The organism is Actinoallomurus vinaceus (assembly GCF_039542055.1).
GTDB classification, from domain to species: domain Bacteria; phylum Actinomycetota; class Actinomycetes; order Streptosporangiales; family Streptosporangiaceae; genus Actinoallomurus; species Actinoallomurus vinaceus.
This window is the reverse complement of sequence record NZ_BAABHK010000004.1, coordinates 284,847-397,216: the sequence shown is the minus strand read 5'-3', so window position 1 is coordinate 397,216 and position 112,370 is coordinate 284,847. Positions and strand designations below refer to the sequence as shown.

Genomic DNA, 112,370 nt, shown 5'->3' with positions numbered 1-112,370 from the left:
CCGGCCAGTAGCGGAAGGCCCGGCCGTGCTTCTCCCGGGCCAGCCAGCCCTTGCGGTAGAGGATCTCCGTCACGGTGAGCACGGTGTTGTAGGCCGGCGCCGGCTCGCGGCCGAGGCGGTCACGGACGTCCCGGACCGTGATGGCCTTGTCCGCCGACCACACCACCTCCATGATCGCCGCTTCGAGCTCCCCGAACTGCGGCATCCGCCCTCCTCGCTCGATCACCTAAGCCGGATAGTACATGTGGCGGCTACTCGCCGTCCGGGAAGGCGTAGCGGGAGGGCACCTGGACGCCGGCGTTCGCCGGTCCGTACACCAGCGCGATCTCCCGGTGGGCCGTCAGTTCGACGGCCGCCGGGTCGCCGGTCTGCTTCTTGCCGTCGACGTAGGCCGTCAGCGTGCGGGAGCCGTCGGCCTTGAGGCCCCCGAGCCCGGTGGCGCTCAGCCGGACGTTCCACTCGGTGAACAACTGTCCCAGTGTGTAGTGCTTGTCGGTGGTGGGCGCCTCGATGTGCAGCACTCCGGTGGTGTCGTGGGTGTGCAGCTCGGACATCGCGTCGCCGGACGCGGCGATGCCCAGGTTCGCCGGGACGGTGACGGCCTTGCCGTCGACGAGAATGTCCAGGTGGGTGTGGAAGTGCCGCGCGGTCCCCTCCATGGGGGCCACGGCGAGCCCTTCGGCGCGGGCGCGGTCGGCCGTGTCGTCCGGACGCTGCCACGGCGGGAGGCCTGTGGCGGCGGCCGCGGCGTCGCGGGCCCCGGTCGCACCGGACGCCGTCGTCTTGGCCTTGCTGGACCCGCCATCGGACGTCGCGGCCCATACGCCTCCGGCGACCAGCGCGGCGGCGACGACCCCGGACGCCGTCCAGGTCAGGACCCGGCGGCGTCTCCGCCCGCGCTCCGCAGCCGCCCGCTCGGCCGCGAGCCGCTCCCGTGCGCTCCGTCGCGCCGCTGCTCCGCCGCGCCCATCCTTCTTCGCCGTCGCCACCGTGCACCTCCGCCATAAAAACTAAGCTACTTAGGAGAAGCGTAGCGTGCCGAGGCAAGTCGATGATCGGTTCGCGTCGCCAGCGCGTCGGCGGACCGCGCTGACCGCTCACATCTTCGCGATCACTTCCTCGGCGAAGCGCTCCAGGGTGGCGATCTTGAGGCTCAGGCCGGAGCAGCGCTGCTTCTCCTCGGCCGTGGCCAGCCACCAGGGGGCAGCCAGGGTGCCGTCGACGCCGCGCTCCCGCCACTTGCGGTACAGCGAGGGGCTGGGCATGGCGCCGATCGGCGCGATCACCCGTAGGTCGTCGAGCTTGCGGCCGTGGTCGGCGAGGTGCCGGGACAGGCGTTCCAGGAGCTCGGACAGCTGGTCCTCCGAGTAGATCCGGTTGCCGATCCAGCCGTCCGCGAAGCGCGCCGTACGGCGCAGCGCCGCGTCGCTGTCCCCGCCGACGTACACCGGGATCGGTGCGGACGGGACGGGGGAGATGCTGAGCGGGCCGAAGTCGTACCACCGCCCGTGGTGCTCGACCGGCCCGCCCCGCCAGAGCGTCCGCAGGGCCGGCAGCATCTCGTCGAGTCGCCGGCCGCGCGTGTGGAAGTCCTGTCCGGTCTGCCGGAACTCGTCCGCGCACCAGCCCACGCCGACGCCGAACCGTACGCGGTCGCCCGACAGCACGGCCGCCGTCGAGACGGCCTTCGCGACGGTGAACAGGTCGCGGGCCGGGGCGACGTAGACGTTGGTGGCGAAGTTCAGCCGCGAGGTGACCGCCGCCATCGCGCCGATCGTCACCCACACGTCCGGCCAGTGGGTGTTCGCGTCGTACGGCGGGGCGCCCGTCTCGGAGTACGGGTACCGGGACTCGTAGTCGGCGTGGAAGAGGTGGTCGGAGACGGTCAGGGTGTCGTAGCCCAGGCGCTCCGCCGCCTGCGCCAGCCCGATGTACTCGCCGGTCTCGCAGAACCCGGCCAGCCAGAACTCCACCGCGTCAGTCCGCGAACTCGGGGATGACCTTGGTGGCGAACAGCTCGAGGTTCCGTTTGACGGTGTCGAGCGGCAGCACACCCTGCTGGCCCTGCATGTACAGGCCGAACCATTCGAGGTCGGGCATCCGGTCGAGCATCCGCTGGATGCCGCGCTTGACGTCGTCCGGGCCGCCGAGCAGCGCCATCTCGACGTCGTTCATGCGCTTGAAATCGCCCTTCTCCGGGCTGATCGGGACGTGCTTGTCGTCCTCCTTCTTGCGCATGACCTCCAGGTAGCCGAACGGCCCGAAGAAGGCGGCGAAGTCCTTGGGCATGTTCCTGCCGTACGTCTCGATGGCGTCCTCACGGGTGTCCGCCATGCCGACGATCTTGAGGATGCCGGTGTGCTCGCCGAGCTTGTAGTTCCGGCCGCACTTGGCCGACTCCTCCTGGTAGAGGCGGGCCTTGGCGGCGTGGTCGTCGGGGTTCGGCGTGAACAGCCAGGGCAGAATGTGCTCCTGGGCCGCGCGGATGACGGACCGGTCGCTGATCGTGAACGGCTGCCACAGCTCCGGATAGGGGTTCTGGTAGGGCCGCGGGCACACGGCCACGGAGCGGATCACGTCCTCGTCGTCGATCTCGCCCGGTGCTCCGAAGGTGCGGGTCCACTCGGTGGCCGGCCAGCCGGTGATGCCGTCGTGCGGGAACGGCACCTCGTAGTCGAGGACGTCGCTCTTGTACTTCAGCGTGTCCTGCGTCCACGCCATCTTCATGATCTTGAGGATCTCGCCGAAGACGTCGAAGTTGCGGTTGTCGGACGCCGATCCGTCGGACCGTGCGGCGGCGGCGTGCCAGCGCTGGCCGAGGACGTTCATCCAGCGGTTCTGGTAGCCGCGCGCGACGCCGAGCCGCAGCCGTCCCTTGGAGAACTGGTCGAGCAGCGCGACGTCCTCGGCGGCGCGGATCGGGTCCCAGGCGGGGAGCACGAGGCCGAGGGGCGCCAGCAGGATCCGCTCGGTACGGGCGGCCAGGTCGGTGAGGAACATCAGCGGGTTGACCGAGAACTCCATGCCTTCCGAGTGGAAGTGGTGCTCGGTCATCATCAGGGCGTCGAAGCCGATCCGGTCGGCGTGGACCGCGATCTCCCGTACCTCGTGCAGGAGTTTCTGGTACGACTCGGTGTCCCGCCCGATGGGCCGCTTCGCCTTGGCGTTCTCCTCGGCGCTGTAACCCGACCCCGGAATCTGCGGGTTGAGGAAGATGGCGAACTTCACTGCGTTACCCCTTTAATCCATCGGTTCATGACGAGCAGGAATTCCCTCGGTCGTTCCTCGTGGAGGCGGTGGCCCGAGCCGGGCCAGGTCACGGTCGTCGAGGCGGGATGCTTGAACAGCGACTCCTCCCAGGCGGCCTCGGCGGGGTCGAACCGGAAGGTCAGCACCGGGCACTCCCGGCGCACGAGGTACTCGTCGGACGCCGGCCGGACGCCGATCGAGCCGTCGCCGAGGAAGAGCCCGGCGAACGCCTCGGCCAGCACGTGCGGCGGCATGGCGAGCAGCCGCCGGGCGTGCCAGGTCTTGATCATGGGTGGCGTGACGGGCGTGTAGCACCACTTGTCGATCCGCAGCGCGGCGCCGGCGTCCGCCTTCAACGCCCGTACGCGCGCGGGAGCGTCCTCCGCGACTTCCGGAGAGTGGCCGTAGCCCGGATCCACGCAGACGAGGGCCCGTACGCGATCGGGGTGCTCGACGGCGAGGATGCTGACGACCTGGCCGCCCATCGAGTGCCCCACGGCGACGACCTGCGGGATGTCGAGGTGATCCAGCAGCCGGACCAGGTCGCCTGCCATGTCGCGGGGGTGGAACCCGCTCGGCGGCACCGAGGAGTTCCCGTGCCCGCGCAGGTCCACCGTGATCACGCGGTATCGCGTCGCCAGGTCCGGCAGGTGCCAGGTCCACTCCTGGGAGTCCGAGCCCCAGCCGTGCACGAGGAGGAGCGGCAGGTCGCCGGTTCCGTCGTCGGTGTAGAACAGCCGAACGTCGCCTCCCGGCCGGCCCGGGTCCGCGAGGTCCGCGAACGGCATGGCGCCCCTCTCGTCCGTACCAACCGAACAAGCGCACGCTACAACAACTTAGAATGACCGAGCAATCGCTTGGTCGAATAACCTTCGGAGGGCCGATGAGGCTGGGTGTCACGATGTTCGCCACCGACCGGGCGATGCCCGTCCCGGAACTCGCCGTGGAGGCCGAGCAGCGCGGGTTCACCTCCCTGTACGTGCCCGAGCACACGCACATCCCGGTGAGCCGCGCGACCCCGCCGCCGACCGGCGACACGGTCCTGCCGGAGGAGTACTCCCGCACGCTCGACCCGCTCATCGCGCTGGCCGCCGCCGCGTCGGTCACGTCGCGGATCACGCTGGGCACCGGCGTCTGCCTGATCGCCGAGCGGGAGCCGATCGTCACCGCCAAGGCCGTGGCGACGCTCGACCTCCTCAGCGGCGGCCGGGTCGCCCTCGGCGTCGGCTTCGGCTGGAACCGGGAAGAGGCCGCCGACCACGGGGTGCTCTGGAAGAGCCGCCGCGACCGAGCGCGAGAACACGTCCTCGCCATGCGCGCGCTCTGGACGACGGAGGAGGCGTCGTACGAGGGGGAGCACGTCCGCTTTGCACCCTCCTGGGCATGGCCCAAACCGGCGCGCCGCGTCCCGGTCCTCCTCGGCGGCGCGGCGGGCCCCACGCTGTTCCGGCACGTCGCGGAGTACGGCGACGGCTGGCTGCCCATCGGAGGCGCGGGCATCCGCGAGGCCCTGCCCGCTCTACGAGACGCCTGCGCCCGCGCCGGCCGGGACCCGGTGCCGGTCATCCCCTTCGGCACCGAGCCCACGCCCGCCAAGCTCGACTACTACGCCTCCCTCGGCATCGAGGAGGTCGTCCTCCGCGTCCCCTCAGGCCCTCGCGACCAGGTCCTTCCCGTCCTCGACACGTACGCCGAGACGTACGTGACCGCGCGCGCCGACCGGACCCCGTGACGAGTCACGTCTCCCGCAGCCGGCCGTCGCGCAACTCCAGGCGGCGGTCGATCCCGATCTCGTCCAGGAAACGCTCGTCGTGACTGACGACGAGGAACGCGCCCTCGTAGGCGCCGAGCGCGCTCACCAGCTGCCCGGCGCTCACCAGGTCCAGGTTGTTGGTGGGCTCGTCGAGCAGCAGGAGCTGCGGTGCCGGCTCGGCGCACAGGACGCACGCCAGCGTCGCGCGCAGCCGTTCCCCGCCCGACAGCACCGCCGCCGGCAGATGCGCGCGGTCCCCGCGGAACAGGAAGCGCGCGAGCAGGTTCATCCGGTCCGCCTCCGCCATGCCGGGTGCGAACGCGGCCAGGTTCTCGGCCACCGTACGGTCGAGGTCGAGCAGGTCCAGCCGCTGCGTGAGGTGGGCGATCCGGCCGTCGGCCCGCTGGACGGTTCCGTTCTCCGGCTCGAGGTCGCCCGTGACCAGACGGAGCAGGGTGGACTTGCCGGCGCCGTTGGGGCCGGTCAGCGCGATGCGCTCGGGGCCCCGGATCACCAGGTCGGCGCCGTCCCCGGCGAACAGTTCCCGGTCGCCGAAGCGCACCCGGAGTCTCTCGCCGATGAAGAGGTTACGGCCGGCCGGGACATGGGTGCCGGGCAGCTCCAGTGTGAGCCTCTGGTCGTCACGCAGGGCCCGGCCCGCCTCGTCCAGCCGGGCGCGGGCGTCGTCGACCCGCGCGGCGTGCGTCCGGCCCGCCCGGCCCGCCGACTCCTGGGCGCTGCGCTTCAGGTTGCCGGCGACGATCTTCGGCAGGCCGGCGTTCTTGAGGTTGCGGGCGGCGTTGCCGGCCCGGCGATCGGCGCGTTCCCGGGCGAGCTGCATCTCCCGCTTCTCGCGCTTGAGCTCCTGCTCGGCGGTCCGCACGCTGCGTTCGGCGGCCTCGCGGGCGATGCGAACGGACTCCTCGTAGTCCGTGAAACCGCCGCCGTACAGGCGTACCTCTCCCCGGTCGAGCTCGGCGATGCGGTCCATGCGATCGAGCAGCGCCCGGTCATGGCTGACGAGCAGCAGGCAGCCGCGCCATTCCTCCAGGACGTCGTAGAGCCGGTGACGCGCGTCCACGTCGAGGTTGTTGGTCGGCTCGTCGAGGAGCAGGACGTCCGGGCGTCTCAGGAGCTGCCCCGCGATACCGAGGGAGACGACCTGGCCGCCGCTGAGGGTGCTCAGCCGCTGCGTGAGGGAGACGCCGCCGAGCCCGAGCCGGTCCAGCTGGGCGCGCGTGCGCTCCTCGATGTCCCAGTCGTTGCCGATGGTGGCGAAGTGCTCCTCGTCGGCGTCCCCGGACTCGATGGCGTCGATGGCCCGGATGACGGGCGCGATGCCCAGAACCTCGGCCACGGTCCGCTCGCCGGCCATGGGCAGGTCCTGGGGGAGATGGCCGAGGACGCCGCTCACCGAGACGGAACCGGCGGTGGGCCGGTACACCCCGGCGATCAGCTTGAGCAGCGTGCTCTTACCGGAGCCGTTGGGCGCGACGAGGCCGGTGCGGCCGCCCCCCACGGTGAAGGACAGGTCGGTGAAGACCGGAGTGTCGTCCGGCCAGGAGAAGGACAGGTGGGAACAGACGATGAAAGCGTCGGACATGCGCGAAGACCTTGCGTGTGCCGCGGGCGCGTCGGGGGCGACCCGGCGGAGAACGGGCGAGGGGCAGACGTAATCCGGCCACCGACGGCGGCGCCTCTTCCACGCACCGGCCAGTGGCCTTCACCGCGGGCATCAGCCCTCGATGTCTACGTCACCCGCCACGTTCAGTCTCCTCGATGAGGGATGGTCACCGGCGAGTCTACAGCCGACCCGCACGGACGCTACGCGACCGCGCACGCCGAGCGATCACCGTGACGCTCTTGGGCGTGGGCCGTCACAGTCCGGGCAGGCGACGGCCCGTCGGGCTGATGGAGTATCCGCAAGCGATCTGATAGCCTCAAACCACTGCTCCCCGCCGTCCGGGTCTTCCCGCACTGGCGGGGATTATTTTTTGGGTCGATAGTCCGTTATGTTCCGCGCTGTGCTTCAACTGCGTTGATTCCTCTGTCGATATTGCCTAATTATCGGGCGCTTCGCCCGATAGGCGAGTAAGTCCTTCCTGGGTATTCCTCGGTATGCTCATTGCCTCCGCTTGTATTGGTCTTTGGTTTGTGGAGGTAGTGATGCCTGACCGGGTGATCGTTTTTCTTGATTACCAGAACATGTACCAGGGGGCCCGCTCGGCGTTCCATGTGTTCGGCGCGCCGCACTGGCAAGGGCAGGTGGACCCTGTCCGACTGGCCTTGCACCTCGTGGCGGACAGCCCTTTCGACCGTGAGCTGGCCCAGGTGCGCATCTATCGCGGGCAGCCTGACAGCAAGCTCGACCCGAAGGGTTACGGTGCGAGCCGGCGCCAGCATGCGGCATGGCTTCGATCCCCGTATGTCCACCTTGTGACGCGGCCGCTGCGGTACCCGTCGGGATGGCCGACGAGAGGCCTTCCCGGAGAGAAGCCGACCGAAAAGGGGATAGACGTCCAGATTGCTCTTGATTATGCGCTTATGGCGGAACGCGGGCAGTATGATGTTGGAATTCTGATGTCCACGGATACGGATCTCAAGCCTGCTCTCGAAGAAGTCGCCGAGATGGCTCATGGGAAGGTACACGCACCACGACCAGAGGTGGCCGCGTGGGGTGCCGACGGTCGGCACAACAGGCGCCTATCCATCAAGAGCGCGCGTAATTTGTGGTGCCATTGGCTTGATAAGGCGACCTACCAGGCTGTGCAGGACTCAACGGACTACACCGTGCCGTGATCGCACCGCCGAGCGAGCGCCATGACGCACCGATGCGGGGCCTGGTCCTCGGATGCGGACAGCGAGATGGCGGCGATCACGCGGTCTCCGGCCCGGAGCCTTGCGGGGCGGAGCGGCGTCTAAGGCGCTGTATTCCGTCATAATGCGGGCGGGTCGTCATGGGAGGCTTCGCATGGCATTGGAGGCCGCGGCCGTCGCCGCCGGTCAGGCGCTGAGCCGTCACCTCGCCCAGGCATGGCTGGCCGGGTGGTCCGCCGAACGCGATCGGAAGCGCGACCTGGTCGACCTCATCCAGGTGCGGTTCCCCGACCGGATCGCGCGCCGCCGGTTCGAGCGGCAGATCGCCGACATCGCCGACCAGGTCGCCGAGCGGCTGCTGACCCTGTGCGGGCACGAGTACGGCGGGCTGCGCGAGAACGACAAGGCCGCCGCGCTCGCCGAGGTCGTCCAGACGCTCGCCGACGCCGACCTGTCCGATCAGGCCCTGCTCGCCACCGACCTCGACGCCACGCGCCTCGCCGCGCATGTACGGGCCGGGCTACCGCGCCGTACGATCGAGGGTCAGCTCGGGGAGGCCGGGGCGCGGCTGTACGACGTCGTGCTGGACGAGTGCTGCGACTGCTTCGTACGCATCGTCCAGCAGCTGCCGCAGTTCGGACCCAGGGCGTCCACCGAGACACTGGCGCGGCTGTCCGCCGTCGCCGACCAGGTGTCCCAGCTGCTGGCACGGCTGCCGGTCCGCACCCTGGAGGCGCCGGAGGGCACTGCCACCGACGACGCCTTTCGGCGCAGGTATCTCGAGCACGTCAGCACGACCCTGGACGTCCTGGAGCTGTTCGGCGTACGGGTCGAGCGGTACCGGCCCCGTACGACGCTGAGCGTCGCCTACATCAGCCTCAGCGTGTCCACCGACGAGGACACGGCAGAACGAGGGCGCTCGCGGCGGGCGTCGGGCAACGCACTCGGCATTGAAGCGTGGCGGAAGGACGAGGAGGCCGTAGAAGCGACGCTGCGCGTCGAGACCGCGCTCGGCCGGGCGCCGCTCACACTGATCCGTGGGGATGCGGGCTCCGGCAAGAGCACGCTCCTGCGCTGGCTGGCCATCTCCGCCGCGCGGGGCACCTTCACCGGGGACCTCGCCGACTGGAACGGCTGCGTTCCCTTCCTCATCAAGCTGCGCAGCCACACGAGCGGGCCGCTGCCGCCGCCGGAGCGTTTCCTCGAAGGCGTCGCCGACCCGATCGCCGGGCTGATGCCGGCGGGCTGGGTGCACCGTGTGCTCGGCGGCGGCCGGGCGCTGCTCATGGTCGACGGGGTCGACGAGCTGCCCGGTGCGCGGCGGCGCGCCGTACGGCAATGGTTGAGCGGGCTGCTCGCCGCGTACCCCGGTCTGCGCGCCGTCGTCACCTCCCGGCCTGCCGCCGCGAGCGCGGACTGGCTGGCGGGGGAGGGGTTCGCGACCGCCCTGCTGGAGCGGATGACCCCCGCGGACGTCAAGGAGTTGATCCGGCACTGGCACGAGGCCGTACGCGACGCGGGCGACCTGCCCTGCGCACCGGAACAGCTACCGGGCTTTGAAACCGCGCTGCTGGCGCGGATGGAGTCGGCCCCGCACCTGCGGGCGCTCGCGGGCAGTCCGCTGCTCGCCGCGATGCTCTGCGCGCTCAACCTCGACCGGGAGAAGCAGCTGCCGCGTGACCGGATGGGCCTGTACGCGGCGGCCCTGGACCTGTTGCTCGAACGCCGGGACGTCGAGCGGCAGATCGCGCTCGACGACGACATCGTTCTCGAACGCTCCCAGAAGATGCTCATCCTGCAGGATCTGGCCTGGCGGCTGTCGGTCACCGGGCGGACGGAGCTGCCCAAGGACGCGGTGGTCCGCTGGATCGGCAACAGACTCGACTCGATGCCGAGCGCCCCCGCCGACGCGGCGGCGGTGCTGGACCACCTGCTGGAGCGCAGCGGCGTGCTGCGCGAGCCGGTTCCCGGGCGCATCGACTTCGTGCACCGCACCGTGCAGGAGTACCTCACCGCCAAGCAGTTCGCCGACGACGGTGACCTGGAGCCGCTCATCGCCCAGGCGCACAAGGACCAGTGGCGCGAGACCATCATCATGGCGGCGGGCCACGCGAACGCCCCGCAGCGCGCCGAGCTGTTGACAGGCCTGCTCCGCCGGATCGAGGCCGAGCCGCGCAACGCGCGCCGCCTCAAGCTGCTCGTCGCCGGCTGCCTGGAGACCCTCCCGGCGATCCCCGTCGAGCTCCGAGGTGCCATCGACGCGTGCCTGGACGACCTCGTCCCGCCCCGCGACCTGGCGTCGGCGCGCTCCCTGTCGAACGTCGGTGAGACGGTCCTCGACCGCCTTCCCCGGAGCCTGGACGGCCTGACACCCGCCGCCGCGCGCGCCGTCGTCCGTACGGCCTGGCTCGTGAACGGCCCCCGGGCCCTCGACCTGCTCACCGGCTACGGCACCGATCCCCGCGAGCCGGTGCAGGAGGAACTCGTCAAGGGCTGGGAGTACTTCGACCCGGAGGACTACGCCCGGCGCGTCCTGGCCGATACCCCACTCGTGGACGGCCGCCTCTCCGCGCCGGCGCCCCGGCTGCTTGCTGCCGCCCGGCACGTCACCCGCCTCCGGTTCCTCACCTCGTTCGGCGGCGGTACGGTGACCGACCTGTCCTTCCTCCACGACCTCGGCCTGCCGCTCGTCGAACTGCGGGTCACGGGGATGGAGTCCGGTGATCTGTCTCCGCTGGCAGCCTGCGCCGAGAGCATCGAACGGTTGCACATCTCCGCGTCCGTCACCGTCGAGGACGTCACACCGTTGTGCCGGCTCCCAAGGCTGACGAGCCTCGTACTGCGCACCCCGGGTCTGACCGACCTGGGTTTCGTACGCGACCTCCCTGCGTTGCGCACACTGCACCTGGCGCACCTCGAGGACGTCACCGATCTGTCCCCGCTACGGGCACAGACCGCGTTGGAGACCCTCAGCCTCCACGACTGCTCCGCACTGACCGAGCTCGACTCGCTGCCCTTGCTGGACGGCCTGACGGGGCTGGAGATCCCCGGTTCGTCCGTCGACGCGGGGCTGGACGAACTCGTGCGACGGGCGCCGAAACTCCGCGCGCTTCAGCTCAACCACTCGCCCTGGGTGGATGATCTTCGCCCGCTCACCAGGTTGGATCTGACGAACCTCGGTCTGTGGGGCTGCCGCGGGATCACCGATTTCACCCCGCTGGCGGAACTCTCCGGCCTGCGATTCCTCGATCTGGAGGACACCGGAATCGATGATCTGACGCCGCTGGCCGGGCTGGTCGACCTGGAGACCTTCTGGCTCCGCCACTGCGGCGGTGTCGTCGACCTGACTCCGCTGAAGGGGTTGCGCAGGTTGCGAGAGCTCTACATCAAGGACGTCGCCCCGGGGATCGACCTCGCGCCGCTTGCGGGGCTCCGGCGGCTCACCGTCTACATCGAGCAGGGGCAGGACGTTCGGAACCGGGAGGCGCTCGGGCGCCGGGTCCATGTCGGCGGGACGTACTGAGCCGGACCTCAGTCGAAGACGATGACGGAACGGGCGACGGCGCCGCCGCGTACGTGGTCGACGGCGTCGTTGATCTTTTCCAGCGGTACGCGTTCGCTGACGAGGCCCGCCAGGTTGAGGCGGCCGCGGCGGTGCAGGTCGACCAGCATCGGGAGGTCGCGGCGGGGCACGGCGTCGCCGCCCTGGGTGCCCATGAGGCGCCGTGAGGCGAACAGCGTCTGCGGGGCGATGGACAGCGGCCTGCCCGCGGGCGGGCTGCCGACCATCACGGTCGTGCCGCCCGGTTGCGTCGCGGCGAACGTCTTGGCGAGCACGTCCACATTGCCGGTGACGTCGAAGGCGTAGTCGGTGCCGCCCCGGACGATCTCGCCGACCTGGGCGGGCAGATCCTCGGCGAGGACCGTGTGCGTCGCGCCGAACTCCTCGGCCAGTTTCAGCTTGGCGGGCACGACGTCGGCCGCGACGATCGTCGTGGCGCCCGCCAGGACCGCGCCCTGGACGACGTTGAGGCCGACGCCGCCGCAGCCGACGACCAGCACGCTCGAACCGGCCTCGACCTGGGCGGTGTTGAGCACGGCGCCGACGCCGGTGACGACGGCGCACGCGGTCAGGGCGAGCAGGTCGAGCGGCGCGTCGGCGCTCACCTTGACGCAGGCGGCCTCCCCGACCACGGCGTACTCCGCGAACGACCCGATGCCGATCATCGGGCGGGCGGGGACGTCGCCGACCGTGAGCCGGGTCGTGCCGTCGGCCATCAGGCCCATGATGGCGTTCAGCCGGGCGGGGCCGGAGCACAGGTGGACCTGGGCGCGCGAGCAGTTGCGGCAGCGCCCGCAGGGGCCGTTCATCGCGATGATCACGTGGTCGCCCGGCCGTACGCTCGTGACGCCGGGGCCCACCTCGGCGACCACGCCGGCGCTCTCGTGGCCGAGGACCAGTGGTGGCTGCCGTGCCACGGGGCTGTGGCCGTCGAGTGCCTTGATGTCGGAGCCGCACACCCCCGACGCGGCGATCTTCACCAGGACCTCACCGCTCTGGGGAGCGGAGACCCGGATGTCGGTGATCTCCATGGGGGCGCCGAACTCGCGGACCACGGCCGCGCGGGCCGTCAGATCTCCAGCCATGGACCGGACGTTAACACCAAGCATTTGCTTGGTCGAGATGCGGCCGAGACGTAATCGATCTCAGCCGTCTAGAATTCAGTTCGGTATCGAGGCGGGGAGGCCGGATGACCGGGGCCTGGGCGGCCATGCAGCGTGTCTTCGAAGAACGCGAGCGCCAAGAGATCGACGAGGGAAGGGTCGCCCGGCTCGCGGAGCTCGCGGCCCGAGTGCGGGAACTGTCGGAGCTGGTCATCCTGAGCCAGGCCGACGAGATGGAGATCGCCGCCGTCACCCGCGAGATCGAACTGCTGACCGCGCGGCTCGCCGCCGCGGGTAGGGGTATCCCGCCGAGCGCCGAGGTGGGCGACGGCGGCGTCGTCCGCCAGTTGGGCAGCCCGGTCACCGGGCTGCTCAACACGCTCGCCCCGCCGATCGAGATCCGGATCGGCGACGACGGCACCGCGCGCAGCGAGTTCACGCTCGGCCTGCTGTACGAGGGGCCGCCGGGATTCGTGCACGGCGGCGTGTCGGCCATGATCCTCGACCATCTGTCCGGATGCGCCGCGTCGGCCAACGGCACCCCGGGCATGACCGCAGGGCTGGACCTGCGCTATCGCCGGCCCACGCCGCTCGGCGTGCCCCTGTCCGCGGAGGCCAAGGCCGTACGGGTGGACGGCCGCAAGACGTTCGTCGACAGCCGCATCATCGGACCGGACGGGCGGGCCACCGCGGAGGCCACCGCGGTCTTCATCATGCCGACGAGGTAGCGGGAGAAGACGTCGGCATGCCCACGCGCTGAGCCTCACGGCGCGCACCGGAACGCGCTGCAGGCTCAGCGGGGCGGGGTGAAGGACGGTCCGCTCGTGGGATGGCCGGGCTCGGTGCGCTTCTCCAGCTCGTCCGCCATCCCGGCCAGTTCGAGTCCCTGCCGGGTCAGGTTGCGGCTCAGCCCATCCATGATCGTTAAAGTGACGTGCAGGAAGACGTCCGGCGCCAGCCGGCGGACCTCGGCGGCGTACACGCGGTGTGATTCGGGGCTGCCGGTCAGCGCCGCGAACACCCCGGTGCGCACCCGCTGGCTCATCGACCGCCACACCTGCTCCTGCTCGGGGCCGGCGCCCTTGCGCCACGGGCCGTCGTAGTCGAGCGTACGGACCAGGTCGCCGGCGGGCTCGCTCGCGCGCAGGTCCCACAGCACCGCCCAGAAGGCGATCAGCCAGTTCATTCCGGCGAGGACCCGCAGCGGATCGGTGTCCAGCGCGCCGAACAGCTCCGCCTGCGAGCCGGTGCCCTCCCGGAAGGCGAGGGCCTCGAGCCGGACGATGTCGTCCATCGCCAGCAGGTCGGGCGGCGGGCGGCGCAGCACGGTGGATCGGCCGGAGACGAGGTCGCGCAACTCGACCACGTCGGCCTCGGACAGGCGCGACCACGTGTACGACCCCGGCACGATCACCATCGTAAGACGCGACCCCGACGATATGGGTTTCGTCGGGCGTCAGGTGAACTGCCGGCCGCCGTTCACGCCGGGCGTCAGGTGAACTGCCGGCCGCTGTTCACACCGGGCGTCAGGTGAACTGCTGGCCGCCGTTGACGTCGATCGTCGCTCCCGTGATCGCCTTGGCCTGGTCGCTCGCCAGGAAGATCACGGCGCGGGCGACGTCCTCCTCGGTGGCGATCCGCCGGAGCGCCATCCGGCTTACATCGTGGTCGTGGATCGCCTGGAACGTCGTGCCCTCGTCCCGTGCCCGCGTCTCCATCCACGCCGTCAGGGTGTCGCTGGCGATCCAGCCCGGGGCGACGCAGTTCACCCGGACGCCCGAGGGGCCGAGTTCGTCGGCGAGACAGTGGGACAGCAGGTGCACGCCCGCCTTGCCGGTCGCGTAGTCGCTCCGCCCGGCGTAGCCCGTCCGGCTCGACATGGAGGTCACGTTGACGATGGAACCGCCGCCGGAGTCGATGATGTACGGGGCGAGGTAGCGGCAGGCGAGCAGGGTGCCGTACGTCGCCGTCTCCACCGCCGAGCGCCAGAGCTCGAGGTAGTCCGGGTCCATGTCGAGGACGTTCTTGCGGTGGGTGCCGGGGAACGCGGCGTTGACCAGTACGTCGATCCGTCCGAAACGCTCCATCGTCGTCCGGGCGAGGGCCTTGACCTGCTCGGCGTCGCGTACGTCCGCGGGCACCGCCAGGGCCCCCGTCTCCGCCGCCGTCTTCTCGAGGGTGTCCCGGGAGCGCGCGGAGACCACGACGCGCGCGCCTTCCTCGCTCATCAGCGCGGCGAGAGTGCGGCCGAGTCCGGGACCGGCCCCGGTGATGACTGCGATCTTTCCGGCCAGCACGCGACCTCCCGGGACGAGCGACGCCACATCATACCAAGCGGTCGCTAGCTTGGGGCCCCTAGGTACCTTCTGGGATGGATCACCAGCAAGGCGGCGGAATTTCTATTAATGGTCGGCACGAAAACGCGCGACGCGCCTTCCGTGACTTCCCGTGACGCCGTGCTACCGTCTGCCACGGAGAGTAACTTGATCTTCGCTGCAAAGAGTGAGCGGGGGCGTCTTAACGGCGTTTCGGTCAGCGGGTACTCGCGGTGGGAAGCCGCGTTTCAAAAGGAATGATGCACCATGCGCAATTTTCGCATAAGCGTCGCGGTTCCACCCTCGGTGGCGAAGAGGGTGACGGTCTCGGTCGCGACCGGCTCCCTGAGCGTCATTGTTGCCGCGGCCGCCTCATCCCTCGCCTCCGCGACCGCGCAGGAGGACGGAGCGCCCAAGGTGACCGCGGCGAGTCATGATCCGTGGCCCGACACCCATGAGCCCGGTGCGAACGCCTGGCCGAAGGTGCGCAAGGCGCTCCACCGCCACCATGTATCCCCAGGCTTCATCGCGGGCCGGACGAGGCGTCCGACACCGACGCCCAGCCCGTCCGTGACGGCTACCTCGACTTCGACGGCCACCGCCAGTCCGTCGGCCAGTCCGTCGGCCAGTGCGTCGGCGTCGCCCAGCGCGTCGGCGTCGGCCTCCAGCAGCGCGGACGGGATCAACGTCTCGGTCGATGCGACGCCGAGCGGGTCGGTGTCCCCGACGCCGACGGCCTTCCCGATACCTCATCGTCCGCGGCTGAAGACCTTCGTGGTGCCGCCGTGCGAGCCGGGGGTCTTCTTCTCCATTCGCTTCCAGAAGCCGGTGGACCTGTTCGTCCCGAACTCCTACTACGTGGACGGTCCCGGCGGTGACATGCAGGTCTGGATTCGGCGGGTGCATCTGGTCCGGCTCCACGTCGAGCTGGAAAAGGAGGCCGCTGCCGATTTCAATATTCAGAACTTCATTGCGAAAATCAGGAAGAACCTGCGGCCGGAGGTCGAAGAAGAACACTCCGTGGAGAGCGGGCACCAGTACACCACCCACATCTCCAAGGGGATGATCGGGCATATGCGGTACCGGGTGTTCGGCCTCAGGCTCGGCTTCGACCAGTGGCGGATCTTCCACAACTGCGGCCGGCTGCGGATCAACTCCGGGGTCGCGACGTTCCCGACCATCCGGGAGGGCTGGAGGTTCTGGGAGACGAGGGCCTGGCCGAAGGCCGAGAAGAAGAAAGCAGCAGGTGCTCCCAAGGGACGCAAGAACCGTCTCTTCGGTGAGGTGACCGCGGGATTCGGCGGGCCGCTGCGCCGCCATGTCACAGGCATCCGGTGACCGAGGCCCGACAACCGTCGGTACGGCCTTCCCCGGTGGAAGCCGCGTTTCAAAGGAAAGATGCATCATGCGCAATATCCGGATGACCACCGCGGTCCCACCCTCGATGGCGAAGAGGGTGACGGTTTCGGTCGCGACCGGCTCTCTGGGCGTCATCGTTGCCGCAGCCGTCTCCTCTCTCAGCCCCGCCACCGCGTCTCCGGGGGACGGGCCGCCCAAGGCGGCCGCGGCGAGCCATGATCCGTGGCCCGACACCCACCAGCCCGGTGCGGGCGCCTGGCCGAAGGTGCGCAAGGCTCTCCACCGCCACCGTGGGGTGCGCGCGGTCATGGCGGGCCGGACGCGGACGCCCACGCCCAGCCCGTCCGTGACCGCGACCTCGACGGTGACCGCCAGTCCATCGCCGACCGCGACGGCCTCACCCAGCGCATCGGCAAGTGCTTCGGCGTCGGCCTCCAGCAGCGCGGGCGGGATCAACGTCTCGGTCGATGCGACGCCCAGCGGGTCGGCGTCGCCGACGCCGACGGCCTTCCCCATCCCGCATCGTCCGCGGCTGAAGACCTTCGTGGTGCCGCCGTGCGAGCCGGGGGTCTTCTTCTCCATTCACTTCCAGAAGCCGGTCGACATGTTCGTCCCGAACTCCTACTACGTGGATGGCCCGGGCGGTGACATGCAGGTCTGGATCCGGCGGGTGCATCTGGTCCGGCTCCACGTCGAGCTCGAAAAAGAAGTGGACACCGATTTCAATATTCAGAACTTCATCGCGAAAATCAGGAAGAACCTGCGGCCGGAGGTCGAAGAAGAGCACGTGGTGGAGAGTGGTCACCAGTACACCACCCACGTCTCCAAGGACATGATCGGGCATATACGCTACCGGGTGTTCGGTCTCAGGGTCGGCTTCGACCAGTGGCGGATCTTCCACAACTGCGGCCGGCTGCGGATCAACTCCGGGGTCGCGACGTTCCCGACCATCCGGGAGGGCTGGAAGTTCTGGGAGACCAGGGGCTGGCCGAAGACCACCGCGAAGGCCCCGAAGGGCGGGGCGCAGGCCAGGGGCGTACGCCCGGCCCGCGCCATCACGGGGCGCAAGCCTGCCGTCGAGCATCAGGGGCCCGGGGCGCTGCCGACCACCAAGAAGTACCCGAGCGCCACCGCGGGTACCCGCCGGTGATCGCAGCCTGACGAAACGCCGATACGGCCCTCGCCGACGTCCTGTCGGTGAGGGCCGTGTTCGCGCGCCGTCATCCCGCGAGGTGCTCGGCTCCGGACGCCGTCCGCGGGCTCCCCGTGGGTGCGGACCGCCGGGACGGCAGCGACCGGGTGATCGCGGCGGTGACGCAGCAGATCGCCGCGATGATGAGGAGGCTCACGGTGAACGCCGCCGTGTACCGGCCCGCTCCGAGCACGTTGTAGTAGGCCACCCCGACGACCGCCACCCCGATCGCGCCTCCGGACTGCAGGGCGGTCGACACGACCCCCGACGCGGAGGCGGCGTGGCGGTGATCGACCTCCGACAGGGCCACGGCGGCCAGCGGGGAGAGCAGCAGCCCCATGCCGACGCCCGCGACGACCAGCCCGGGAATGAGCCAGGCGACGTTCCCCGCGGTGCCGGTCTCCGCGGCGGTCGCGGCGAGCAGGCCGTACCCCGCGGCCAGGGTCAGGGCGCCGAGCGCCAGGACCCGGTGGCCGAGCCGGGCCGCGGCCCTGGCCGCCACGCCGGAGGACGCGAAGTAGCCGACGCCGAGCGGCACGAAGATCAGACCCGACTGGAGGGCGGACAGTCCGTGGCCGTCCTGCAGGTAGAGCGCCAGCACGAGGAAGAACGACGCCACCGCCAGCTGGCTGACCAGCGCGAGGCCGACCCCGGCGGCGAAGGCCCGCCCGCGGAACAGCGGGAGGTGGACCAGGGCCCGCTCGCCGATCCGCCTCTGGTGGAGGACGAACACCGCCAGCACCGCCGGCGCGGCGGCCAGGCAGAGCCAGGTCCACAGCGGCCAGCCCTGCTGCCGGCCCATCACCAGGGGAAGGACGACCAGGACCAGGCCGGTCGAGACGAGCGCGGCGCCGACGGGGTCGAGGCGGGTGCCGTTGCCGGCCCGCGACTCGGGCACCACCTTGAGGGCGGCGGGCACGGCGACCACGCCGATCGGCACGTTGATCAGGAAGATCGCCCGCCAGCCCAGCCCGGCGACGTCGGCGTGGATGAGCAGCCCGCCGATCAGCTGTCCGAACACTCCGCCGAGGCCCATCGCCAGCCCGTACGCGTTGAACGCCCGGGCCCGGTGCTCCCCGGTGTAGACCGTGTTGACGATGGCCAGGACCTGGGGCATCAGCAGGGCGGCCGCCGCCCCCTGGACGACGCGCGCGCCGATCAGGACGCCGGCGGTCGGGGCGAGGCCGCACGCCAGCGACGCGAGCGTGAACAGGCCGAGGCCGAGGGCGTACATCCGCCGCCGCCCGTACAGGTCGCCGAGGCGCCCGCCGGTGATCAGGCCCGCGGCCAGCGCCAGGCCGAATCCCGCGACGATGAACTGGATCGCGGCCGGTCCGGCGTGCAGGTCCCGCTGGGTCGCCGGGATGGCCACGTTGACGATGAAGAAGTCGAGGGTGGTGATGAAGGTGCCCGTCAGCAGGACCAGCAGGGGCGCCCATCCGGGGGCGGCCGTCCTGCGGTGGACCGGGCGTTCCAAGGTCGTCGTCATGCGGCAACCTTCGCGTGTGGGAGGTCATCCGGTCGATTACCTGACAGGTAGCGGCGTTGACAGCCGTTCGGCGGCTCCTTACGCTCACCAAGCGGGCGCTAGGTTGGGTGGAGGTTCTGCGTGGCGGCACTGGCCAGTGACATCGGAGGCACCTTCACCGACGTGGTCCTGGTCGCGGACGGCCGCGTCCACGTGGCCAAGACCCTGACCACCCCGGACGATCCGACCGAGGGCCTGCTGCGCGGCGTCCGCCGCGTGCTCGCCGACGCCGGGGTCGCGGCCGCGTCCGTCGGCCGGTTCACGCACGCGACCACGCTCGCCACCAACGTCATCCTCGAGCGCCGGGGCGCCGCCGTCGCGTTCGTCACGACGCGCGGCTTCCGCTCGATGCTCGCGCTCGGCCGCCAGGCGCGCGTCGAGGAGGAGCGGTACGACCTGGCGTTCTCGCCGGGCGAGCCGCCGGTGCCCCTGACGCACACCTTCGAGGTGCCCGAACGCCTCGCCGCCGACGGCACCGTCCTCACCCCGCTCGACGAGGCCGCCGCGTGCCGGGTCGCGGAGCGGATCGCGGGCCTCGGCGTCGCGGCCGTGGCGATCTGCCTGCTGCACTCTCACGCCAACGACGCGCACGAGCGGCGGCTGGCGTCCCTCATCGCTGAGCGGCTCCCCGACGGCACCCCCGTCGTCATCTCCTCGGAGGTCTGGCCCGAACTCGGCGAGTACGAACGGGCGACGACCACGCTCATGTCCGCGTACGTCGGCCCCGTCATGGCCGCCTACCTCCGCCGCCTGCGCGACCGCCTTGGCGAGCTGGGCATCACCGCGCCGGTGCACGTCATGGAGTCGGCGGGCGGCGTGCTGCCCGCCGAGCTGGCCGCCTCCCGCGCGGTCTACACGATCGAGTCGGGTCCGGCGGCCGGCGTCGTCGCGGCGACCCGGGAGGGCGCCCGGCGCGGGCTGACCGACCTGATCTCCTTCGACATGGGCGGCACGACCGCCAAGGCGGGCCTCGTACGCGGCGGCAGGCCGGGCGTCACCCACGAGTTCCAGGTCGGCGGCAAGGGCAGCTTCGGCGGACGGCGGCCGGGCACCGGCGTGCCCATCAAGGTGCCGGCGATCGACCTGGCCGAGGTCGGGTCGGGCGGCGGCTCGATCGCCTGGGTGGAGTCCGGCGCGCTCCGCGTCGGACCGCGGTCCGCCGGCGCGGCGCCCGGTCCGGCGTGCTACGGGCGGGGCGGCACGCTGCCGACGGTCACCGACGCCGACCTGGTGCTCGGCTACCTCGACCCGGAGGGCTTCGGCGACCTCCGGCTCCGTCCCGACCTCGCCGAAGAGGCCATCGCCCGGCACGTCGCCAAGCCGCTCGGCGTGGAGGTCGTCGAGGCGGCCGCGGCGATCCACGACATCGCGGGCGCGCAGATGGGCACGGCGGTGCACGTCGTCACCGTCCGGCGCGGCATCGACCCGCGCGGCTTCACCCTCGTCGCGCTGGGCGGCGCCGCCCCGACCCATGTCGTCGGCCTCGCGGAGCGGTTCGGGATCCGCCGGGTGCTCGTCCCCGCCCGCTGCGGCGTCGGATCGGCCGCCGGGCTGCTCCACGCCGACCTCGCCATCGAGCGGTCGCGGACCTTCCTCGCGCGGGCGGCCGACATCGACCCGGCGGCGCTCGAGGCCGCGCTCGCCGACCTGGAGACGGCCTGCCGCGCCGACCTCGGCGTACGCGACGCGGGATGCCGGGTCGCGCGCTCCGTCGGGCTCCGGTTCGCGGGACAGGCGCACGCCTTCACCGTCGAGTTGCTCCCCGGAACGGTGACCCGCGAGACCGTCGACGCCGCCGTCGCGGAGTTCTACGCCCGGTACCGCGAGTCGTACGGAATCGATCTGCGCGATCCGGCCGAGCTCACCGTCGCCCGGGCGCGCGTGTCCCTGCCCGCCGGCGCCGCGGACGTCCGCGCGGCGGACACGTCACGACCCGCGCCGGACCGGGCCCGGCGGGCGTGGTTCGGGGGAGCGTTCCGCGACGTCCCGGTGCGCGAACGGGCCGGCTGCGCCGCCGGGGAGCGGTTCACCGGGCCGTGTGTCATCACCGAGCCGCAGGCGTCCCTGCTCGTACCTCCCGGCTGGACCGGCCTGGTCGACGAGCACGGCGCCGTGTCCTTGGAGAGGGAGACCGCAGGTGACCGATGACCTGACCGCGGAGATCCTCCGCAACGCCCTGCGCGTCGCCGCCGAGGAGGCGAGCATCGTCGTCGTACGCTCGGCGTACTCCACCTTCATCGTCGAGGGCGCGGACGCGGCGGCGGCCGTCCTCGACGCCCGCGGGCGCCTGGTCGCGCACTCGCTGTCCACCGCGCTCATCCAGTGCGCGAGCCTGCGCAGCGCCCTCCCGTACGTCATCGACGCCTACCCGCTCGACGCCATGCGCCCGGGCGACGTCTTCTGCCTCAACGACGTGTACCAGGGCGGGGTCCACGCCAACGACCTGCTGGTCTTCCGGCCGGTCTTTCTCGACGGGACGCCCGCCTACTTCACCGGCACGCTCATCCACGTGGCGGACCTGTCGGGCCTGTCGGCCGGTGGCATGGCCAGCGACGCCACCGACGTGTTCCTCGAAGGCCTGCAGCTGCCACCGGTCCGGATCGCCACCGCCGACGGCTGGGACGACGGGCTGACCCGCGTGCTCGCCGCCAACAGCCGCACGCCCGACAGGTTGCTCGGCGACCTGCGGGCGCTCGTCGCGGGCGTCAACGTCGCCGCCCGCCGCCTGGAGGAACTCGCCGCCGGACCGGCCATCGCCGGCCAGGGCCTTGGGGATGACCAAGGCGTCGTGGACGGTCAGGGCGTCGTGGACGGTCAGGGCGTCGGCGTCGGTCAGGGCGTCGGCGGCCAGGGCCTCGGGGACGGCCAGGGCGTCGCCGGCCAGGGCGTCGGGGATGGCCAAGTCGTCGTGGGCGGTCAGGGCGTCGGCGACGGTCAGGGACTCGCGGCCGATCAGGGTCTCGGCGACGGTGAGGGTGTCGCCGCCGGTCAAGGTCTCGCCGCCGGTCAGGGTCTCGCGGCCGGGATCGACGCCTATCTCGCGCACACCGAGAAGCGGATGCGCGCGGAGCTCGCGCGGCTGCCGAAGGGGACCTACGAGGGCGAGTACGCCGTCGAGGACGGGGACGAGCGGCACTGGGTCCGCGTCGCGGTGACCGTCCACGGCGACGGGGTGCTGGTCGACTTCACCGGCACCGACCCCCAGGTCCCGAAGCCGGTCAACTCGGGCTTCTCCCAGACTCTCGGTGGTGTCCTGTACGCGCTGCGCTGCTTCGTAGACCCGTCGCTGCCGATGAACGAGGGCTGCTTCGCACCGGTCGAGGTGCGGATGCCCGAGGGAAGTCTGGTCAACTGCACGAAGCCGTACCCGGGCGGCGGCCGGTGGGGGACGGTCGCCGCCGCCGAGGAGGCGATCTTCGCGGCGCTCACGCGGGCGCTGCCCGGTCGCGGCGCGGCCGCCTCCGGCATCCTGCAGGCCTTCAGCCTCAGCGGCGCCACGAGCCCGTGGCTGCACATGGCGTTCGAACTCGGCGGCATGGGCGCGCGGTACGGGCGGGACGGGCCGGACGCGACCGGCGCGCTGTTCGGCGGCGGCCGCAACATCATCCCGCAGGTCGAACCGATCGAGGCCCGGCTGCCGGTGCGGGTCGAGGAGGTCGCGCTCGTCCCCGACTCCGGCGGACCAGGCCGCTGGCGGGGCGGGCTCGGCACCCGTACGGTCATCCGGGTGCTGGAGGACGCGCGGGTCGACACACGCGGGGACCGGCTCCGCCACCCGCCCGCCGGAGCGGCGGGCGGCGGGCCCGGCCGGGCGGGCGGCTACCATCGCGAGCGCCTCGACGGGACCCGCGAACCACTCCCCGCCAAGGCGACGCGCTCGCCCCTGCGCGCGGGCGAGGCCCTGGTCATCGAGACGTCCGGCGGCGGCGGATACGGCGACCCGGCCGAGCGCGACCCTGAGGCCGTACAGCGAGACCTTTTCGATGGGAGGGCGACGCGGTGAGGTTCAGCGTCCCCGGGTCTCGTGGACCTGGGCATCTGGCGGGACCCTTTCGAGGGGAGGCCGACCTGGTGAGGTTCGGCGTCATCTTGGGCCTCGTGGTCCTGGGCGTTCGGCGGGAACTTCTCGATGGGAGGGTGGCCCGGTGAGGTTCGGCGTCCCGCTCGGTCTCGTGCACCCGGGCATCTGGCGGGACCTGACCGTCGAGGCCGACCGGCTCGGCTTCGAGTCGGTATGGATGCCCGAACATCTGGTCTTCGCGACCGACCTGTCGACGGCGACGTACCCGGGGACCGACCGGCCTGGCATCGTGCCGTCCACACCGCTGTTCGACGCGCCCGCCTACCTGTGCGCGCTGGCCGCCGTCACCGAACGGATCCGCCTCGGCACGGCCGTGCACCTGTTCGCGCTGCGTCATCCGTTCGTGAGCGCGCGGGCGTTCGCGACGCTGGACCACGTCTCGGGCGGGCGCGCCGTCGCCGGGGTGGGCGCCGGGTGGTACGCGGGGGAGTGGGATGCGGCCGGGATCGACTTCGCGAGCCGGGGACGGCGGCTGGACGAGGCCATCGATGTCGCCCGCCGCCTGTGGACCGAGGACGTCGTCGAACATCACGGGGAGTTCTTCGACTTCGACGAGGTCGCCTTCGAGCCAAAACCGCGCGGCATTCCGATCCTCGCGGGCGGTGAGTCACCGGCCGCGCTGCGCCGCGCGGTCACCCGGTGCGACGGGTGGATCAGCATGCCGCACACCGTCGAGTCGATCCGTCCGCAGCTCGAGCGGCTCCGACGTCTCCGCGCGGAACGGCCGAACGACCGGCCCTTCGAGATCACCGCGCACGCGTACGAGCTGTCCGGCCCGGACGAGGTCGGCGCGTGGGCCGAGCTGGGCGTGGACCGGCTGATCGTACGGCCCTGGACGCGCACCGGCGAGGCCCTCACCGGCCTGAAACGCTTCGCCGATCAGTACGAGATCGGCGGTCGCTGATTCGCCGACGTCACGACGACTCGATGTACGCGTCCCGGTCGTGGCGCGGCCGTCCACCGAAAACGGACGGCGGGTACGGGGCGTGCTGGTCCGGGGCTGTGGCGGGCATCGGCATGGTGCCGTCTGTCGCCGTCGCTGGGCGTGCTGGTCCGGAGTCGCGGTCGGCATCGGTCACATGGCCGCCTGTCGTCGCCGCTGGACGCGCCGGCGCCGCTCAGCGTCGCGCCGCGAGGAGCAGGCCGACCGCACGCAGCCGCCGCCTCATCGGCGCCGCCGAGCGGCGCCAGGGCACCCGCGCGGCAGCCGGCGCCAGGGCGCACGGAACCGCGTCAGCCGCTCTTCGGGCGTGACCAGCTGGTCGCCGTCCACGTCAGCGCGTACGACGAGGGCGACCTGGCGACGAGCTTCATGAAGACGACGCGATCGTCGTTCATGTAGCACATCTCCGCGCCGCGGCGCAGTTCGCTGAAGGAGGGCCCGCCGCCCGCGGGCTGCCGGGTCACCGCGGTCTCGCAGGCGGCCCCGTCCAGGTCGCCCGTGACCATGGCGACCTCGCCGGCGTGCACCTGGATGGACGGGGAGCCGAATCCGCAACCGATGTACTCGAGCGGCATGCCGGCCGCGCCGGACACGTCGGTGTTCACCGTGGGCCCCTGCTCGTCGAAGTCGAAGCCGTTGGTGAAGCAGCCCCCGCCGGGGAGGGTGAACCGGACGCCGGTGAACTCCTGGAGGTAGGTGGCTGTGGGGGCCGGAGTCGGGGCGGTCGCGGGGGAGCCGCCGCTCCCTGCGACCGCCGCGCCGGAGGTCGGCGCGCTCGAGGACGTGGGGCCCGGGCCATGACCGCCGGGCCCCGAGGTGAGGGCCCCGACGACGACGGCGGTACCGATGACGGACGCCGCCGCGATCCCGACGACCGCCCCTGTGGGCACCCCCCGTCTCGGCGGGGGACCCGCCACCGGCAGGGTGGCGGGCGATGCGTGCGGCGTGACAGGTGGAGACGCGGGCGAGGCGGCAGGCGGGGACGCATGTGGGGCGATGGTCGGCGGCTGCGGTGAGGCGGCCGGCGCCGGGCGCGCACCGGCCGTGCCGGGTTCGGGCGTCGCCGGGCGCTCCTCCGGCGGCCGTACGGGGTCATAGGCCGGGAGCGTCGCGGCGAGCGCGTCCGGCAGCCAGGATCCGGCGAGATCCGGTGTCGGATCGCCGGACTCGGCGCGCGCCACCTCGATGATCTCCGCCAGGTCCGGGCGTGCCTCCGCGTCCTTGGCGAGGCACCGAGCGGCCAGGTCGCGCAGCGCTGGAGGGCAGCCGTCGAGGTCCGGAGACTCGTTGAGGATCCGGTACAGCAACGCGGCCTCAAGACCCTCGCCGAACGCCGGCCGGCCGGTCGCCGCGTACACCGCCAGCTGGCCCAGTGCGAACACGTCGGTGGCGGGCGTCGCCGGCCGGCCGCGGACCTGCTCGGGGGACATGAAGGCCGGGGTCCCGACCCGCACCCCGGGACGCGTCACCGCCGTGACGTCGGCGGCCCAGGCGATCCCAAAGTCGATCACCCGGGGACCGTCGGCGGCGAGGAGGACGTTCGAGGGCTTGAGATCCCGGTGGATGAGGCGCGCGGCGTGGATCGTGGACAACGCCTCGGCGACCGCACCGGTCAGCCGGAACACCATCGACGCCGCGAACGGCCCCTGTCCGGCCACGGCCTGCTGCAACGAGGGGCCTGCGACGTAGGCGGTGGCCATCCACGGCGTGGGCGCGTCGGCGTCCGCGTCGACGACCGTTGCGGTGTACAGGCCCTGGACGCGTTGCGCAGCGGCGATCTCCTGCCGGAACCGGCGCCGGAACTCCTCGTCCGCGGCGAATTCCGGGCGGACGACCTTGATGGCGATGGCCCGTCCTCCGGGCGTGAACGCCAGGTACACGTTTCCCATCCCGCCGGCGCCCAGCCGCGCGTGCAGCGGATAGGAGGCGACCATCCGGGGGTCGTCCGGTCCCAATGGGAAGAATCTGGACTCCACGCGCACCTTTTCCGCTGGATTCGGGGTCACACGGGCATCGCGACCGCCCACCGGCGGTCGGTCCCAAGGATCGCGACGCCGAGCCGTCGCGTCATGTCCCCAAATTGGGGGACATGACAGACCGCTGTGCCGTGCGCCATGGTGAGCCGGCGACCAAGGCGTGGTCCTGGCTGAGTATGGGCGCCATTCGATCCCAAGGTGGCCGTGAGCCCGTCGGCGACCGGCTTCGAGAATTCCGGCCGACGGCCCGCCGCGTCATGTCCCAAGAACTTGGGACATGACGGCCGGCGCGCCGTGCGTCACGGTGGGCCGATGCGGTACGGCGTCGGCGGCGGAGCTGTCACGATCTTGAAGGCGTCTCGCGAATGCATGAGGAGTGCCGCATGGTCCCGGATCCCGTCGGCGTGCAGCAGGCCGATCGGCTGGTGGCCCACGCCTGCGTGGTGATCCGGGCGGCACTGCTGGCGCAGTTCTGCCTCGCGGTACTCGTCGAGGACCGGGGGTTTCATTCCGTCCAGGGGCTGTTCATCGCGGCGGCCGTCGCGGAGAGCGGGTGGCTCTCCTGGGTCCTGCTGACCCGCCCCGGGCGGCCGAAGCCGATGGTCGCCGTCGCGGACGCCGCGTTCGGCGTCGCCGCGTTGGTGTTCGGAGCCTGGTCGGCGCCTCCGAACGCCTCGCACTTCTGGGGAAACGCGATGTACCCCTTCACGCTCGTGTCGAGCGGCGCCGTCCTGGCCGCGATGTGCGCGACCGTACGCGGCACCATGATCGCGAGTACCACGCTGGCGTTCGCCTATGGCACCGGCATGGCGTGGTTCCACGAGATGGACCCGGCCTACGCGGTCAACATCTCCATCGACATGCTGACCTACGTGCCCTTCGCCTGGGTCGCGCGATGGCTCGGCACCGAAGTGGGGGCGGTCGGCGCACGCCTGGACGTCATGCAGGAGGAGGCCGTACGCAAGGCGGAACAGCTCACCCAGGCCCGGGAGCAGGCGAGGCACGAACAGGAGGTGGCGGCGCTTCGACTGGCCGCCACCGAGACGGCGCTGGCGGCCGAGCGCGAACGGCTCGAGAACATGGCCTCGTTGCACGACCGGGTGTTGCAGACCATGGAGACCCTCGCGCGGGACGGTGTCCTGCCCGATTCGCGGCTGCGCTCGCACGTCGCCGTGGAGGCGCGCTGGCTCCGCCGGTTGATCGAGGAGGGTGGCCGGCGTGAGGACGGTTCCCTGTCCGACCGCCTGTGGTCCGTGGCGGAGGAGTTCGAGCGGCTGGGGCTGCGAGTGGAGTTCTCCGCGCGCGGTCCGGCGGTCGCCATCGCCGAGCCGTGCGTGCACGCGCTCGCCGAAGCCGCCCGCGAGGCCCTCAACAATGTCGCCAAGCACTCGGGCGCGGCGTACGCGGTGATGCGGGCGGTGGTCGAACCCGCTCGCGTCCTGGTCACCGTCGTCGACACGGGCTGCGGCTTCGACCCGGACGCGGTGCCGTGGGGCACGGGCCTGACCGACTCCGTCAAGACGCGCCTCGGGACGGTGCACGGCGGCTTTCTCGTCGAGTCCGCTCCGGGCGAGGGGACCCGGGTCGAATTGTGGATACCGACATGATCCGCGTCGCAATCGTCGACGATCATCCGATCGCCCGCTGGGGGATCGAGCACGTCTTCGCCTCCCGCGACCTCCTCCAGGTCGTCGCCGCGGTGGCGGAGACCGAGGAACTGGCCGGGTCGCCCGCCCCGGACGTGGTTCTGCTCGACCTCTATCTCCGGGAGGGCCTGCCGGCGCTGGAGGCGATCCGCGATCTGTCGGGACGGTGCCGCGTGCTGGTCCTGTCGGCGTCCTCCCGTCGCTTCGACGTGCTGGCGGCGCTGCGGGCGGGAGCGTCCGGCTACCTGACGAAGGACGCACCTGAGGGCGTCCTGGTGGAGGCGTTGCGGACGGTGCACGACGGGGGCTTTTATCTCTCGCCGCATCTGGCCGACCTGCTGGCGGAGGACCCCCACGACGCGCGACCGCGGCTGACGGCGCGCGAAGAAGAGGCGCTGCGCTGGGTCGCGGAGGGATTCACCCACGCCCAGGCCGCCCGGCGGATGGGCATCAGCGTCTGGACGTTCGAGACGCACCTGCGCCGGGTGCGCGCCAAGTTCGGCATCGGCAACACCGCCGAATTGACCCGCTTCCTGCTTGAACGGGACCCGAGGGAGGACTGATCGGCGCAGGCGGAGTGGACTGCCGGCGATCGGAACAGGGAGGGCGGGGCGGCCTCGCTGCCACTCGAGGCCACCCCACCGACCATCTCACCCGACCGGACGCGCGAAGTCGCCGAGACGGTCCCCAAGACCAGCCCGCGATGGCTGCCGCAGGAGCGCTGGTCGTATTTCCGACTATACCAATAGGAAATCCTATGTAAAGGCCCCGAGAGATCTTGTCGCCCGCGTCAGTTCGTCCCGAGGGCGGCCAGAACCGTCTCGTACATCACCGTCCGGATCTTGGCGACGGTGCCGCCGTCCTTGCCGGCCAGCGGGGCGGCGAGGCCGACCGCCGTGGCCAGGACCTCGGCCTCCGATGCGGTCCGGTCGACGATGCCCGCCGTCTGCGCCTCCTCGGCGGTGTACCGCCGACCGGTGACCATGGCCTCGTGCGCGGTGGCCTTCGGCAGCCGGCCCTGGACCAGGGCGGCCATGCCCGGGGTGAAGGACAGTCCGAGGTCGACCTCGGGCAGGCAGAAGAACCCTCGGTCGGTCCGCATGACGCGGTGGTCGTGCGCCAGCGCGAGCATGGCTCCGGCCGCGAACGTGTGGCCGTTCAGCGCCGCGACCGTAAGCATCGGCAGGGTGAGGAACCGTGCGAAGAGGGCGTGGACCCGGTCCAGGTAGGGCCCCCACTCGTCGGGGTTGCGTCCCAGCCAGTCGAGGTCGAGGCCGTTCGAGAAGAACTTGCCGGTGCCGATCGTCACCAGGGCCCTCGGCCCCTCCGTGGCCTCGAGCTCGTCGAGGATCTTCTCGAGCTCGTCGAGGAAGCCGGGGCTGAAGCGGTTCTCTCCCTCGTCGAAGCGAAGGATCCGTACGTCCCCGTCCCGTCGTAGCTCGATCATGCCGTCTCCCCTGTTTGCTACTGGTGAGTAACTGTTGGGATGAGCATCTCATCTCCGCGCCGCCCGGTGAAAGACGGGACGCAGACGCATCCCCGGGCATTTGCGGGCCGCAGTGTCACCGGTATTCGGACCCGCGCCGACCTGCGCGCCCGATAGCCTGGTGCGCGTCGCCCCCCGGCGGCGGCACGAGCGTTCCCCCGAGCAGAAGAAGGACGGCATGAGCGAGGAATCCGGCTCCGTCGAGATCCTGTTCGTCGACGGCGCAGACGTGCCGATCAAGCACAAGCACGCCGACCGCATGGTCGTCATGCGGGACGCCGCCAAGCCTGACGGCGACGCGCTGTACTACACGCCCGCCGAGTGGGAGGCGTTCATCCTGGGCGTCAAGGACGGCGAGTTCGACGACATGGTGGAGGACGCGCCGAGCCCGTCCGAGCCGGCCTCCTGACGGAGATCCTCACCGGCCTCCTCGCGGCGGCGGCCGGTCTGCTCCTGCTCTGGCTTTTCCTCGTCGTCTTCCTGGCACTGGCGAGGCCGAAGGGCGCCACGCTCGGTGAGGCCGTACGGCTGCTGCCCGACCTTCTGCGGCTCGTCACCCGGCTCGCGCGCGACCCCGCGCTGCCTCGCGGCGTGCGCATCCGGCTGTGGCTGCTGCTCGCCTACCTGGCGATGCCGATCGACCTCGTCCCCGACTTCATCCCGGTCCTCGGCTACGCCGACGACGCGATCCTCGTCGCCTTCGTTCTGCGCTCGGTGATCCGCCGGGCCGGACCGGAGGCGGTCGCCCGCCACTGGCCCGGCGACGAGAACGGCGGACTCGCGGCCGTCCGCCGCCTCACCCGCACGTGAGCCCTCACCCGCACGTGAACGGAGCCCATCGCGGACGTCGACCGGTCCGTCCGCCGTACGCGGCGCCGACCGGGGTCGGGCGCGAGCACCGACAGCCCGCCTGCGGTGCGCGGCGCCGACGGCCCGTCCGCCGTACGGTGACCGTTTCGGCCGTGGGTGCTGGCGGGCCACCGTGCGCGGTGTGTTCCGCGGGACCGTTGTGCGTCGCCGCGGACTCGGATCGTCCGCCGTACGGGCTGTGTCCTGCCGGATGACGTTCAGTCGTCGCGCAGGGCACGGTCTCGCCGGAGCTGCGCGGAGACCCGGCGCGGATCCCCGGGCGGAAGCACGCCCGCCAGCGTGGCGAGGATCTCCAGGTCGTCGTCCGCCACCTGCGCGTAGCACCACAGTGCCTCGGCGTCGCCGCGGTGCAGGAGCTGCCGGCGCAGTTGGGCGGCCAGCTCGTCCCGCTCGGCCTGGATGGCCGGTGACTCCGAGCGGCGGAGTAGCGGCCCCGGATACAGGCGTACCGCCGCCGCGACGTCACCGGCCGCGAGCAGCCGCCGTACGGTCAGGAAGTCGGCCTCGACGTCGCAGTCGAGGCGATAGGGCTTGGCCCGGACGATGTTCCCGAGCTGCCCGCGGAGCCGGTGGATCTCCGCCCGGACGGTCACCGGATTGCCCTCGTCGCCGTAGATGTACAGCGACGACTGCTCGCCCGTCAGCCCGCTCGGATGCAGCGCGAGCAGCGCGAGCAGTTCCGCGTGCCGCAGGGACAGCGGGATGCGTCGGCCGTCGAGTAAAGCGCAGGGCTGTTCGTCGCCGAGGAGCCGGAGGGTGAGCGAGCACCGGTCCTCTGAGCCGGTGGCGCGCAGGAGGTAGGCCTGGCCCAGCGTCTCCGCCACCGCGGTCCGGCCGTCGGGCAGCGCCACCCGGGCGCCGGCCTCCGGGACGACGACCCGCCCGCCGCGCCAGCTGTCGGGGTCGGCCGCCAGGATGCGTCCCGTCGTCGTCACCAGCGCCCGCGTGTCCCCGCGCACGTGGCGCATGTACCGGGCGCGCAGGCACTCGTCGCGGTGGTTCATCTCCAAGGCCAGGCAGGCCTCGGTCAGGCGGGCGGCGGCCTCCACCAGCGCGACGACGGCCGGGTGCAGGGCGTCGACCGTCGCGCTGATGTCCACGCAGGCGATCACCTGGCCGGTGTCCGGGTCGACGATGGGCGCGCCGGCGCACGACCACGGTTGGAGCACGCGGACCAGGTGCTCGGTGGCCCGGACGTAGGCCGGGGCGCCCGTGCTCAGCGCCGTGCCGATGCCGTTCGTCCCGATGACCTCCTCCGACCAGCGGAACCCCTCGATCAGCCCGACGGAGTCCGCGCACCGCCGTACGTCGCTCGGGCCCTCGCTCCACAGCACCCGTGCGTCGCCATCGGTGATCACCATGAGGTGGGTCGTGGCGTCGGCCACGCCGCGCAGCGTGTCGCGGAGCTGCGGCAGGTGCCGGTCCAGCGGGTGGGCGGACCGGACGTCCGCCACCCTGGCCGCGTCGATCGCCTGAGGCGCTGCGCTCATGTCCGGGTCGACGCCCGCCGCCAGCGAACGGCGCCACGACTCGCGGATCGGCGGGCGGCCGGTGAGGACCGATGCCATGACCGCCGCCTCGCACAGCACGGCGGTCCGGCGATCACAGTTCGCGGGGTTGTCGCACACGTGGCTGCTTCGCATGGCGCTTCTCCAGGGGCGTGTCTGCCCCGAGCATTGGGGCTGGAGACCCCGGCCGCAAGCGGTTCGGCCAAACTGGCTACCTGCGATCATCGCCGTTGGTCATCGAGCGATTGCAACCTGTTTGCAACCCTGGCTCGTCTAACGTACGTTCCACGACCGCAACGGGGCGTCACCTTTCCGCTCCGGGCCGCGGTCGTACGTGCCGGTTCGCCCGGACCCGTGAGAGGGGACGGATCCGGTGCATCGCGCACGCGCCCGCCGTCGTTGGGCTCGCCGGGAGAGGAGGCCCCGGCGGCGGGCGGCCCACCTTTGGCTGCTCCGAGCGGGAGCGGCGCACCTCCGGCAGGTCCGATCGGGGCCGCCCGCCTCCCGTCAGTCCGAGTGGGGTGTGGCCGCGCCGTACAGCAGGAGGCGGAGGGCCTCCGCGGTGCCCGAGGGATCGCCGGTGGCGAGGCGGCGCACCGCGAGGCCGTAGAGCAGCGCGACGACGGTGGGTGCCTTGGCCTCCGGCTCGGGGATGCCCAGGGCGGTCAGGATCGCGGTCGCCAGCCGGTCGTACGCCTCCATCGAGCGGACCGCGGCCTCCCGTACCAGCGGGTCGCGCGAGGCGTGCAGGTGCAGCTCGAGGGTGGCGACCTCCTCGGGATCGCTTGGCAGCTCGGCGATGGCACGCTCGGTCTCGACTACGGCCTCGTCGGGCGTGATGCCCTGGAGCCGCGCGGCGATCTCGCTGATCCGGTGGATCTCCTCGTCGACGTAGCGGCTGAGGGTCTCCCGCAGGAGTTCGGCCTGGCTGGGGAAGTGGTACGTCAGCGACCCCAGCGCGACGCCCGCGGCCGTCGCGACCCGCCGATTGGTGACCGCGCCGACACCCTGCTCGCCGATCAGGCGGAGGGTGGCGAGCAGGATGCGTTCTCGTGTGTCTTCCATCGCAGGACAAGTCTGGCGTATCCGGGCCCTTCTCACCGAAGCCCCTTCGGGTTTATCGTTCGTTCGAACGAACGATAGCGAACCTCGGGGGGTTCCTGTGATCGAAGGACTCGCCAAAGACGCCGCGCGCCTCGCCGCGGGTGAGGTCTCCTCTCGCGAGCTCGTGGAGTACTCCCTCGGGCGGATCGAGCGCGACACCCTCGGCGCCTTCCGCGTCGTCTGCGCCGACCAGGCGCTGGAGGACGCGGACCGGGCCGACCGATGGCGCGGGGAGGAGCGCCCCGCGCTGCTCGGGGTCCCGGTCGCGATCAAGGACGACACCGACCTGGCCGGGCACATCACCCCCTTCGGCTGTCGCGGCAGTCATCAGCCGAAGACCGCCGACAGCGAGGTGGTCCGCAGGCTCGGTGCGGCCGGCGCGGTCATCGTGGGCAAGACCAACACCAGCGAGCTCGGGCAGTGGCCGACCGGGGAGACCGTCGGCTTCGGGATCGTGCGCAGCCCCTGGGACTCCGAGCGCACGCCCGGCGGGTCGAGCGCCGGCTCGGCGGCGGCGGTCGCGGCCGGCATGGTCTCCGGAGCGGTCGGCTCCGACGGCGCGGGCTCCCTGCGCATCCCCGCCGCCTGGACCGGGCTCGTCGGCCTCAAGCCCCAGCGCGGCCGCGTGTCCGTCTGGCCGCACGTCGACCCGTTCTACGGCATCGCGGTCGCCGGCCCCCTCACCCGTACGGTCGAGGACGCGGCGCTGCTCCTCGACGTGCTGACCGGCAACCACGCCGACGACATCCACCGCCCGCCCGCGCCCGCCGAGCCCTACCGCGAGGCCGCCGTGCGGGAGCCCGGACGACTGCGGATCGCCCTGTCGTTCCGTTCGCCGTTCGGCGTGCCGTCCGCGGTCGACCCGGAGATCCGGGCGGCGGTGCTGCGCCTCGCGGGTGTCCTCGCCGACCTGGGGCACGACGTGTTCCCGGCCGACCCGGACTACGGGCTGATCGGCCTGGCCTTCCTGCCGCGCGGGATGGCCGGGGTCGCGGACTGGCTCGACACCATCCCCGACGCCGACCCCGAGCCCGCCACCCGCACCGAGGCGTTCCTCGGCCGGCACATCGGACGGCGGCTCGTACCCACCACCCGCCGCGCGGAACCCGGGATGCGCCGCCGGATCGGGAAGATCTTCCAGCGCGCCGACGTCGTCCTCACCCCGGCCACCGCCCAGCTCCCGCTGCGGATCGGCGCGCTCAGCGGCCGCGGCTGGTGGGCGACCGGCAAGCTCGCGACGGCTGCGTGCCCGTTCTGCTGGGCCTGGAACGTCCTCGGCTGGCCGGCCATCGGCGTGCCCGCCGGACTCAGCACCACCGGCCTGCCGATCGGCGCGCAGTTCCTGGGGCGGGGCAACGACGAGGCCACCCTCCTGTCCCTCGCCGCCCAGCTCGAAGCCGCCGAACGCTGGCCGGAACGCCGCCCGACGGAACTCCCGACCAGCGTGGGAGACCTGGCGTCCTAACCCCGCTGATCACCGGCGTCCGCCGCCCATAGGAAGCAGCGGACGCCAATGCTCAGCTCGGCCGTTCGAGCGTCAGCCGTCGACGACGGAAACCCCGACGCATGGACGACAACAAGACCGTGCATGTCGTCATCGCCGCTCCCGGCATCTCGCTGACGGCCACCGAGATCGATGCGTTTAGGACGTGAAGTCGTCGAACTCTGGGTCTTCTGCCGAGGGTTGCCGGGGCCATAGCCCAGGCAACCCTCGGCGATCATGGAACCCTTGGGGGCACGTTTAAGTGATCTGTTCCCTTTGCGGATAATCGCCGGCCATGGGGCCGCGTAGCTTGGCGGGTATGGCGGCGTTCCGAGGCGGGGGGCGGTCGAGGGGGAATCTCGGCTTGCTGCTCGTCGGCGTGCTCGCCCTGATCGCGGGCGTCACCGCGTGCGGGTCGTCGCCGGGCGCGCGGATGGAGGCGTACGGGACGACGTCCACCGCCTCGCCGACGGCGCAGCGCACGATCCGGGTCCCGGACTCCTTCGCCGACTACACCAGGCTGACCAGCGCGGACGCCCAGCGCGTCATCCAGGACATCCGCAAGGCCCAGGCCCAGCAGAACCCGGTGTTCGCCGCCAAGATGAAGATCGCGGTGTTCCAGCGACACGGGGACGCCCACCAGCGGATCGCCTTCATCGGCCTGGCGGCCGGCGACCACCCGACCATCGCCCAGGAGCTGCGCTCGAATCCGCCCTCGGCCGAGGTCGACTCCGCCCTCGCGGCCATGCCGTTGTCCGGCCCGAAGGACTACCCGACGGGACCGCTCGGCGGCGCCCTGCGCTGTGCCCCCGGATCGCGCGGCGGAGCCGGGTGCGCGTGGGCGGACGGCTCCACGGTGGGCGTGGTGGCGAGCTCCGTTCCCTCCGCCGACGAACTGGCGCGGACGACCCTGGCCCTCCGCAACGCCGCCGAGCGCTGAGACCCGCGCCTGACGAAGGTCAGGGGTGACCACCGCCGTTCGTGCGCTGTGGCGGATCCCCGGTGATCCCTAAGGTCGTGCCGACCTGACACGACGGGAGAGGCCCATGCCTCTCGGGAGGATCACCAATGGGAGAGAACGTTGCGCCGGCGCGTGGCCGGGCTGCTCGCCGCTGTACCGGCTGGAAGCTGGACCTGAACGTCCCCCAGGCCAGGCATTACACCTTCACCGAAGACGAGGCGACCCTGCTGCGGATCGCGCGGCGCTTCGACGCGTCGAAGGACCTCATCACCGGCTGGATCGGCACGGTCGACTCCGCACGGATCGTCGCGTCCGAGCGCGCATACCTCGGAGCGTTCTTCGACGAGCACCTGCGCCACCGGCCGCAGCGCCTGCTCGACGGCCCGTCGCCGCGTCACCCGGACGTCGTCTTCGTTCGGTGACGATCGGCGGGAGGCCTCAGCGCCTCCCGTCGTCTCACGGACCGTCCTCGCCTACGAGGCCCGCCTCGTAGGCGAGGATCGCGGCCTGGACGCGGTTGCGGACGCCGAGCCGGGTGAAGACGGCGCTCACGTACGCCTTGACGGTGCCCTCGACGAGGTGGAGACGGCGGGCGATCTGCGCGTTCGACAGGCCGGTGCCGACCAGCGCGAGGACCTCCCGCTCCCGCCCCGTCAGCGCGTCGACGCGGGCCCGCGCCTCGGCGCCGCGGGACAGGCGGCCCCGGTTCAGCTCGGTGATGACGCGCCGGGCCACCGGGGGCGAGAGGTACGCCCCGCCGTCGGCGGCCGCCCGTACGCCCGCGATGAGCTCGCGCGGGTCGCCCGCCTTGAGCAGGAAACCGGCCGCCCCGTCGCCGAGCGCCCGGGCGATGTACTCGTCCTCGCCGAACGTCGTCAGCATCAGCACGGCGGTGTCCGGGACCGCCCGCCGGATCTCCGGCACGGCGCTCAGCCCGTCCAGCTGGGGCATCCGGATGTCCAGCAGCGCGACGTCCGGCCGTTGTGAGCGGGCCAGCTCCACGGCCTCCCGCCCGTCGGACGCCTCCGCGACCACCTCGATGCCGGAGTCCGTGGCGAGGATCGCGCGGACTCCGGCGCGGATCATGGCCTCGTCGTCGGCGAGGAGCACCCGGATCATCGGTCAGTCCCTTCGTATCCGGTCGGCGGGGGTGATGACGTCCTTGGCGGCGAGCCGGCCGCCCGAGAAGCACAGCCGGTACACGTCTCCCACGCCGAGCGGATTGTCGTCTGAGCGGTAGTAGCGGCACGACGCGCCGGGCGGCGGCGCGGGGCCGGAGCCCACCGGGGCGTCGATCATCTCCACCGGCGGCAGGTCGATCGACGAGCGGGCCTGGCCGACCCGCAGCCGGTCGAAGCGCGCCGGGTCGAGGACGGAGTTCTCGGTCGTGTAGAGGTAGTAGCCGGCCAAGGCGATCGCCAGGCTCGCGGCGATGGAGAGCGGCACCATCAACGCGGTGACCAGTCCGCGCCGAACCTGCCCGCGCGCCCGCGCCAGCCCGTACGCGGAGTCGGAGCCGGCTGCGCCGTCGCCGGGCGACCTGGCGGGTGCCGTGTGCGGCAGCCGGGCGAGCACCTCGAACCCGCCGTCTCGCGGGCGGGCGCGCAGCGACCCGCCCGCAAGACGGACGCGCTCTCGCAGCCCCACCAGGCCCAGGCCACTGCCGGGCGCGTGCGGCGAGCCGTCGGGCGGCGGTCCGTTCACCACGGTCACGACGGTCTCGTCCCGAGACCGCACCAGGCGTACGGTCACCTCGGCTCCAGGAGCGTGCTTGGCGGCGTTGGTCAGACACTCTTGGACGACCCGGTGGACGGCGTGACCCGCCATGTCCGGCAGCGGCCCGCCGTCGCCGCCGCCGTCCAGCAGCTCGACCGGGATGCCCGACGTCCGGGCTTGTTCGATCAGGTCGGCGATGGTCTCCCGGGCGGGAGCCAGCGTCACGGCCGGACCCTCCGATACGCCATGCGGCTCGCGGAGCACGCCGATGATCTCCCGGAGCCGTTCGGTCGCCGACGCGACGCCCGCGCGCAGCTCGCCCGCTGCGGCTCGATGGTGTTCTGCGAGGTCGGGTGCCATCTCCAGGGCGCCTGCGCGCAGTGCGATCAGGCTGAGCTCGTGGCCGAGCGAGTCGTGCATGTCCTGGGCGATGCGGGCGCGTTCGCGCAGCCGCTCGCGGTCGGCGATGATCCCCTGTTCGCGCTCGAGGCGTCCCGCGCGTTCCCACCCGGCGCGCAGGAGCTCCTGCTGGAGACGCCTGTAGCGGCCGATCAGCCAGGGGCACATGATCAGGAACACCAGAGCGAGGGTCAGGTCGAACCAGGCGACCACCCACCGGGTCGCGGACCCTTCGACGGTCCCGACCGCGACGGCCAGGGCGAGTTCCAGGAGGGCGACCGCGACGAACGACAGCAGCACAGGCCGGTCGCGCGGCAGCCGTCGGCCCGCCAGGTGGCTCATGACGGGCAGCGCGACGACGTAGGCCAAGGAGAACGGCCCCGGGCGCACTGCGACGTACGCCCACTGCAGGAGCGGGAGCGCCGCCGCCCCGTACAGCGCCGCCAGTGGGTGGGACCGCCGGAGCGCGACGATGACGCCCAGGGCGACCAGCCCCGCCGTCACCACGGGCCACGGCGCGCCCACCCCGCCCTGCGCGGCCCTCTCCAGCAGCACGGTGAGCGCGAAGAAGCCCCAGAGCAGCATGTCCCTGACCGACCAGCGCACGGGCGAACGGTACAAGGCCGTGGCGACGCGTCGATACCGACGAAAGTCGAGTCCTTCGCCTCGACGAGGACGAGCGGTGATCCCCGGTCACGGCCGAGAGGCCATCCCCCAGGGCGGAGAAGCGCGAAGACGGTCGGCCGGGATGCCGCGGACGCTATCGTCGCCGCCATGATCGACAACGATGATCCGGACGCGGTGGTCGATGCTCGGCTGGTCGCCGAGGCGGCCGTGCCGGTCCGCGGTCCCGCGAGGCGGTGGAGCGGCGGCGGCTGGATCGTTCCGGGCGTCGGCCCGGAGGTCTTTGCGCTGGGGACGGATCTGGCTGTCTCGGCGACGTTCCCGGTTCCCGAGGAGCTGCCGCGGTGCTCGCCGGAGCGCCCAGCGCGGGAGGAGGACTACCGGGTCGACGTGAGCCCGGACGGGCGGTGGGCGGTTTTCGCCGGAACCGATCGCACGGTGGTGGTCGATACCGATGGACGGGTGGTCTGGCGGATGGCACACCCGAGCTTCCGGGATCGCGACGGCGACCTGGTGCCCGCGGCGGCGGTCTTCCGTCCCGATGGTTCCGCGCTGTGGGCGTTCGTTTCCGCCGGCGACCCGTCGAGCCCGGACACCGGCGCGCGGGCGACAGGTGCGGAACGCCACGTGGTCTCGGTCGCCGACTGGCGGGTGACGGCCGTCGTCCCGTCCGCCTACACCGGGCTCCCACCGGGCGACATCGTGGTACATCCCGGCGGGGACCTCGTCGGGTTCGCCGGTGCCCACAGATACGGCGTCGAGGGGTTCTACACCTACGCCTACGAGGGGTTCTGGGTTCGCTGCGACGATACGAGCGAGGCGGTGCTCAGTACCGGTGACTGGTGCCCGCTGGAGGTGTCCCCGGACGGTCGCCGATGGATCGGCCAGACCGGGAGCACTCCCGTGATCGGAGACTTCGCCGATGGCGTCGTCATCGAACCTGACCGCGCGCCCTTCACGACCGACGACGAGGAAGAGGAAGAGGATGTAGAGGCGGACTCCGCCTGCTTCGTGACCTCGGAGCTCGTCGTGGCCGCCGGCGGCCTCTGGGAGAACCGCCACGTGTTCGCCGACGCCCTGACGTTGAGACGCGTCGCCTCCATCGAGTATCCCCCGAGTGAGGACGACCACTACGCCGTCTGGGTCGGAGGCGACGGTGACGGCACGTGGATGACGTCGACCGGTCGAGCGCCGTGGGAACCTGGGGCCGTGCGTCTGCGCCGCTGGGAGTTCGACGGGGCGCACGAGTGATGAGTGCCCCTTCTCCCGGTTCCGAACCGTAGAGGGTGCCGGGGAACCGTCAGTAGCCGGCGCCGGTGAGCATGCCGCCGTCGATGAGGACCTCGCTGCCGGTGCAGTAGCCGGACTCGTCGGAGGCGAGGAACACCACCAGCGCCGGCACCTCGTCCGGCTTGCCCATCCGCTTCAGCGGCAGCGCGTTGAAGAACGCCTCGGCGCTGTCGGCGGTCGCGGCGACCACGTCCGGGTCCATCGACATCGCGGTGAGGATGGCGCCGGGGTGGATGGAGTTGACGCGGATGCCGTACGCGCCGAGCTCGCGCGCCGCCGCCTTCGTCAGCCCGCGCACGCCGAACTTGCTGGCGGAGTACGCCGCGAGCCCGGACGCGCCGATGAAGCCCTCGGTGGAGGAGACGTTGACGATGGACCCGCCGCCGGCCGCCCGCATCGGCTCGATGACCGATTTCACGCCGAGCCACTGCCCGATGAGGTTGACCTCGATGACCCGGGTGCACTCCTCCAGGGTCATGTCCTCGATCGTCCGGTGCCTGATGATCCCGGCGTTGTTCACCAGCACGGTGAGGCCGCCGAAGACGGTGACGGCGGTGTCGACGGCGTTCCGCCAGTCCTCCGGCCGGGTCACGTCCATCGGCACGAAGCGCACCGCCTCCCCGAGCTCGGCGGCGAGCTTGCCGCCCTCCTCCTCCAGGACGTCGCCGAACACCACCCTGGCGCCCTCGGCGACGAACCGCCGCACATGGGCCTTGCCCATGCCCCGGGCGCCACCGGTGATCAGCGCCACCTTCTCGTCGAGCCTGCCCATGGCCACCTCACGCCCTCCGCCGCTGGTCGCGGACCTTGGCCACCGCCACCGCCGTGGCGGCCGCCTCCACGCTCCGATAGGTCGGTACCCCTGCCGCCCGGGCGATCACCCGCAGCTCGTCCTCGACGCCCGGCGGGGCGTACTCGGCGTTCCGCAGCACGAGCGTCACCCGCGTGCCGGTCAGCTCGCGCTGCAGCTCCCCGACGCCGCGCGCGTACGCGAGGAGCGGGTCGGCGCTGTCGCCGAAGGTGAAGAAGCTCTGCACGTTCACGTGCGCGATCACGTCCGGGTACGGCCGGTCCGCCTCCCGCTGGACCGCCGTGACGACCTGCCCCACGAGGTCCGGTTTGCCGCGCGGGCCCACCGGGATCTCCAGGGGGTTGCCGGGGACGGCGCCGACGGGCAGGCCGAGGTCCACGTCGGGCAGCGGGCCGAGCCGCAGCCCGGCCCGGTCGAGCGCGTCGGCGGCGAGCACGCTGGCCCCGCCGCTCGGCCCGATGACCAGGACGTCGGGGGAGACGGGCACCTGCCGCCCGGCGTGCAGGTCGAGCAGGTCGAGGGCGCCGATCAGGTCGTCCTGGGCGGTGACCAGCGGCAGCCCGGCCTGCTTCCCCAGGGCCTCCCAGACCCGGGCGTCGCCGACCATCGCGCCGGTGTGCGACGCGGCGGCCCGGCGGCCCTGCGCGGAGCGCCCGCCGACGAGGGCGACCACGGGCTTGGACACCGCGCGCAGCGCGTCGAACAGCGCCCGGCCGTCGCGCGGATCCTCCAGGTACAGGCCGATCACGGACGTGTCGTCGTCGGCGGCGAAATGGCGCAGCAGCTCGGCGGGGCCGACGTCGGCGCTGTTGCCGACCGTCGCGACCTTGGAGAAGGCCAGGCCGCGGTGCTCGCCGACCTTGATGACCTCCCCGGCGAGCCCGCCGCTCTGCGAGATCAGCGCGATCCGCCCCGGGCGACCCGGCCGCCCGCCGATGAACGTCTGGCCGCCCGCCGGGGAGTACACGCCCATGCAGTTGGGACCCAGCAGGCGCACGCCCGCGTCGTGGGCGGCGGCGAGGAGCTCGTCCTCCAGGCGGGCGGCGCCGGTCTCCCGGAAGCCGCCGCTCATCACCTGCACGAAGGGGATGCCGCGGGCCTCGCGCACGACGTCCGGGCAGCGCTCGGCGGGGACCGCGACCAGGGCGTAGTCCACGTCGGCCCCCTCCAGGGACGGCACGCAGGGCACCCCGTCGATCGCGTCCGCCGTCGGATGCACGGCGACGAGACGACCGGCGTAGCCCGCCGCGCGGTAGAAGCCGAGGAACATGTTGCCGAAGTTCGGCCGCTTCGTGGAGGCGCCCACGACCGCCACGCCGCGCGGCGCGAACAGCCGGTCGAAGTCCTGCGGCGCCGGAGCCTCCGCGCGTTCACGCGGGGTGACGTCGGCGGGGCCCAGGAGGCGGGCGTCCACCGCGACCGCCCCTTCCGGCGTGCAGATGACCGGGTTCAGCTCGAACTCGGTGAACCCCTCGCCGAGGCTCTCGACCACGCCGCCGGGGCCGCCGACCGCGAGCAGCACCTTGACGAGCGCGTCCCGGTCGACCGCGGGCGACCCGCGGAAGCCGTCGAGGAGGGCCGCGCCGCGCAGCTCCGACAGCATCCGCCGGGCGTCGTCCTCGGTGATGGGGCACAGGCGCAGCGCGGTGTCGCGCAGCACCTCGGTCCAGACCCCGCCGAGGCCGACCAGGAGCACGGGCCCGAACGACGGGTCGCGGACCGCCCCGACGATCACCTCGACACCGGGCGGCGCCTGCTCCTCCACGAGGTAGCCCTCGACCGCGACACCGGATCCCACCAGCGCCGCCCGGATCTCGGCCGCGGCCCGCGCCGCCTCGACCGGCGAGCCGAGCCCGAGCCGTACGGCACCCGCCTCGCTCTTGTGCACCAGCCCGGGACCGTACGCCTTGACGACGAGGGGCGGTGTCAGCCCGCCCGCGGCGACGGCGACGTCCTCGGCGGACCGGGTCGTCGCCCCGCGCGGCACGGCGATCCCGAAGCCGGACACGAACTCCTTCACCACATGCTCGGCGGCCGCCACACGCGCCGGGACGGCATCCGCCCGGTCCGTCACCGCGGTCCCTGGGCGTTCCACGCCGCCCGTCACCGCGGGGCCCGGGGGCTCCGCGCCGCCCGTCACTGCGGGGCCTGGGGGTTCCACGCCGCTCGTCACTGCGGTCCCTGGGGGCTCCACGCCGCCCGTCACCCCTCCAGACTCCGCGCCGTTCGTCACCGTCACCCCCTCGGACTCCGCGCCGTCCGTCACCGGGACCTCCTTGGACTCCATGCCATCCGTCACGCGACTCCCTCGGTCTGCATACCGTCCGTCACAGGCGCGCCAGCAGGCCTGCGTACCGGGCGCGGATCTCGCGGCGCAGCAGCTTGCCCGGTCCGCCGGACGCGTCCTGGGTGTGCGGCAGCTCGTCCGCCACGACGACGAGGTCGGGCGCCTGGTGGGCGGGCAGCCGGTCGGCGAGCCGGGCCTTCACCTCGTCGGCGTCGAGGGCGGCTCCGGCGCGGGGGACGACCGCCACGAGGATCCGCTGTTCGACGGCGTCCTCGCCGTCGGCCTGCGCCGGGACGCCGACGACGCCGGCCTCCGCCACGCCGTCGAGCTCGATCGCCGCGTCCTCCAGGCCGCTCGGCTGGGACCAGACGCCGCCCTTGAGGATCGCGTCCTCGCGCCTGCCGAGCACGGTCAGGAAGCCGTCGCCGTCGATGATCCCCAGGTCGCCGCCGACGTACCAGCCGCCGCGGAGGACCTGCGCGGTCTTGTCCGGCAGCCTGTCGTACCCCTGCATGAGGTTCGGCCCGGTCAGGTTGATCTCGCCGACCTGGTTCACGACCCGCTCGCCGTCCGGGCCGGTGACGCGCACCGCGGTCGAGGTGCGGGCCCGGCCCACGGACGAGATGTCCTGGCTGCCGTCGTCCTGCCGTCCGATGCAGGTGTACGGCGCCTCGGTCTGGCCGTAGTAGCTGAAGATCCCCGCCCCGGGCAGCCGCTTCATGATCCTCTCGCGGAGGGACGGGAGCAGCGGCTCGCCGCCGAGCACGATCGCGGACAACGACGACAGGTCCACGTCGACGTGGTCGTCCGACCCGAGCAGGGCGGAGAAGAAGCTGGGGATGAGGCTGACGTGGGTCACGCGTTCGCGCGGCACGACCTTGAGGAAGTTGGCCGGGCCCCAGTCCTGCTCGAGCACGAGCCGCATGCCCGCGTAGAACGCCGGGCCGACCAGCGCGGGGAACCCGATGCCCCAGATGATCGCGCCGGTGCCCATGACCGAGTCGGCGGCGTGGGGGATGTCCAGCCAGATCTGCGCCGAGGCCAGGCTCGAGGAGTGCGTGTGCCGGACCGCCTTGGGCAGACCGGTCGTGCCCGAGGTGTAGAACAGCGCCATCAGGTCGTCGCCGTACCCGCCCAGCGGAGGCTCGTCCTCGGTGGCGGCGGACGCCAGCGCGTCGAGGTCGACGGCGTCCTCGGCAGGCCCGCCCACCCGGAGCCACAGGCGCACTCCCGGAAGCCGGGGACGTACCGCCGCGACGAGCTTCTCGACGCTCGCGTCGTACACGAACGCGGTGCACTCGGAGTGCTCGACGACCTGGGCGAGGGTGTCCTCCGGCCAGTACGGGTTGAGCGCGCAGACGACCGAGCCGAGCTTCATCTGCGCCAGGTACACCTCGGCGACGTTCAGCGTCTCGTTCATCAGCGAGGCGACGCGCTGCCCGGGGCCGATCCCCGCCTCCAGCAGGGCGTGCGCCACCCGGTTGACCTTCCGGTTGAGCCCGTCGTAGGTGAGGCTGGTCTCGCCGCAGTAGGTGAGCGCCACCTTGTCCGGGGTACGCAGCGCGCCGGCGGTGAGGATCGCGTACCCGTAGTTGCCGAATGGTGATCGCGCCACTGGAGTCTCCTGATGCGGGGGAGGGGGCTGATCGATGGGAGCGGTTGTCCGGGGGCCTGGTCGAGGGTGGGGCGTTGAGCGGTCGCCGAGGGTGGGTTTCAGGTGGTCACGAGCCCGGCCGGGTGCCGGGTGGTCACAAAGGTCGGTCGGGGTGAGCGGTCAGCGCGGCGCGTAGACGATGAGGGGGTTGCCGTCCGGATCGCGGAGCACGGCTCTGGTCTCGTGCGGTCCCTGGTCCGGGCCCGCGACGAGCCGTGCGCCCGCGGCGGTGAGCCGCTCGACGGCGGCCGCCACGTCGGGGACCTTGAAGGACGCGGCGGGGTCCCCGCCGGTGACGTCCTCGGCCGGTCCGGCCAGGGCGAACGTCGTGCCGTCGGCGTCCAGCGCGGCGAATCGCCCGCCGTCGGTGAACTTCACCGCGAGACCCAGCCCGTCGCGGTAGAAGGCGACGGCCCGCTCGACGTCGCTCACCGGGTACAGGACGTTGCCGATCTTCACGCTGGCCTCCAGTTGGGGATGCGGCCGAATCCGGGAAGCTCGTCGAAGCACACGCGTACGGGCATGCCGACGCGCACCTCCTCCGGGGCGATGTCGCCGACGATGTCACCGAACGCCCGGACGCCCTCCTCCAGGTCGACCCAGGCGAGGACGTACGGCGTCGCGAACCCGGGCAGGAACGCCCGGTAGACGACGCTGAAGGTGTGCACCGTGCCGCGCCCGGACACGGGCTCGTACGGCAGGTCCGTGGCGCCGCAGTGCGGGCAGGCGGGCTCGGGGAGGTGGACGCGGCGTCCGCACGCGCGGCAGCGCTGGACGGCGAGCTCTCCGCGCTGGCACGCCTCCCAGTAGGGCGAGGTCAGCGCGTTCGGCCGGGGCAGCGGGCGCGGGTCCATCGATTGCCAAGCTAGCGCACGCTTGGTAGGCGGGCAAGACGTGCTGATCTTCGATGTCCGGCCCGCTTTGACGGCGGCCACTACGATTGTCCGACGGGGGGACGTTAACGCAGGGGAAAAACGGGGCTGATGGGACACAAGAAACTCTGGCTGATCGTCGCCGGCGTCGCGGTGGTGCTCGTGGGGGCCGCGGGGGGCGGAGCGTACGTCCTGCTGCGCACGAAGGGGAGCCCGGAGGCCACGGCTGAGGAGTTCCTCGCCGCGTGGCGGCGCGGCGACATGACGGCGATGCGGGCCGCGACGGCCACGCCGCCGGGCGACTTCGACCAGTACTACCAGGGGCTGCGCACCGGGCTGGGCGCCACGAAGGTCGACACCTCGATCGGCCAGGTCACCAAGCACGGCAAGCAGGCGGCCGCCCCCTTCACCGCCACCTTCACCCTGGCCGCGGGGACCTGGAAGTACCAGGGACGGCTTCACCTGGTCACCAGCCACCGCGAGTGGAAGGTCGCGTGGAGCCCGGAGGCGATCCACCCCGACCTGCACGCCGGCCAGCACCTGACGACCTCGGCCAAGTGGCAGAAGCGCGGCAAGGTCGTCGCCGCCGACGGCACCGCCATCGACGGCACCGACGTGTCCGGTTCGATCCAGCAGCTCGTCGGCACGACCGCGCCCCTGACCGCCAAGCAGGCCAAGAAGCTCGGCACGCCGCACGCCAAGGGGGACGTCGTCGGCCAGTCGGGCATCCAGCAGCGCTTCGACAAGCGGCTGGCCGGCACGCCCACCACGACCATCGCGACCGCCGACGCGTCCGGCCGCACGGTCAAGGCCGTCGGCGGGTTCGACGGCAAGCCGGGACAGGACGTCAGGACCAGCCTCGACCTGCACGTCCAGCAGGCGCTCTCGAAGGCGCTCCAGGGCCAGAAGAAACCGACGTCCATGGTGGCGCTGCGTCCCGCGACCGGGCAGATCCTGGGGGTCGGCAACATCCCAGGCGGATTCGACCGGGCGATGCAGGGCATCTATCCGCCCGGCTCGACCTTCAAGGTGGTCACGGCGTACGCCCTGCTCCAGGCCGGGCTCACCCCCTCGTCCACGGTGCAGTGCCCGAAGACCGCCAACATCGGCGGGCAGGTGATCCACAACTCCGAGGACGAGGGCGGCGCCGGCGGCATGACCTTCAAGGACGCGCTCGCCCAGTCCTGCAACACCGCCTTCTCCCTGCAGACCCAGAAGCTGCTCAGCGCGCCGAAGCTGGCGAGCGCGGCGAGCACCTTCGGCTTCAACCAGAAGATCGATCCCGGCGTCACCGTGCGGCCGGGCAGCTTCCCCACGCCGACGAGCGACGCCGAGAAGGCGGTCGCCGGCTTCGGCCAGGGCCGCGACCTGGCCAACGCCCTCTCGATGGCCGGCGTGGCGGCCGGTGTCGCCGACGGCACCTGGCGGCCCCCGGTGTTCGTCACCCAGCCGGCGGTGCCGCAGAAGGCCAAGCCCTCCCGGCTCGACTCCACGGCCAGGAGCAGCCTGGAGGGGATGATGCGCGCCGTGGTGACCTCCGGCACCGCCAAGCCGGCCGGGCTGCCCTCGGGCACGGCGGGCAAGACCGGCACGGCCGAGTACGGCTCCGCACAGGGCAAGGACAAGAAGCCGAAGACGCACGCCTGGTTCATGGGCTACCGCAGCGACGTGGCGTTCGCCGTCGTCGTCGAGGACGGCGGCTTCGGCGCCAAGGCGGCGGCCCCCATCGCCGCCCGCTTCCTCAAGGCCCTGTAAGCCGGCGACGGCCGCGGGCTCGCTTCTCCGCTCCGGGGCAGCGGATCCCCGTCGCGTGGTCACTCCCCACGTCACCGCCGCCGGTGGAACCTGGAACCGCTCCACGACCATCCGATAGGGGATGTGAGGAGTAGTTCATGGCGTTCATGGATCAGTTGCCGGCCCTGGTCGGTGTAATCGTCGGCGCCGCCGGCTCGTACACCGCATCGAGTCTCACCGAGCGAACCCGCTGGCGGCGGTCACACGCCGAACGCTGGGATCAGCAAAGGTTCCAGACCTACGCCGGTTACGCCAACACTCTGAAGGCTCAGCTTCGCATCTCACTGCGCATCGGGGCAGCGCGCGGTTTCGACCATGTTGTGGATCCCCTGGACCCGGATGAGGGACTGCAGAGACTCGCCGAAGCGGAGTCCCGGCGCGCGGCCGAATGGGAGTCCGTGCTGCTGGTCGGCGACGCCTCCACCGTCGCCGCGGCCCGGATGTGGCATGAAGCCGTGTGGGCCGTCGAGTTGTACGCCCGTGGCCTGAAAGATGACCCGACCGGCTGGGAGAGCGCGCTCAAACGCACGAGCCAGGCCAGAGATGCCTTCTATGCCTGCGCGCGCAGGGATCTCGGGATCGAAGGCCCACCGCCGCCCTCAGGGAACTGGCCGAGGTCCTGGAAGCCCTCCGGCGAACCAGCGTGAGCCGCGCCCGGACGGCTGATGAACCTGCTGCATACGACCTGGTCGAGTACGGCCACGCTGATGGAGGTTCCCCGGCCGTGGCCGGTTGTGAGGAGCGTCTGCCGGTCTTCTCGCTTGGGCCGGCGCGCGACCCCGCTCAGGACGCGGCGAGCGCGCGGCGGGAGAGGCGGTCGGCGCGCCGGGTGCTCTCCGGCAGCCGGTAGCGCGGCGTGAGCCGCAGGGTCACCTCGCAGGCCGTCTCCAGGTCGGTGAGGTGGCCGACGGAGACGAAGATCGGCCGCACGCCCGTCTGGGTGCGCAGCGCGCGGCCGACGACCTCGTCGCCGTCCGTCACGTTGCTCCAGGAGCCCCGGTCGGCGCCCGGCTCGTCGTACGCGCCGACCAGCCGCGTCTTGCCGACCCCGATCGCCGGCAGCCCGGTGAGCACGCCCAGATGGCAGGCGAGACCGAAGCGCTTCGGGTGCGCCAGCCCGTGCCCGTCGCAGATCAGCAGGTCGGGCGTGACGCTCAGCCGGCGCAGCCCCTCGATCAGCGCCGGCAGCTCGCGGAACGCGAACAACCCCGGCACGTACGGGAACGAGGGCCGGTCGCGGACGACGATCTCCTCGACCACCTCCAGCCGGTCCACGTCGAGGACGACCACGGCCGCGGCGAGCCGGTCCTCCGCGTACGCGACGTCGAGTCCCGCGACGGTCCGTACGGACTCCGGGCCGGGCGAGGTGAGGTCGACGCACGAGCGCAGCCGGTCCTGGACGGCCTCGGCCTCGCGGACCGTGGTCGGCCAGGAAGGGAGATCCGGAATTTCCACACCGCTCCGCTCAAGTCCGATCAACGAGCGTAAAACTATAGTTCCGTCGCCGCGAGAACGAACGCTCCCGGCCCGGGTGTGGTCACCGGTGACCGTGCAGAACGGCGTGGTGGTCGACACCGTCCTGGGGAAGCGGATCGGCGTGCACCATCGCGGACGCGAGACGCGGGATCGCGTGGAGCAGGGCGTGCTCGGCCTCGACCGCCACCCGATGGGCCTCGACCGCGGTCGCGGCCGGATCGACGATGACCGCGCACTCGGCCCGTAGGCGATGCCCGATCCAGCGGAGCCGTACCTCGCCGACCGCGAGAACACCGGAGGTGGCGCGCAACGCCGCCTCGGCCTCGTCGACCAGGGCGGGGTCGACGGCGTCCATCAGCCGGCGGTACACCTCCCGGGCGGCCTGCCACAGCACCGCCACGATGGCCGCGGTGATGGCCAGGCCCACGGCAGGGTCCGCCCACCGCCACCCGAGCGCCACGCCGCCCGCCCCGGCCAGCACGGCGAGGGAGGTGAACCCGTCGGTGCGGGCGTGCAGCCCGTCGGCCACCAGCGCCGCCGACCCGATCCTGCGGCCGACGCGGATCCGGTGACGGGCCACCAGCTCGTTGCCCGCGAACCCGGCCAGCGCCGCCACCGCCACCGCCCACAAGTGGGAGACCTCGTGCGGGTGCAGCAGCCGCTGGATCGCCGTGTACGCCGCGACGACCGACGACGCGGCGATCGTCAGCACGATCGCCACCCCGGCCAGATCCTCGGCCCGCCCGTACCCGTAGGTGTAGCGGCGCGTCGGCGGACGCCGCCCGAGCACGAACGCGACGGCCAGCGGAGCGGCGGTGAGCGCGTCGGCGGCGTTGTGCAGGGTGTCGCCGAGCAGCGCCACGGACCCCGACAGCGCCACGACCGCCGCCTGGACGATCGTCGTGAGGCCCAGCCCGGCGAGGGAGACCCACAACGCCCGCGTGCCCTCCCGGGACGTCTCCATCGCCGCGTCGACCTTGTCCGCCGCCTCGTGCGAATGCGGCCGGACCAGATGCGCGATCCTGCCGCGCAGCCCGCCGTGCCCGTGCCCATGGCCGTGCCCGTGCCCGTGGCCGTGGTCCTTGTGAGGGTGCGCGTGGTCCGCGCGGGGATCCGCGTGGTCTGCGTGGGGGTGCGCCTCGCTCATGAATTCCACAATGCCCGGCAAAAGCCGTCGCAGCACCTCGACAACAACGCAGCCTGCGCTGTTGCAAGCCGGTGGCGACGGTCAGAGGACCGCGACAGGGTTGATCGGGCTGGCCGTACCGCCCTCGATGGCCAGAGGTGCCGCCACGAACAGGAAGTCCGTACGGCCGGTTGCGGCCAGCTCCTCCAGCCAGAGCATCTCGGCCAGGTGGATCCCGTGCCGCCACAGGAAGATCAGGTGGAGGTCGTCGTCGAGATGCTCGTCGGCGAGCTGGCGTTCGTTGAGGCCACCGATCGCGGCGTTGTCGCACGCCACCATCGCCACGTCCCGCCCGGCGAGCCATCGTCCGCCGTCGGCCGAGAGGCCGGGCTGCCCGGCCCAGTACGCCTCCGGCGAGTCCTGCCAGGTCAACGGCCATCCGGTGCGGATCACGGCGATGTCCCCGGGCCGTACGTCCACACCGCACGCCGCGAGCTCGTCGCCCGAGATCCGGTCCTCAGCGGCCAGATGATCGACGCCCCGCAGACGAGGGACATCGAACACCACGCCGCGCCCGACCACCGGGCCCGCCTTGTCGATGCCGCACCGCGTCGCGCCGTACGAGCGGACCCGCCCGGCCGGATGCCCGTTGTACAGCTCGTCGCCGGCCCACATGTGGCACAGCGCGTCCATGTGCGTGGTGGTGCCGTGCGGCGTGACGACGATGGCGTCGTCGGCCATCTTCAGGCCCGCCCCGATCGGCCGGGCGCCGGCGGCGTAGTCGCCCGCGTCCACCGACATGAAGTGCTGCGGCAGCGGACGGCCGCGCAGGTGCGGAACGGTGGTCGGCGCGGGCGACGAGGTGGCGCCGCGGATCGGCAGTGACAGGCTCAGCGGCCGGCCCTCCCGTACGCAGGACGCGGCGGCCCGTACGACGTCGGGGGCGAGGAGGTTCAGCGCACCCCGCTCGTCGTCGTCCCCCCACCGCCCCCAGTTATTAGACTCGCTCACAATTCCGTCCTTTCCAGGAGTCAGGCAGATGATCGAAGGTCACTGTGATCCGGCGTTCGAAGCGGTCCGGACGGCGTTCGCCGACGGCTTCGCGCGAGGTGAGGAGTTCGGCGCGGCCGTCGCGGTCTACGTGGGCGACCGGTGCGTCGTGGACCTGTGGGGCGGGGTCGCGGACCGCCGGTCCGACCGGCCGTGGCTGCGCGACACCCCGTGCCTGGCGTTCTCCTGCACCAAGGCGGTGACGGCCACGGCGGCGCTGCTGCTCGCCGAACGCGGCCTGTACGACCTGGACGCCCCGGTGACGTCGTGGTGGCCGGAGTTCGGCGCGGCCGGCAAGGACGGCGCGACCGCCGAGCACCTGCTGTCGCACCAGGTGGGGCTGCCCGCGCTGAGCCGCGACGTGCCGGTCGCCGAGGCCCACGACCCGGCGGCGATGGCGGCGCTGCTGGCGGCACAGGAGCCGGAGTGGAAGCCCGGCACCTCGCACGGGTACCACGCGCTGACCTACGGGTGGCTGGCCGGCGAGATCGTCCGCCGCTGCTCCGGCCGTACGGTCGGGGAGTTCGTCCGCGACGAGATCGCCGGGCCGCTCGGCCTCGACCTGCACCTGGGCGCGCCGGACGACGTGATCGAACGCGCCGCCCGGCTCAGCGCGGGCCGGAAGACCGACAAGGGCGGTGCCGCGCGCAAGGGCGGGCCCAGCGCGACCGGCGAGGTGCCCAGGCCCCTCAGCCCCGAGGACCCCCTCGCGAAGATGACGGCGGGGTTCCGCGACCCGAACAGCCTGCTCAACCGGACGTTCGGCAACCCGGACATCAACCGCCTGCCCGGCGGCAACAACAACCCGGAGATGCTGCGGGCGGGCTGGCCCGCGCTCGGCATGGTGACCACGGCCCGGGCGCTCGCCGGGTTCTACCGCGACCTCCTGGCCGGCCGCATCGTCGGCCGTACGACGCTGCGCGACGCCGTCGTACGGCGGGTGGCCGGACCGGACCGCGTGATGTACATCGACAGCTCGTTCGGCCTCGGCTTCATGCGGCCGTCGCTGGTGTTCCTCACGCCCAGGGCGGGCTGGGACTCCGCGTTCGGGCACACGGGCCTGGGCGGCTCGATCAGCCTCGGCGACATCGAGAAGGGCTTGGCCCTCGCGTACATCCCGAACCGCATGGGCGACGAGGTCTCCGGTGGCGTCCGCGCCTACCGCCTTCTGGAGGCCGCCTACGCCTGTCTGTGAGGGCGCTGGGGACGAGCGGGCGCCCGGCGGTCCGGACGACGCGCGCCCGGCCGGCTGTGACGTGGGTACGGTCAGCACATCGTGATGCCGCCGCTGACGGACAGGGTCTGCCCGGTGATGTAACCGGCCCGGTCGGTGCACAGGAACGCGACGAGGCCCGCCACGTCGGCGGGACGTCCGATGCGGCGCAGCGGGATCTGCCGGGCGAGCTTCTCCAGCAGCCCGGGGTGGCGTTCGGCGACCGCGTGCTGCATCGCGGTGTCGGTCGGACCGGGGCACACCACGTTGCTGGTGACGCCCTGCCGGGCGGCCTCCCGCGCCAGGGTCTTGGCCAGCCCGAACAGCCCGGCCTTCGTCGCGGCGTACGCGCCCTCGCCTCCCGACCCCGCCCGCGCGCCGTCGGAGGAGATGAAGACGAGGCGGCCCCAGTCGCGCATCCCGGGCAGCAGCAGGCGGGTGAGGTACATGGGCGCCCGCAGGTTGATCCTCCACATGAGGTCCCAGGCGGCGGGGTCGCTGTCGGTGAACGGCTCGACGATGCTGATCCCCGCGTTGTGCACGAGGATGTCGGGAGAGCCGACGCGCGCCGCCAGGTCCTCGATGCTCGCCGGGTCCGCCAGGTCGACCCGTTCGGCGACCGCGTCTGGAAGGCCCGCGGCGGTCTTGCGCGCCGCGCCCTCGTCGAGGTCGGCGACGATGACCCGGGCGCCGAGCGCGGCCAGGTCCGCGCAGATCGCCGTGCCGATCCCACCGGCGCCTCCGGTCACCAGCGCGGTGCGCCCGGCGAGCGACAACCCTTCCATCCGGCCTCCTAGATCCATGTCCGTTCGAGCTCGTCCGCGGTGACGCGGGCGGCGAGCAGGGCGATCGTGTTGGTCAGGACGGCGTCGGCGTAGTCGGCGGGGACGCCCGCCATCGCGTCGGTGACGGCCACGACCCGGTAGCCGAGGTTCACGGCCTCCAGGCAGAGGCCCGGCACGCCGAGGTTGAGGGAGACCCCGGTGGCGACGACGGTGCGGACGCCGAGGGAGCGCAGCGTCTGGTCGAGCGAGGTCCCGGTGAACGGCGAGAAGCCGTGGTATCGGCGCGACTCCAGGTCCGCCGGATCGGCCACGTCGGGGACGACCTCGACCGCCGGCGTCCCCTCGAGCATGTGCGCCGGGTTCCGCAGGAGCCTGCGGATGAACGGGGCGTTGTCGGTGTGGCTGCCGGCCCGGTCGGCCCGGAACGCCGCGGTGCACTGCACGACCGGGACTCCGGCGGCCCGGGCGGCGGCCGTGACCCGGGCGGTGTTGCGGATGACGTCGCGCTTCGCGCAGGCCTCGGCGAGTTCGGGGAAGCTCGTGAGATCGCCCACCACGCCGCGCTGCATCTCCATCACCAGGACGACGGTGTGCCGCGGGCCCGCGAGGTCCGCCAGGGTGATCGGCATGCCGCAACGATAAGCGAGCGAGCACTTGCTTGGGTAGTCCGTGATCAGACGGAGGTGTGGCACCGCGCGTGCCGGTCGCGCTCCGCGACGCAAGTTGCGAGGCCCGTACTTCGGCGCTCCGAGGGTTGTGGCCACTTGGGGGTGTGCGGGAAGGCCGGCAGCGGATGATGTCGGGTGGAGATCGCCGCGATCTGCATTACGGACTAAGAGTCGCCTGCCCCGCAGGATCTACGCTGTGGTCATAGCGCTGCTGGGCCGCGATGACCTCGGGGGTGTGCGCCGAAATCCAGCGGACCAGTTGGGCGAACGGGCGGGACAGTCCTTGGCCCAACTCGGTCAGCTCATAGCTGACCTGCGGCGGGGTGGTCGGCTCCACGGTGCGCTCTACCAGCCCGTCGCGGACCAGGGTCCGCAGTTTGGCGGAGAGCATCTTCTCGCTGATGCCCTCGATGCGCTGGCGCAGTTCGAAGAAGCGCATTGGCCCAGGCGTCAGGGCGGCCAGGATCAGCGGCACCCACCGTCCGGTGACATGTTCCATCACCTCCCGGCCGGGGCAGTCGCTGTGAAACGTGTCACTGATCCACCGGGCGTCGCTCTCATCCACCTGCTCACCTACCGCCGTCTCCAGGGCTTACCTCAAGGTACGTACTTACAACGAGTAAGCCCCAAACCTATTGTCTCTCGCGTCTTCGTACGACGAGTCAGGAGAGACAGATGAACAGCAAGCAGGTGGCGCTTGTCAGCGGAGCCGGCCGGGGAATCGGGGCCGCGACCGCGCGGGAGTTGGGTCGGCTCGGCTATCACGTGATCGTCAACTATCTGCGCGACGCCGAGTCCGCGGAGCTGGTGGTCGAGCAGATCGGCGCCGCGCAGGCGATCCAGGCCGACGTGACTGACGAGGCCCAGGTGACCGCGCTGGTGGACCGGGTGGTCGCCGAGCACGGGCGGATCGACGTGCTGGTGGGCAACGCCCACACCGCGGCGCCGCCTTTCGGCCCGCTGGAGCATGTGCCGTGGGAGGCGTTCGCGGCCAAGATGAGCGATGAGCTGGCCGGCGTCTACCACCTGACCCGGCGGGTGCTGCCGGTCATGCGCCAACGGCGGTCCGGCCGGATCGTCTACGTCTCCGCCACCGCGGCCGAGCTGATCATCGGCAGCGCCGCCCAGTCCACGGCCAAGGCCGCCGTGAACGCCTTCGCCCAGCAGGTCGCCGGCGAGGCCATACGGGACGGCATCACCGTCAATGCCGTCGCCCCTGGCGCGGTTGGCACCGATGCCACCGCCGAGGTGTTCACCGATGGCATCCGGCGCCACTTCGGCGACCGGTCGGTGACCGGTACGATGCTGCGGCCGCAGGACCTGGCTCGCCCGATCGCCGCGCTCGTGGACGGCGCGTTCGCCACGGTCACCGGCCAGGTGATCCGCGTCGATGGCGGATACCCGCTGCTGAGCCAGCTGCTGGACGGCCTGCCGGCCCAGTTCCCCAGGGCTTCGTGAGGCTCAGAACAGGGAGTGCGGCTCAAGCTCCAGGTTGATGAAGTCGACCAGGTCGCGCAGCTCGAGGGAACGCGCTGATGAGGCGGGCATGCTCGGCTGCTTGCCCTTGAGCCGGCCGCGGGAGTCGCCGTCGCTTGGCGGCCGCGTCACTGGCCGGGGTAGCCGCCTCCGCCGTACGTCGCGTCGAGGGCGTCGTAGTGCGGGGTGTAGCCCTTCTTCGGGATGGACTCGGCGAACTCGACGTGGCGCGGCTTCTTGTACGAGGCGATCTGGGAGCGCACGTGTTCGACGACCTCCTCGGGCGTCAGCGACGTGCCCTCCTTCAGGACGATGATCGCCTTGACGTTCTGGCCCCATTCGGGGTCCGGCACGCCGATCACGGCCGCGTCGGCGACGGCCTCGTGCGACTTGAGGGCGCGCTCGACCTCGGCGGGGTAGATGTTCTCGTTGGCCGACTTGATCATCCGTAGCCGCGGGCCGATGAAGGTGAGGGTGCCGTCCGGCTCGCGGCGGCCGAGGTCGCCGGTGTGGTGCCAGCCGCCCGCCGTCTTGGCCGCGTTCAGCTCCGGCCGGTTCCAGTAGCCGCTGAACACTCCGGCGCCGCGGGCGCAGATCTCGCCGGTCTCGCCGGGCGGCACCTCGTTCCCGGCCGGGTCGAGGATCCGTACGTGGGCGAGCGGGGAGGGCCGGCCGGCGTACCCCTGCCCGCCGGGGGCGAGCCCCAGGAAGGTGAGCATGCCGCCCACCTCGGTCTGCCCGTAGCCGCCCATCTTCGACGCGCACCAGGGACTGTCGTCGACGGTGATCATGGCGTCCCACTCGGGGGAGTGGGAGACGAAGCGCAGCGACGACAGGTCGTACGTGCCGCCGGAGTTCGCCTCGACGAGCTGGTCGATCATCGGCCCGAACAGGAACGCCTGCGTGCACCGCTCGGCCTCGATCAGCCGGCAGACCTCCTTGGGATCGTAGGCGGGCGTGAAGACGTTCGTGCCGCCGAGCTGGAAGGTGGCCAGGCAGAACATCATGGTGCCGACGTGGAAGAGCGGCCCGCAGTCGAGATAGGTGAACCCGTCCTCCATCTGCCGGATGTGCAGGATCGCCATCGAGTGCGCGATCAGCGCCGAGTGGCTCAGCAGCGCCGCCGCCGGCCGCCCGTCGAACGCCGCCGTGTAGAGGGCGAGCACGGGGCGGTCGGGCGTGACCTCCACGGCCGGCTCCGCCGGCGTCCCGACCGCGAGGTAGGCCTCGTACTCCTCGCCGGCAACGATCCACCGGGCCTGCGTGCCGCTCTGGGCGCGCGCCTGCCCGGCCGCCTCGGACTCCTCGAAGACGACGACGGCGGGCCGCAGGTCGTCGAGGACGAACGTCAGCTCGTCCGCGCTCTGCCGCCAGTTGGCCGGGCAGCAGATCGCGCCGAGCCGGGCGCAGGCCAGCAGCAGCTCGAGGATCCGGAAGGAGTTGCGCCCGAGCCACAGCACGCGCTCGCCCGGGGTGACCCCGTCGGCGGCCAGCGCGGCGGCGAGCCGGTTCACCCGCTCGTCCAGCCGCGGGTAGGTCAGGCGCACGTCCGCGTCCACGACCGCCAGGCCGTCGGGCCGGCCGCGCCGGTGCTCGCCGAGAACGTCGCCGAGGGTCACCCCGTGTACGGACATCGCGTCCTGCCTTCCAACTCGTCGGGTCTCTCCGTCTGCGCGGGTCACCGGAAGGCGGGCATCACTTCGGCGGCGAAGAAGCGCAGGACCTTCTTCATGTCCTCGATCGGTACGGGCCGGGTGCTGCCGAAGTCGCACAGCAGGTTGCTGAACCCGAACTCCTGGATCATCTTGATCTGGTTGATGACGCGGTCGGGGTCGCCGATGACCTCCAGCTGCTCCCAGCGGAAGTCGGCGCCGACCTCGCCGCCCTTGAGGTAGCGGTCCTGCCAGTACTCGAAGCCCTTGGCGACCTGGCCGGTCCGGGAGTCGATCGGCGCGCTCTGCCGGTTGAAGATGCGCGACCGGTCGAAGGAGCTCTCGAAGCGCGCCTGGTCGGCGCGGGCCTGTTCGACGGTCGGCGCGACGTACACCGACCGGCTGGCCACGAGCTCGATCCCGCCGGTGTCGACGCCGTTGGCCCGGGCCGTCTCGTGCCAGGTCTCCGCCGCCTTGGCGATCTTCTTGAACGGCGCGGCGGGGTCGGCGAGGATCGGCAGCCCGCGCGCGGCGTACATCTCGACGGTCTCGGGGCTGACCGCCGCCACGTGCAGGGGCGGGTGCGGCTGTTGCACCGGTCGCGGCATGAGAGTGACCTCGTTGCCCGTGCCGTAGAACTTGCCCTGGAAGTGCACGTTCTCCTGGGTCCACAGGGCGGTGATCATGTCGAGGGCCTCGTTGAAGCGTTCCCGGGCCTCGCCCAGGTCGACGCCGAAGCTCTCGAACTCGACGCTCTGGTAGCCGCGGCCGATGCCCATCTCGAGCCTGCCGCCGGACAGCAGGTCGACCATTGCCGCCTCTTCGGCGACGTGGACCGGGTTGTGCAGCGGGAGCACGACGATCCCCGTGCCGAGGCGGAGCCGATCGGTCCGCGCGGCGAGGTACGACAGCAGCGTGAAGATGTTCGGTACGAGGCCGTAGTCGCGGAAGTGGTGCTCGGCCACCCAGATCCCGTCGAAGCCGAGCTCTTCGCAGAGCTCGGCGATCTCGAGCTGGTAGTCGTACACCTCCTGGGCGGTCTGTCCTTCGAACCGGTGAAAGAGGTGGAAGGTGGAGAACTTCATGACGAATAGGGCTCCTTCTCCCGCTTGACCGCGCACAGCCGTACCAAGCGCTCGCTTGGTAGCCTAGCAGGCCGATCGCCCGCGATGGAGTCCTCTTCGGGGTCGGCTCTCAGGGGCGGCGTTCCCGGATACCTGCCGTGAATTGCCGCATACATGTAGTGATGCCTACAAAATATGTCAAACGACGTATTTGCGTGCAGTGATCGTTTCCCTAGCCTCTATGCGGGAGCGGCGACCGCGATCAGTCCGGGGGAAGGAGGCTGCGATGGGCGGCGTGTCCTGGGCCTGAGAGGTTCTGCGGAGAGGGCGGCCAGGGATTCCGGCCGCCCTCGTTCGCTGGTCAGGGGGTGTTCGGGGCCTCTCAGGGGGTGTTCGGCGCGTCGTCGCCGAAGGCGAGGAGCGCGTCGCGCATGAGGTCCGCCAGGGCCCGCCCGGTCTCCTCGGGAACGCGCTCGAACAGCGCCTCGTGCGCCCCGCCGGTGGCGGCGACGATCCGGTCCGTCAGCTCCAGGCCCTCCGGAGTGAGGCACACCCACGAACTGCGCCGATCGTCCGGGTCCGGCTCGCGGCGCACCAGACCCGCGGCGCCCAGGCGCTGCAGGATGTTGCTGGTGCCGCCGGTCGTCAGCATGGACGACTCCGCCAGCCGGCTGGGCTTCAGGCGGTACGGCCGGCCCGACCGCCGGAGCGTCGCGAGCACGTCGAACTCCGCGTACGTGACGCCGAAGCCCTCCAGGGCCCGCTGACTCGCCTCCGCGACGAAGGCGTGCAGGCGCCCGATCCGCTTGGTCAGCTCAAGGGTCAGTGTGGCGATCTCGGGTCGCTCCGCCCGCCAGGCGGCGAGCATCGCGTCCACGCGATCCGGGCGTTCCATGGGCTTGAGCGTAGTACCTCATCCTGATAGCTTTTCAAAAAGCTTTCTTGAAAGGGACTTTCCTCATGTCACGCATCCTCATCCAGGGCGGCCTCGTCGTCGACACCGATCCGACGCCGCACGCCACCCCCGCGACCGACCTGCTCGTCGAGGACGGCGTGATCGCCGCGGTCGGCTCGAACCTGCCCGCCGAGGGCGCGGAGGTCATCGACGCACGGCACCACCTCGTACTCCCCGGCTTCGTCGACACCCACCGGCACACCTGGCAGAGCGTGCTCCGGTCCACCGCCCCGTACGCCTCTCTCGAGGAGTACCTCCAGGCGATCGTGTACGGGGCCGCGCCCCGGTTCCGGCCCGAGGACGTCTACGCCGGCGACCTCCTCGGAGCCCTGGAATGCCTGAACACCGGGATCACCACGCTGCTGGACTGGTCCCACATCCAGCTCTCGCCCGAGCACACGGACGCGGCCCTCGACGCGCTGCGCGACTCCGGCATCCGCGCCGTCTTCGGCTACGCCCACCCCGCACCGGACCAACGCCGGCCCGACGAGGTGCGCCGCGTCCACGACGCCGTCGGCGGCCGGGTCGCGATGACGCTCGCCGCCTGGGGCCCGGGCATCGGGAGCATGGAGGACGCCGAGGCCGACTGGCGTCTCGCCCGCGACCTGGGCCTGCGGATCAGCGTCCACGTCAACGGCCCGGGGCCGATCGAGCAGCTGGGCGACCGCGGCCTGCTCGGCCCGGACACCACGTACATCCACGTCAACGGCGTCACCGACGACGAGTTCAAGCTGATGGCCGACAGCGGCGGCACCGCCTCGGTGTCCCCGATCCTGGAGGCGCAGATGCGGCTCGGGCGCCCGGAGGTCGACCGCCTGCGCGCCTTCGGCGTCCGGACCAGCCTCGGCGCCGACGCCGTCACCAGCGTCGCCGGGGACATGTTCGGTCTCATGCGCGCGGCGTTCGCCTTCGGGCGGGCCGGGGACCCGGCGATGTCGGCGGCGGACGTGCTCCGGATGGCCACGATCGACGGCGCCGCCGCCCTCGGCCTCGAGGACCGCGTCGGGTCGCTGCGCCCCGGCAAGCAGGCGGACCTCGTGCTCCTCCGGACGGACACCCCCAACCTCGTACCGCTCCGGGACCCGATCACCGCGGTGGTGACCGCAGCGGACCTGAGCAACGTCGACACCGTCCTGGTCGCCGGCGAGGTCGTCAAGCGGGCCGGCCGGCTGGTCCGAGCCGACCTCCGGCGCACCTTCGACCTGGCCGAACGCACGGCTACGCACCTGGCGGAGTGAACCGGGTGCCCGCAGCGAGCCGGAGGCTTGGGGCGGGCCCCGATCGGGGGCTGGAGACGGATAGGCGGCCGGTGAGGGACGATCCGGCCGCGGAGCGAGTGATGAGGGGAGCGCGGCAGGGGACGCCGCCCGGTCCCGGCCGGGACCCGTCTCGTATCGTCTCCTGCGAGGGACCGATCGAGGAGGCGACATGGCCGGATTCCGGCACGTGGTGATATTCCGCTGGAACGAGAACGCGACGGACGAGCGGAAGCGGGCGATGGTGGACGGGCTGAACGCCCTGCCTGGGGCGATCCCCGAGATCGAGGCCTACCACGTCGGCGGTGACGCCGGGATCAATCCCGGCAACTACGACTTCGCCGTGGTCGCCGACTTCGCCGACCGGGACGCCTACCTCGTCTATCGCGACCACCCGGTGCACCGCGCGGTGATCAACGAGCACATCACACCGATCCTCGCCGAACGCGCCGCCGTGCAGTACGAACTGTGACGCCCTGACCGTCCGCGGCCCCTTCCACGCCCGCCGAGCGGCGGGAGGGGCGCCCGGGGAGCGAGACGACGGCCAGCCCGCCGAGCAGCAGCACCGAGCCCGCCGCCACCGGCACGGACATCCGCTCTCCCAGGAACAGCATGGCCAGCGCCGTGGCGACGAGCGGCTCGGCCAGGGAGAGCGTGCCCGCGGTCGCCGCGGCGACCCGGCGCAGCCCGGCCACGAAGAACGAGTACGCCAGCGCGGCGGTCACCGGCCCCAGCCAGGCGACGAGCAGAAGCGAGCGCGCCGTGCCGAGCTCCGGCAGACCCGACAGCGTCCAGGGCGCCAGGAAGGTGCCGCCGATGAGGAGCGTCACCGCCACCGCCGCCGTCATGTTGACGCCGTTGCCGGTGAGCCGCTTGGCCGACACGGTGTAGACGCCGAAGCAGCAGCCGCCCACGACACCGAACAGCACGCCGTACGGGTCGACGTGGATCGGCCCGTCCGGCGTCATCACCAGGGCGCAGCCGGCGATGGCGGTGGCGGTGCCGATCGCCCACGCTCGCGTGAGCCGGGTGCCGAGCGCGATCCGCTCGACGATGCCGGTGCTGACCGGGGCGATCCCGAACGCGACGGCGGTGGCCACCGCCGCGCCGGTCCGGGCGACCGAACTCATGAACGCCGCCTGAAAGATCCCGGTGGCGCACGAGGCCGCCAGCAGGGGAGGCCACGACGCCCGCGTCAGCGTACGGAACGCGCCCGGCCGCGTCAGCAGGACCGTCAGGGCCAGCACCACGCCGCCCGTCAGGATTCGGGCGCCGCCCAGCGTCACGGGTGCGGCCGACGAGTCGGCGAACACCTGGGCGGGGCCCACCGTCCCCCACAGGACTCCGGCCGCGAGCACCAGCGCCACGCCGGACAGGTCGTTTCGTTGATCCATGCGTCCGACGCTAGGGAGAACATGCGGTCGGCAGGGCCTTCAGCCGCCGATCGTTCGGAACACAGCCCGCTAGGCATCGTTCGTTCGAGCAGAGGTCGGCTCGCAGCCGTTCAGGCGTAGGGGCTTCGGCGATACCGGTCTTCGGACGCCGGAAGTTCGGACTGCTCCACCGGCTGGACGTAGTCGAAGACGACCGTCGTCCGCACGTCGACGAACTCCTTGCGCCGGGCCAGCCGGTCGAGCACGAAGTCGCGCAGATAGGCGGTGCTCGGGACCGCGACGTGGACCAGGATGTCCTCGTTGCCGGTCACCACGAACACGCCGAGCGTCTCGGGCAGCGCGGCCATGATGTCGCGGGTGTTCTCGATCGCCTCGCGGGACTGCGGGCGGATCCGGATCGAGATCAGCGCCTGCACGCTGCGGCCGAGCGTCACCGGGTCCACTGCCGCGTGGAAACCGGTGATCACACCCCGCGCGCGGAGCGCGCGCGTCCGCTCCAGCGCGGTCGACGGCGCGATCCCCACCGCCTCCGCCAGCTCCCGGTTCGTCTGCCGGCCGTCCCGTTGCAGCCGGCGCAGGATCGCCTGGTCCACCGCGTCCATCGGAGATCTCCGTTCGTCGCCACGAGCCGAACACCGTACGCGGTGCGTCGGCTCATCGCCCTCTCCGCCGAACTTTATTCGACGAGCGACACGGCGAGAGCGGTGCCTCTCAGAGGACGCTCACGAGGCCGGCTTGCGGGCGACGCCCGCCAGCCCGCCGGGGATCTCCGGCCCGTCGGCGCGCCAGACGGCCATGTTCGCCAGTCCCGGAGACACGAGCTCGAAGCCCTGGAAGAAGTGTTCGATCTCGGCGCCCGTGCGGGGGACCAGCGGGGTCGTGGCGTTCTTGTAGGCCGCGGTGACCTTCTCGGCGCTCTCGGGGTCGACTCCGTCACTGCACGCGGCGGAGAGCGCCAGGTGGCTCCCCGGCGCGAGGCGATCCCGGAATCGTGCGACGATCCCCGCCGGGTCCTGCTCGTCGGTGACGAAGTGCAGCACGTCGATGAAGAGGAGGCCGACCGGTTCGGCGAAGTCGATGACGCCCTTGTCCTCGATCCGGGACAGCACGGCGTCGGGTTCGCGGATGTCGGCCTCGACGACGGCGACGCCGCCCCCGTCGGCGCGCAGCGCCCTGCTGTGGGCGGCGACGATCGGGTCGTGGTCGACGTACACGACGCGCGCGTCCGGGTGGACCTCACGGGCGATCTCGTGGACGTTCGGCGAGGTCGGGATCCCGGCGCCGAGGTCGACGAACTGCCGTACGCCCTGTTCGGCGACGAACCGCACGGCCCGGGTCAGGAAGTCGCGGTTGGCCACCACCAGCTCGCGCAGTGCGGGGAACGCGGCGAAGATGCGCTCCGCGGTCTCCCGGTCGACGGCGTAGTTGTCCTTGCCGCCGAGCGCGTAGTCGTACATCCGCGCCGAGCTCGGGATGGTCACGTCGAAAGGGGGAGGGGTCGCCTCGTCGCCTGCCACGGGAGCCAGTATGGCCCGGCAAGATCGTCTTTGTTGCGCAACAGGATGACCTCTGCCGAACAAGCGCTTGCCTGTGAAACACTGGCACGTGCCGATGGGAGGTGCGATGCAGGGGTTCTCCGGGAAGGCGGCGATCGCCGGAGTCGGCATGACGGACCTGTCGCGGCGGTCGGGCCGGACCGAGCTGCAGCTCGCGGTCGAGGCCTCCCGCCAGGCGATCGAGGAGGCCGGACAGCGGCCGGATGCGATCCTCAGCTACCACCTCGGCGACTCCGCCCCGGTGATCCACGTCGCCCGCGAGCTGGGCATCGACCTCGGCTGGCACAACGAGATCTACGGCGGCGGCACGCAGTCCGCCTCGATCCTGGGGGACGCCGCCATGCTCATCGACGCGGGCCTCGCCCGCACCGTGCTCGTCTACCGTGCCCTCAACGGCCGGTCCGGGCGGCGCATGAATACCCTCTCCCTGAAGCTGGGGGAGGGCGTCGAGGAGCAGTTCACCCACCCGTACGGCCTCGCCGGACCGGTGCCGCAGTTCGCGCTCGCCGCCCAGCGGTACCTCCACGACACCGGCCTGACCGAGAAGGACCTGTGCGCGGTCGTGCGAAGCTCCCGCGCGCACGCGGCCGCCAACCCGCGGGCGCTGCGCCGCGAGCAGGAGGACTACTGGGCGAGCCCGCCGGTGGCCTCGCCGCTGCGCCGCGCCGACTGCTGCCAGGAGACCGACGGCGCCTGCGCCCTCGTCCTCACCACCGCCGACCGTGCGCCGGACGCACCGCGCGTCCACGCCGTCGTCCGCGGCGGGGGACCGGGCGCCTCGGCCATGGACAAGACCGACGACGTGACGAGGATCTTCTCGTCCTACGTCGCCGGTCCGCTGTACGCGGCCGCGGGCATGACGCCGGCCGACATCGACGTCGCCCTGCTCTACGACGCGTACTCCTGGCTGGTCCCCCGGCAGCTGGAGGACTTCGGGCTCTGCGCCCGCTCCGACCTGGCCGAGACGCTGCACCAGGGCCTCGACACCGTCAACCCGCACGGCGGACTGCTCTCGGAGGGCTACGTCCACGGCCTCAACAACGTCGCCGAGGCGGTGCGCCAACTCCGCGGCGACGGCGTGAACCAGGTCGCCGGAGCGGAGGTCGCCCTCTGCACCGGCTTCGGCGGCTCCTACGGCAGTGCCGCCATCCTGGTCCGCTGACGTTCCTTACGAGGGGGCCAGCACCATACCCAGTGGCGGTCGAGCGGCGTACGGTTCGCGCATGCGCCTGTCCCGTGCCGTGCTGATCGACGTGATCCTGACGATCGGCGAGGTGATCGGCCTGTGCATCACCGTGTCGGTGGCCCGCGAGCCCCGTTCGAGGCCGGTGGACCTCGGGGCGTACATCCTGGCCGCGCTGATCGCGCTGCCGATCCCGCTGCACCGGCGGTGGCCGCTCGGCGTCCTCCTCGCCTCCTCCGCCCTGCTCTTCGTCTACTACTCGAGCGGATATCCGGGGTTCTCCCCGACGTACGCGCTGTCGGTCCAGCTGTGCTTCGCCGCCCTGGCCGGAAAGTGGCGCTGGGCGACCGGCATCACGGTGTTCTACCTGATCGCCGGGTACATCGTGACCCTGGCGCTCAAGGACGAGTCGGTGATGCAGACGCTCAGCGACTCCCTGCCGCAGGTCACCCTGCTGGCCGGGATCATCCTGTTCGGCGAGTACGCGCGCAGCCGCCGCGAACTGGCCGCCGAGACCCGGGAGCGGTTGCGGCAGGCGGAGGAGAGCCGCGAGCGGGAGGCCGCCCGGCGCGTCGCGGAGGAACGCCTGCGGATCGCCCGGGAGCTGCACGACACGGTCGCGCACAGCATGGCCACGATCACCGTGCAGGCCGGCAGCGCCCTGCACCTGCTCGGCGACGGGGACGACGGATCGCGGGCCGCGCTGTCGGCGATCCGGACGACGGGCAAGGAGGCCCTGGCCGAGATCCGCGCGACCCTCGGCATGCTCCGTGACGGCACCGGCGGGGCGACCGGCGCGGCGGCCTTCATCGAGCACGGTCTCGCCCGGCTGCCCGCCCTGTTCGAGGCCATGCGCGCGGCCGGCCTCACGGTCGACGTCCACTCCAGCGGCACCGGGACGCTGGCCGCCGAGGCCGACCACGCCGCGTACCGCATCGTCCAGGAGTCGCTGACCAACGTGCTGCGCCATGCCGGACCGTCGGCCGAGGCGCGGGTCACGCTGACGTACGGCGACCGTGAGCTCCTCGTCGAGGTCACCGACGACGGCGCGGGCCCGTCGGAGGGCATGTGCCCCGGCAACGGGCTCAACGGCATGCGCGAGCGCGCCGAGGCCATGGGCGGTGCGTTCACCACGGGACGAGGGTCGGCCGGAGGCTTCACGGTGTCCGCCCGCCTTCCGGCTCTGGAGGCGTCCGGGGCACCTGACGACGCGGTGACCGGCGCTGCCCCTCCCGGTTCCGAGGGCGTCTGACCGCGTTGCCCCTCACGGCTCCGAGGCGCGCCCGACGACGCGGTGACCGGTGCTTCCCCCGGGTTCCGAGGGCGCCTGACGGCGCGGCGCCTTCCCTGGTTCGCGGGGGCCACCCGCCCATGTCGCCTGCCCGGGTCTGGCGGCGGGCGTCCGGGCTCATCACCGGTCCCTCCTCCACCCGGCGGACGACCGGGACCGGACGCTACCGCTCGCGCCGTACGCCCCGGGGAGTACGACCGCCTTCGCGGTGTCATCGCCGGACGGACGCGCCGCCACACGGTTCGCCGTCACTCTCGGGACGCCATTAAAACGTTCACGAGGTGATCCCCATGTACGACGGACCGCTCGCGCGGCTGGCCCGTTTCTGTTACCGCCGGAGGCGCCTGGTCCTGCTCGCCTGGATCGTCGGGGCCGCGGCCGTCCTCGCCGTCGGTTTCAGCTTCGCCGCGCCGGCCGACAACGACTTCTCCGGAGGCAAGGCCGAGTCCTCCCAGGCCCAGGACCTGATCAAGAAGCACTTCCCGAGCCAGGAAGGCGACACGCTGACCCTCGCCATCCGCGCCGACGGCGGGATCGACGCCGTACGGCCCCGGGTGGAGAAGGTGCTCGGCGAACTCGCCCACGCCCGGCACGTCACATCGGTGAGCTCGCCGTACGGAGCGCCCGGTCAGGTGTCGCCGGACCGCCGGACGGCGTTCGCCCCGATCCAGCTCGACAAGGGCTCCGACGACGTGCCGAAGCAGGACGTCACACCGATGATCTCCGATGTGCGCAAGGGGTCCGGGGACGGGCTGACGCTCGCCCTCGGCGGCAGCGCGGTGGTGAGCGCCGAGACGCCCGGGGGCGGGCCGACCGAGGGCGTGGGCCTGCTCGCCGCCGTCATCGTGCTGCTCATCGCGTTCGGGTCGCTGCTGGCGATGGGCCTGCCGATCGTGACCGCGATCTTCGGCATCGGCACCGGACTGGCCGGCATCGAGCTGCTCGGCCACGTGCTGCCCGCCCCGGGTTTCAGCCCGATCGTCGCGGGCCTCATCGGCCTCGGCGTCGGCGTGGACTACGCGCTGTTCATCGTCACCCGCTACCGCGAGGCGCTGCACGGGGACGACCACGGCGGTACGGCCCCGCATGCCGCCGACCCCGAGCAGGCGACGGTCATCGCGATCGCGACGGCCGGGCGGTCGGTGCTGTTCGCGGGCACCACCGTCGTCGTCGCGCTCCTGGGCCTGTTCGTCATGGGGCAGCGGCTGCTGAACGCCGTCGCCGTCGCCGCGTCCCTCACCGTCCTGATGACGATGATCACCGCGGTCACGCTGCTGCCCGCGCTGCTCGGCTTCACGGGCCGGAACATCGACCGGTTCGGCCTGCCGTTCCTCGCCCGCCGACGGCGGCGGCGCCCGCTGTCCGAGCGGTGGGCCGGGGTGATCCAGCGGCGGCCGGTGATCGCGGTCGTGGTCTCGGCGGCCGCGCTGCTGGTGATCGCCGTACCGGCGCTGTCGATGCGGCTGAGCTTCACCGACTCCAGCACCCAGCCCCACGACACGAGCGCCTACGCCTCGCACCGCATCCTCGCCGACGGGTTCGGCGCCGGATACGACGCGCCGCTGATCGTCGTGACCCGCCTGCCCGGGGACGTACAGCCCGTGGCGGACACCGTCCGGAACACCCCGGGCGTCGCGTCGGTGACTCCTGTCCGGACCAGCCAGGACGGCGCGACCGCCATGTTCGTCGCGTACCCGAGGACGAGTCTGCAGGACGCCGCGACCCCGAAGCTCGTCCACACGCTGCGCACGGCCATGGCGGCGCGGCACGACGCGGGAGGTCCGCGCGTCTACATCGGCGGGCCCAGCGCCGCGACCATCGACTTCGCCGACGCGGTGATCTCACGGCTCCCGTGGCTGATCGCGGTCGTCATCGGCCTGTCGCTGGTCCTGCTCCTCGTGCTGGTCCGGTCGGTCGCCATCGCCATCAAGGCGGCGCTGATGAACCTGGTGTCCATCGGCGCGGCGTACGGGGTGCTCACGGCCGTCGTCCAGTGGGGATGGCTGGGGCGGCAGCTGGGCTTCCCGACGGGCATGCCGGTGACCTCGTGGGTGCCGCTGTTCATGTTCCCGATCCTGTTCGGGCTGTCGATGGACTACGAGGTGTTCCTCATCTCGCGGGTCCGCGAGGAGTACGACCGAGGCGCGGCGACGCGGGAGGCCGTCACCCGGGGCCTGGCCCGTACGGCCCGGGTGATCACCGCCGCGGCGGCCATCATGGTGTGCGTGTTCCTGGCGGTGCTCCTCGGCGCGGACATCGCGGTCAAGCAGATGGGCCTCGGGCTCGGCGTGGCCGTGCTCATCGACGCGACCGTGGTCCGCATGGTGCTGGTCCCGGCCATCATGGAGCTCCTCGGCAAGGCCAACTGGTGGCTGCCGGCCCCGCTCGCCCGCCTGCTGCCCACCGCCGAGCCGCCCGCGCCTACCCGGACCGTCCCCGTACGCGTCGAGTAGTGCGTCCCCGCCCGGATCCGGGACGGCGTCCACGGCGTCCCGGACTCAGGCCGAGGGCGGGCGGTGGCCCGGGCGCGGGATCCACGCTGAGGCGGTCGCCCAGGAGTTCCAGGAGCACGCGGCAGAGGAGCAGTCGCACGCCGACATGCTCGCCGAACGCATCGCCCAGCTCGGCGGCGAGCCCGCGCCGGCGCTGAGCCCGTTCGCACACAAACCGGCTCCGCGATCTCCGTCTTCCTGCCGGAACGCGCATCGGGGACCGAATTTGTGTGCGTACGGTTCCGCGCCGATCATTCGCCTGGCGTATCCAGCCAGATGAGCGTGACCGTTCGCGTACGGGAGCAGACGCGCCGCGAACTCCCCGAGCCGACCTCGGGATTCGCCAGTGGAATCGTCGTTATGGCACCACGCTCTGATGTCATCGTTTTACTCTGAGTGTTCATTCGCATACGTAGCGAAGGAGCCGTGAAGGCGGCTCATTCGACGTCGGATCTCGTCAGCGCGAGGTAAGGAGCCCGGCAATGGCATCGACGACATCCCGCAAACCGGCCACGGCCGCCGTCTCCGGCACCTCGGCGCTCGCCTACTGGGGCGACGAGCTGCGCTTCTACCGCGAACAGGCAGGGCTCACCCAGGAACAGCTGGGCCGCGCGATCCACATGTCCCCATCCATGATCGCCATGGTCGAGACGGGCAGGCGCGCCCCTCGCGTCGAGTTCATCAAGGCGTGTGACGGCGTCCTGGGCACCCACGGCGCGCTCGGCCGCCTCTGGAAGCGGATCATGGAGCATTCCTACCTGGAGTGGTTCCGCCCGTTCGTCGAGGTGGAGTCCGACGCCGCCGAGATCCTGGAGTACGAGCCGCAGGCCGTGTCGGGCCTGCTCCAGACCGAGGACTACGCCCGCGCGCAACTGCGCGCCGGGCGGCCCCACGACACCGACGAGGAGATCGAGAAGCACGTCGCCGCCCGCCTGAGCCGTCAGGAGATCCTCTCCCGCAGCGAGCCGCCGTACCTGTGGGTCATCCTCGACGAGGCCGTGCTCCGCCGCCCCTTCGGTGGCGCCGAGGTGATGCGGGACCAGTTCGCCCGGCTGGTGTGCGTCGCGCAGTCCCCGCGGGTCGTGCTTCAGGTGCTGCCGTTCGCGGCCGGTGCGCATGCGGGGACCAGCGGCCCGATGGCCTTGTTCACCCTCGCCGACGAGACGAAGCTCGTCTACGCTGAGGGCTTCGGAGACGGGCAGATCATCGGGCGCCCGGAGGAGGTCGCGAACTGTCGTGTCGCTCTCGACCTTCTGCGTGCCTGCGCGCTCTCGCCCGTCGACTCCGTCCGGATGATCGCCGACCTGATCGGAGAGTGCGATGAGCGACGAGGTCCCGTGGCGTAAGAGCAGTCGCAGCAGCGGCCAGGGCGGCGACTGTGTCGAGGTCGCCCCGTGGCGTAAGAGCAGCCGGAGCAGCGGCCAGGGTGGTAACTGTGTCGAGGTGGCTCGGGTGACCGTCGAGGAGTCGGCCGTCGGCGGGCTCCCGCATGACGGGTCCGTCCTGGATCGCTGAGCTGGTCGGACAGGCGTACAAGAAGCTCGGTGAAGGGCGCCCCGATCCGGGGCGCCCGAGAGTGGTTCAGCGGTGCAGAGAGATGCCGTCGAACAGGACCTTGATGTAGTGGTCGGCGAGGCCGTCGGCGTCCAGCCGGCCCTCCGGCTGGAACCACCGGACGGTCACCCAGATCGTGTCGCGGATCATCCGGTAGGTGAGCTTCGGGTCGATGTCGTCGCGGAACAGCCCGGTCTCCTGCCCCCGCTTGATCTGGTCGACCCACAGGCGCTCGGTGTCGGCCTCCGCCTTGGCGAGGTAGTCGAACCGCTCGAACTGCTTGAGGTAGTTCCAGTCGTTCTGCAGCACCATGATCGCGGCGCGGTGCGGGACCAGCGTGCTGAAGCAGATGCGCACCAGATCGGACAGGACCTCCCGCGGGTCGCCGCCCCTGGCCAGGGCCGCCTGGTTGGCGGCGGCCAGCTCGTCGAAGAACGACGTGAGGATCTCGTCCACGATCGACTCCTTGGAGTCGAAGTGGTGGTAGAGGCTCCCGGAGAGGATGCCGGCCTCGTCGGCGATGTTGCGGACCGTCGTGGCCTGGTATCCCTTTTGGGCGAACAGTTCCGCCGCGAGCTTCACGAGATGCTCACGGCGCTCGGAGGCGAGCGTCGACGAGCCCTTGGCGCGGCGGCGGGCGCCCCCCGTGGTGCGGGCGTCGGCCCGCTGCCGTCCGTTGTCCTTGCTCGTGGTCGTCACCCCCTCATTATGACGTGCCCGCCCAACCGCTTGTTCAACTGTCCGAATTACGCACGATCCGCCCGGCGGGCCGCCGAACGCGACGAAGTAGGCTCGCGTCACCGCTTGGCCGCCGCCCGAGGAGAGGACCGCATGCCGTCTGCGATCGTGTTCGACCTGTTCGGCGTCATCGCGCTGCCCCAGACGCCCCAGGCCAAGCGCCGGATCGAGGAGATCGCCGGTGTCCGGCCCGACGCCCTGTGGGACGCCTACTGGGCGCTCCGCAAGCCGTACGACGCGGGGCAGCCCAGCGCGGAGTACTGGGCGGCGGTCGCCGACCGGCTGGGCGTGCGGTTCGCCCCGGACACGATCGACGCGCTGATCGAGGCCGACCTGGCGAGCTGGACGGACACCGACCCGGCCATGGTCTCCCTCATCGGCGAGCTCGCCGGCCGGGGGCACCGGCTCGGCCTGCTGTCGAACATCATCGCCGACCTGGTCCCGATGTTCGAGAAGAAGCACGAGTCGTGGCTCGCGCATTTCGACGCGCTGACCTACTCCTGCGCCATCGGAGTGGCCAAACCCGACCACCGCGCCTTCGAGATCGCGGCCGAACGCCTCGGCGTCACCCCGGCCGACTGCCTGTTCATCGACGACACCGAGGTCAACGTCGTGGCCGCCCGCGAGGTCGGCATGCGTGCCGAGGTGTTCCGCTCCATCGAGCAGGTCCGCGCGCTGCTGTAGGGGTCCGCCGTTCGAGCCCGATCGATGTCGGGGTCACGGAGTCCGGTCACGTCCGCGGAGTCGGCGGAGTACGTCATCAGCAGCCGGTCGCGCCGGTGAGTGGGTTAAGGCCGAACACGTATTTGCGGTCTCCGCCGCCGTACAGGCAGGCGGTGGTGCTGTCGTAGGCGTAGCCGTAGTCGTGGGTGTCGCCGCCGTTGACGCTGGGGTGGGTGGCGGGGTTGGTGAAGCCCGTGCACGGGGCCTGGGCGGTCCAGTTGTAGCAGAGCGTGGATCCTTTGTTGGTGCCGCCTTCGGTGTAGAAGGGGAAGTAGATCCGGTAGGTTCCGTTCGAGCCGACGAACATCGGCTGGAAGACCACGCTGCCGGTGCCGCCCGTGGGGAACAGGGCGGCCATGCCTGCAGGCGGGGTGACGGAGTTACCGGAAATGTCGTAGCAGGCCAGGACCGGTGCTTGGGTGGTCTGGTTACCGGCGACGGCGCACACGCCGGTCTGGGTGACGGCGGTGTTGTAGCGGGGGAAGACCGCCAAGGCCCAGTCCACGTTCGGGTCGGTGAAGGTCTTGGGGGTGCTCCAACCCGTGCAGGGAGCGAACGGGCCGGGGTCGAAACAGCTGATGGCGGGCGCGTGCGAGGTGGTGGTGGTTCCGGCCGGCGCCTTCGAGGTGATGTAGATCTTGCCGTTGACAGTCGCGGTGGAGCCGTAGTGGTCGGTGGGGCCCAGGCCGGCCTTGTCGCCGCTGGGCGGGCTGTTGGTGGTGTACGGCTGGCCGGCGCAGGCCTGGTGGTTGGACATGTCGTAGCAGACTTCTTTGCCGTTGGTGGCGGTGCCGTACAGCTGGGTGCCGAGCACGGTGAATCCGGTCAGCCCGTTGACGTTGCTCTGACCGGCGCTGTTGGTCAGGCCCAGCAGGGGCGTGTAGGCGCAGTTGGCCTGTGTCTGCAGGTTGACGCACCCGACACCGATCGACCCGTTCGGGAAACCGGCCTTCGCCGTAGTCGTCACCGCCGGGTAATACACCTTCGGCTGGGAGGGATCCATCGCGAACTGCGGGACCTCGGAGGTGGCGATGTCACCCGCCTGGTTGGTGTCCAGGTTGACCGCGCTGGTGTTGAGCGGCAGTGGGAACGACTTGGAGCCGTTCTTGTCCGGACACACCGTCGCGGTCGCCACGGCGATGCAGGTGATCTTCGCTGTGGTCGGCGAAGCGTACCCGTGATGGGCGATGAACCACGCCTTGAGGCCGGCCTGCGCACCCGTCTCGGTGTACAGGATCGGGCTGAACCCATCGATCCCCGTCGACACTCCCGCCGCCGGAAACGCCACCGTGCCCAGCCGTCCCGGGGCCGCCTGAGCGTGCCGGCCACCACCGGTCACCGGCACCATGAACGCGGCCGCCGCAGCGAGCACGGTCAGCACGCACAGCCGCCTCGACCGGCGGACGGCGCCGACGATCCTTCCGCAGCGTGAGACGTCACTACCTGCGAATATCACGTTCCGCATGAATGCTTTTTGCTCACGCTGTCACCATACGTAACAGCCGTGTTGATCAAGGTGAAGCAAGACCCTCCCCAGCGGGAGGGCGTGGGCCGCCGCCGGGGGATGGCCGCTCTTTCCCGACACGTGTCGACGGTGATCGTGCCAGGCGCGCGTTCCTTCACGCCGTTCGAGTCAGGCTTCATCAAGCGGATTCGGTCAGGAGGCGGACCAGCCGGACCAGCGGTGGACGGTCATGGCGATGACCGGGCCGTCGGGGGGATGGGCGCGGTACTGGCGGTAGCGCTCGCGGAGCAGGCCGATCGGTTCGCTCATCGCCTCCGGGTCCTCGATGATCTCGGCGGTGGCGTCGGCGCGGACCCACCACAGGCGTGACCACTCGTCCTCGTAGTGGTCGGCCAGCACAGCGACGCGGGGGTCGGCCTGGATGTTGCGCAACCGCTTGAGATCCCGGGTGCGCTTCGGCTTGGCGTCGACGGCGGAGTAGATCAGGTCGCCGTCGACCGCGAACGTCACGACGACCAGATGCGGACGCCCTTCTTCGTCCACCGTTGCCAGGCGCACGGCCCGCGCGGACGCGAAACGGGCGCGCGCGATCTGCTCCGGAAGCCTCATCCTTCGAGGTTGCCACGGGTATCGGCCGTCCGGCGTCAGGCGGTGGGCCGGGAACGCGTCGTGTCGCGGGCCGGCGAAGGCGCCATGACGTCCGCGTAACGAATGTGTTGCGGGCTATTGACACTCACCACGCCTGCCGGATTCGCTTCGTGGGAGCGCTCCCACAGCACCACCGGGCTCACCGAGGAGCCTGGGCAGAACCCCGCCTATGGAGACGACCTGAGAGGGGTCCGTCATGAGGGTCAACATGCGTCGAGGGCGAGTCGGTGCCCTGGCGATCGTGCTGTCCGCCGCGCTCGCGGCGGCGACGGCATGCTCGGGGGACGACGGCAAGAGCGATTCCAACAGCGCGAACGAGAAGATCACGCTGACGGTCGACGATTTCGGCACGTTCGGCTACCAGGACCTTTACAAGCAGTTCATGGCTCAGCACCCGAACATCAAGGTCACCGAACGCAACGTCCCGAAGCTCGACGATTACACCCCGCGGCTCCAGCAGTGGATCGCGGCCGGCGCCGGCGCCGGCGACGTGGTGGCGATCGAAGAGGGCATCATGGTCAAGTTCAAGGCCCAGCCCGACAAGTTCGTCGACCTGAAGCAGTACGGCGCGAGCTCGCTGCAGGGCAACTTCCTGCCGTGGAAGTGGCAGGGAGGCATGAGCCCCGACGGGTCCAAGCTGATCGGGCTCGGCACGGACGTCGGCAGCATGGCGCTGTGCTACCGCAGGGACCTGTTCAAGAAGGCGGGCCTGCCCGACGATCGTGACGCGGTCACCAAGCTGTGGCCGACCTGGGACGACTTCATCAAGGTCGGCCAGCAGTACACGTCCAAGGTCGGCGGCAAGTCGAAGTTCATCGACAGCCCCGAGACGTACTACAACACGATCCTCATGCAGGAGGCCGGCAAGGGTTCCAACCAGACGTACTTCGACCAGAGCAACAAGTTCGTCATGGAGTCGAACCCGGCCGTCAAGGCGGCGTTCGACGAGACCGTGAAGATGTCCCAGGCCGGCCTGGCCAACGGCGTTCAGTTCCTGTCCGACCCGTGGAGCCAGGGCCTGAAGAAGGACGCCTTCGCGACCGCGCCCTGCCCGGCCTGGATGCTCGGGCTCATCAAGCAGTTCGGCGGTGACGAGCAGCAGGGCAAGTGGGACGTCGCCGGGGTGCCGGGCGGCGGCGGCAACTGGGGCGGCTCCTGGCTGGCGGTGCCCACGCAGAGCAAGCACCCGAAGGAGGCCGCCGAGCTGGTGAAGTTCCTGACCAGCGCGCAGGGCCAGATCGGCGCGTTCAAGGCGGCCAACAACCTGCCGTCCTCGCTGCAGGCGCTGAACGACCCGGCGGTCAAGGCGTTCAACAACCCGTACTTCAACAACGCCCCGGTCGGCCAGATCTACGGGTCGACCGCGACCAGCCTCAAGCCGGTGTACCTCGGCGCCGACAACCAGGATGTCCGGACGGCCGTCGAGGCGGACCTGCGCGCGATCGCCCAGGGCAAGCTCTCGCCGGGCTCCGGCTGGAGCAAGGCCGTGTCCGACGCCAAGAAGGCCTCGGGCAGCTGAGACCGACGGGCGGCGCCGGCCTTCCCCAGGACGTCGGCCGGCGCCGCCCGTCTCCACGCTCGCCCGTCTCCGTGAAAGGACCTCGGACATGGCTGTCGACCTGCGGCCCTCCCCGGTCGCCTCGCGCGCCGCCCCGCCAGGGGGGCGCGGCTGGCGCGCCCGGCTCTCCCGGCTGGACCTGAAGGTCTCGCCCTACCTGTACATCTCGCCGTTCTACCTGCTCTTTCTGCTGTTCGGGCTGTTCCCCCTGGGCTACACGTTCTGGGTCTCGCTGCACCGCTGGGAGATCATCGGCCACCACGAGTTCGTGGGCCTGCGTAACTACTCCCGGCTGCTGACCGACGACCAGTTCTGGAACGCCGTCGTCAACACCTTCGGCATGTTCGTCGTCGCGACCGTGCCGCAGCTGCTGCTCGCGCTCTGGCTGGCCAATGCGCTGAACCGGCGGCTGCGCGTCCAGACACTGTTCCGGATGGGCGTGCTGCTGCCGCTCGTCACGTCGGTCGCGGCGGTCGCGATCGTGTTCACCCAGATCTACGGCCGCGACTACGGCATGGCCAACTGGATCCTGCACTTCTTCGGCGTCCACAAGATCGACTGGCAGGCGAACCGCTGGGCCGCCTGGGTCGCCGTCTCGACCATGGTCGACTGGCGCTGGACCGGCTACAACGCGCTGATCTTCCTCGCCGGGATGCAGGCGATCCCGCGCGACCTGTACGAGGCGGCGGCGATCGACGGCGCGTCACGGCGACAGCAGTTCTGGCGGATCACGGTGCCGCTGCTGCGCCCCACGATCCTCTTCGTGTCGGTCATCTCCACCATCGGGGGCCTGCAACTGTTCACCGAGCCGCTGCTGTTCAACTTCGGGTACATGAACGGCGGCTCGCTGCGGCAGTCGCAGACGGTGACGATGTACATGTTCGAGAACGCCTTCAACCGCTTCCAGTACGGCTACGGCTCCGCGGTCGCCTGGATGCTCTTCCTGATGATCCTCCTGTTCTCCCTCGTCAATTTCCTGCTGATCCGCCGTTTCGCCGGAGGTGGTGAGAAGTGAAGGAGGCCATCTTCCGGCGTTCCCGGAAGGCCGTCGCGGGCTCCGCGCGTCTCTGGAACGCCAGCCCGCTGACGTACGTCGTGCTCATCTTCGCGATCGTCCTGTCGGCGTTCCCGCTGTACTGGATGTTCGTCGTCGCCACGCGGACCAACGCCGTCGTCGGCGCGGTGCCGCCGCCGTTCATCGCCGGTCAGCACCTCGGCGACAACCTGCGCCGGCTGTTCGACAACGAGCAGGCCCACTTCGCCAAGGCGCTGGTGAACTCCGCGATCGCCTCGGCCGTCGTCGCCACCTCGACCGTGTTCTTCGCGTCGCTGGCCGGCTTTGCCTTCGCCAAGCTGCGCTTCCGCGGCCGTAACGCGCTACTGCTCATCATCGTCGCCACGATGATGGTGCCGGTACAGATGGGCCTCATCCCGCTGTACATGGTGATGGTGCACCTGCACTGGACCGGCAAGCTCCAGGCGGTGATCGTCCCCTTCCTCGTCACCGGCTTCGGCGTGTTCATGATGCGGCAGTACGCCTCGCAGGCCATCCCCGACGAGCTCATCGAGGCGGCCCGCGTCGACGGCGCGTCGACGTTCCGGATCTTCTGGAGCGTGGTGCTACCCGTGCTGCGCCCCGCCGCCTCCGTGCTGGCGCTGTTCACCTTCATGTCGACCTGGAACGAGTTCATCTGGCCGCGGGCCGTGCTGAACCCGGACAACCCGACGGTGCAGTACTCGCTGGCGCTGCTGAACAACGCCTACTTCAACGACTACACGCTGATGTTCGCCGGCACCCTCGTGGCGACCATCCCGTTGTTCGTCGTCTTCGTCGTGTTCGGCCGCCAGATCATCGGCGGAATCATGGAAGGGGCCGTGAAAGCATGACGATCCAGAAATCACGGGCGGAGACCGAGATCAGATTCCCGACCGACTTCGTCTGGGGCGCGGCCACCGCGGCGTACCAGATCGAGGGCGCCGTCACCGAGGACGGGCGCGGCCCGTCGGTCTGGGACACCTTCGCCCACACGCCCGGGAAGGTCCTCGGCGGCGACACCGGCGACGTCGCGACCGACCACTACCACCGGTTCCGCGAGGACGTCGCGCTGATGGCCTCCCTCGGCCTGACGGCGTACCGCTTCTCGGTCTCCTGGTCGCGCGTCCGGCCCGACGGCACCGGGCCGGTCAACCCCAAGGGCCTGGACTTCTACCGGCGGCTCGTCGACACCCTCCTCGAGGCGGGCGTCCAGCCGTGGCCGACCCTCTACCACTGGGACCTGCCGCAGGCCCTCGAGGACGCCGGAGGCTGGCCCGCGCGCGACGCGGCGTACCGGTTCGCCGAGTACGCCCAGCTCGTGTGCGACGCCGTCGGCGACCGCGTCGTCAACTGGACGACGATCAACGAGCCGTGGTGCGCCGCCTTCCTCGGGTACGCGTCCGGCGACCACGCGCCGGGCCGCCGCGACCCGGAGGCCTCCCTGCGCGCCGCCCACCACCTGCTGCTCGGCCACGGCCTCGCGGCGCAGGCGCTGCGCGGCGAGAGGCGGAGGATCGGCGCGTCGGTCAACCTGTACGCCGTGTCGCCGGCGAGCGAGGCGCCCGAGGACGTCGACGCCGCCCGGCGCATCGACGGGCTGCAGAACCGCTTCTTCCTCGACGCGCTGCTGCACGGCCGGTACCCCGAGGACGTCCTCGCCGACGTGGACCGGTTCGACCTCGGCGTCCAGGATGGCGACCTGGACCTCATCGGAGGGTCGGTCGACCAGCTCGGCATCAACTACTACAACCGCTTCTTCGTCACCGGCCAGGAGGGCGCCGCACCCGCGATCACCTCGCCGTTCGCGCAGGCGTCGCCGTGGCCGGGCAGCGAGCACGTCGGCTTCGTCCAGGTCGGCCGGCCGGTCACCGCGATGGGCTGGGAGATCGACGAGTCCGGCCTCGCCGAGGTCCTCACGCGCGTCGCGGAGGACTACCCGTCCGTCCCGCTGTACGTCACGGAGAACGGTGCCGCGTTCGACGACGTCGTCGCGGACGGCGAGAACGGCGAGGGTCCGCACGTCGACGACCCCGACCGCGTCGCGTACATCGACGCCCACCTGCGCGCCTGCCACACGGTGATCAGCGCAGGTGTCCCGCTGCGCGGCTATTTCGCCTGGTCGCTGATGGACAACTTCGAGTGGGGCTGGGGCTACGCCAAGCGGTTCGGGCTCGTCTACGTCGACTTCCTGACGCAGGCGCGGATCCCCAAGACCAGCGCCCGGTGGTACTCCTCGGTCATCGAGCAGGGCGGGCTCGGCAGAATGGGCACGTGAGCACTGTCGACCGACCCACGCGACGCCCGTCCTCCCGGGCACTCCCGCCGGACGTGAAGGCGGTCCTCCCGCCGCGGCGGGAGGACACGTGATGGGCGGGCGGCGACCGACCCTCGAAGCCGTCGCGGCGCTCGCCGGCGTCGGCCGTGGCACCGTCTCCCGGGTGATCAACGGCTCGCCGAAGGTCAGCCCGGAGGCGCGCGAGGCCGTGCTGCGGGCCATCGACGAGCTCGGGTACGTCCCCAACCGTGCGGCGCGCGCCCTGGTCACGCGCCGTACGGACACGGTCGCGCTGTTCGTGTCGGAGTCGGAGGAGCGCGTCTTCGGCGAGCCGTACTTCGCCGGGATCATCCGGGGGATCAGCGCCGGCCTCGCGGACACCGGGTTGCAGCTGCTCCTCGTGATCGCCCAGTCGGAGGACGAGCACGCGCGGTTCGAGCGCTACCTCACCGGCCAGCACGTCGACGGGGTCCTGCTGATCTCGCTGCACGGCGGCGACCCGCTGCCACGCCACCTGGAGGAGAACGGCGTGCCGACCGTGCTCGGCGGCCGGCCCGTCGGTGTCGGCCCGGTGACCTGCGTGGACGCCGACAACCGGGGCGGCGCCCGCCAGGCCGTCGAGCACCTCATCGGCCTGGGGCGCCGCCGGATCGGCACCATCGCCGGTCCGCAGGACATGCAGGTGGGCGTCGACCGTCTCGACGGATACCACGACGCCCTCGCCGCGGCCGGGCTCACCGGCCCGGTCGTGCACGGCGACTTCAGCGAGGAGGCCGGGGAACGCGGAATGCGAGAGCTCCTCGACCGCGACCCGGACCTCGACGCGGTCTTCACGGCGTCGGACCCGATGGCGCTCGGGGCCATGCGGGTGCTCAAGGAGCGCGGGATCCACATCCCTGGAGAGGTCGCGGTCGTGGGGTTCGACGACTCCTCGACCGCGCGCCACAGCGACCCGCCGCTGACCTCGGTGCACCAGCCGCTCGAGGCGATGGGCCGGGAGATGGCGCGACTGCTCGTCACCCGCATCCGCGGCGAGGAGATCGAGCGCCCGGTCGTCATCCTGGACACCCATCTGGTGGCCCGCGAATCCTCCCTCGGCGGCGCCCGATCCGGGGCACACTAGAAAGTTCGGGCGAAACCTCGGGGGCGCGCTGGAAAGCCCGTGCGAAAAGCGAGACTTGGGGAACACTAGGCCGATGCAGTCGCTTCTGGCCGGCCGGTACCGCCTCAGCGAGCGGATCGGCCGTGGTGGCATGGCATCCGTCTGGCTGGCGCGGGACGAGGTCCTCGTCCGGCAGGTCGCGGTCAAGCTGATCGACCCGGAGCTGGCGCGCGACCCGGAGTTCCGGAGGAGGTTCCGGGACGAGGCCCGCTCCGCCGCGGCGCTGTCCCACCCGCACATCGTCACCGTGCACGACTACGGCGAGTCCGACGGCACCCCGTACATCGTCATGGAGCTGCTGACCGGCTCCACCCTCGCCGACGTGCACCCCGTGCCCGACGCCGAGCGGGTCATCGGCCAGATCGCCTCCGCGCTGGCCGCCGCGCACGAGGCGCGTATCGTCCACCGGGACATCAAGCCCACGAACATCTTCCTCACCTCGTCGGGGGTGAAGGTCCTCGACTTCGGCATCGCCGGCGACGCGCGGATGGGGACGCCCGACTACCTCCCGCCCGAGAACGACCTGTCGCCGTCCGCCGATGTGTACTCCCTCGGGGTCGTGTGGTTCGAGGCGGTGACGGGCCGCCGTCCCAGGCCGGGGGAGACCCTCGGCGGCCTGCAGGCCCGCTGCGTCGCCCGGTCCGCGTCGGACCGGCCGGCGGCCGCCGAGGTCGCCCGGGAGCTCGGAGTCGGCGAGGAGCCCGCCGTCGACCCCGACGCCGTCACGCCGAGGCGCCGTCCGCACCCGATCACGCGGGTCCTCACCGCGCCCGCGGTCCGCCGGCGCCGGGTACCGCTGGCCGCCGGTGCCGCCGCCGCGGTGACGGCGGCGGTGATCGTCGCCGTGCTGAGCGCCGGCGCCGGCGGTGGCGGGAAGGCCGCGCTGACCTCCCCGTCCGGCGTGGCGGCGTCCTCCAGCCCGTCCGGCACCCCCGGACCCGTCACTCCCACCGCCACCGCGGGGAGCCGGTCCGCGCAGTCGTCCACGGCCACCCACGCGGCCATGCCGCCGCCTCCCACCACCCGGCAGGTCCGGTCCCACGCCGCGCCGACGCCGGCGGGAACGGTCGACGCGCTGACCCGGATGCGCCGCACGGTGGACGAGGGCATGGCGGTCCGGGAGGTCCGCTCCGACGTGGCCGTCGACCTCGACAACGTCATCACCAACCTGGCGAACGAGCTGGCCGCCGGCCAGCGCGTCGACCTGCGGCAGCGGGTGACGGAACTCCGGACGAAGATCCTCACCCGGCTCGGCGAAGGCGGCCTGACCAGGTCCCGCGCCGACACGCTCCTCGCCCAGCTGCCCAAGGTCTGAGCGCCACCCGTGTGAGCGACCGCCCGCGGGCCGAGCGACCCGAGCGACCCGAGCGACCCGAGCGACCCGAGTGGTCACCCGTGTGAGCGACCGTCCGCGGGACGAACGGCTCAGGTGCGAGCGTCGCGCGGTGAGCGATCGCCCGGTTCGAGGCTCGGGGTCACCCGGCGAGTCGTGCGCCGATCTCCCGGACGATCGAGACGAGCTGCTCGACGTCGGCCTCGGTGGTCCGCCAGTTCACGATCGCCGGCCGCAACGCGGTCATGCCCCGGTACACCGTCGTGCCGGCGAACACCCGGCCGTCGGCCAGCAGCTCCGCGCCGAGCCGGGTGTTCAGCCCGTCGAGATCCTCGACGCCCGGCCGCCGGTACCGGAAGCAGACCACGCAGAGCCGGACCGGCGCGAGCAACTCCAGATCCGGCGCCTCCTCGACCAGCCGGCCGAGATGCCGGGCGAGATCGAGATGGCGTTCCACCATCGCCCGGTGACCCTCCCGGCCGTACGCCCGCAGCGTCGCCCAGATCGGCAGCGCACGCGCGCGGCGCGAGGAGTCGGGGCCGAGGAACTGGTAGTTGACGTGGTCGTCGCCGTCTCCGGGCAGGTACGGCGCGTCCCACGCCCCGAACGCCCGCCCGAGCAGCGCGGCGTCCCGTACGAACGCGAACCCGCTCTCGTACGGGACGTTCAGCCACTTGTGCCCGTCACTGATCACCGAATCCGCCCGTTCGATCCCGTCGACCAGGTGACGGGTCCGCGGCGACACCGCCGCGAACAGCCCGAACGCGCCGTCCACGTGCAGCCAGGCACCGTGCCGTTCGGCGAGCTCGGCCATCTCGTCGATCGGGTCGAAGTCACCGGTGTTGACCTCGCCCGCGTTCGCCACGATCACCGCGGGGCCGTCGGTCTCCGTGAGGGCCCGGTCCAGCGCCGGGAGATCGACCCGGCCGGCGTCGTCCCGGGCGAACCTGCGCACGGTGTCGCGTCCCAGGCCGAGCATCTGCAGGGCCTTCCGGGTGCTGACGTGGACGTACCCGCTGGAGAACACCGGCATCGGCGGCAGCCCGGCCAGGCCGTCGACGGTCACGTTCACGCCGTGCCGCTCCGCCCACCAGAACCGCGCCGCCGACAGCGCCGTGAAGTTCGCGGAGGTCGCGCTCGTCGTGAGCACCCCGCCGCATGACTCCGGCAGCCCGAACAGGTCCTTCAGCCACCCCAGCACCACCGTCTCGGCCTGCGTGCCGAACGGCGACGCCGCCCAGTTACCGGGGTTCTGGTCGAGCAACGAGGCGATCCAGTCGCCGGCCAGCGCGGCCGGAGTGGCGCCGCCGACGACGAAGTGGAAGAAGCGCGGCCCGGCGGAGTGCGTGGCCGCTCGGGTGCCCGTCCGCAGCAGTCGCGCGACACCGGCCACCGTTCCGTCGCCGTGCTCGGGCAGCGGCCCGCCCAGTTCACCGAGCAACTCCTCGGCCCCCGGGTCGCTCACCGGCCGTGTCGTCAGCGACTCGAGGTACGGACCGGCGGCCTCCGCCACCAGGTCGAGGGCCTTACCGGTCAGGTCACGCTCGTGAATCGGGTCCGCCATGGAAGGAGCAGATCATGACCTTTTCTGGTGGTCGATAGCCAATCGCCGGAATCGGCCTTACCGCCGAGCCGGTACGACGAGGTCGATCGGGCCAGGACGGTTCCACCGGCGGAGTCCGTCGCCTCTATCGGCAGGGTCCGTCGCCGGGCGTGCGCCTAAGGCAGGGACCCGTCGCTTCCCGATCCGCGGAGCCCGAGCAGGCTGTAGGCGGCCATCGTGCAGCCGTCGACGATCTCCCCGTCGCGGATCATCCGCTCGAAGTCCGGGCGGGCGACCCAGCGCTGGGTCATCTCCTGCTCCTCCGGGTCGCGGTCGGCGGCCTCACCCTCCGTCAGATCGGTGGCGAGGAAGACGTCGCAGCGCTGGCTGGTGAACCCCGGCCCGATCGAGAAGGAACCGATACGTTCCAGGGACGCCGCGCGCAGCCCCGTCTCCTGCACCAGTTCGGCCCGAGCCAGTTCCTCGGTGCTCGTCTCCCGATCATCGGGCCAGGTGCCCTGCGGGAACTCCAGGGACCGGCGAGAGAGCGTGTAGCGGTACTGCTCGACCAGGTGGAATCCGTCGTTCTCCATCGGAATGATCAGCGCGGCCGTGGGCTTGTCCACGACGCCGTAGATGCCGGGGGAGCCGTCCGGGTGCCGGATGTCGTCCTCCCGTACCGTCATCCACCGGTTCTGGTACACCACGCGACTGGAGATCTGGATCACTTCAGCAGCCTCTCACATCTACGCTGACGTCCCATGGGAGAGAGGCGACGGCACGGCGTTCCATCGCCGGAGGAGATCCGCCGGTCGGTCACGCGAGGCCGGTCCGCCGTCTTCCCGCTCGACGCGGCCGTCGACATGCCCGGGGCCGCGGCCCTGGCCGCCGGGCTGCGAGCGGAGCTCGCACGGGACGATCTCCTCGTCCTCGTGTCGCCCAGCCGGCCGCCGTCCATCCGCGTCGTACAACTCATCGGCGAGCCCGAGCTGACCTGGTGCCGCGCCGAACTGGAGACCCTCGTCGCCGACTTCCGCCGGACCGCGCGGCGGCTCATCGAGCGGTGTCGCGCCGAGGCGGGGCCCGCCTGGGACGAAGACGAGGCGTTCGAGCGGATCGAGGTCGACGGCACGCACTGGTGGCTCTCGCCGCACGGCGACCACTGCCGGTTCGAACGTGCTGACGGGGCCGAGGTCGTGGAGGCCCACATTGAGCGTCCGGACGCCGTCGATCCGGGCTTCCTGCTGCTGTTCGCCGAGACCTCCGGCGGATATCCGAACGTCCGTGCCGCGTGCGTGGAGGGCTTCCACGACATGTGCCGGCTGCTCGAGTCGGCCGGTGCGCATACCGGGTAACGCGGTCAGAGGTCCCGGATCAGGTCGATGTTCGGGGTCTCCTCGGGGTCCTCTCGCTCCGTCTCGAGAAACGCCTTGACGCACTCCACGGCGACGTCAGGGGCCAGTCGTTTGAGGCTCAGCGCGAGGACGTTGGCGTCGTTCCACAGGCGAGCGTTGCGCGCGATCCAGGGCTCCCAGGCCAGCGCGGCGCGTACGCCAGGGACCTTGTTGGCCGCGATGGACGTGCCGGTGCCGGTCCAGCACATCAGCACGCCGTAGTCGGCCTCGCCGGCGGCGACCGCGCGGCCCGCCTCCCGCGAGAAGTCGGGCCACTTCTCCAGATCGTCGATGACACGCAGGTCGGCGACCGCGCGGAGGTGCTCGATCACCGCGCGGGTGCAGTCGTTCTCGTCGTCGGCGCCGAAGACCACCTTCATGCCGTTCACCCTGCCACGTCGCCACGGCGTCGCGCGAGGTCGTCGAGGATCGCGGCGGTGGCCGTCGCGCCGAAGCGGGTCACTCCGACGGCGGCCATCTCCAGCAGGATGTCGAGCGTGCGGACGCCTCCGGCCGCCTTCACGCCGACCCGCGCCGACACCGAGGTCCGCATCAGGCGGAGGTCGTCAAGGGTGGCGCCACCCGGAGCGAAGCCCGACGAGGTCTTGACGTAGTCGGCCCCTGCCTCCTCGGCGATCCGGCAGCCGCGGGCCTTCTCCGCGTCGGTCAGATACGCGGTCTCCAGGATGACCTTGAGGAGGACGCCCCGAGCCGCCGTCTGCTCGGCGACGGCACGGATGTCGTCGGCGACGTAGCGGTCGTCGCCGGCGCGCAGCCTGCCGATGTTCAGCACCATGTCGATCTCCCGTGCCCCGTAACCGACCGCCGCGGCCGTCTCGCCCGCCTTCACGTGGGCCGTGGAGGAGCCGTGCGGGAATGCGACGACGGTGCCGACCGCCACGTCGGTGCCGTCGAGAGCGCGTACGGCGAGTGGGACGTCCGCGGGCCGGACGCACACCGACGCCACGTCGTAGCGGGCGGCCAGCGCACAGCCGGCCCGTACGTCGTCGGTGGTCAGGTCGGGGCGGAGGAGGGAGTGGTCGATCATCTTCGCGACGTACTCGACGGTGGGCCACGGCATGGGCTTCTCCTCAGCGGGTGGGGGACTCGACGTCGAACGTGACGTCGAGGGCATAGCGGTCACCGGCGTAACGGGACTCGGTGAGCTCCAGCGGGAGACTGTCCTGGTCGAGGATCAGCCGATGCTCCACGAGCAGCGGAGCGCCCGGATCCACGGCGAGCAGGTCGGCGTCCTCGGCGGTGGCACGATCGGCGGAAATGGACGCGTGCCCCAGGGCCGGCACGCGCCCCAGGGCGACCACCGCCTCGTGCAGTGAACCTCCGGCCAGGTCGGCCTTCAGGAGCTGCGCCAGCGTGGGCGGGAAGAGCGCCTCCTCGACGGCGATCGGCACGTCGTCGGCCGACCGGACTCGGCGGATCGCGACCACCCGCGCGTCGCGACCGAGCCGCAACCGGTCGGCCTCCAGCTGCTCGGCGGGCCGTATCCGCGCGTCCACCACACGCGAGGACGGGATCTTGCCGCGGCGTCGCATCTCGGCGCTGAACCGCACCAAACTGTCGGCTCGGCGGTGGGCGGGTGGCGGCGCCACGAACGTGCCCCGGCCCGGCTCCCGGTACACCAACCCGTCGGCGGCCAGGCGCTGGACCGCGGCCCGCGCCGTCATCCGGCTCACGCCGAACTCCTCGCAGAGCTCCGCCTCAGAGGGGAGGGGATCATTCGGCCGGGCGGCGGCGACGCGGGCCCGCAGCGCCTGCTCGATGGCGTAGTACCGGGGCGTGAAGTCCCGCGTCTCGTTGTTGCTCACGACTCAAGGCTATACGGCTAAATGTATATACGGCTAGCCCGTGCTGCGGGGACTCCGCCGTGCGTAAGGAGCGCTCCGGGGCTGGTAGAAATTCAGCGTGACCGAGGAGGAGCCCGCCTGGGCGATGCAGCTCGCCCTGCGTATCGAGAAGGCCGCGCCGCCGGCGCACCTGGCGATCTGCGAGGCCGCCGCGATGGCCGTCGTCCGGCTGCTCGCCGATCCCCGCTCTGCCCCGGGCGGCGAGTGGTACGACGCGGTCGCGGGCTGGGAGGTGCGGCGCATCCGCAAGGTGGCACGCCGGGCGCGCGGTGCCCGCTGGGTGGCCCTCGCGGAACTGCCCGGCGTGCTGGTGGACCACGACGGCGCGCTGGCGCGGGCATTCGTACCCGGGCCGGTCACCGAGGTCCCGCCGGAGATCTCCAAGCTGCAGGTCGGAGGCACCGACCTGCCACGTGACGACGAGCCGAAACCCCCGCCCGAGCCGCCGTACGCCCTGGTCACGCTCAACCCGCACGTCGCGATGACCACGGGGAAGGCGGCGGCGCAGAGCGGGCACGCCGCCCAGCTCCTGCTGCGCGCCCGCGGCGAGTGGCCGGGTCTGCGCGTCCGCGTCCTGGAGGCCGACGACTGGGACCGGAGCGTCGCGGAGGCCGACGTGGCCGTACGGGACGGTGGCTTCACCGAGGTCGCCCCCGGCACGATGACCGCCGTCGCCCGCCTGATCACGTAGGCCGCTCTTCCGGGTTCGCGGTGAGCCCGCCGAGCGGCCGGGCGGCCGCGAACAGGGCGACGGCGAACACCACCGGCCCCGCCGTCTGCGGGACCTGACCGTGGACGGCTCCGATGACGGCGTCGCCGAGCTGGACTGCGCCGTTCAGGGCCAGGAGGAGCCCGAGCGGCCGCCACGCGCGAACCGCCAGGAGCCAGACCAGCGCGCCGAGCAGTACGACGCCGCGGATCGCCATGTACGCCGCGTACGTGCGGGAGGCGGCCTGGCCGCCTCCGACGACCAGGCCGCCCGGATCCACCAGGCCGGACACGGCGAAGTAGCCGGAGGCCGCCACCGTGCATGCCGCGACCGCGCCGCCGAACCGGCGGGCATTCCGTGAGGGGGCCATATCATTCGGGTGCCGAATCATATGGCAGACGTTAGCATCGACGGCATGGCGTCGGAAGATTCGGTGACGGAGACCGTGAGCTTTCTGCTGGGCAAACTCGGGCAGCACGCGAACACTCGGTTCGCCGACCGGTTGGCGCCGCTCGGCCTCCGCCCACGGCACTGTGCCGTCCTGGAACTGCTCGCCGGCGGCCCGCGCGCCCAGCTCGAACTCGCCCGCGCCATCGGCGTGACCGCGAGCGTGGTCGTCGACATGCTCGACGAACTCGAACGGCTCGACGCCGTCCGCCGGGTCCGGGACGCCGCCGACCGCCGCCGTCAGCTCATCGAGCTGACGGCGGCAGGTCGTGACCTGCGGAGGCGGACGCTCGAGCTGGCGCGGCAGAACGACGATGAGCTGCTCGGCATGCTCGGCGAAGCGGAGGCGGCGGCGCTCCGCCGGGCGCTGGACCGGATCGCCGGCGCGGCCGGCCTGACGTTCGGCGAGGCTCCCTGACGCCTGACGCCTGTCTCAGGCGAGGGTGCGGCAGACGAGCGCGACGGCGGCGAGGCCGAGGCCTGCGGCCTGTGTGCGGGCCGGCCGCTCGCGCAGGAGGACGACGGACAGCAGCACGACGATCGCCGGGTACAGCGACGCGAGAACCGACGCGAGGGCGACCAACGGCTGCCGTGTCGCGAAGAGGTAGATGCAGGACCGCCACGGCGACGGCCACGGGCAGCATGGCGGCGGAGACCTCGCGGACGGGAGCGACGACGCTCATCTGCCCGCGGCCGAGCCCTCGGTGCAGGAACGCCACTCCGGCGCCCGCGCCGACACCCGAGAGCGCGCCCCAGCCGGCGGATTTCCTGGAACCGGTGGCACGGCTGCGGGGCGAGGCCACTGCCTCGTCGTAGGCGGCGCCATGCCGATACGGCCGAGGGGCGTCGGGGCCGGGACGCCGGCGGCGGACCACTGTCCGCCTGTCGGCCGGGCGCAGGCGGACGCGGCGGACGTGGTTCCCGGACCACGGCCGCCGCGGAGGCTCAGCCGGCGAGCGATCCGGCGATCACGGCCGCCCCGGGTCGCCTTCGTCCCGGTCGAACATCGTCTCGTCGGCCTCAGCCTCGGCCTCAGCGCTGGCGTCGTCGTCGGCTTCTGCGTCGTCGGTGGCCTGCGGCTCGGCGTCCCGGGGGCGGACGGGTAGGTCGGTCCTCGTGGCGCCCTCGTTGGCGGCGGGCCCGCCGCCGACGGCGTCCCGCTTGCCGACCGTGAGGTCCCGGCGGGTGGCGTCGCTCGCGGGTGGGGTGACGTCGCGGCGGACGGCGTCGCTCGGGGGTGCGGCGAGGTTCCGTTGCGTGGCATCGCTGGAGGGCTCGTCGACGTCCTGGTGCGTGCTTTCGCCAGAGGGTTCGTCGAGGTCCTGGTGGGTGCTGTCGCTCGGGGGTTCGACGCGTTCCTGGTGTGGGCCGTCGCTCCGGGGTTCGGCGAGGTCTCGGTGCGTGCTGTCGCTCGGGGGCTCCGTGAGATCCCGAGCGGTGACGTCGCTCTCCGCGGGGCCCGCGTCGGCGTGGTCGGCGTCGCCGGTCGACTCGTCGGCCTCCCGGAGGTCGGCGTCAGGTCTCCGGACCCTGAGGTCCTGGCGGGTCGCGTCGGCGGCGGGCCGTACGGCGGCCTCCTCGGGCGCGTCCGGCGATGCGGGCACCGGCCCGGCCAGAGTGGCCGGGGGACGCTGGGACGCCACCGGCGGCTCCGGCAGGGCCAGTGTGGCCGAGGGCTTCGGCGCCTGCCGTGCGGGCTTCGGCGCCCCCCATGCGGGCGCGGCGGCGGAGGTCCCGGGCGATTCCGGGGCGAGCGCGGGGCCGGAGGCGCCGGCCGGGGTGAGGCCGGCGAGCGCCGACTGCGCGAGAGCGGGGACCGGCGGCGCGGGCAGGGCGGACTCGCCGGCCTCCCGCGTGGCCCTGATCGATCGATAGGTCACCGCGAGCAGGCCGCCGAACGCCAGCAGGAACACCCCGTGCTCGACCAGCCGCGGGCCGTCCCCGGCGACGCCGGCGACGACCGCCAGCGCCAGGAACTCGACGAGCCACCCGGCGAGCGCCACCAGCAGCCAGACGGCGCGGCGGCGGCCGACGGCCAGGACGGCGGCGACGGTGAGCAGCAGTTCGGCGACCGCGGAGGCGCCCAGCAGGGCCGTCACCGGCCCGTCGCCCACTCCGAGCATCCGGGCGGCGTCGCGGTGGCGACCGGACCAGTCGAGCAGGGAAGCGACCCTGGTCGCGCCGAAGACGATCAGGAACACGCCCACCGGGAAATGCCAGCGGTGCCACCTGCTCTCCGTGGCCGGTGACCGTGATCCCGCGTCGAGTGTCATGTACGCACCTCTCCTTCTTCCGCCGTCTATGACGTACGCGCGGCCCGCCGAGTTGGCGCAGGGCGGAACATCGCGGCGAAAACGATTCAAGCGAGCATGCCGGTCGGGAGGGGAAACGTGCCACTGGAACGGACCTTCTTCACCCTGCGTGAACGTGCACGGGGCAAGTTCATGCATGTTCGGTGCTGCGCATTGCGTGGCGTACATCACATCGGAATGCTGTCCACGGTCGGGCGGATCCGTTTCAGGAGGGGTGATCCGAGCGTGTCGAATGAGACCGCCGCCTTAGCGCGGACACGCATCACATATCTCGAAAGCCTCGGCGACGAGCTCCGGGGGCGGGGCTTCGCCGTACGGCTGACGGTTCCACGGGTCGGACCACCGAGCCTGCATGTGGTGAACCCACAGGTGTCGGTTCTCGCCGAGCACATCCTCGCCGAGAACTCCACCGATGGCTGGTGGTACTGGTGGTCGTGGGCCGAGCGGATCGCACGCGTCGATGATCTCGACGATGCTGTCGAACGCGTCATACGGGTGCTCGCCACAACGGGGGAGCACGACTGAGGAGACGGTGCTGGAGGCGACCACGGCCTCCAGTGCCGGCCGTCAGGCCCGCGGGAGCCCGAGAGTGCGCTCGGCGATGATGTTGCGCTGGATCTCGCTGGACCCCGCGTAGATGGTGTCGGCGCGGCTGAACAGGTAGAGCCGCTGCAGCTCCGACAGCTCGTACGGTCCGGCGTCGGCGACCAGGACCTCGTCGCCGAGGGCGGCCACGGCGAGTTCGCCGAGCCGGCGGTGCCACTCCGACCAGTACAGCTTGGCGATCGACACCTCCGGTCCGGGCTCGCCGGCCGCCAGGGACGACATGGTGCGCAGCGCGTTCAGGCGCATGATCTCCAGCTCGATCCAGGACTGGACGAGCCGGTCGCGCAGCACCGGATCCTCGATCGCGCCGGTCCGCCGGGCGGCGGCGACGACCTGCTCGAACTCCCGGCGGAAGCCGATCTGCTGGCCGAGGGTGGAGGCGCCGCGCTCGTACCCGAGGGTGGCGAGGGCGACGCGCCATCCGTCGCCGGGGGCGCCGAGGATGTTCGCCTCGCCGGTGCGGGCGCCGTCGAAGAACACCTCGTTGAACTCGCTGGTGCCGGTCAGCTGGACGATCGGCCGGACCTCGACCCCGGGCTGCCGCATCGGCACGAGCAGGTACGACAGGCCGTGGTGCCGCGTGGAACCCGGCTCCGTACGGCAGAGGACGAAGCACCAGTCCGCGACGTGGGCGAGGGAGGTCCAGACCTTCTGCCCGGTGATCACCCACTCGCCGCCGTGCGGCTCCGCCCGCGTCTGCACGTTGGCCAGGTCCGACCCCGCCTCGGGCTCGGAGTAGCCCTGGCACCACAGCTCGTCGCCGCGCTGGATCGGCGGCAGGAAGCGCCGCCGCTGTTCCTCGGTGCCGAAGTCGATGATCGTCGGCCCGATCAGTCCCTCGCCGATGTGGCCGACGCGGTGGGGCGCGTTCGCGCGGGCGTACTCCTCGTGGAAGACGACCTGCTCCTCCAGCGTGGCGTCGCGCCCGCCGTACGCCTTGGGCCAGCCGAGGCAGGTCCAGCCGGCCTCGCCGAGGCGGCGTTCCCACGCGCGGCGCAGCTCGAATCCCTCGTGCTCGCGTCCGGGGCCGCCGAGGCCGCGGGCCTCGGCGAACTCCCCGGTGAGCTCGGCCTCGAGCCAGCGGCGCACCTCGGCCCGGAACCCGGCGTCCATGGGCTCAGCCGTCGAAGCGGCCGTAGGAGCCCTTGTAGAAGACGAGTGGATCGCCGTCGTGATGCTTGTCGAGGTGGTGCACCTGGGCGACGACGATGACGTGGTCGCCGGCGGCGTACTCCGCCTCGACGGAGCACTCCAGCCAGGCGAGAGCGCCGTCGATCACCGGGCTGCCGTTGGGCGACTTGGTCCACTCCAGGCCGGCGAACTTGTCCGCGCCCTTCGTGGCGAGCTGCAGGCAGACCTCGCGCTGCGGCTCGGAGAGGATGTTGACGCAGTGGCGGTCGGCGCCGCGCAGCTTGGGCCACGTGGAGCTGGTGTGCGCGACGCAGAAGGCGACGAGGGCGGGGTCCAGCGACACCGAGGTGAAGGAGTTGGCGGCCAGGCCGGTGGGCCGGCCCGTCTCGGGGTCGATCGCGGTGATGGCGACCACACCGGTGGCGAAGCGGCCGAGGATATTGCGGAATCGCATCTTGTCGATGTCGCTGACCTGGTCGGTCGTGCCCGCAAGTGGCGTTCCGTTGGGCGAGCGGGGTGCGCGCCGTGGCGTGTTCTGGCCGGAGGATCGCGCAGCCGAGCCTCTGGGGATCGACGTGGCGGCGGTCGCGCCGTCGGGCATGACCGGATCCTTTCTCTTAGCCAAGCGCTTGCTTGGACGATAGGCGGCACCCATGACGGGTGTCAAGCTGACCGGTCGCCGCCCCTGCTCCACGTCTCAGTAAAGCGCCGCCACGTGTCCGTGATTCCGGGCTGGAGGCGAAATCGGCCGAAAGTCCTACGACGTCGGAGCCTCAGCGCTCGCTGTTCCGGAAGACCGTCGTCTTCGTGGACCGGCCGGGGAAGACGACGATGAGATGCGTCTCCACCGGTAGGTCCGACGTCGACGCCCGTGCCTTCTCCCGGCCGCGGACGTACACGCGCAGGCGGTAGGACCCGGGGCCCTTCAGGGACAGCACGGGCAACGGGGGACTCCCATCCGCCATGGTCGTGACGCGCAGCCGGCCGTCGGGGCTGTCCAAGCCGACCTCGACGACGCGGTCCCAGCCGCGCAACATGAGCGGAGGGCCGTCGCGGTAGGCGGCGACGGTCAGGCAGAGGTAGCCGTTCTCGATGCCCGTCATGACGGCGGCCGCGTTACCCGCCGCGCTGATCAACCCGTCGTCGATGGCGGCGTTGAACGGATCGCCGGCAGTCGGCGGTCCGTCCGACACGTAGTAGCCGCCGCCTTCGCCGACGAAGACGGCGGCCGTCGCCCGATGTGACGGTGATCCCGCGAGTCGCGGGCGGGCGCAGGCGGCGTTCATCCGCGCCTTGTACCGCGCCGCCTCCTCGGCCTCCTGCCGTGCCGAGCGCCGCAGGTCCGGCAGCCGGCGTGCGGCGGTGTCCGGGCACAGGTACGCCGCCGTGCGGACCGGATCGCTCGCGGTCAACTGCGCGGCCGCCGCCGACACGAGCGGGCTCGGCGCGCGGTCTCCAGGTGGGGCCGCGGCGAGAGTGCGGCACAGTCGGCGGCCCATGGCGAGCAGCTGATCGTCGGGCCGCTCGTCCCGCCGCCCGCCGGGCGTGCCGTATGCCGCGTAGGCGCCCGGGCCCAGAGCCGGAACGCGTCCCCGCGCCGAGCAGAGGAACATGAGCTCGCGCCGTGCCCTCGGCAGCCGAGCGACCGCATGAGCCGGCGTCTCGGTGGGGGGCGGGGCCGGCGGGAAGGCGTGCGCGCACGCGGCCGGACCGCTGATCGGCCGCTCGACGCCGCGATCGGCCGTCACGCCCGCGAGCAGCAGCACGCCCGTGACCGCCGCGCCGAGCGCCCTCCGCCTCCGAGGGCGCCTCCGAGGGCGCCTCCGAGGGCGCCGCCGTGGCCCGTGCAGGGCCGCTACGGCCAGGCCGGCCGGCAGCAGGTAGTAGAGGTCGCCGAGCGCCCAGCCGAGGAACGGTCCTTCTGTCCAGGTGCGAAGGCATTCCGCGCCGCTCAGGCCGTCGGCGGCGACCAGCGCCGGCTCGAGCAGGGACACGGGAAGCAGGCAGACCGGCGCCGCCCAGCCGATCCACGCCGCCGTGCGGTTCAGACCACGTCGGCGGCAGAGCGCCCACCCCGCGAAGGCGGGCCCGACGACGATGATCGGAGCCGACTTCACGAGCGACCACAGGGGTTCGGTCAATAGCCGGTCCTGCAGCCGCCACCCGTAGCAGACATTCGTGACGCTGGTCATGACCGCGAATCCGGCCGTGCCGCGCAGGAGGTACATCACGAGGCCGAAGGCGATCGGCCCGGAGGTCAGTGCGACCGCCGCCCACCACAGCCGCAGCCGCTCGCGAGGGATCGGGATCCTCTCCTCGGCCATCCTCGGTCTCTCCGCTCGGCGACGTGCCGGTCCACCCTAGTGATCATTGACAGTCCGGGACGGCGGGCTCTACGGTTTCAAGGGACTTGGCCGAGCGCTTGGTTGGTAGGAGAGGTATGGGGTTGCGGGATCGGGCGGCGATCGCCGGGGTCGGGTACACGCCGTTCAGCAAGGACTCCGGCGTCTCGACGCTCACCCTCGCGATCGACGCGATCCTCGCCGCGCTCGACGACGCCGGGCTGACCGTCGACGACGTCGACGCCCTCGCGACCCACCGCGTCGGCGACTCGACGCCGCCCTGGGTGGTCGCGCCCGCCCTCGGTATCCCCGAGGTGAGCTGGTACCTCGACCAGTTCGGCGGAGGCAGCGTCTCGCACGCGGTGATCGGGCAGGCGGCCATGGCGGTCGCGAGCGGTGTGGCCCGCACCGTCGTCTGCTACCGCGCGATCAACGCCCGGTCGGAGTTCCGCATGGGTGGCACCGGCCGCGGCGTCGCGCCGGTCTTCGACGCGCAGTACCAGGCGCCGTACGGCTATTTCGCGCCGCCGCAGCAGTTCGCGATGGCCACCCGGGCGCACATGATCAAGTACGGCACGACGCACGAGCAGCTCGGCCACATCGCGGTCGGCCAGCGCGCCAACGCGGTGAAGAATCCGCGCGCCCTCAAACGCGACCCGATCACGCTCGACGACTACCTGGCCTCCCGCTGGATCGCCGAACCCCTCCGGCTCCTCGACTGTTGCCTGGAGACCGACGGCGCCTGCGCCGTCGTCGTCACCTCCGCCGAGCGCTCCCGGGACCTGGCCAACCCGCCGGTCCTGATCTCCGGCGCGGTCTGGGGCGGCGGCGACAGCTTCTTCTCCGGGCAGGGCGGCGACTTCACCGTCTCGGAGGCCGCCCGGATCGCGCCCCGGCTGTACGCCATGGCCGGCGCCGGGCCGGAGGACGTCGACGTGGCCGAGCTGTACGACTGCTTCACCTACTCGGTCCTCGTCCAGCTGGAGGACTACGGCTTCTGCACCAAGGGGGAGGGCGGCCCGTACGCCGCCTCCGGCGCGACCCGGCTGGACGGCCCGCTGCCGGTGAACACCCACGGCGGCTTCCTCTCGGAGGGATACGTGCACGGCATCAACCACGTGGCCGAGGCCGTCGCACAGCTGCGCGGCGCGGCCGGGGACCGGCAGGTGAGCGGCGCCGAGGTGGCGCTGTCGACGGCCCAGCCCGGCTACGTCCTCGCCGGGACCTCCGCCCTGATCCTCAAGGCCGACCGATGAGCCTCGCCGAGCGGCCGAGGCCGCAGGCCGACCGCGACTCCGCGCCGTGGTGGGAGGCCGTCCGCCGGCACGAGTTGCTGGTGCAGAAGTGCGGCGGCTGCGGGACGCTGCGCTTCCCGCCCCGCGCGATCTGCGGCCGCTGCCGGTCGCGCGAGAGCACCTGGACCCCGGTGGAAGGCACCGGGCGGGTGGCGAGCTGGATCGTGAACCACCAGGTCTTCATGCGCGCCTTCGCCGACGAGGTGCCCTACGCGGTCCTGCACGTGCGGCTCGACGACGCCGACGACCTGTTCATGTACGGCGACCTGACCGGCGCGGACCCCGCCGACGTGACGCCGGGCATGCCGGTACGGGCCGTTTTCACGGACGTGGACGAGGACCTCGCCCTCGTGAGATGGCGGCCGCGGTGAGAATTTCCGCCGCGCCGGGCGGGGCTTTTCGCCGGGTGAGTGCTTCGCATTGAGGTCGATCCGGTATTTTCGTCTGCCGTAGGCCGTGTCTTCGCAGCCTCCTACCAGCTCGCAGGCGTCACCTGATCACCCCGGCGCCCCCATATCGCCCGCGTTCCCCCGTAGCCCAGGAGGCTGCTTGTTCTTCGGCATCATCCTCGCGCTCATCGCGACGGTCCTGTACAACGCCGGCTTCGTTCTCGAGAAGCGGGCGTTGCGCGACCTGCCGCCGATCAGCGCGCATCGGGTGGGCCACCTCGTCCGCGTCCTGGGCGGCAGCCGCGCGTGGGTGACGGGCTTCCTCGTGATGGCCATGGGGCTGCTCTGCCAGGTGGGGGTCATGGCGCTGGTGCCGCTGAGCGTCGGGCAGCCGATCCAGCTCGCCGGGCTGGCGCTGCTCGTGGTCTTCTCGGCCACGTTCCTGGGCGAGCGCACCACGCCGCGCGAGTGGACCGGACTCGGCGTGCTCGCGCTGTCGCTGATGCTGGTGTGCCTGTCGATGGAGCCGACCCGGCTCGGCGTGCACGCCGACACCGGCGTTCTCCTGGCCGTCTCGGCCGGCACCGTCCTTCTCGGCCTGGGCGCGTTCGCCTCGGCGATGCGCGGTGGGCGGCGCTCCGGCCGCCCGGTGCCCGGAGTGCTGTACGGCGCCGCCTCCGGTCTGCTGTACGGCGCCGGCGGCTTGCAGACGAAGGGCGTCGCCGGGTTCCTCGCCGACCACTCGGGCGGCTTCGTCGGCCGGACCCTGGCCTCGCCGTACCCCTACCTGTACCTCCTGCTGTCGGGTGCAGGCCTGGTGCTGTTCCAGACCGGCCTGCAGCGCGGCCGGGCCTCCATCGTGGTGCCCGTCTCCAGCGTCGTCGGCAGCGTGTACACCGTCATGGCGGGCACGGCGGTCTTCGGGGAGCCGCTGCCGCAGGATCCCCTCCGGCTCGCGCTGCGGACGGCCGGGTTCGCCGCCTCGATCGTCGTCGTCATGCTCATGCCCCGGCACGACGAGGAGCCGGTCGAGGTGCTCGGCGCCCCGGCCCTCGTCACGGACCAGGTCGGCTGACCGAGGCGCTCGGCGCTCCCGCGCTCGGCATGGACCAGGTCGGCTGACCGAGATGCCCGGCGCGCCCGCCCTCATCGGCTGATCCAGCCGCTGGGCGTCCCGACCCGCGTCACGGATCAGGTCGGCTGAGGAGCCCTCGGACCGTCCGGTGCCGTGCGGTGCGGACGCGGAGGGCCTGCTTGTCGACCTTGCCGTTGACGTTCGCGGGCAGCGCCTCGACGAGGACGACCTGGCGGGGGACCTTGTAGTTCGACATGTGGTCGCGCGCCCAGGCGATGATCTCGGCCGGCTCGACCGGGGCGGCCGGGACCACGAACGCCCAGCCGACCTCGCCCAGCCTCTCGTCCGCCACCGCGACCACGGCCGCCTGCGCGACGGCCGGATGGTGCAGCAGCAGCGCCTCGATCTCCGCCGGGTAGGCGTTGAACCCCCCGACGATGAACATGTCCTTCTTCCGGTCGACGATCGCCAGGTCGCCCCGGGCGGTCAGCTCGCCGATGTCGCCCGTGTGCAGCCATCCGTCGGCGTCCACGGCCTCCGCCGTACGCTCCGGATCGTCCCAGTAGCCGCGCATGACGCCGTACCCGCCGATGAGGATCTCCCCGCGCTCGCCGGCCGGCAGGTCCTTCCCCTCGTCGTCCACGATCCGCACCGTCACCCCGGGCACGGGACGGCCGGTGGTGGCGGCGATCACCTCGACGGGGTCCCCGGCCCGCGTCATCGACACGACGGTGCCCTCCATCAGCCCGTACGCGTTGATCATCCGATCGAGGCCGACCCGCTCGATCAGCCGCCGGATCAGCTCCGGCGGAACCGCCGCCGCCCCGCAGATCGCCACGCGCAGCGAGGACACGTCACGGCCGTCGAGCTCCTCCAGGATCCGGTGGAACAGCGTCGGCGGGCCGGCCAGGACGCTGATCCGGTCGCGCTCGATCATGTCCATCAGGGCGTCGGGCGCGAACACCGAGATCGGCATCATCGTCGCCCGCTTCAGCACGCAGGCCAGCAGCCCGGCGTTGATCCCGAACCCGTGGGAGAACGGCGCGATGATCGGGTAGCGGTCGTCCGGGCCCAGCGTGACGATCGACGCCCAGTCCCAGTAGCCGCGCAGCAGCTGCGCGTGGGGCAGCATGACGCCCTTCGGCGCGCCGGTCGTGCCGGAGGTGGCCATGATCTCGGCGAGGTCGTCCGGGCGTACCGCGAGCGCGCGGTCCTCGGCGCCCGCCACGCCCTCGCCCCGCTGCAGCAGGTCCTCGAACGAGACGGCCGGCGGCGGCGCGCCGGTCCCGGCGAGGGTGACGGCGTGCCGCAACTCCGGCAGGTCGCCGAACGGCCGCCCGCCGGACGGGCCGCCGCAGACCTCCTGCAGCGCGCCGAGATAGGAGAAGCCCAGGAACCCCTCGTCGACGAACAGCACCCGCGCCCCGGTCCGGCGGAGCATGCCGGCGGCCTCGATCCCGCGGAACCGCGTCGAGAGCGGCGTGACGACGGCGCCCGCGTCCCAGACGCCGTACGCGATGACGACCCAGGCGGCGGAGTTCGGCGCCCAGACGGCGACGCGGTCGCCGGGCTCGACGCCGAGCGCGATGAGCCCCCGCGCGACCCGTGCGGCCTCCTCCCGGAGCGCGCGCACCGTCAGCGTCGTGGAGCCCTCCGCGACGACCACGTCGTCCGGGTGGCGCGCCGCCTGGTCGCGCAGCATCCGCGGGATCGTCCCCCAGTCCGGAACCGGTTCCATGACGCGCCTCCTGTCGGTCGGAGAACGGGCCGGGTCAGTCCACGACGGCCGACCGGTCGCGGCCGAGATGGTGGCCGCGCAGATCGGTCACCGAACCCGGCCGGGCCTGCTCGGCGACGTCGTCCTCGACGACGACCTCGATGGTCACGGGGGTCACCGCGACCAGCGCCTGGTGGATGCGCGAGCGCCACATCGGGTTCTTCACGAGCGTCGCGCGGTTGAACGTGACGTGCAGCGCGGCGGCGTCCAGCGTCCCCTCGCGGGCGATGCGCAGGTCCCAGTGGGCGATGCCGTCGATCCGGGCCAGTGCCGCGGCCACGCGCGGGATCGACAGCCACCGGCCGCGCAGGAGGACGTGCTCGCCCACGGTCTGCTCGGGGGCGGGGATCCCCGCGCCCTCGGCCAGGCGCACGACCTGCCCGGTGCGCAGGGTCGTCCCGCCCAGCGTGGAGTGCCAGGCGGGCGTGACCACGATCTCCGCGCTCCCGGAGGCGTACGGCGGCTCCAGCAGCACGTCCTTGCCGAGCGGCGCCACGCCCAGCAGGCCCTCGCGGGCCGGCGTGTACGCGGTGTCGCGCGCGGATCGGTACGCCGTCGGCAGCCCGAAGAACGGGTCGGCGTACAGCTCGCCCACCTCCGCCTCGAACTCGGACGCGAGCTGCCCGTACGCGCCCGGCGAGGGCATCTCTCCGGTGAGCAGGATGTGGCGCAGCCCGAGGTCCAGCGGGTCGAGGAGGAACTCCAGGTGCAGCCGGGCGAGCAGGTCCATCGCCCCGGTGGGCGTCGCGATCAGCGTCGTGGCCCGTACGGCCTCCAGCGCGTGGTGCAGCCGCAGCCGTCCCCTGGGGCCGGGCGCGGCCGCGGCCTGGGCGATCTCCGCACAGGCCTGCGCGATCAGGGTGCCGGTCGCCTCGCCGTCATTGCCCAGGGCGACCACGACCCGGTCGGACGGGCCGACGCCCGCCGCGCGCAGCGTCGTCGTCGCGATCTCCAGCGCGGCCGCGCGGTCCTCGGCGGTCAGCGGCACGATCAGGTCGGCCTCGGGGGAGACGAGCAGGAGCCCCGCCGCGTCGCGGGGGGTCGTCAGGGCCTCGCGGGTGGTCCAGGTCATGCGGTCTCCTTCGCGATCCCGGTGTTGCTCGGCCCGGTCACGCCATCACCTCGTCCATGAACAGCCGCATCGAGCCGGTGACGTGCTCGTTGGCCAGACCGCCGACCTGGGCCTGGAGGATCAGGTCGGTCGCGCCGGCGGCCTGGATGCGTTCGACGGCCTTGCGGGAGCCCTCGACGTCGTCCACCACCACCATGTGGTGTTCCCGCAGCGTCTCCATGGCCTCCTCGGGCGGCAGGCCGGCGGCGAGCTGGCCCAGCACCCGGTGGGTCGCGTGCCGGGCGTCGTAGTAGTCCGGGGGCGTGACGAGGTTCACCTGGCGGCGGATGTACCACAGGATCGCGTCGGCGGCCGTGGAGATCGCCTCGTCCTTCGAGGGCGCGACGTACCAGGGGATCATCAGCGCGACGCGCCGGGTGTCCGGGTCGAACCCGCTGCTCGCCAGGCACTCCCGGTACTTGGCGATGTCCTCCGCGACGTCGTCGAGGCCTTTCAGCATCGTCATGCCGAGCAGGTTGTAGCCCTTGCGGGCCGCCGCGAGGTAGCCGTCCAGCGAGGTGGAGGCCACCCAGACCGGCGGATGCGGCTCCTGGGTCGGGCGGGGGTAGACCGCGACGTTCGGGACCTCGAAGAACTCGCCGGACCGGGTGACCGGCTCGCCGTCGGCGTTCCAGATCGCCAGCACGGCCTCCAAGGTCTCCTCCCAGATCTGCCGGGACTGCTCGAAGGGACGCTGGAACGCCTGGTACTCCAGCGGGGACGCGCCGCGCCCGGTGCCGAACTCGACCCGCCCGCCGCTGAGGACGTCGAGGGTCGCGACCCGCTCGGCCGTGCGGACGGGGTGCTGGAACGGCAGCAGCACGACGCCGAGGCCGAGGTGGATCCGCTCGGTCCGCTGTGAGCAGGCGGCGAGGACGAGGTCGGGCGCGGACGAGTGGGAGAACCCGCGTGTGAAGTGGTGCTCGACGAACCACGCCGTGTCGTAGCCGAGGCGGTCGGCCAGGACGACCTGGTCGACGACGTTCTCGAAGGCCCGCCGCTCGACCTCGCGCGTGCGCCCGCGCACCTCGAGCTCGTAACCCACGCTGACCCGTAGGGACATCACGCCTCCGGCATGTGCTCCGAATATGACCAAGCGCTCGCTTGGGAAGCGTAGCAGCGGGATCGTACGGCAACAAGCCACGGGAGGCGGTCGGGCAGGTGAGGCCGCGGCGGGTGAGGCCGACTCTGGGGGAGTGCGGCGGGTCGGGCCGACCCTTGGGGAGTCCGGAGCCGGGGAGTGCGGCGGGTCAGGCCGACTCTGACGAATCCGGCGGCCGGGGAGCGGGAGCCGCGTACGCCGTCGTCTGCGACATGGCGTACAGCGCCGATCCCAGATCGCCGAACGCCCTCCGCAGGCGCAGCCGCGTCACGTCGTCCTCGGCGATCTTGATCGTCAGCCAGGCGAGCCAACCCGCGCCGACCACGCCCCAGAAGGACACGAGCCGGTACAACGCCACCGCCGCGCCGGCCGGGACGGCGAGCGCGCCGAAGGCGACCAGCGACGCGGCCAGGCTCGCCTCGATCGCGCCCAGCCCGCCGGGTAGCAGGGGCAGCACGCTGCCGGCGGCCTGCGCGGCGAAGTACGCGAGCGTGACGGCGTACAGCGGCGTGTGCACGCCGACCGCGCGCTCGGCCGTCGCGAGGGACAGGATGTCGAAGACCCAGTTCAGCACGGCCATCAGGCCGAGGACGCCCCAGTCGCGAACGCTCAGGCGCAGGGCGCCCCGGCCCTGCCACATCTCGGTGACCGGCACGACGAGCCGGTGCCGCAGCAGCGGCCCGAAGACGCGCAGCGCCAGGCGGCTCACGGCGGCCCGCTGCCGGTTCCAGAGCAGGGCGAACGCCCCGGTCGCACCCGCCAGGACCGCCAGGGCCGTGATCGCGAATGACCGGGAGTACGGCTCGGCGACCAGGGCGGTCAGACCGACGACGGCGTAACCGGCGTTCATCACCACGCCGCCCACCACGATCACGGCGGTCGCCAGCCGCGGCGTGGCCCCGGCGCGGCGGAACTGCCGGAAACCGAACGCCACGCTCACCGCCGGCCCCACCGGAAGCGTCGTCGACAGCGCGTTGCCCGCGTAGGTGATCCGCAGGGCGCGCGGCAGGGACATCCGGACCCCGCCCGCCCGCAGTAGCCGTCGCTGCACCCGGCTGAACATCGCCATGGACGCCAGCTGCGAGAGCACCATCACGGCCAGCCAGGCCGGGTTCGCGTGGGCGGCCACGTGCCACAGCGCCGCGGCGTCGGGCAACTGGTCGCGGAACGCCCAGGCCGAGACGCCGATCGCGCCGAGCATCGCCACCCGGCCCGCCCACCGCAGCCACCGACGCCGCGCCGACGGGGGCGGCGACGTCGTGGTCGGTGTCGGGAGGAGATCGGTCACAGGGGGCACCTCACGGGGTTCTCGCTCGGAAAACGAGCCGCGCGCGGGCCTGCATTCCCCCCGGCCGGTCCCGAACGACGGAAGTGGCCTACGTCACCGGTCGCCCGCCCCGCGGCATGATCTCGCCGAGGTGCCGGCGCAGCGTCGCCCGCATGGCGTCGGCGTCGAGCCGGCCGGGCTGCAGGACGCCGTGTAGCGCCAGGCCGTCGACCAGCGCGTACAGGCGTTCCGTCTCGACGTCCGGGTCCAGGCCGTCCTGGAGCACGCCGGCCCGCTCGGCGGACGCCAGCACCTTCCGGATCAGGCCGCGGGTCTCGTCGTACAGCCGCTCGGCGTACGGTCGCAACTCGTCGTGGGTGCGCGCGCTCACGGTGAAGGCCAGCCAGACCTCGGTCTCCTCGCGGCGCTCCGCGTCGAGCGGCAGCAGTTCGGCGAGGGCCGCCTCGAAGGCGGCGACGTGCCGGTCGGGGGGCGCGTCCGGGGCCGGCCGTGTGCGCACGTGTTCCATGAGGCGTGCGCCGGCGCGGTCCACGAAGTGCCGCATCGCGAAGATCATGATGTCGGCCTGGCCCGCGAAATAGTGCCGTACCGAGCCGATGGCCAGGCCGGCCTCGGCGGCGACGTTGCGCAGTGACGCGTGCTCCAGCCCGTCGCGGCGGGCGACGCGGAACACGGCCTCGGCGACCTCTTGGCGCCGGGCCTCTGGATCCACCTTCTTCGGCATGACCCCTTTGTAGCAGCACCGTGCTAAATTCTTTTTAGCAAGGTCATGCTAAAAAAGCCGATCATGAGGAGGGGGCGATCGTGAGCACCGTCATGCATCTGCTGCTCATCAGGTTCGCGCTCATCGTGGGAGCCGTCGTGCTGCTGGTCATCATGGGGTTCACCGCGGTGCTGATCCTCAAGCGCGGCGGGCGGCTGCCGGAGGCCCGCCGGTACGCCGAGCCGCTGCTGCGGGCGCTCGCGGAGGGGGACGGGCGCGGCCGTCCGGTCGGTTCCGTACGGGGCCGGGCGGGGAGGGGCGGCGCGCGGCGGGCGGCGGCCCGCGCCGCCCTGAGATACCTCGAGGACGCCTCGGCGCGGGACAAGAGGGGATCGGACGGATGAGGCCCCGCATACCGGTCCGATCGGCGGACGGCGACGGAGATCGGATCCTCCGCGAACTCGCGATGGACCTCCTGGTCAAAGCCGCGATCGTGGTCGTCGCGCTCATCGTCCTCGCGGTGGTGCTGACGATCATCTATCGGAAGGTCGGGACGCGGAGGTAGCTACAGGCCGGCGGCCGCGGCCAGCCGGGCGCGGTGGGACTCCGGGCCTCCGAAGAGGCACGCGTCCGCGGTCGCCCGCTTGAGGTGCAACTGGGCGTCGTGCTCCCAGGTGACGCCGATGCCGCCGAGGACCTGGATCGTCTCGCCCGCCGCGTGCAGGTACGCCTCGGCGCAGTACGACCCGGCGAGCGCGGCGTACACCGGAAGCGAGCCCGGATCGCCGTCGGCGACGCGCGCGGCCTCATGCGCCGCCGACCGCGCCGACTCGACGCGCAGCAGCACGTCCGCGAGCTTGTGCTTGATCGCCTGGAAGGCGCCGATCGGCCGGCCGAACTGGACCCGGGTCCTCGCGTGCTCCAGGGCCGTCTCCAGGCAGCGCTGCGCGCCGCCGACCTGCCCGGCGGCGAGCGCGGTCAGGGCGACGTCGCGTACACGCGTCAGGTCGCCGTCGATCCGCTCGGCCGGGGCGCTTTCGAACCGCAGACGGGCCAGCCGCCGCGTCTGGTCGAGCGTCACGTACGGCGTCTGCGCGACGTCCGCGCCCCGGACCGCGTAGACGCCGTTGCCCGCCGCGCAGACGATGACGTCGGCGAGGTGCCCGTCGAGGACGTACGGCGCCGTACCGGTCAGCCGGCCTCGATCCACCGTGAGATCGCCGTCGAGGACGACCGTCGCGATCAGGGAGCCGTCCGCGATCCCGGCGAGCAGCCGCCCGTCGCGCACGGCGTACGCCGCGAGCACCGCCGTGGCCAGGTACGGGACGGGGGTCAGCGCCCGGCCGAGCTCCTCGCAGACCACGGCGAGCTCGGTGAGCCCGCACCCCGCGCCGCCGTGCTCCTCCGGGACCGCCAGCCCGGTCAGCCCGAGTTCGCCCGCGAGCCGCCCCCAGAGGGCCGCGTCGTGCGCGGCGGGATCGGCCATGAGCCGCCGTACGGCCGTGGGCGGGCACTCCTCGGCGAGGAAGGCGCGGACGGTCGCTCGCAGGTCATCGAGTTCGTCGCTCACCGCACGATGATAACCAAACGCTTGCTCAAGAGGGGAGTGGCGCGGGTCCACCGGAGATCGATCGTGTTCTCGCGGGGCGCCGGCCGCCCCAGGACCCCCTAGTAGCCGCGCGTGCGGCGGGCGGCGGGCCGGGCCCCGCGGCCGGACGCGCCCAGGCCCACCCGCTGGAAGGCCCGCACGAACTCGCCGCCGAAGTTGACGCCGGCGCCGAGGGCCAGTGCGACGGAGATCCCGCCGATCAGGCTCAGGACGCCGTCCTGAGGCAGCCCGAGGTTCAGCTCGATCATCCCGCGGTACAGCGCCGTGCCCGGCAGCAGCGGCGCGATCGCGGGCACGATGTACGGGAGCGCGGGCTCCTGGCGTCGGCGGGCGATGAGGTTCCCGAGGAGGCCGACGAGGACCGCGCCGATCGCCGAGGCGAGCACCGGTGTCACACCGGCGCTGCGGGTCAGGACGTACACCACCCAGATCAGCGCGCCGCCCAGCGCGGCCGCGGTGAGCACGCGCCGGGGCACGGCGAGGGACACCGCGAACGTCAGCGACACGGCCGCCGCGGCGATCACCGTCACCGGCAGCAGGGACACGGGCGCGGCCGGCGGGTTGACGTCGACCGGGATGCCCAGACGCACGGCGACGTACACGACCAGGCCGAGCCCCGACACGATCGCCGCCACGATGAAGAACACCTCCAGCAGCCGGGCCCCCGCGCTGATCAGATCGCCGGTGATGCCGTCCTGGATGCTGGCGACCAGCGGCCGTCCCGGCAGAAGGGCCAGGACCGCGCCGGTGACGATGGCCGAAGCGTGGGAGGCCGGAGCCCCGGTCGCGATCACCAGCGACGCGCTGGCGGCGCCGATGGCCGCGGCCAGGGTGAGCTGGAAGAACTCCGCGACGCCCCGGCGGGCCAGGGAGGCCGCCGCCCGGTCGCCCAGGACCGTCGCCACGAACGCCGTGCCGGCCACGAGCGGCCCGCCGCCGACCATGACGCTGGCGGACGCGGCGATCAGGCCGAGGCTGAGGACCATCAGCCAGGCCGGGTACGGCGGCGGCATCCGCTTGATCTCCACCAGCCGCCGGTGCGCCTCCTCGACGTCCAGCATGCCGAGCGACGCCTCCTGGACGAGCGAGTGCAGGGCGACGAGCCGCCAGTAGGCGGGGAAGCGACGCCGGATCGCCCGGCCCGCCGTCACCGGCATCGCACCGTTGCCGGGGTGGACGTTGACCGTGATGACGGTGAAGGTGACCGCCACGTCGGCGCGGGGCAGCTCGTACGCGACGGCGAGGCTCAGCATCGACTCGTTCACACGCTCGGTCGCCTCGCCACTGGCCAGCAGCAGCTCACCGACGCGCAGGACGAGGTCGAGGGCACGGGGGGAGACGGCGTCGCCGGGCTCCTCCTCGACCGGTTCGGCGGAGACCTCGCCGATCAGCGTCCGCCACGTCTCTCGCAGTCGATTCGCCGCCACGCCCATAAGTCAGCCCGTAACCCCCAAATCGGTCGTCCCGGCAGGCTACGTCATTTATTCCGCGGGTTGGGGGAAAGGGCGCTCGGCGGGAGGCCTGGGAAGGCCTCCGTGGGCGCAGAGCCCCGCCAGCGGACCGCGCGCACGGCCGCCTCCTGCATCGCCTGGGCGGCGTAGCGGCGGAGGTTCGGGTCGCTCGCCCCGGCGAGGACCGCGTATCCCGCGACCACGCCGTCCTCCAGCGTGGCGGCCAGCCGCGCGGCGCTGCTCGCCGAGGTGACCTTGAACGGCAGCCGGTAGGCGGCCGCCGCGGCCACCGGACGGCCGCCGGCGGACTGGATGTAGCCGCGCAGCCGGTCGCGCCGGTTGCGGTGGGCGGTCCAGATCAGCGTGACGTTCTCCCGCTGCGCCGGCCCGGCGTGCCCGCCGAGCACGCCGTAGCCGAAGACCGCGACATGCTCCGCGGCGAGCGCCGCCTGCAGCGCGGCCACCGTGTCCTGCACCGGGCTCATCGCACACCCCCCACCGGTCCCCGGGACTCGCTCATCGGATCCCTCCGGCCAGGGCCTGGGCGTGGCCGGCCTCGCAGGCGCCGATGCAGGCGAGCAGCTGGGACAGCGCCGCGCCGGCCCGGCGGACGTCGTCGGCGCGGGCCGCGGCGGCCTTGCGCTCGGCGGATCGCAGCGCCGCGAGGGCCCCGGACTCGCTGTCCGGCGCGGTGGCCGTCTGCCGAGGGGTCGGCGTCGCGGTGCCGGTCTTCGTGCCGGGGACGTAGTGGCGTTGCAGGACGGCGAGATGCTGCGTGTGGTGATCGTGCAGCGGCTTGAGCCGGTCGGCCAGCGTCCGATGCGCGCCGAGCACCGCCTCGTACAGGGCGATGAGGGTCGCCTCGCTCTCGATGGCGGCGGTCAGCACCGACACGTCGGGGCCCGGGGGCGGCGCCTGCGCCTGGCCCACACTGGTGCATCCGGCCATCGCGGTCAGCGCCGCCGCGGAGCCGCCGAGCATCGCCGCGCGCCGCGTGGGACCTGAGAACCGCAGCGCGTCCAAGCGTGCCTCCGTTCATGATCTGATCGACTCCGCTGCGCAAGCATTCCACAAGGGTGTACCCGGCTGCTGGCGATGCGGGCACCCCGCCCCCTCGGCTGTGGATAGTCTTGGGTGCGGAGTGGGCGCATCGGGCGGCCACCGTCCCATCAGGCATGGAGGAGGGCCCACATGAGCGTGGACGGCCGCCGTGGCAGCGCTCAGGCGGGCCGGCGCGGATCCGGGCACGAGACCCGGGCCGCGCTCATGCGGCTGCTCGAACCGGTGATCGCCGGTGCCGGGTTCGATCTGGAGGACGTCATCGTGACCCCGGCCGGCAAGCGCCGGCAGGTGCGGGTCGTGATCGACGCCGACGGCGGGATCAGCCTCGACGGCGTCGCGGACGTCAGCCAGGAGATCTCGCACGCCCTCGACGAGAGCGACGCGATGGGCTCCGGACCGTACGTCCTCGAGGTGACCTCGCCGGGCGTCGACCGGCCGCTCACCCAGCCGCGGCACTGGCGGCGCGCGGCCGGCCGTCTCGTCCATGCGACGCTCGCCGAGGGCGGGGAGATCACCGGCCGGATCACGAGCGCCGACGACACTGCCGTCGTCCTGGACAGCGACGGCCGCGAGCACCGGTTGGGCTACGACGAGCTCACCCGCGGACGGGTCCAGGTGGAGTTCAACCGCCGGGGCGACGACGACGGCGTCGCCGGCGACGAGGACTAGGGGGAGGCCTCGTGGACATCGACATGACGGCCCTGCGGAGTCTCGAGAGTGAGAAGGACATCTCTCTCGACCTCGTGGTCAAGGCGATCGAGGAAGCACTGCTCATCGCGTACCACCGGACCGAGGGCGCGGCGGTCAAGGCGCGCGTCGAGCTGGACCGGAAGACCGGTCACGTCACCGTTTGGGCGACGGAGACCGATGAGGAGGGTGTCGGCGTCCGGGAGTATGACGACACGCCGACCAATTTCAGCCGGATCGCGGCGACCACCGCGAAACAGGTCATCCTGCAGCATCTGCGCAACGCCGAGGACGAGCTGACGTTCGGGGAGTACGCCGGGCGCGAGGGCGACATCGTGGCGGGCGTGATCCAGCAGGGCAAGGACCCGCGCAACGTCCTCGTCGACCTCGGCAAGCTGGAGGGCGTCCTGCCGCCGGAGGAGCAGGTCCCCGGCGAGAACTACGACCACGGCGAGCGGATCCGCTCCTACGTCGTGCAGGTCAAGAAGGGGCACCGCGGGCCGCTGGTGAAGCTGTCCCGGACCCACCCGAACCTGGTGAAGAAGCTCTTCGCGCTCGAGGTCCCGGAGATCGCCGACGGCACTGTGGAGATCGCGGCGATCGCCCGTGAGGCCGGTCACCGCACGAAGATCGCGGTGCGGTCCCGCAAGCCGGGGGTCAACGCCAAGGGCGCCTGCATCGGGCCGATGGGCAGCCGGGTTCGAAACGTTATGCACGAGCTGCACGGCGAGAAGATCGACATCGTCGACTGGTCCGACGAGCCCGCCGAGTTCGTCGGGAATGCCCTGTCGCCGGCGCGGGTTCACCACGTTGAGGTCGTCGACGCCGAGGGGCGGGTCGCGCGGGTCATCGTGCCTGACTACCAGCTCTCCCTGGCGATCGGAAAAGAAGGGCAGAACGCCCGTCTCGCCGCCAGGCTCACCGGCTGGCGGATCGACATCCGGCCCGACACGGAGACCGGGTCTTCCACCGAAGGGGAGCATGCGGCAGGTCCCGCAGACGCGTCGACGCGGTAGACTCATTAATCGTGGCCGAGCGGCCCCACAGCGCACGTGTGTGGGCTGCCGGGTTCGCGCGGCCAAGTCCGACCTGCTGCGCCTGGTCGTGATCGAGGGCTCCATCGCCCCCGATCCGCACGGGCGACTGCCGGGCCGGGGCGCCTCCCTGCACCCTGACCTGGCATGTCTTGAGCTGGCCGAGCGTCGTCGGGCGTTTCCGCGGGCGTTCCGCCTGCCGGGGCCGCTCGACGTCAGTGCGCTCCGGCACTGGTTCGAGTCACAGCAGGACGGTTTGTAAGCGACGTCTAGTCGGAAGCAGGTCGAGATTGCTATGAGCGCTCGATGAGCACGCAGCGATGATTACCGCAAGGTAGCGACGGTCCGAGGACGCGTTTCCCCGGGCCGAGTAGGGAGTGCAGTGGCAAAGGTCCGGGTGTACGAGCTCGCCAAGGAGTTCGGTGTCGAGAGCAAGGCCGTCATGGCCAAGCTCAACGAGATGGGCGAGTTCGTCCGTTCGGCGTCCTCGACGATCGAGGCGCCGGTTGTACGCAGACTTAAAGAAGCATTCGGTGGCGGACCGGCCAAGCCGTCCGCCGACAGGAGAGTGGCCCCGGCTCCGAAGCCGGGTCCGCGTAACAGGCCGGTTCCGGGTCCGAAGCCGGCCGCGCCGAGGCCGGAGCCCAAGCCGGAGCTCAAGCAGGAGCCCCGGCCGGAGATCCGGCAGGATCTGAGGCCCGAGTTCAAGGCGGAGGCCGCGCGCCCCGAGGCGCCGGCCGCGCCCGAGGCGCCGAAGCCGGGTCCCCGGCAGCCCGCGCCGCGTCCCGCGACGCCCCGCCCCGCCCCGCAGGGCGGTGCCCCCGGGCCGAAGCCCGGTCCCCGTCCGGGGCCCGCGGCCGGTCGTCCGGGTCCCGGGCCGAAGCCGGGTCCGGCTCCGCGTCCGGATCGTTCCGGCGCCCCCGGTGGTTCCGGTGGGCCTGGCGGGTCGCGTCCGGCGTCGCCCGGTCCGCGCCCCGGTGGGGGTCGTCCCCGTCCGGGCAACAACCCGTTCTCTTCGACCAACACGGGCATGGGTTCGGCGCCCAAGCCGGGTCCGCGTCCGGGTCCGCCCGGTCAGCGTGGCGATCGCCCCGCGGGTCCGCGCGGCGACCGTCCCGGCGGCGGGCCGCGTGGCGACCGTCCGGGTGCGCCGCGTGGCGACCGCTCGGCGGGCGCTCCGCCGCGTCCGGCGGCTCCCGGCCGTCCGGGTGCTCCGGGTGCGGGCGGTCCCCGTCCGAACCCGGGCAGCATGCCGCCTCGGCCCGGCGGCCCGCGGCCCAGCCCGATGAACATGCCGTCCCGTCCGCAGCGTGACTCCGGTGGCCCCGGCGGTCCCGGTGGTGGCCGCGGTCGCCCCGGTGGCGGCGGTGGCGGTCGTCCGGGTGCCGGCGGCGGTGCCGGTCGTCCCGGTGGCGGCGGTCGTCCCGGCGGTGGCGGCGGCGGTTTCGGCCGTCCGGCGGGTGCCGGCGGCGGTGCCGGTCGTCCCGGTGGCGGCGGTGGCGGCTTCGGCGGCCCGCGTCCCGGTGGCGGCGGTCGCGGCCGTGGTGGCACGCAGGGCGCGTTCGGCCGTCCGGGCGGGCGTCCCGCGCGTGGCCGCAAGTCCAAGAAGCAGCGGCGTCAAGAGTTCGACAACATGCAGGCGCCGGCGATCGGCGGCGTGCGTGTTCCCCGTGGCAACGGCAAGACCATCCGGCTGCCGCAGGGCGCCTCGCTGACCGACTTCGCCGAGAAGATCGGCGCCAACCCGGCGTCGCTCGTCGAGGTGATGCTGCACCTCGGTGAGATGGTGACGGCGACCCAGTCGGTCAACGCGGAGACGCTGCAGGTCCTCGGCGGCGAGCTGGACTACGACGTCCAGGTCGTCAGCCCGGAGGACGAGGACCGCGAGCTGCTCGAGTCCTTCGACATCGAGTTCGGCGAGGACGAGGGCGGCGAGGAGCACCTCGTGTCCCGTCCGCCGGTGGTCACCGTCATGGGCCACGTCGACCACGGTAAAACGAAGCTGCTCGACGCGATCCGCAACGCCAACGTGGTGGCCGGCGAGGCCGGCGGCATCACCCAGCACATCGGCGCCTACCAGGTCGCGACCGAGGTCGACGGCCAGGAGCGCAAGATCACCTTCATCGACACCCCGGGTCACGAGGCGTTCACCGCCATGCGTGCCCGTGGTGCCGAGACGACCGACCTGGTCGTGCTGGTGGTCGCCGCCGACGACGGGGTGAAGCCGCAGACCACCGAGGCCATCGACCACGCGAACGCGGCCGGCGTGCCGATCGTCGTCGCGGTCAACAAGGTGGACAAGGAGGGGGCGGACCCGCAGCGGGTGCGCGCCCAGCTCACCGAGTACGGCCTCGTCGCCGAGGAGTTCGGTGGCCAGACGCAGTTCGTCGACATCTCGGCGAAGCAGCGGCTGGGCATCGACGACCTCCTCGAGGCGATCGTGCTGACCGCCGACGCCGAGCTCGACCTGCGGGCCAACCCCGAGCAGGACGCGCAGGGCGTCGCGATCGAGGCGCACCTCGACAAGGGCCGCGGCTCCGTGGCGACCGTGCTCGTGCAGCGCGGCACGCTCCGGGTCGGCGACTCCATCGTCTGTGGTGAGGCCTTCGGCCGCGTCCGGGCGATGCTCGACGAGAACGGCAACAACGTCGAGGAGGCGCTCCCGTCCCGTCCGGTCCTGGTGCTCGGCCTGTCGGCCACCCCCGGCGCCGGCGACAACTTCATCGTCGTCGACGACGACCGGATGGCCAGGCAGATCGCCGACCGCCGTCAGGCCCGCAAGCGCAACGCCGAGCTGCTCCGCAGCCGCGGGCGTCGCACGCTCGAGGAGATGTTCAAGGACCTCGAGAAGGGCGAGGTGCAGGAGCTGCTCCTCGTCATCAAGGGCGACGTGTCCGGTTCGGTGGAGGCCCTGGAGGACGCGCTCCTCAAGATCGACGTCGGCGACGAGGTCGGTCTGCGCGTCATCCGCCGCGGTGTCGGTGCGATCACCCAGGACGACGTGAACCTCTCGCTCACGTCCGAGGGCACGGTCATCATCGGCTTCAACGTCCGTCCCGAGCGCAACGCGCAGGAGCTGGCGGACCGCGAGGGCGTCGACATCCGCTACTACTCGGTCATCTACCAGGCGATCGAGGAAGTCGAGGCGGCGCTCAAGGGCATGCTCAAGCCCGAGTTCGAGGAGGTCCAGCTCGGCACGGCGGAGATCCGCGAGATCTTCAAGGTGCCGCGCATCGGCAACGTCGCGGGCTCGATGGTCCAGTCCGGCACGATCAACCGCAACAGCAAGGCGCGTCTGATCCGCGACGGCGTCGTGATCTCCGACAACCTCACGGTGTCGTCGCTCCGCCGCTTCAAGGACGACGCGACCGAGGTCCGCGAGGGCTTCGAGTGCGGTATCGGGGTCGGCTACGGCGACATCAAGATCGGCGACATCATCGAGACCTTCGAGATGCGGGAGAAGCCGCGCATCTGACCCTCGAAGGCCTCGGACGGCCTGATTCCGAGACGGAGTGAGCCCACGCGGACGAAAGCGGTCCGCGTGGGTTCCACGGTGGCGTGCGGCTCTGTCGCACGCCATCTCGCTGTCGGCCGTCCCATGCCGGTGATTGAAATGCGGATGACCGGAACGGATCGCGCGGGGTGACCGTTGTGTATGTGGGATCGCTGACTCTGGACCTGTTGCTCGGCGACGTACGCTCGCTCAAGCAGAAGCGCGCCGTGGTCCGCCCGATCGTCGCCGAGATACGACGTCGGTTCCCGGCGGTCGCGGCGGCCGAGACCGGCCACCTCGACCTGCACCGGCGGGCGGAGCTCGGCGTCGCGGTCGTGTCCGCCACGGCGGGCAACTGCGTCGAGGTGCTCGAGGCGTGCGAGCGTCTCATCGCCGGGCGGCCGGAGATCGAGCTCCTGTCCGCCAGGCAGCGGCTCTTCAGTGAGGAGGAGTCGTGAGTGACGTTCGCGAGGCATCGGTGAGGGCACGCCCCGACCCCAGCCGGTCGGGCGGCCGAACGACAATGGAGGAACTGTGACCGACCCCGCGAGGGCTCGCAAGCTCGCCGATCGCATTCAGCAGATCGTCGCGGAGATGCTGGAGCGGCGGATCAAGGACCCGCGGCTCGGCTTCGTGACCGTGACGGACACGCGGCTGACCAACGACCTGCGGGACGCGACGGTCTACTACACCGTGTACGGCAGCGACGCCGAGCGCGCCGACAGCGCCGCGGCGCTGGAGAGCGCCAAGGGCGTGATCCGCTCGGAGGTGGGCAAGCGCACCGGAGTGCGGCACACGCCCAGCCTCACCTTCGTGCCGGACGCGCTCCCGGAGAACGCCCGCCAGATCGACGATCTGCTCGCCAAGGCGCGCGCCTCCGACGAGCGGGTCGCCAAGGCGGCGGAGAACGCCCGGCCCGCGGGTGACGCCAACCCGTACCGGGAGACGCTGGTCGAGGACGATGTTGACGAAACCGACAGCGACGGTGGCGACGACGCGGGATACTCCCGGTCGTGAACTCCGCGCCGGGTAGGGACCCAGCCATCGCCGCCGACGAGTGGGACAGGGCGGTCGAGTCGATCCAGCGGACCGACGAGGTGTGCCTCGCCTGCCATGTCTGTCCGGACGGCGACGCGCTGGGTTCGATGCTGGCCTTCGCGCAGGCGCTGCGCGCGCTGGGCAAGCCGTTCACGGCCTCGTTCGGCGACGCGTTCGTCGTGCCGCGGATCCTGCGCTTCCTGCCCGGCCTGGACCTGCTCACCGACCCGGCCGACTTCCCCGCCGAGCCGGACGTGATGATCACGTTCGACGCGGCGGGCAGCGACCGCCTCGGCAGCCTGGCGGCCAACGCCGGGAAGGCCGGGGAGCTGATCGTCATCGACCACCACGCGTCCAACACGCGGTTCGGCACCACGCACCTGGTCGACCCCGGCGCGGCGGCCACCGCCGTGGTCGTCGAACACCTCATCGACCGGCTGGGTGTCCCGCTCACCCATGACATCGCGCTCGACCTGTACGTCGGCCTGGTCACCGACACCGGCTCGTTCAAGTACCGGACGACGACCCCCGAGGTCCATGCCTTCGCGCAGCGGCTGCTGGCGACGGGCATCCGGCCCGAGCAGGTCGCCCGTGAGGTCTGGGACCGCGCGCCCTTCGGCTACCTGCCGGTGCTCGCGGCCGCGCTCGGCCGGGCGCGGCTGGAGCCGGACGTCGCGGGCGGGCTCGGCATGGTCTGGACGACCGTGACGCGCGCCGACCGCGCCGCGCACGGCCTCTCGTACGACCTGCTCGAGGGCGTCATCGACGTCGTCCGCCGTACGGACGAGGCGGAGGTCGCCGTCGTCTTCAAGGAGGACGACGAGGGCGCCTGGCAGGTGTCCACGCGGTCCAAGGGCCGCATCGACGTCGGCATGGCCTGCGTGGCCCTCGGCGGCGGCGGCCACCCCACCGCGGCGGGCTTCACCCTGCACGGCGAGGTCGAGCCGGCCGTTGCCCGGCTGCGCGGGCTCCTGACCCAGATCGAGGTCGCCGCCCACTCATGAACGGACTTGTCATCGTCGACAAGCCGGCCGGCTGGACCTCCCACGACGTCGTGGGCAAGATGCGCCGGCTGGCGGGCACCCGACGCGTCGGGCACGCCGGCACGCTCGACCCCATGGCGACCGGCGTGCTGGTCATCGGGGTCGAGAAGGCCACCCGGCTGCTCGGGCACCTGGCGCTCACCGAGAAGACCTACGAGGCCGTCATCCGCCTCGGCCAGTCCACCAACACCGACGACGCCGAGGGCGAGCCCACCGCCACCGTCTCGGCGGCCGAGGTGACCGAGGACGCCGTACGGAACGCCGTGGTCGACCTGACCGGGCCGATCGAGCAGATCCCGCCGCAGGTCAGCGCGATCAAGGTGAACGGCGAACGCGCGTACAAGCGGGCCCG

The 112,370-nt window shown here is 72.0% G+C and carries 111 protein-coding genes (2 of these 111 cut by a window edge); 53 read left to right on the top strand and 58 right to left on the bottom strand.

What is annotated here, in order from left to right; genetic code table 11:
- From ABEA24_RS17045 to ABEA24_RS17025, 5 genes are all read right to left on the bottom strand, one after another.
- Positions 1-205 carry the 5' portion of a BlaI/MecI/CopY family transcriptional regulator gene (locus ABEA24_RS17045; protein ID WP_345431825.1) on the bottom strand. Its footprint begins 170 nt before the window's first position, so only the first 205 of its 375 coding nucleotides appear in the window; its start codon is at positions 203-205; its stop codon lies beyond the left edge, outside the window.
- A 46-nt stretch (positions 206-251) separates the two neighbouring features.
- The gene (locus ABEA24_RS17040; protein ID WP_345431824.1) at positions 252-989 is read right to left on the bottom strand and encodes a hypothetical protein; all 738 of its coding nucleotides are present in this window, start codon (positions 987-989) and stop codon (positions 252-254) included.
- A 108-nt stretch (positions 990-1,097) separates the two neighbouring features.
- Positions 1,098-1,973 (bottom strand): TIGR03619 family F420-dependent LLM class oxidoreductase, encoded by an 876-nt coding sequence (locus tag ABEA24_RS17035; RefSeq protein ID WP_345431823.1) that lies wholly within the window; start codon positions 1,971-1,973, stop codon positions 1,098-1,100.
- A gap of 4 nt (positions 1,974-1,977) precedes the next feature.
- Positions 1,978-3,228 (bottom strand): LLM class flavin-dependent oxidoreductase, encoded by a 1,251-nt coding sequence (locus ABEA24_RS17030; RefSeq protein WP_345431822.1) that lies wholly within the window; start codon positions 3,226-3,228, stop codon positions 1,978-1,980.
- Entirely contained in the window at positions 3,225-4,037 is an 813-nt protein-coding gene (locus ABEA24_RS17025; RefSeq protein WP_345431821.1) for an alpha/beta fold hydrolase, read from the bottom strand. The genes ABEA24_RS17030 and ABEA24_RS17025 overlap by 4 nt, the downstream gene beginning before the upstream one ends.
- A gap of 95 nt (positions 4,038-4,132) precedes the next feature.
- On the opposite strand from ABEA24_RS17025, the gene ABEA24_RS17020 reads away from it, so the two are divergent.
- Positions 4,133-4,981 (top strand): LLM class F420-dependent oxidoreductase, encoded by an 849-nt coding sequence (locus tag ABEA24_RS17020; RefSeq protein ID WP_345431820.1) that lies wholly within the window; start codon positions 4,133-4,135, stop codon positions 4,979-4,981.
- Positions 4,982-4,985: 4 nt separating this feature from the next.
- On the opposite strand, the gene ABEA24_RS17015 is transcribed toward ABEA24_RS17020, so the two are convergent.
- Positions 4,986-6,605, bottom strand: a complete 1,620-nt coding sequence (locus ABEA24_RS17015; RefSeq protein WP_345431819.1) for an ABC-F family ATP-binding cassette domain-containing protein — start codon at positions 6,603-6,605, stop codon at positions 4,986-4,988.
- Positions 6,606-7,168: 563 nt separating this feature from the next.
- On the opposite strand from ABEA24_RS17015, the gene ABEA24_RS17010 reads away from it, so the two are divergent.
- On the top strand, positions 7,169-7,801 hold the full coding sequence (locus tag ABEA24_RS17010) for an NYN domain-containing protein (protein WP_345431818.1): 633 nt from the start codon (positions 7,169-7,171) through the stop codon (positions 7,799-7,801).
- 172 nt (positions 7,802-7,973) lie between these two features.
- Complete coding sequence (locus ABEA24_RS17005) at positions 7,974-11,342, top strand: NACHT domain-containing protein (protein ID WP_345431817.1); 3,369 nt, start codon at positions 7,974-7,976, stop codon at positions 11,340-11,342.
- Between the two features lie 8 nt (positions 11,343-11,350).
- Here the strand turns inward: ABEA24_RS17005 and ABEA24_RS17000 are convergent, their stop codons facing one another.
- The gene (locus tag ABEA24_RS17000) at positions 11,351-12,466 is read right to left on the bottom strand and encodes an alcohol dehydrogenase catalytic domain-containing protein (protein WP_345431816.1); all 1,116 of its coding nucleotides are present in this window, start codon (positions 12,464-12,466) and stop codon (positions 11,351-11,353) included.
- 104 nt (positions 12,467-12,570) lie between these two features.
- Here ABEA24_RS17000 and ABEA24_RS16995 point away from each other — a divergent pair, with 104 nt between their 5' ends.
- The gene (locus ABEA24_RS16995) at positions 12,571-13,212 is read left to right on the top strand and encodes a PaaI family thioesterase (RefSeq protein ID WP_345431815.1); all 642 of its coding nucleotides are present in this window, start codon (positions 12,571-12,573) and stop codon (positions 13,210-13,212) included.
- A 65-nt stretch (positions 13,213-13,277) separates the two neighbouring features.
- Here ABEA24_RS16995 and ABEA24_RS16990 read toward each other — a convergent pair whose 3' ends face one another.
- The 3 genes from ABEA24_RS16990 to ABEA24_RS16980 all read right to left on the bottom strand — a co-directional run bounded on the left by ABEA24_RS16990 (position 13,278) and on the right by ABEA24_RS16980 (position 15,485).
- Positions 13,278-13,892, bottom strand: a complete 615-nt coding sequence (locus ABEA24_RS16990) for a hypothetical protein (protein WP_345431813.1) — start codon at positions 13,890-13,892, stop codon at positions 13,278-13,280.
- A 118-nt stretch (positions 13,893-14,010) separates the two neighbouring features.
- Positions 14,011-14,781: an SDR family oxidoreductase gene (locus tag ABEA24_RS16985; RefSeq protein WP_345431812.1), complete on the bottom strand. Its 771-nt coding sequence runs from the start codon at positions 14,779-14,781 to the stop codon at positions 14,011-14,013.
- 449 nt (positions 14,782-15,230) lie between these two features.
- Positions 15,231-15,485, bottom strand: a complete 255-nt coding sequence (locus ABEA24_RS16980) for a hypothetical protein (protein WP_345431811.1) — start codon at positions 15,483-15,485, stop codon at positions 15,231-15,233.
- Between the two features lie 88 nt (positions 15,486-15,573).
- Between ABEA24_RS16980 and ABEA24_RS16975 the strand changes: the two genes are divergently transcribed.
- Positions 15,574-16,137 carry a hypothetical protein gene (locus ABEA24_RS16975; protein WP_345431810.1) on the top strand — a complete coding sequence of 188 codons (564 nt, stop codon included), beginning with the start codon at positions 15,574-15,576 and terminating at the stop codon, positions 16,135-16,137.
- Between the two features lie 67 nt (positions 16,138-16,204).
- Complete coding sequence (locus ABEA24_RS16970; protein WP_345431809.1) at positions 16,205-17,308, top strand: hypothetical protein; 1,104 nt, start codon at positions 16,205-16,207, stop codon at positions 17,306-17,308.
- A gap of 70 nt (positions 17,309-17,378) precedes the next feature.
- Here the strand turns inward: ABEA24_RS16970 and ABEA24_RS16965 are convergent, their stop codons facing one another.
- A complete protein-coding gene (locus ABEA24_RS16965) occupies positions 17,379-18,839 on the bottom strand; it encodes an MFS transporter (RefSeq protein WP_345431808.1) in 1,461 nt (486 codons plus the stop codon).
- A gap of 120 nt (positions 18,840-18,959) precedes the next feature.
- Between ABEA24_RS16965 and ABEA24_RS16960 the strand changes: the two genes are divergently transcribed.
- The 3 genes from ABEA24_RS16960 to ABEA24_RS16950 all read left to right on the top strand — a co-directional run bounded on the left by ABEA24_RS16960 (position 18,960) and on the right by ABEA24_RS16950 (position 23,863).
- Complete coding sequence (locus tag ABEA24_RS16960) at positions 18,960-21,026, top strand: hydantoinase/oxoprolinase family protein (protein WP_345431807.1); 2,067 nt, start codon at positions 18,960-18,962, stop codon at positions 21,024-21,026.
- Entirely contained in the window at positions 21,016-22,881 is a 1,866-nt protein-coding gene (locus tag ABEA24_RS16955; protein WP_345431805.1) for a hydantoinase B/oxoprolinase family protein, read from the top strand. Before ABEA24_RS16960 ends, ABEA24_RS16955 begins: the two co-directional genes overlap by 11 nt.
- Before the next feature lie 142 nt (positions 22,882-23,023).
- Positions 23,024-23,863, top strand: coding sequence for a TIGR03619 family F420-dependent LLM class oxidoreductase (locus ABEA24_RS16950; protein WP_345431804.1), 840 nt, complete (start codon positions 23,024-23,026; stop codon positions 23,861-23,863).
- 329 nt (positions 23,864-24,192) lie between these two features.
- Here the strand turns inward: ABEA24_RS16950 and ABEA24_RS16945 are convergent, their stop codons facing one another.
- The gene (locus ABEA24_RS16945) at positions 24,193-25,878 is read right to left on the bottom strand and encodes a serine/threonine-protein kinase (RefSeq protein WP_345431803.1); all 1,686 of its coding nucleotides are present in this window, start codon (positions 25,876-25,878) and stop codon (positions 24,193-24,195) included.
- 383 nt (positions 25,879-26,261) lie between these two features.
- Here ABEA24_RS16945 and ABEA24_RS16940 point away from each other — a divergent pair, with 383 nt between their 5' ends.
- Together ABEA24_RS16940 and ABEA24_RS16935 are read left to right on the top strand one after the other, a co-directional pair.
- Positions 26,262-27,485, top strand: a complete 1,224-nt coding sequence (locus ABEA24_RS16940) for a sensor histidine kinase (protein WP_345431802.1) — start codon at positions 26,262-26,264, stop codon at positions 27,483-27,485.
- The gene (locus tag ABEA24_RS16935) at positions 27,482-28,087 is read left to right on the top strand and encodes a response regulator (RefSeq protein WP_345431801.1); all 606 of its coding nucleotides are present in this window, start codon (positions 27,482-27,484) and stop codon (positions 28,085-28,087) included. Before ABEA24_RS16940 ends, ABEA24_RS16935 begins: the two co-directional genes overlap by 4 nt.
- A gap of 227 nt (positions 28,088-28,314) precedes the next feature.
- On the opposite strand, the gene ABEA24_RS16930 is transcribed toward ABEA24_RS16935, so the two are convergent.
- Positions 28,315-28,971 (bottom strand): enoyl-CoA hydratase/isomerase family protein, encoded by a 657-nt coding sequence (locus tag ABEA24_RS16930; RefSeq protein ID WP_345431799.1) that lies wholly within the window; start codon positions 28,969-28,971, stop codon positions 28,315-28,317.
- Between the two features lie 160 nt (positions 28,972-29,131).
- Between ABEA24_RS16930 and ABEA24_RS16925 the strand changes: the two genes are divergently transcribed.
- Together ABEA24_RS16925 and ABEA24_RS16920 are read left to right on the top strand one after the other, a co-directional pair.
- Positions 29,132-29,419 carry a DUF397 domain-containing protein gene (locus tag ABEA24_RS16925; RefSeq protein ID WP_345431798.1) on the top strand — a complete coding sequence of 96 codons (288 nt, stop codon included), beginning with the start codon at positions 29,132-29,134 and terminating at the stop codon, positions 29,417-29,419.
- Positions 29,332-29,820 carry a YkvA family protein gene (locus ABEA24_RS16920; protein WP_345431797.1) on the top strand — a complete coding sequence of 163 codons (489 nt, stop codon included), beginning with the start codon at positions 29,332-29,334 and terminating at the stop codon, positions 29,818-29,820. The genes ABEA24_RS16925 and ABEA24_RS16920 overlap by 88 nt, the downstream gene beginning before the upstream one ends.
- Before the next feature lie 257 nt (positions 29,821-30,077).
- Here the strand turns inward: ABEA24_RS16920 and ABEA24_RS16915 are convergent, their stop codons facing one another.
- Both ABEA24_RS16915 and ABEA24_RS16910 read right to left on the bottom strand, forming a co-directional pair.
- Complete coding sequence (locus ABEA24_RS16915) at positions 30,078-31,523, bottom strand: GAF domain-containing protein (protein WP_345431796.1); 1,446 nt, start codon at positions 31,521-31,523, stop codon at positions 30,078-30,080.
- Between the two features lie 372 nt (positions 31,524-31,895).
- The gene (locus tag ABEA24_RS16910) at positions 31,896-32,453 is read right to left on the bottom strand and encodes a TetR/AcrR family transcriptional regulator (RefSeq protein ID WP_345431795.1); all 558 of its coding nucleotides are present in this window, start codon (positions 32,451-32,453) and stop codon (positions 31,896-31,898) included.
- A 97-nt stretch (positions 32,454-32,550) separates the two neighbouring features.
- Between ABEA24_RS16910 and ABEA24_RS16905 the strand changes: the two genes are divergently transcribed.
- The 3 genes from ABEA24_RS16905 (at position 32,551) to ABEA24_RS16895 (ending at position 35,358) form a co-directional block, all read left to right on the top strand.
- Positions 32,551-33,957: an amidase gene (locus ABEA24_RS16905; RefSeq protein WP_345431794.1), complete on the top strand. Its 1,407-nt coding sequence runs from the start codon at positions 32,551-32,553 to the stop codon at positions 33,955-33,957.
- A gap of 337 nt (positions 33,958-34,294) precedes the next feature.
- The gene (locus tag ABEA24_RS16900) at positions 34,295-34,915 is read left to right on the top strand and encodes a hypothetical protein (RefSeq protein WP_345431793.1); all 621 of its coding nucleotides are present in this window, start codon (positions 34,295-34,297) and stop codon (positions 34,913-34,915) included.
- A 128-nt stretch (positions 34,916-35,043) separates the two neighbouring features.
- On the top strand, positions 35,044-35,358 hold the full coding sequence (locus ABEA24_RS16895) for a hypothetical protein (protein WP_345431792.1): 315 nt from the start codon (positions 35,044-35,046) through the stop codon (positions 35,356-35,358).
- A gap of 34 nt (positions 35,359-35,392) precedes the next feature.
- On the opposite strand, the gene ABEA24_RS16890 is transcribed toward ABEA24_RS16895, so the two are convergent.
- Positions 35,393-36,055, bottom strand: a complete 663-nt coding sequence (locus ABEA24_RS16890; RefSeq protein WP_345431791.1) for a response regulator — start codon at positions 36,053-36,055, stop codon at positions 35,393-35,395.
- A gap of 3 nt (positions 36,056-36,058) precedes the next feature.
- A complete protein-coding gene (locus tag ABEA24_RS16885) occupies positions 36,059-37,657 on the bottom strand; it encodes a sensor histidine kinase (protein ID WP_345431790.1) in 1,599 nt (532 codons plus the stop codon).
- Positions 37,658-37,825: 168 nt separating this feature from the next.
- On the opposite strand from ABEA24_RS16885, the gene ABEA24_RS16880 reads away from it, so the two are divergent.
- Positions 37,826-38,926 (top strand): hypothetical protein, encoded by a 1,101-nt coding sequence (locus ABEA24_RS16880; protein WP_345431789.1) that lies wholly within the window; start codon positions 37,826-37,828, stop codon positions 38,924-38,926.
- A 49-nt stretch (positions 38,927-38,975) separates the two neighbouring features.
- On the opposite strand, the gene ABEA24_RS16875 is transcribed toward ABEA24_RS16880, so the two are convergent.
- From ABEA24_RS16875 to ABEA24_RS16855, 5 genes are all read right to left on the bottom strand, one after another.
- On the bottom strand, positions 38,976-39,737 hold the full coding sequence (locus ABEA24_RS16875) for a glucose 1-dehydrogenase (protein ID WP_345431788.1): 762 nt from the start codon (positions 39,735-39,737) through the stop codon (positions 38,976-38,978).
- Positions 39,738-39,744: 7 nt separating this feature from the next.
- A complete protein-coding gene (locus tag ABEA24_RS16870) occupies positions 39,745-42,075 on the bottom strand; it encodes an acetate--CoA ligase family protein (RefSeq protein WP_345431787.1) in 2,331 nt (776 codons plus the stop codon).
- A gap of 28 nt (positions 42,076-42,103) precedes the next feature.
- The gene (locus ABEA24_RS16865; RefSeq protein WP_345431786.1) at positions 42,104-43,678 is read right to left on the bottom strand and encodes a class I adenylate-forming enzyme family protein; all 1,575 of its coding nucleotides are present in this window, start codon (positions 43,676-43,678) and stop codon (positions 42,104-42,106) included.
- A gap of 159 nt (positions 43,679-43,837) precedes the next feature.
- On the bottom strand, positions 43,838-44,176 hold the full coding sequence (locus ABEA24_RS16860) for a VOC family protein (RefSeq protein WP_345431785.1): 339 nt from the start codon (positions 44,174-44,176) through the stop codon (positions 43,838-43,840).
- A complete protein-coding gene (locus ABEA24_RS16855) occupies positions 44,173-44,571 on the bottom strand; it encodes a Zn-ribbon domain-containing OB-fold protein (RefSeq protein WP_345431784.1) in 399 nt (132 codons plus the stop codon). Before ABEA24_RS16855 ends, ABEA24_RS16860 begins: the two co-directional genes overlap by 4 nt.
- 129 nt (positions 44,572-44,700) lie before the next feature.
- Here ABEA24_RS16855 and ABEA24_RS16850 point away from each other — a divergent pair, with 129 nt between their 5' ends.
- Positions 44,701-46,344: a penicillin-binding transpeptidase domain-containing protein gene (locus ABEA24_RS16850; protein ID WP_345431783.1), complete on the top strand. Its 1,644-nt coding sequence runs from the start codon at positions 44,701-44,703 to the stop codon at positions 46,342-46,344.
- Positions 46,345-46,481: 137 nt separating this feature from the next.
- The gene (locus ABEA24_RS16845) at positions 46,482-47,030 is read left to right on the top strand and encodes a hypothetical protein (RefSeq protein WP_345431782.1); all 549 of its coding nucleotides are present in this window, start codon (positions 46,482-46,484) and stop codon (positions 47,028-47,030) included.
- A gap of 136 nt (positions 47,031-47,166) precedes the next feature.
- Here the strand turns inward: ABEA24_RS16845 and ABEA24_RS16840 are convergent, their stop codons facing one another.
- The 3 genes from ABEA24_RS16840 to ABEA24_RS16830 all read right to left on the bottom strand — a co-directional run bounded on the left by ABEA24_RS16840 (position 47,167) and on the right by ABEA24_RS16830 (position 49,999).
- Positions 47,167-47,838 (bottom strand): endonuclease V, encoded by a 672-nt coding sequence (locus ABEA24_RS16840; protein WP_345431781.1) that lies wholly within the window; start codon positions 47,836-47,838, stop codon positions 47,167-47,169.
- 82 nt (positions 47,839-47,920) lie between these two features.
- Positions 47,921-49,006: a cation diffusion facilitator family transporter gene (locus ABEA24_RS16835; RefSeq protein WP_345431780.1), complete on the bottom strand. Its 1,086-nt coding sequence runs from the start codon at positions 49,004-49,006 to the stop codon at positions 47,921-47,923.
- Between the two features lie 81 nt (positions 49,007-49,087).
- The gene (locus tag ABEA24_RS16830) at positions 49,088-49,999 is read right to left on the bottom strand and encodes a cyclase family protein (RefSeq protein WP_345432188.1); all 912 of its coding nucleotides are present in this window, start codon (positions 49,997-49,999) and stop codon (positions 49,088-49,090) included.
- 25 nt (positions 50,000-50,024) lie between these two features.
- Between ABEA24_RS16830 and ABEA24_RS16825 the strand changes: the two genes are divergently transcribed.
- Positions 50,025-51,230, top strand: coding sequence for a serine hydrolase domain-containing protein (locus ABEA24_RS16825; protein ID WP_345431779.1), 1,206 nt, complete (start codon positions 50,025-50,027; stop codon positions 51,228-51,230).
- A gap of 71 nt (positions 51,231-51,301) precedes the next feature.
- Here the strand turns inward: ABEA24_RS16825 and ABEA24_RS16820 are convergent, their stop codons facing one another.
- From ABEA24_RS16820 to ABEA24_RS16810, 3 genes are all read right to left on the bottom strand, one after another.
- Entirely contained in the window at positions 51,302-52,033 is a 732-nt protein-coding gene (locus tag ABEA24_RS16820; RefSeq protein ID WP_345431778.1) for an SDR family NAD(P)-dependent oxidoreductase, read from the bottom strand.
- Between the two features lie 8 nt (positions 52,034-52,041).
- Complete coding sequence (locus ABEA24_RS16815) at positions 52,042-52,662, bottom strand: isochorismatase family protein (protein ID WP_345431777.1); 621 nt, start codon at positions 52,660-52,662, stop codon at positions 52,042-52,044.
- A gap of 196 nt (positions 52,663-52,858) precedes the next feature.
- A complete protein-coding gene (locus ABEA24_RS16810; protein ID WP_345431776.1) occupies positions 52,859-53,266 on the bottom strand; it encodes a winged helix-turn-helix transcriptional regulator in 408 nt (135 codons plus the stop codon).
- A gap of 110 nt (positions 53,267-53,376) precedes the next feature.
- Between ABEA24_RS16810 and ABEA24_RS16805 the strand changes: the two genes are divergently transcribed.
- Entirely contained in the window at positions 53,377-54,159 is a 783-nt protein-coding gene (locus tag ABEA24_RS16805; RefSeq protein ID WP_345431775.1) for an SDR family NAD(P)-dependent oxidoreductase, read from the top strand.
- A 3-nt stretch (positions 54,160-54,162) separates the two neighbouring features.
- Here ABEA24_RS16805 and ABEA24_RS16800 read toward each other — a convergent pair whose 3' ends face one another.
- From ABEA24_RS16800 to ABEA24_RS16785, 4 genes are all read right to left on the bottom strand, one after another.
- Positions 54,163-54,309 carry a hypothetical protein gene (locus ABEA24_RS16800; protein ID WP_345431774.1) on the bottom strand — a complete coding sequence of 49 codons (147 nt, stop codon included), beginning with the start codon at positions 54,307-54,309 and terminating at the stop codon, positions 54,163-54,165.
- Positions 54,306-55,811, bottom strand: coding sequence for an AMP-binding protein (locus ABEA24_RS16795; protein WP_345431773.1), 1,506 nt, complete (start codon positions 55,809-55,811; stop codon positions 54,306-54,308). The genes ABEA24_RS16800 and ABEA24_RS16795 overlap by 4 nt, the downstream gene beginning before the upstream one ends.
- A gap of 44 nt (positions 55,812-55,855) precedes the next feature.
- Positions 55,856-56,914: an LLM class flavin-dependent oxidoreductase gene (locus tag ABEA24_RS16790; RefSeq protein ID WP_345431772.1), complete on the bottom strand. Its 1,059-nt coding sequence runs from the start codon at positions 56,912-56,914 to the stop codon at positions 55,856-55,858.
- A gap of 361 nt (positions 56,915-57,275) precedes the next feature.
- Positions 57,276-57,788, bottom strand: coding sequence for a MarR family winged helix-turn-helix transcriptional regulator (locus ABEA24_RS16785; protein WP_345431771.1), 513 nt, complete (start codon positions 57,786-57,788; stop codon positions 57,276-57,278).
- A gap of 65 nt (positions 57,789-57,853) precedes the next feature.
- On the opposite strand from ABEA24_RS16785, the gene ABEA24_RS16780 reads away from it, so the two are divergent.
- Together ABEA24_RS16780 and ABEA24_RS16775 are read left to right on the top strand one after the other, a co-directional pair.
- Positions 57,854-59,086: an amidohydrolase family protein gene (locus tag ABEA24_RS16780; RefSeq protein ID WP_345431770.1), complete on the top strand. Its 1,233-nt coding sequence runs from the start codon at positions 57,854-57,856 to the stop codon at positions 59,084-59,086.
- A 190-nt stretch (positions 59,087-59,276) separates the two neighbouring features.
- On the top strand, positions 59,277-59,576 hold the full coding sequence (locus ABEA24_RS16775) for a Dabb family protein (protein WP_345431769.1): 300 nt from the start codon (positions 59,277-59,279) through the stop codon (positions 59,574-59,576).
- Here ABEA24_RS16775 and ABEA24_RS16770 read toward each other — a convergent pair.
- From ABEA24_RS16770 to ABEA24_RS16760, 3 genes are all read right to left on the bottom strand, one after another.
- Positions 59,530-60,498 (bottom strand): DMT family transporter, encoded by a 969-nt coding sequence (locus ABEA24_RS16770; protein ID WP_345431768.1) that lies wholly within the window; start codon positions 60,496-60,498, stop codon positions 59,530-59,532. The two genes, ABEA24_RS16775 and ABEA24_RS16770, sit on opposite strands and share 47 nt — an antisense overlap.
- Positions 60,499-60,608: 110 nt before the next feature.
- On the bottom strand, positions 60,609-61,100 hold the full coding sequence (locus tag ABEA24_RS16765) for an Lrp/AsnC family transcriptional regulator (RefSeq protein ID WP_345431767.1): 492 nt from the start codon (positions 61,098-61,100) through the stop codon (positions 60,609-60,611).
- Positions 61,101-61,220: 120 nt separating this feature from the next.
- A complete protein-coding gene (locus ABEA24_RS16760) occupies positions 61,221-62,015 on the bottom strand; it encodes an SAM-dependent methyltransferase (RefSeq protein ID WP_345431766.1) in 795 nt (264 codons plus the stop codon).
- Positions 62,016-62,121: 106 nt separating this feature from the next.
- Between ABEA24_RS16760 and ABEA24_RS16755 the strand changes: the two genes are divergently transcribed.
- The 6 genes from ABEA24_RS16755 to ABEA24_RS16730 all read left to right on the top strand — a co-directional run bounded on the left by ABEA24_RS16755 (position 62,122) and on the right by ABEA24_RS16730 (position 68,535).
- The gene (locus tag ABEA24_RS16755; RefSeq protein ID WP_425551198.1) at positions 62,122-63,216 is read left to right on the top strand and encodes a thiolase C-terminal domain-containing protein; all 1,095 of its coding nucleotides are present in this window, start codon (positions 62,122-62,124) and stop codon (positions 63,214-63,216) included.
- A gap of 61 nt (positions 63,217-63,277) precedes the next feature.
- Complete coding sequence (locus tag ABEA24_RS16750) at positions 63,278-64,489, top strand: sensor histidine kinase (RefSeq protein ID WP_345431765.1); 1,212 nt, start codon at positions 63,278-63,280, stop codon at positions 64,487-64,489.
- A 329-nt stretch (positions 64,490-64,818) separates the two neighbouring features.
- Entirely contained in the window at positions 64,819-66,981 is a 2,163-nt protein-coding gene (locus ABEA24_RS16745) for an MMPL family transporter (RefSeq protein ID WP_345431764.1), read from the top strand.
- 79 nt (positions 66,982-67,060) lie between these two features.
- Positions 67,061-67,300, top strand: a complete 240-nt coding sequence (locus ABEA24_RS16740) for a ferritin-like domain-containing protein (protein ID WP_345432186.1) — start codon at positions 67,061-67,063, stop codon at positions 67,298-67,300.
- 202 nt (positions 67,301-67,502) lie between these two features.
- Positions 67,503-68,366, top strand: coding sequence for a helix-turn-helix domain-containing protein (locus tag ABEA24_RS16735; protein ID WP_345431763.1), 864 nt, complete (start codon positions 67,503-67,505; stop codon positions 68,364-68,366).
- Entirely contained in the window at positions 68,341-68,535 is a 195-nt protein-coding gene (locus ABEA24_RS16730) for a DUF397 domain-containing protein (RefSeq protein WP_345431762.1), read from the top strand. The genes ABEA24_RS16735 and ABEA24_RS16730 overlap by 26 nt, the downstream gene beginning before the upstream one ends.
- A gap of 66 nt (positions 68,536-68,601) precedes the next feature.
- Here the strand turns inward: ABEA24_RS16730 and ABEA24_RS16725 are convergent, their stop codons facing one another.
- Positions 68,602-69,273 carry a TetR/AcrR family transcriptional regulator gene (locus ABEA24_RS16725; RefSeq protein ID WP_345431761.1) on the bottom strand — a complete coding sequence of 224 codons (672 nt, stop codon included), beginning with the start codon at positions 69,271-69,273 and terminating at the stop codon, positions 68,602-68,604.
- 132 nt (positions 69,274-69,405) lie between these two features.
- Between ABEA24_RS16725 and ABEA24_RS16720 the strand changes: the two genes are divergently transcribed.
- Positions 69,406-69,996 carry an HAD family hydrolase gene (locus ABEA24_RS16720; protein ID WP_345431760.1) on the top strand — a complete coding sequence of 197 codons (591 nt, stop codon included), beginning with the start codon at positions 69,406-69,408 and terminating at the stop codon, positions 69,994-69,996.
- Between the two features lie 76 nt (positions 69,997-70,072).
- On the opposite strand, the gene ABEA24_RS16715 is transcribed toward ABEA24_RS16720, so the two are convergent.
- Positions 70,073-71,500, bottom strand: a complete 1,428-nt coding sequence (locus ABEA24_RS16715; protein ID WP_345431759.1) for a hypothetical protein — start codon at positions 71,498-71,500, stop codon at positions 70,073-70,075.
- Positions 71,501-71,692: 192 nt separating this feature from the next.
- Entirely contained in the window at positions 71,693-72,109 is a 417-nt protein-coding gene (locus ABEA24_RS16710) for a TIGR03668 family PPOX class F420-dependent oxidoreductase (RefSeq protein ID WP_345431757.1), read from the bottom strand.
- A 247-nt stretch (positions 72,110-72,356) separates the two neighbouring features.
- On the opposite strand from ABEA24_RS16710, the gene ABEA24_RS16705 reads away from it, so the two are divergent.
- From ABEA24_RS16705 to ABEA24_RS16680, 6 genes are all read left to right on the top strand, one after another.
- Positions 72,357-73,667: an ABC transporter substrate-binding protein gene (locus tag ABEA24_RS16705; protein ID WP_345431756.1), complete on the top strand. Its 1,311-nt coding sequence runs from the start codon at positions 72,357-72,359 to the stop codon at positions 73,665-73,667.
- An 88-nt stretch (positions 73,668-73,755) separates the two neighbouring features.
- Positions 73,756-74,721 carry a carbohydrate ABC transporter permease gene (locus ABEA24_RS16700; protein ID WP_345431755.1) on the top strand — a complete coding sequence of 322 codons (966 nt, stop codon included), beginning with the start codon at positions 73,756-73,758 and terminating at the stop codon, positions 74,719-74,721.
- Complete coding sequence (locus tag ABEA24_RS16695) at positions 74,718-75,593, top strand: carbohydrate ABC transporter permease (protein WP_345431754.1); 876 nt, start codon at positions 74,718-74,720, stop codon at positions 75,591-75,593. The genes ABEA24_RS16700 and ABEA24_RS16695 overlap by 4 nt, the downstream gene beginning before the upstream one ends.
- Entirely contained in the window at positions 75,590-77,017 is a 1,428-nt protein-coding gene (locus ABEA24_RS16690; protein ID WP_345431753.1) for a GH1 family beta-glucosidase, read from the top strand. The genes ABEA24_RS16695 and ABEA24_RS16690 overlap by 4 nt, the downstream gene beginning before the upstream one ends.
- Positions 77,018-77,108: 91 nt before the next feature.
- Positions 77,109-78,140 carry a LacI family DNA-binding transcriptional regulator gene (locus tag ABEA24_RS16685; RefSeq protein WP_345431752.1) on the top strand — a complete coding sequence of 344 codons (1,032 nt, stop codon included), beginning with the start codon at positions 77,109-77,111 and terminating at the stop codon, positions 78,138-78,140.
- Between the two features lie 73 nt (positions 78,141-78,213).
- Positions 78,214-79,494: a protein kinase domain-containing protein gene (locus ABEA24_RS16680; RefSeq protein ID WP_345431750.1), complete on the top strand. Its 1,281-nt coding sequence runs from the start codon at positions 78,214-78,216 to the stop codon at positions 79,492-79,494.
- Positions 79,495-79,654: 160 nt separating this feature from the next.
- On the opposite strand, the gene ABEA24_RS16675 is transcribed toward ABEA24_RS16680, so the two are convergent.
- Positions 79,655-81,076 carry a pyridoxal phosphate-dependent decarboxylase family protein gene (locus tag ABEA24_RS16675; protein WP_345431749.1) on the bottom strand — a complete coding sequence of 474 codons (1,422 nt, stop codon included), beginning with the start codon at positions 81,074-81,076 and terminating at the stop codon, positions 79,655-79,657.
- Positions 81,077-81,231: 155 nt separating this feature from the next.
- The gene (locus ABEA24_RS16670) at positions 81,232-81,783 is read right to left on the bottom strand and encodes an NUDIX domain-containing protein (protein ID WP_345431748.1); all 552 of its coding nucleotides are present in this window, start codon (positions 81,781-81,783) and stop codon (positions 81,232-81,234) included.
- A gap of 33 nt (positions 81,784-81,816) precedes the next feature.
- Between ABEA24_RS16670 and ABEA24_RS16665 the strand changes: the two genes are divergently transcribed.
- A complete protein-coding gene (locus tag ABEA24_RS16665; protein ID WP_345431747.1) occupies positions 81,817-82,410 on the top strand; it encodes a hypothetical protein in 594 nt (197 codons plus the stop codon).
- 5 nt (positions 82,411-82,415) lie between these two features.
- Here the strand turns inward: ABEA24_RS16665 and ABEA24_RS16660 are convergent, their stop codons facing one another.
- From ABEA24_RS16660 to ABEA24_RS16650, 3 genes are read right to left on the bottom strand one after another with little or no spacing between them, the layout of a single operon-like run.
- On the bottom strand, positions 82,416-82,829 hold the full coding sequence (locus ABEA24_RS16660; protein WP_345431746.1) for an RpiB/LacA/LacB family sugar-phosphate isomerase: 414 nt from the start codon (positions 82,827-82,829) through the stop codon (positions 82,416-82,418).
- A gap of 5 nt (positions 82,830-82,834) precedes the next feature.
- The gene (deoC, locus tag ABEA24_RS16655) at positions 82,835-83,530 is read right to left on the bottom strand and encodes a deoxyribose-phosphate aldolase (RefSeq protein ID WP_345431745.1); all 696 of its coding nucleotides are present in this window, start codon (positions 83,528-83,530) and stop codon (positions 82,835-82,837) included.
- 10 nt (positions 83,531-83,540) lie between these two features.
- Complete coding sequence (locus tag ABEA24_RS16650; protein ID WP_345431744.1) at positions 83,541-84,275, bottom strand: GntR family transcriptional regulator; 735 nt, start codon at positions 84,273-84,275, stop codon at positions 83,541-83,543.
- A gap of 97 nt (positions 84,276-84,372) precedes the next feature.
- Here ABEA24_RS16650 and ABEA24_RS16645 point away from each other — a divergent pair, with 97 nt between their 5' ends.
- On the top strand, positions 84,373-85,005 hold the full coding sequence (locus ABEA24_RS16645; RefSeq protein WP_345431743.1) for a hypothetical protein: 633 nt from the start codon (positions 84,373-84,375) through the stop codon (positions 85,003-85,005).
- Here ABEA24_RS16645 and ABEA24_RS16640 read toward each other — a convergent pair.
- Positions 84,998-85,393, bottom strand: a complete 396-nt coding sequence (locus tag ABEA24_RS16640) for a hypothetical protein (RefSeq protein ID WP_345431742.1) — start codon at positions 85,391-85,393, stop codon at positions 84,998-85,000. The genes ABEA24_RS16645 and ABEA24_RS16640 overlap by 8 nt on opposite strands.
- 45 nt (positions 85,394-85,438) lie before the next feature.
- On the opposite strand from ABEA24_RS16640, the gene ABEA24_RS16635 reads away from it, so the two are divergent.
- Entirely contained in the window at positions 85,439-85,888 is a 450-nt protein-coding gene (locus ABEA24_RS16635) for a MarR family transcriptional regulator (RefSeq protein ID WP_345431741.1), read from the top strand.
- A gap of 15 nt (positions 85,889-85,903) precedes the next feature.
- Here the strand turns inward: ABEA24_RS16635 and ABEA24_RS16630 are convergent, their stop codons facing one another.
- Positions 85,904-86,053 carry an EamA family transporter gene (locus tag ABEA24_RS16630; protein WP_486303923.1) on the bottom strand — a complete coding sequence of 50 codons (150 nt, stop codon included), beginning with the start codon at positions 86,051-86,053 and terminating at the stop codon, positions 85,904-85,906.
- Positions 86,054-86,438: 385 nt separating this feature from the next.
- Positions 86,439-87,743 (bottom strand): hypothetical protein, encoded by a 1,305-nt coding sequence (locus ABEA24_RS16625; RefSeq protein ID WP_345431740.1) that lies wholly within the window; start codon positions 87,741-87,743, stop codon positions 86,439-86,441.
- 117 nt (positions 87,744-87,860) lie between these two features.
- On the opposite strand from ABEA24_RS16625, the gene ABEA24_RS16620 reads away from it, so the two are divergent.
- The gene (locus ABEA24_RS16620) at positions 87,861-88,307 is read left to right on the top strand and encodes a hypothetical protein (RefSeq protein WP_345431739.1); all 447 of its coding nucleotides are present in this window, start codon (positions 87,861-87,863) and stop codon (positions 88,305-88,307) included.
- Positions 88,308-88,349: 42 nt separating this feature from the next.
- Here ABEA24_RS16620 and ABEA24_RS16615 read toward each other — a convergent pair whose 3' ends face one another.
- From ABEA24_RS16615 to ABEA24_RS16605, 3 genes are all read right to left on the bottom strand, one after another.
- Entirely contained in the window at positions 88,350-89,501 is a 1,152-nt protein-coding gene (locus ABEA24_RS16615; RefSeq protein WP_345431737.1) for an acyl-CoA dehydrogenase family protein, read from the bottom strand.
- A gap of 4 nt (positions 89,502-89,505) precedes the next feature.
- Entirely contained in the window at positions 89,506-90,120 is a 615-nt protein-coding gene (locus ABEA24_RS16610) for a flavin reductase family protein (protein WP_425551197.1), read from the bottom strand.
- Positions 90,121-90,292: 172 nt separating this feature from the next.
- On the bottom strand, positions 90,293-91,843 hold the full coding sequence (locus ABEA24_RS16605; RefSeq protein ID WP_345431736.1) for a hypothetical protein: 1,551 nt from the start codon (positions 91,841-91,843) through the stop codon (positions 90,293-90,295).
- Between the two features lie 116 nt (positions 91,844-91,959).
- Between ABEA24_RS16605 and ABEA24_RS16600 the strand changes: the two genes are divergently transcribed.
- From ABEA24_RS16600 to ABEA24_RS16590, 3 genes are all read left to right on the top strand, one after another.
- A complete protein-coding gene (locus ABEA24_RS16600; protein ID WP_345431735.1) occupies positions 91,960-93,117 on the top strand; it encodes a thiolase C-terminal domain-containing protein in 1,158 nt (385 codons plus the stop codon).
- On the top strand, positions 93,114-93,527 hold the full coding sequence (locus ABEA24_RS16595) for a Zn-ribbon domain-containing OB-fold protein (RefSeq protein ID WP_345431734.1): 414 nt from the start codon (positions 93,114-93,116) through the stop codon (positions 93,525-93,527). Before ABEA24_RS16600 ends, ABEA24_RS16595 begins: the two co-directional genes overlap by 4 nt.
- A 178-nt stretch (positions 93,528-93,705) precedes the next feature.
- Positions 93,706-94,620 (top strand): DMT family protein, encoded by a 915-nt coding sequence (locus tag ABEA24_RS16590; protein ID WP_345431733.1) that lies wholly within the window; start codon positions 93,706-93,708, stop codon positions 94,618-94,620.
- A 109-nt stretch (positions 94,621-94,729) separates the two neighbouring features.
- Here the strand turns inward: ABEA24_RS16590 and ABEA24_RS16585 are convergent, their stop codons facing one another.
- The 5 genes from ABEA24_RS16585 to ABEA24_RS16565 form a co-directional block, all read right to left on the bottom strand.
- Positions 94,730-96,358, bottom strand: a complete 1,629-nt coding sequence (locus ABEA24_RS16585; RefSeq protein ID WP_345431732.1) for an AMP-binding protein — start codon at positions 96,356-96,358, stop codon at positions 94,730-94,732.
- A gap of 34 nt (positions 96,359-96,392) precedes the next feature.
- Entirely contained in the window at positions 96,393-97,469 is a 1,077-nt protein-coding gene (locus ABEA24_RS16580; protein WP_345431731.1) for a phenylacetate--CoA ligase family protein, read from the bottom strand.
- A gap of 37 nt (positions 97,470-97,506) precedes the next feature.
- A complete protein-coding gene (locus ABEA24_RS16575) occupies positions 97,507-98,574 on the bottom strand; it encodes an LLM class flavin-dependent oxidoreductase (protein ID WP_345431730.1) in 1,068 nt (355 codons plus the stop codon).
- Positions 98,575-98,758: 184 nt separating this feature from the next.
- Positions 98,759-99,898 carry a lysylphosphatidylglycerol synthase transmembrane domain-containing protein gene (locus tag ABEA24_RS16570; protein WP_345431729.1) on the bottom strand — a complete coding sequence of 380 codons (1,140 nt, stop codon included), beginning with the start codon at positions 99,896-99,898 and terminating at the stop codon, positions 98,759-98,761.
- Between the two features lie 88 nt (positions 99,899-99,986).
- Complete coding sequence (locus tag ABEA24_RS16565; protein ID WP_345431728.1) at positions 99,987-100,622, bottom strand: TetR/AcrR family transcriptional regulator; 636 nt, start codon at positions 100,620-100,622, stop codon at positions 99,987-99,989.
- 80 nt (positions 100,623-100,702) lie between these two features.
- Here ABEA24_RS16565 and ABEA24_RS16560 point away from each other — a divergent pair, with 80 nt between their 5' ends.
- Together ABEA24_RS16560 and ABEA24_RS16555 are read left to right on the top strand one after the other, a co-directional pair.
- Positions 100,703-101,005 (top strand): hypothetical protein, encoded by a 303-nt coding sequence (locus tag ABEA24_RS16560; RefSeq protein WP_345431727.1) that lies wholly within the window; start codon positions 100,703-100,705, stop codon positions 101,003-101,005.
- Positions 101,002-101,166 (top strand): hypothetical protein, encoded by a 165-nt coding sequence (locus ABEA24_RS16555; protein ID WP_345431726.1) that lies wholly within the window; start codon positions 101,002-101,004, stop codon positions 101,164-101,166. Before ABEA24_RS16560 ends, ABEA24_RS16555 begins: the two co-directional genes overlap by 4 nt.
- Here the strand turns inward: ABEA24_RS16555 and ABEA24_RS16550 are convergent, their stop codons facing one another.
- The 4 genes from ABEA24_RS16550 to ABEA24_RS16535 all read right to left on the bottom strand — a co-directional run bounded on the left by ABEA24_RS16550 (position 101,167) and on the right by ABEA24_RS16535 (position 104,684).
- Positions 101,167-102,171 (bottom strand): acyl-CoA dehydrogenase family protein, encoded by a 1,005-nt coding sequence (locus ABEA24_RS16550; RefSeq protein ID WP_345431725.1) that lies wholly within the window; start codon positions 102,169-102,171, stop codon positions 101,167-101,169.
- Between the two features lie 98 nt (positions 102,172-102,269).
- Positions 102,270-103,643: a threonine/serine exporter family protein gene (locus ABEA24_RS16545; RefSeq protein ID WP_425551196.1), complete on the bottom strand. Its 1,374-nt coding sequence runs from the start codon at positions 103,641-103,643 to the stop codon at positions 102,270-102,272.
- A 44-nt stretch (positions 103,644-103,687) separates the two neighbouring features.
- Positions 103,688-104,146 carry a ferritin-like domain-containing protein gene (locus ABEA24_RS16540; protein ID WP_345431723.1) on the bottom strand — a complete coding sequence of 153 codons (459 nt, stop codon included), beginning with the start codon at positions 104,144-104,146 and terminating at the stop codon, positions 103,688-103,690.
- A gap of 31 nt (positions 104,147-104,177) precedes the next feature.
- The gene (locus tag ABEA24_RS16535; RefSeq protein WP_345431722.1) at positions 104,178-104,684 is read right to left on the bottom strand and encodes a hypothetical protein; all 507 of its coding nucleotides are present in this window, start codon (positions 104,682-104,684) and stop codon (positions 104,178-104,180) included.
- Between the two features lie 168 nt (positions 104,685-104,852).
- Here ABEA24_RS16535 and rimP point away from each other — a divergent pair, with 168 nt between their 5' ends.
- The 8 genes from rimP to truB all read left to right on the top strand — a co-directional run.
- Complete coding sequence (gene rimP, locus ABEA24_RS16530; protein ID WP_345431721.1) at positions 104,853-105,392, top strand: ribosome maturation factor RimP; 540 nt, start codon at positions 104,853-104,855, stop codon at positions 105,390-105,392.
- An 11-nt stretch (positions 105,393-105,403) separates the two neighbouring features.
- Positions 105,404-106,426 (top strand): transcription termination factor NusA, encoded by a 1,023-nt coding sequence (nusA, locus tag ABEA24_RS16525; protein WP_345431720.1) that lies wholly within the window; start codon positions 105,404-105,406, stop codon positions 106,424-106,426.
- Positions 106,427-106,466: 40 nt separating this feature from the next.
- The gene (locus ABEA24_RS16520) at positions 106,467-106,706 is read left to right on the top strand and encodes a YlxR family protein (protein WP_345431719.1); all 240 of its coding nucleotides are present in this window, start codon (positions 106,467-106,469) and stop codon (positions 106,704-106,706) included.
- 120 nt (positions 106,707-106,826) lie between these two features.
- The gene (gene infB, locus ABEA24_RS16515; RefSeq protein WP_345431718.1) at positions 106,827-109,919 is read left to right on the top strand and encodes a translation initiation factor IF-2; all 3,093 of its coding nucleotides are present in this window, start codon (positions 106,827-106,829) and stop codon (positions 109,917-109,919) included.
- Between the two features lie 176 nt (positions 109,920-110,095).
- Entirely contained in the window at positions 110,096-110,395 is a 300-nt protein-coding gene (locus ABEA24_RS16510; RefSeq protein ID WP_345432182.1) for a DUF503 domain-containing protein, read from the top strand.
- 76 nt (positions 110,396-110,471) lie between these two features.
- Positions 110,472-110,954: a 30S ribosome-binding factor RbfA gene (gene rbfA / locus ABEA24_RS16505; protein WP_345431717.1), complete on the top strand. Its 483-nt coding sequence runs from the start codon at positions 110,472-110,474 to the stop codon at positions 110,952-110,954.
- Positions 110,951-111,979, top strand: coding sequence for a DHH family phosphoesterase (locus tag ABEA24_RS16500; protein WP_345431716.1), 1,029 nt, complete (start codon positions 110,951-110,953; stop codon positions 111,977-111,979). The genes rbfA and ABEA24_RS16500 overlap by 4 nt, the downstream gene beginning before the upstream one ends.
- Positions 111,976-112,370, top strand: partial view of a tRNA pseudouridine(55) synthase TruB gene (truB, locus tag ABEA24_RS16495; RefSeq protein ID WP_345431714.1) — the 5' portion only. Its footprint extends 472 nt past the window's final position; the window shows 395 of its 867 coding nt (coding positions 1-395); it begins with the start codon at positions 111,976-111,978; its stop codon lies off the right edge, out of view. The genes ABEA24_RS16500 and truB overlap by 4 nt, the downstream gene beginning before the upstream one ends.

Coding starts and splice junctions, on each gene's coding strand:
- ABEA24_RS16790 (WP_345431772.1), bottom strand. CDS start 56,914: ATGAAGTTCTCCACCTTCCACCTCTTTCACCGGTTCGAAGGACAGACC.
- ABEA24_RS16540 (WP_345431723.1), bottom strand. CDS start 104,146: ATGAGCCCGGTGCAGGACACGGTGGCCGCGCTGCAGGCGGCGCTCGCC.
- ABEA24_RS16915 (WP_345431796.1), bottom strand. CDS start 31,523: ATGCGAAGCAGCCACGTGTGCGACAACCCCGCGAACTGTGATCGCCGG.
- ABEA24_RS16890 (WP_345431791.1), bottom strand. CDS start 36,055: ATGATCCGGGTGCTCCTCGCCGACGACGAGGCCATGATCCGCGCCGGA.
- ABEA24_RS16875 (WP_345431788.1), bottom strand. CDS start 39,737: ATGGGCAGGCTCGACGAGAAGGTGGCGCTGATCACCGGTGGCGCCCGG.
- ABEA24_RS16545 (WP_425551196.1), bottom strand. CDS start 103,643: ATGGGCGTGGCGGCGAATCGACTGCGAGAGACGTGGCGGACGCTGATC.
- ABEA24_RS16680 (WP_345431750.1), top strand. CDS start 78,214: ATGCAGTCGCTTCTGGCCGGCCGGTACCGCCTCAGCGAGCGGATCGGC.
- ABEA24_RS16565 (WP_345431728.1), bottom strand. CDS start 100,622: ATGCCGAAGAAGGTGGATCCAGAGGCCCGGCGCCAAGAGGTCGCCGAG.
- ABEA24_RS16880 (WP_345431789.1), top strand. CDS start 37,826: ATGATCGACAACGATGATCCGGACGCGGTGGTCGATGCTCGGCTGGTC.
- ABEA24_RS16600 (WP_345431735.1), top strand. CDS start 91,960: ATGGGGTTGCGGGATCGGGCGGCGATCGCCGGGGTCGGGTACACGCCG.
- ABEA24_RS16660 (WP_345431746.1), bottom strand. CDS start 82,829: ATGAAGGTGGTCTTCGGCGCCGACGACGAGAACGACTGCACCCGCGCG.
- ABEA24_RS16900 (WP_345431793.1), top strand. CDS start 34,295: ATGGCGGCGTTCCGAGGCGGGGGGCGGTCGAGGGGGAATCTCGGCTTG.
- ABEA24_RS16845 (WP_345431782.1), top strand. CDS start 46,482: ATGGCGTTCATGGATCAGTTGCCGGCCCTGGTCGGTGTAATCGTCGGC.
- ABEA24_RS17005 (WP_345431817.1), top strand. CDS start 7,974: ATGGCATTGGAGGCCGCGGCCGTCGCCGCCGGTCAGGCGCTGAGCCGT.
- ABEA24_RS16690 (WP_345431753.1), top strand. CDS start 75,590: ATGACGATCCAGAAATCACGGGCGGAGACCGAGATCAGATTCCCGACC.
- ABEA24_RS16820 (WP_345431778.1), bottom strand. CDS start 52,033: ATGGAAGGGTTGTCGCTCGCCGGGCGCACCGCGCTGGTGACCGGAGGC.
- ABEA24_RS16705 (WP_345431756.1), top strand. CDS start 72,357: ATGCGTCGAGGGCGAGTCGGTGCCCTGGCGATCGTGCTGTCCGCCGCG.
- ABEA24_RS16940 (WP_345431802.1), top strand. CDS start 26,262: ATGGTCCCGGATCCCGTCGGCGTGCAGCAGGCCGATCGGCTGGTGGCC.
- ABEA24_RS16730 (WP_345431762.1), top strand. CDS start 68,341: ATGAGCGACGAGGTCCCGTGGCGTAAGAGCAGTCGCAGCAGCGGCCAG.
- ABEA24_RS16855 (WP_345431784.1), bottom strand. CDS start 44,571: ATGGACCCGCGCCCGCTGCCCCGGCCGAACGCGCTGACCTCGCCCTAC.
- rimP (WP_345431721.1), top strand. CDS start 104,853: ATGAGCGTGGACGGCCGCCGTGGCAGCGCTCAGGCGGGCCGGCGCGGA.
- ABEA24_RS17010 (WP_345431818.1), top strand. CDS start 7,169: ATGCCTGACCGGGTGATCGTTTTTCTTGATTACCAGAACATGTACCAG.
- ABEA24_RS16805 (WP_345431775.1), top strand. CDS start 53,377: ATGAACAGCAAGCAGGTGGCGCTTGTCAGCGGAGCCGGCCGGGGAATC.
- ABEA24_RS16965 (WP_345431808.1), bottom strand. CDS start 18,839: ATGACGACGACCTTGGAACGCCCGGTCCACCGCAGGACGGCCGCCCCC.
- ABEA24_RS16625 (WP_345431740.1), bottom strand. CDS start 87,743: ATGACACTCGACGCGGGATCACGGTCACCGGCCACGGAGAGCAGGTGG.
- ABEA24_RS16785 (WP_345431771.1), bottom strand. CDS start 57,788: ATGGAACGCCCGGATCGCGTGGACGCGATGCTCGCCGCCTGGCGGGCG.
- ABEA24_RS16615 (WP_345431737.1), bottom strand. CDS start 89,501: ATGGACGCCGGGTTCCGGGCCGAGGTGCGCCGCTGGCTCGAGGCCGAG.
- ABEA24_RS16825 (WP_345431779.1), top strand. CDS start 50,025: ATGATCGAAGGTCACTGTGATCCGGCGTTCGAAGCGGTCCGGACGGCG.
- ABEA24_RS16930 (WP_345431799.1), bottom strand. CDS start 28,971: ATGATCGAGCTACGACGGGACGGGGACGTACGGATCCTTCGCTTCGAC.
- ABEA24_RS16700 (WP_345431755.1), top strand. CDS start 73,756: ATGGCTGTCGACCTGCGGCCCTCCCCGGTCGCCTCGCGCGCCGCCCCG.
- ABEA24_RS16835 (WP_345431780.1), bottom strand. CDS start 49,006: ATGAGCGAGGCGCACCCCCACGCAGACCACGCGGATCCCCGCGCGGAC.
- ABEA24_RS16720 (WP_345431760.1), top strand. CDS start 69,406: ATGCCGTCTGCGATCGTGTTCGACCTGTTCGGCGTCATCGCGCTGCCC.
- ABEA24_RS16970 (WP_345431809.1), top strand. CDS start 16,205: ATGCGCAATATCCGGATGACCACCGCGGTCCCACCCTCGATGGCGAAG.
- ABEA24_RS16640 (WP_345431742.1), bottom strand. CDS start 85,393: ATGGCCCCCTCACGGAATGCCCGCCGGTTCGGCGGCGCGGTCGCGGCA.
- ABEA24_RS16585 (WP_345431732.1), bottom strand. CDS start 96,358: ATGGAACCGGTTCCGGACTGGGGGACGATCCCGCGGATGCTGCGCGAC.
- ABEA24_RS16765 (WP_345431767.1), bottom strand. CDS start 61,100: ATGGACGCGGTGGACCAGGCGATCCTGCGCCGGCTGCAACGGGACGGC.
- ABEA24_RS16850 (WP_345431783.1), top strand. CDS start 44,701: ATGGGACACAAGAAACTCTGGCTGATCGTCGCCGGCGTCGCGGTGGTG.
- ABEA24_RS16910 (WP_345431795.1), bottom strand. CDS start 32,453: ATGGAAGACACACGAGAACGCATCCTGCTCGCCACCCTCCGCCTGATC.
- ABEA24_RS17000 (WP_345431816.1), bottom strand. CDS start 12,466: ATGGCTGGAGATCTGACGGCCCGCGCGGCCGTGGTCCGCGAGTTCGGC.
- ABEA24_RS17025 (WP_345431821.1), bottom strand. CDS start 4,037: ATGCCGTTCGCGGACCTCGCGGACCCGGGCCGGCCGGGAGGCGACGTT.
- ABEA24_RS16710 (WP_345431757.1), bottom strand. CDS start 72,109: ATGAGGCTTCCGGAGCAGATCGCGCGCGCCCGTTTCGCGTCCGCGCGG.
- ABEA24_RS16935 (WP_345431801.1), top strand. CDS start 27,482: ATGATCCGCGTCGCAATCGTCGACGATCATCCGATCGCCCGCTGGGGG.
- ABEA24_RS16795 (WP_345431773.1), bottom strand. CDS start 55,811: ATGTCCGTACACGGGGTGACCCTCGGCGACGTTCTCGGCGAGCACCGG.
- ABEA24_RS16675 (WP_345431749.1), bottom strand. CDS start 81,076: ATGGCGGACCCGATTCACGAGCGTGACCTGACCGGTAAGGCCCTCGAC.
- deoC (WP_345431745.1), bottom strand. CDS start 83,530: ATGCCGTGGCCCACCGTCGAGTACGTCGCGAAGATGATCGACCACTCC.
- ABEA24_RS16815 (WP_345431777.1), bottom strand. CDS start 52,662: ATGCCGATCACCCTGGCGGACCTCGCGGGCCCGCGGCACACCGTCGTC.
- ABEA24_RS16555 (WP_345431726.1), top strand. CDS start 101,002: ATGAGGCCCCGCATACCGGTCCGATCGGCGGACGGCGACGGAGATCGG.
- ABEA24_RS16770 (WP_345431768.1), bottom strand. CDS start 60,498: ATGGATCAACGAAACGACCTGTCCGGCGTGGCGCTGGTGCTCGCGGCC.
- ABEA24_RS16735 (WP_345431763.1), top strand. CDS start 67,503: ATGGCATCGACGACATCCCGCAAACCGGCCACGGCCGCCGTCTCCGGC.
- ABEA24_RS16665 (WP_345431747.1), top strand. CDS start 81,817: ATGGGAGAGAGGCGACGGCACGGCGTTCCATCGCCGGAGGAGATCCGC.
- ABEA24_RS16605 (WP_345431736.1), bottom strand. CDS start 91,843: ATGGCCGAGGAGAGGATCCCGATCCCTCGCGAGCGGCTGCGGCTGTGG.
- ABEA24_RS16750 (WP_345431765.1), top strand. CDS start 63,278: ATGCGCCTGTCCCGTGCCGTGCTGATCGACGTGATCCTGACGATCGGC.
- ABEA24_RS16610 (WP_425551197.1), bottom strand. CDS start 90,120: ATGCCCGACGGCGCGACCGCCGCCACGTCGATCCCCAGAGGCTCGGCT.
- ABEA24_RS16685 (WP_345431752.1), top strand. CDS start 77,109: ATGGGCGGGCGGCGACCGACCCTCGAAGCCGTCGCGGCGCTCGCCGGC.
- ABEA24_RS17020 (WP_345431820.1), top strand. CDS start 4,133: ATGAGGCTGGGTGTCACGATGTTCGCCACCGACCGGGCGATGCCCGTC.
- ABEA24_RS16995 (WP_345431815.1), top strand. CDS start 12,571: ATGACCGGGGCCTGGGCGGCCATGCAGCGTGTCTTCGAAGAACGCGAG.
- ABEA24_RS17015 (WP_345431819.1), bottom strand. CDS start 6,605: ATGTCCGACGCTTTCATCGTCTGTTCCCACCTGTCCTTCTCCTGGCCG.
- ABEA24_RS16780 (WP_345431770.1), top strand. CDS start 57,854: ATGTCACGCATCCTCATCCAGGGCGGCCTCGTCGTCGACACCGATCCG.
- ABEA24_RS16895 (WP_345431792.1), top strand. CDS start 35,044: ATGGGAGAGAACGTTGCGCCGGCGCGTGGCCGGGCTGCTCGCCGCTGT.
- ABEA24_RS16755 (WP_425551198.1), top strand. CDS start 62,122: ATGCAGGGGTTCTCCGGGAAGGCGGCGATCGCCGGAGTCGGCATGACG.
- ABEA24_RS16580 (WP_345431731.1), bottom strand. CDS start 97,469: ATGACCTGGACCACCCGCGAGGCCCTGACGACCCCCCGCGACGCGGCG.
- ABEA24_RS16715 (WP_345431759.1), bottom strand. CDS start 71,500: ATGCGGAACGTGATATTCGCAGGTAGTGACGTCTCACGCTGCGGAAGG.
- ABEA24_RS16745 (WP_345431764.1), top strand. CDS start 64,819: ATGTACGACGGACCGCTCGCGCGGCTGGCCCGTTTCTGTTACCGCCGG.
- ABEA24_RS16775 (WP_345431769.1), top strand. CDS start 59,277: ATGGCCGGATTCCGGCACGTGGTGATATTCCGCTGGAACGAGAACGCG.
- ABEA24_RS16595 (WP_345431734.1), top strand. CDS start 93,114: ATGAGCCTCGCCGAGCGGCCGAGGCCGCAGGCCGACCGCGACTCCGCG.
- ABEA24_RS16635 (WP_345431741.1), top strand. CDS start 85,439: ATGGCGTCGGAAGATTCGGTGACGGAGACCGTGAGCTTTCTGCTGGGC.